The organism is Cupriavidus gilardii (genome assembly GCF_013314895.1).
Classification (GTDB): Bacteria; Pseudomonadota; Gammaproteobacteria; order Burkholderiales; family Burkholderiaceae; genus Cupriavidus; species Cupriavidus gilardii_C.
Map to the genome: position 1 here is coordinate 1 of NZ_JABTYE010000019.1, position 111,144 is coordinate 111,144.

Consider the following 111,144-nt stretch of genomic DNA (forward strand, 5'->3'; position numbering starts at 1 on the left):
ACCCACCCTTGATCGGCAGGCAACAATCATTTGACGGCACGGGGCTGTTTCTTCGCGTCAATGGGCACCAAAATGCGCGGAATCCCCAATCCGAATTCCTGGAGCACACCATGACGCAACCCATTCCCGCCTTCGGCCTCGGCACCTTCCGCCTGACCGGCCAGACCGTGATCGACTCGGTCAAGAACGCCCTGTCGCTCGGCTATCGGCTGATCGATACCGCGCAGATCTACGGCAACGAGGCCGAGATCGGCCAGGCCATCGCGGAGGGCGGCGTCGCGCGCGGCGACCTGTTCATCACCACCAAGATCTGGACCGACAATCTCGCGGGCGACAAGCTCATTCCGAGCCTGAAGGAAAGCCTGGCGAAGCTGCGCACCGAGCAGGTCGACCTGACGCTGATCCACTGGCCGTCGCCGCGCAATGCGGTGCCCCTGCCCGAGTACATGGGCGCGCTGGCCGAAGCCAAGGCGCAGGGACTGACGAAACGGATCGGTGTGTCGAATTTCACGATCTCGCTGCTTGGCCAGGCCATCGATGCGGTGGGCGCGGGCGAGATTGCCACCAATCAGGTCGAGATCTCGCCGTATCTGCAGAACCGCAAGCTGGTCGATTACGCGCGCGGCCAGGGCATCCATCTGACCTCGTACATGACGCTGGCCTACGGCAAGGTGCTGCCGGACCCGGTGATCCAGGCCATTGCACAGGCGCACGGCGCCACGCCGGCCCAGGTCGCGCTGGCCTGGGCGCTGCAGCAGGGCTTCGCGGTGATTCCGTCGTCCACGAAGCGCGAGAACCTCGCCAGCAACCTGCAGGCGCAGCAGCTGCGCCTGACCGACGACGAGATGGCGAAGATCGCCACGCTCGATCGCGGCGAACGGTTGGCCAATCCGGAAGGCATCGCGCCCGCCTGGGACTGAGCGCCCGGCACGGCCGCTGGCCCTTCAGCGGCCGGGATGCAGCGCCTCATCACTTCCCTGCACGCATTCCTGCGGCATCGCATGCGGGTCGCGGCGCGGCACGCCGTTGAACAGCAGGTTCAGCAGCACCGACAGCACGCAGGCCAGCAGGATACTGCTGTGCATCAGCGGCTGCAGCCACTTGGGCAGATGGTGGAACAGCGTGGGCGCGAAGGTCGGCAGCAGCGAGATCGCCAGCGTCGCCGCGACGATATAGACGTTGTGCCGCTGCGATTCGAAATCGACCCGCCCCAGCGTGCGCACTCCCGCCGCGGTGACCACGCCGAACATGAACAGCGCCGCGCCGCCGAGCGCGGGCAGCGGCACCGAGGCCACCACGGTAGCCATCCTGGGGAACAGCCCCAGCACGCACAGGATCACGCCGGCGGCCACCACCACCCAGCGGCTCTTGACGCCGGTTACCACCAGCAGGCCGATGTTCTGGCTGTAGATGGTGTACGGAAATCCGTTCAGCGCGCCACCGATCACGCTGGCCAGGCCGTTGGCGCGCAGGCCGTCGGTCATCTCGCGCGGCGTCAGCGTCTTGCCGACCACGTCGCCCGTCGCGAGGAACAAGCCCATCGACTCGATCATGATGATCACCATCACGACCACGATGGTGGCGACCGCGAGCGGATCGAACACCGGCCAGCCGAAGTAGAACGGCCGGATCACGTCCACCATCGGCGCCTCGGCGACGCCGGCGAAGTCGACCATGCCGAAGGGAATCGCCACCAGCATGCCGGCCGCCAGAGCCAGCAGCACCGAGACGTTGGTCCAGAAGCCCTTCAGCAAGCGGTTGATCACGAGGATCAGCGCGAACACGAAGCCGGCCAGCGCCAGGTTGTGCGGCGCGCCGAAGTCCGGCGCGCCCTTGCCGCCACCGATCCAGTTGACGCCGACCGGGAACAGCGACAGCCCGACCACCATCACGATGGAACCGCCGACGATCGGCGGGAAAAAGCGCACCAGCCTGCCGAATACCGGCGAAATCAGCATCGTCAGCAGCCCGCCCGCCATCACCGCACCGATCACGGCCGGCAGCCCGAGGCCCGGATTGGTGGCGATCACCAGGATCGGCGGGATCGCGCTGAAGGCCACGCCCTGCATCACCGGCATCCGCACGCCGATGCGCCAGAAGCCCGCCGATTGCAGGATGGTGGCAATACCGCAGGTGAACAGGTCGGCGTTGATCAGCACGGCCACCGCTTCCTTCGGCAGCTTCAGCGCGGTGGCAATGATCATCGGCACCGCGATCGCGCCGACATACATCACCAGCACATGCTGAAAGCCCAGCATCAGCAGCGGCCCGGTGGCAGGCACCGCATCGACGGGCGCGCGCGCCGGCGGCGCAGTGTCGCGCACCGCGTTGTGTTGCGCTTTCATGGGGGTGTCTCCTTCCGGATTTCGTTGTGGTTGTTGTGGTTGTTGTGGTTGTGGTGATGGTTGTCGCCGTGGTTGTTGCCGCGGTCGTGCCGGCGTGGCTCGGCGGCGCCGGTGCCGGCATAGCGCGGGATGCCGCATCGCAAGGCCCTGGTCCGATGCACGGCAGCGGCGGGCCGTCGAAACGGCGCCGCCGTCGCCGTGCCCATCGCTCGCGTCAGGCGAAGCGGAACGGCGTCGCACGCAGGCGCTTGCCGGTCGCTGCGAAGATCGCGTTGCCGATCGCCGGCACCACCGGCGGATTGGACAGTTCGCCGACGCCGCTCGGCGCCCGGCCCGACGGCGGCATCAGCTCGATGTCGAGCCGTGGCGCATCGGTGATCCGCACCACCGGATAGTCGTGGTAATTGCTGATGCGCACGGTGCCATGGTCGATGGGCACCTCGTTCATCATCGCGGTCGACACGCCCCAGTACAGCCCGCCCGCCAGCTGCTGCCGCACCGAGCTCGGATCGACGGCCAGCCCGCAGTCGACCACGCAGCTGAGCTTGTGCACCGTGATCGCGCGATCCTTGACTTCGACCTCCGCAACCACCGCGATATAGCTCTTGTAGCCCTGGTAGGTCGCGATGCCCAGTCCTCGCCCGGCCGCGGAAGCCCGCGGCCACCCGGCCAGCGCGGCGGCACGGTGCAGCACCGCCAGATGCTCGGGCCGCTCGCGCAGCAGGCGGCGGCGATAGGCCAGCGGGTCCTGTCCCGCCGCGTGCGCGGCCTCGTCGATCAGGCTCTCGATCGCGAAGACGTTCGGCACATAGCTGACCGCGCGCCACCACCAGATCGGCAGCTTCGGCTCGACCCGCACCCACGCCAGGTCGAGCGTGCCGATGTCGTAGTAGAAGTCGTCGCGCATCGCCTCGGTGCAGCTCGGATCGACCGGCACCTTGGCGAGGAAGCCGGGATCGTCGGGCTCCTTGATCGACGGCGTCACCGCGCGCAGGCTGAAGGCCGCGATGCCGCCGTCGCGATCGAGCGCGGCGCGTGCCTTGTGCACGCTGGCGGTCTGGTAGAACAGGCCGCGCATATCGTCCTCGCGGCTGTAGATCAGCTTGACCGGCTTGCCGACGCGGCGCGAGATATAGGTAGCCTCGAGGATCTGATGCATGCCTTCGCGCGCGCCGAAGCTCCCGCCGGCCTCGGTCAGATGGATCTTCACCTTGTCGGCCGGCACGCCGGCAATGGTCTGCGCCGCCTGCGCGCAGCGCGACGGCACCTGGATGCCGCCCCAGTATTCGACGATGCCGTCGTGCACCCAGGCCACCACGCTGAGCGGTTCCATCTGCGCGTGGGCCTTGTAGGGCATCGTGTAGACGGCTTCGACGACCTTGTCGGCGCGCGCGAACGCCGCCGCGGCATCGCCCTTGACCTTGCTCTTCGCTCCCGGCGCATCGACATGCCGGGCCAGCTCGCGCAGCGCACCCTCGGCGCTGAAGTGGGCCATGTCGCTGTCGCCCCATTGCACCTTCAGCGCCTGGCGCGCGCGCTGCGCGGCCCAGAAATGATCGGCGACGATGGCCACGCCGGGCTGGCAGGCGCCGTTGTCGGGTACCGCCGGCCCCATGCCGGGACGGAAATGCGCGATCGCCGCCGGAATCTCGGTGGCAAACACATCGCGCACGCCGGGCAGCGCCTTGACCTCGGCCGCGTTGAACGACACCACGGGGGCGTTGATCACCGGCGGATGCACGACGATGGCAGTCAGCATGCCGGGCAGCTTGATGTCGACCGCGTATTGCGCGCGGCCGGTCAGCTTGTCGGCGACGCGATAGCTGCTGCGTTCCTTTCCGATCAGCACGAAGTCCGCCGGGCGCTTGAGTGCGACCTCCTTAGGCACAGGCTGCCGCGCCGCGCCTTCGGCCAGCTCGCCATAGCCGATTCGCCGCGCCCCCGAAGCATCGATCACCATGCCGTTGCCGGTGCGGCAGCTGGCCGGATCGACGCGCCAGCGCTGCGCGGCCTCGGCCACCAGCATCGCGCGCGCGGTGGCGCCGGCGCGCCGCAGGGTGTTCCATTCGAGCGGCACGCTGGTGCTGCCGCCGGTCGCATGCATGCCCCACAGCGGATGGATATAGACCTGCGCCAGCGGATCGTCGGGCTGCACCACGCGCACGCGCGACCAGTCGGCGTCGAGTTCCTCGGCGAGCATCAGCCCGAGCGCGTTCTTGACGCCGGTGCCGCTGTCGAACTTGTGCACGACCAGCAGCACCTCGCCTTGCGGCGTGATGCGGACCCAGGCGTTGGGGGCGAAGGCCGCGCGATCGGCGGCGGCGCCGGAGGACGATGTCCCGGCGGCAGCGCCCCCAGCACGCACCCCGCTGGCGCTCAGCTCCAGCATCAGGCCGCCGGCCAGCGCCGCCCCGCTCTTCAGGAAGTCGCGTCGCTTCATGCCAGCCTCCCGCTGCGCAGTTCCGCCGCGGCGCGATGGATGGCGCGCCGGATGCGGTCATAGGTGCCGCAGCGGCAGAGATTGCCGGCCATCGCCGCATCGATATCGCTGTCGCTGGGCCTTGGCTTCTGCGCCAGCAGCGCGGCGGCCGACATCAGCTGTCCCGACTGGCAATAGCCGCATTGCGGCACGTCCTCCGCCTGCCAGGCGCGTTGCAGCACGTGCAGCGCATCGGGCTTGCCGAGTCCCTCGATGGTCGTCACGCGCTTGCCCGCGACGCTGGACAACGGGGTCTGGCAGGCGCGCACCGCCTGCCCGTCGACATGCACCGTGCAGGCGCCGCACAGGCCCATGCCGCAGCCGTACTTGGTGCCGGTCAGGTCCAGCTGGTCTCGCAGCACCCACAACAGCGGCGTATCCGCGGGGGCGTCCACCCGACGGCGGGCGCCATTGACTTCGAGCTTGGTGGTCATCGTGGTCTCCTCGGCCGTCCCTCTGGCGTGGACGGATCAGGGAAAGCCTAGGTGTCGCGCAACCATATGTGAAATATGATTTCGGAATCCAATCCATACGGATCGCATATGGATCTCCGCCAGCTGCGCTACTTCATCGCGGTCGCCGAGGAAGGCAACTACAGCCGCGCCGCCGAGCGGCTGCATATCTCGCAGCCGCCGCTGAGCCAGCAGATCAAGTCGCTGGAGGGCGCGCTGCGGGTCACGCTGTTCGAACGCGGCCGGCATGGCGCGCGGCTGACGCGCGCGGGCGAGGCGCTGCTGACGCGGGCGCGCCGCATCGTCGACGACTGCGAATCGGTGGAGCGGCAGGTGCGGCGCGTGGCCGAAGGACTCGAGGGCTATCTGCGCATCGGCATCATCAACTCGGTGATGTACGGCCCGCTGCCGCTGACGCTGCGCCAGTTCCAGCTGCGCAATCCGGGCGTCGAATGGACGCTGCACGAACTGCTGCCCGACCAGCAGTACGAGGCGCTGGCGCGCGGTCGCATCGATGTGGGGTTTTCCTGCAGCGCGGCGGCGCGCAGCGATCTGCGCTCGATCCTGGTCTATGCGCAGCCGCTGATGGTGGCGATGGCGGCGGACCACCCGCTGGCCGGCGCAAGCCGCGTCTCGCTGCGGCAGCTGTCAGGCGATGCCTTCGTGCTGCTGAACATGCAAAGCCCGATGATCCGCAATGTGCTGGCCGCCTGCCTGCGCGACGGCTTCGAGCCGCGCGTGATGCATGAATCGATCGATCCGGAGACAGTGCTGGGTCTGGTGGGCGCGGGCGTCGGCGTCAGCGTGCTGCCAGCCTCGCTGTCGGCCACGCGGCGCGACGATGTCAGCTACGTGCCGCTGGCCGCGCGCGGGCTCGACGCCGACCTGCATGCGACGGTGCGGCGCGAGCATGCGCTGCCCGCGCTGGAACGTTTTCTGGCGTTGCTCAACGAGGTCACGCGAGTCTGGCACCGCGAGGTGTTCGGCGATGGTGCCGCGCGCGGCGGCGCGGGCTGGCCCGGGGCGGGGAAGCGTGACGTCCGCCGAACAGTCAAACGCAAGGTCAGGCCGGCGTCATCACCACCTTGATGCAGCCGTCGTGCTTGTCGCGGAAGGTCTCGTACATCGACGGTCCATCGGCCAGCGTGACGCGATGGGAGATCACGAAGGTGGGGTCGATCTGCTTGTCGATGATGCGCTGGAGCAGATCGTCGGTCCAGCGATTGACATGGGTCTGACCGGTTCGGATCGTCAGGCCCTTGTTCATCAGCGCGCCCATCGGGATCTTGTCGACCAGTCCGCCGTAGACACCGGGAATCGACACGATGCCGCCGGGCCGGCACACATAGATCATTTCGCGCAGCACGTGGGGTCGATCGGTCTCGAGCATCACCGCCTGCTTGACGCGGTCGTAGATCGAATCGAGCGAGCGCGTCGCGTGCGCTTCCAGGCCGACCGCGTCGATGCACTTGTCCGGGCCCTTGCCATGCGTGATCTCGTTGAGGGCCTCCAGCACGCTCTGGTTTTCGAAATCGATCACCGTCACGCGGTCGGGACCGAGCTGCTGCGCCATGCGCAGGCGTTCGGGCACGCGGTCGATCACGACCACCTGCTTCGCTCCCATCAGCAACGCCGACAGGATGCAGAACTGACCAACCGGTCCCGCGCCCCAGATGGCGACGATATCGTCGGGCTGGATCTCGCATTGGGCCGCGGCCTGCCACCCGGTCGGCAGGATGTCGCCGAGAAACAGCACCTGCTCGTCGCTCAACTCGGCAGGCACCTTGACCGGCGCCACATCGGCATAGGGCACGCGCACGTATTCGGCCTGGCCGCCCGCATAGCCGCCGGTCAGATGGGTGTAGCCGAACAGGCCGGCGGTGGTATGGCCGAACATCTTGTCGGCCGCTTCCTTGTTGCGGTTGGTGCGCTCGCACACCGAGAAATTGCCGCGCCGGCATTGATCGCATTCGCCGCAGATGATGGTGAACGGCACCACCACGCGATCGCCGACGCGCAGCCGGCGGTTCTCGGCGCCGACCTCGACGACCTCGCCCATGAACTCGTGGCCCATGATGTCGCCATGCTCCATTCCGGGCACGAAGCCGTCGTACAGATGCAGGTCCGAGCCGCAGATTGCACAGCTGCTGACGCGGATGATGGCGTCGCGCGGGTGTTCGATCACGGGATCGGGAACGGTGTCGTAGCGGATATCGTGCTTGCCGTGCCAGCAAAGGGCTTTCATCGCGGGCTCCCCAGGGAAGAGCGGCACACCAGTCGCGCCGCATGGGGCGGGAATGCAAGCGCTGTTCCACGGGGATGGCGGGCGGGTGTGAGTCCTGAAGTCTCCCTTCGGTGGCACGGGGGGGCGCGAAACTTACATGTGGGGGAAGAAGTTTCAAGTGCGCCGAGCACGCTGACGCTCGACCGGCGCGTGTGTTCGCTCCCCTCTCCCGCTCGCGGGAGAGGGCCGGGGGAGAGGGCAGCGGCGCTCGCCATCGCCATCGCGGCTTGATCCGCCCGTTCCCTCTCCCCCCTCTCCCGCCAGCGGGAGAGGGAGCGAGATATCGCTAGTGCATGGCGCGACGACAGATACCGGACTCAGCCCGGCAGCGTGATCGTAAACGTCGTGCCGCGCCCCGGCGCGCTGTCGACGCCAACATGGCCGCCGTGACGCTCGACCACCGTCTTGACGAACAGCAGGCCCAGTCCGCTGCCTTCGCGCACCGGGCGGCCCTCTTCCTGCAGCCGGCTGAACGGCTGGAACAGGCGGGCCTGCTCCTCCGGCGCGATGCCGGGCCCCTGGTCCGACACCGACACCAGCAGGCCGCCATCGCTGCCGTCCTCATGCCGCACGCGGCCGGCGCGCACGGTCACGGTGCCGCCCGGCGGGCTGTACTTGACCGCGTTGTCGATCAGGTTGGAGACGGCGCGCATCAGCAGCGCCGCTTCGCCATACAGCATCATCTCCTCGTTGCCGGTCTGCACCGCTACGGTCACGCGCCGGGCCTGTCCCAGCGCCCACAGCGAATCCGCCGCGTCCATCAACACCGTGGTCAGGTCGATCTCGGCAAAGCGCAGATGCTGCGACTCGGCGCGTGCGAGCTGGATGAAGTCGTCGGCCAGCGCCAGCGTGCGGCCGGCGTGATGGCGGATCCGTTCGAGCAGTACCGGCAGTTCCAGCGCGCGCGCCGGATCGGCCTGCAATTCGACGAGCGCCAGGATCGACGCCTGCGGCGAGCGCATGTCGTGCGAGATGAAGCGCAGCGTTTCCTCGCGCTGGCGCTCGGCCAGCCGGACCTGCGTGATATCGATGAAGCTGACGCTGAAGCCGGCCACCTCGCCCGCGTTGCCGCGCAGCGGCGCGCCGCGCAGCAGCATCGCGCGCAGATCGTGCGTCTGCAGCTCGACCCCGGCGCGCTCGCCGCGTGTCGGCGCCGCGCCGGTATCCGCGGCGCGCTTGAGCCGATCCCAGTAATCGAGTCCACCCTGCGGCGGCGCGAAGATGTCGGCGATCAGCGTATCGAGCAAGGGGCGCGCGCCGCCCTCGGTATTGAGCGCCGACAGCAGCCGCGGCGACAGCGCGACCGCGCCGGCATTGGCCAGCAGGATGCTGCCGTCGGCATCGCAGATCACGGTGGCATCGGGCAGGTTCTCCAGCCCGTCCGACAGCAGGCGGCGCAGATCGCGCTGCCGCGTGATCATCCGGTACAGCGCGCTCATGCGCGCGTCCAGCGTGCCGCCGGCCAGCGGCGGCGTGCGCTTGCCGCCCGGCAGCGCGGGCTCGCGTTCGAGCCGGGCGACTTCCGCCGACAGGAAGCTCAGCGCCGATTCCTGCCGGCGCCAGCTCCACAGCGGATAGAACACCAGGCAGGCAAGAATGGCCGGCACCGGCGAGAACCACAGCCGATCGAAATACATCAGCGCGACGCTCGCCCCGAACAGCCCCACCATCACCGCGGCGGTAACCAGCAAGGCATCGCGCGGCGACATCAGCAGCGCCGCCAGGCAGACCAGCAGCACCGGCAGCAGCGTCAGCGACCAGTACCAGGCCGATGGCAGCGGCACGATGCCGTTGTTGTCCAGCAGCGCCTGCGCGGCATTGGCCAGCAGCTCGACGCCGCTGATGCCGGCGCCGTTCTTCGACAGCGGCGCGGAGAACATGTCGCCAAGACCGGTGGCACCGGCGCCGACCAGCACCAGCTTGTCGCGGAACATCTCGGGCGGAATGGCGCCGCTCAACACGTCGATCGCGGACACCGTGCGGAAGGTGCCGATCGGTCCGGCGAACGGAATGCCCAGGCGATAGCGGCGATGCCATTCGCCGGCCAGCGTCTCGTCGACCGGCACCTGCCGATAGCTCGTCAGCGGGCGATCGGGCCGGCCGAACTGCACCAGGCGCACGACGAAATGGTCGAGCATCTGCCCCGGCAGGCCCTCCTGCAGATAGATATGGCGGGCCAGCCCGTCGACATCGGTGGCGATATTGATATGGCCTACATCGGCGCCCAGCGCCGGCAGCGGATAGCTGAGGCGATAGCCGTCGCGCACCGGCTCGGCCAGCGCGGGGATGATCACGTTGCCGGCGCGCGCCATGCTGACCGCCAGCGCCTCGTCGTCCTCGGGATGGCGCCAGTCCGGCTCGACCAGCAGCACGTCGAGCCCGATCGCGCGCGCGCCGCCGTCGGCCAGCCGATCGACCAGCCCCGCCAGCAAGGAACGGCGCCATGGCCAGCGGCCCACCGCGGACAGCGACTCATCGTCGATCGAGACGATCAGGATGTCGTCGCGCGGCGCATGCTGCTGCGCGGCGATGCCGATGTCGTAGACGGCCAGGTCCAGCCGCTGGCTCGCGCCGAAGTCCGCGCGCACCGCGGCCAGCACCATGACGAGCATGGTCAGCGCCAGCCATTCGATCAGCGTGCGTCGATGAAAGCCCGCGATCAGTCCGCTACCCGCGGCCGTGCGCAACTGGGGCAGGCGGAAGCGGCTATCCGCCACGGCGCACACTGCCGCTGGCAGTACCGATCGGAGCCCCCGTGCCGTCGCGCAGATGCTCGTGGACTTCGATGCGTTGCGGCGTCGAGAACGGCGACTCGCTGCCGTCGCGCTCGATGCGCGCGACCCGCACGTAATAGACACCGGCCGGCGGACGCGGCAGCGCCGCGTTGTCGGACTCGATGCGCTGGTCCTGCAGGGGACGGGCAAAGCCGGGATCGTCGGCCAGCTGCACGCGATAAGCCAGCGGCGCGAAGGCCTCGGGCTGTTCGGCCCCGCCCCAGCGCAGGCGCAGTGCGCCGCCGTTGTCCTCGACTACGGTGACGCCCGGCGCCGGCGGCAGGATGCGGAACGCCACCGGGGCGCTCCACGGTCCGGCCTGCCCCTTCGCATCGACCGAGCGCACGCGCCACCACCAGTTGCCGGGCACGAGCGTCTGCTGGGCGGACGCCTCCCGCGTGCTGCCCTGGGCGGCCGGCGTGTCGAACGTCGCGTCTGACGCGATCTCGAAGCGATACTCGACGGCGCTGTCGACCGCCGCCCATTGCAGCTGCGCCACGGTGCCGTGCACCGTGCTTTGCGGCGCCGGCTCGACCGTGTACGGTGCGGGCGGATTGAGCCGAACCGTCAGCGGCGCGATCGCGGCGTTGCCGGGAATGCGGTTGCTGTCGATGGCGCGCACCTCGAGATAGACCGGGCCATCGGGCAATCCGGTCAGCGCCGCGGACGCCGGTGCGACGGTGCTGGCAAAGACCGCTTCGGTACGCTCGGCGTCGCGCGTGACCCTGACCTGATAGCCGATCGCGCCCTTGACGGGCTGCCAGCCCACTTCGGCGTGGCTGGCGTAGATCGGCTCGGTCGGCACCGCGCTCAACGTCGGCGGCGCCAGCAGGGTGTGCACCACTGCATTGCCGGCAGTGCCGACCGCGACGCCGTGGCCGGCCGCGACCGTACGCCGGGCGCGCCGCGAACGTACCATCACGGTGCCCTCCAGCACCGCGCTGCGATTGGCACGCTGGCCCGTCTCGTCGGGCTGGCCGGCATCGACCGCGTAGCGGGTGCCGCGCACGCCGGTGACCATCATCGGCGTGCGCACCTCGAAGCGGCCCACGCCGGATCCGCCCGGCGCGACGCGCGACTCGATGCCGCCATGATCGACGTGCATGACGGTATCGCCTAGGCCGGTGCCGGCAAACACGCGCAGGCGCTTGACCTGCAGCCGCGTGTTCGGCGGCATCGCGACGCGGCTGCCGTCCGGCAATTCGAACGTGACCAGGCCATCGGCGCCGGTTTGCAGCCAGGCCGCCTCGTCGACGCGCATGCCGGGCCGCAGCGCGGCGCCATTGGCATCGGCCTGGCCGACCACCGACACCACGCGCGCGCTGGCGACCGTCACCGGAATGCGCGCCAGCGGAATCCGGACATGGGTGCCGACCGGCAGCCGATACGGATCGGCGACGCGGTTCAGCGCCTTCAGTTCGCGCCAGACGTCGGCGCGGCCGGTATAGCGCTGGGCGACCCAGAACAGCGTGTCGCCCGGCTCGACCTCATGCAGAAAATATTCGCCGTCGGCGCCGGCCGGGCCTGCCTGTGCCGGCGCGAATGCCAGCAGCGACCATGCGGCAACGGCCACCCGCAGGACCGCGACCGCGCCGACCGCGCCGACGGCCCCGACAACCCCGCCCCTGCCTTCCCCCTTACGCGGCATCGGCCGGCCCCGCGCAGCGCTCGAAACGATAGCCGTAGGAATACACCGAGGCGAGCCGCACGCCGTTCTCCGGCCGCAGTCCGAGCTTGATGCGCAGCCGCGACAGATGGGTGTCGAGCGTGCGCGAGCTGGCGCCGAGCGAGCGGCCCCATACCGCCTGCTCGACGACGTCGCGCGGCAGCAGCCGATCCATGTTGCGGAACAGATAGAGCGCGAGATCGAACTCGCGCGGCGCGATATCGACCTCGACGCCGTTCAGGCTGGCGGTGCGCGCCACCGGGTCGAGCCGATAGGCGCCCACCACGATGGACTCGTTGGCCGGCGCCGACGGATAGCTTCGGCGCAGCAGCGCGCCCACGCGCGCCAGCAGTTCGCCGCGCCGCACCGGCTTGATCATGTAGTCGTCGGCGCCGCCGGCCAATCCCATCACGATGTCCTCTTCCAGCGAACGGCTGGTCAGGAACAGGATCGGCGGGTACTGGCCCGAATGCAGCCGGACGTGGGTCACCACGTCATAGCCGCTGATATCGGGCAATTGCCAGTCCATCACCAGCAGATCGTACGAGCGTTCGCGCATCGCGCGCAAAAAGGCCTTGCCGCCCGAAAAACTGTCGCAGGTATGTCCGGCGCTGACCAGGATCTGCTGGATCAGCTCGGCCTGGCTGGGATCGTCTTCGACCGATGCGATATTCATATTCTTCTCGGTTACAGGTCGTCGTCATTCGTCTGCCTGGCTCGGCGGCCCTGGCTTGACGAGAGGCGCGACATCGTGGATTCGCTCAATACAATGTGTCGAATTGTAACTGTGTCGGTCACCGAACCGGCGCGCGATCACCGTATCTTCGCCGCCCGATTCGCATTACTGCAACATATAGGTTTCATATTCCAGACGCTCGAGCCGGCGGTCCAGCAGCACCAGCGCGATCGCCACGACGATCAGCGCCGCGACCGCAAAGCCATAGCCGTACCACGCCGGGCCCAGCGTCAGCGTCAGTTGCGTCAGCACCACGTTCAACATCGCGAAGACCGCGCCGAGCAGCAACACTTCGCGACGCCGATCCAGATAGAAGTAGAGGCTCAGCGCGGCGAGCAAGACCAGATACAGGCCGGCGCCGACCACGTCCACATGCAGCAGCGGCAGGTACAGGCTGGCCATGCCGAACTGCGCCAGCAACGGCCGGCCCAGCGCGAACAGCAGCAGCGCGGCGATCGCCAGCACCTTGACGATCTCGTACAGGCCGAGCCGGACGGCCCGCACCATCGCGTTGCGCGCCTCCTCGATCCGCTGCAGCGATCCGCCGCCGCGCACCGCTTCGGCGAAGGCATCGTAATGGGCCACGAAATCCCGTTCGATGCGCACCAGGAACACCGCCATCGCCGGCACGATGGCCAGATAGGCGAGAAACACCGGGATATCGTAGATCGCCGACGCACGCAGCGCACCGATGACGCGCTCGCCCGTGCCCGCGTGGTACCAGAACTGGAACTTGTCGGCCCAGATGCCGAGCGGATACAGCAGGCCGATCGCCATCAGGCTCGGATAGCGATGGCGCCGGGCAAACACTTCGAACGACAGCAGGCGCCGGCCGCGATAGTGCCGATGGATCTGCATCGTCGTGCCGGCCAGCAGCACCAGCTCGCCGATCACCAAACCGCCAAGCAGGCCTTCCAGACCGAGGCCGCGCAGCGCCAGCGCCGCCAGGGCCGCTGCCGCATAGCCGGCCACGAAGGCGCACACGACCGTCCGGTACTGCTTCATGCCCGACAGGAATGCCACCGCGATCCAGACATGGCACATCAGCACCAAGGCGGCCAGCATCAGCGCGCGATACAGCGCCGATAGCTGCGGAAACGCCCACAGCGAGCAAACGACGCCGAACAGGCCGGCCAGCACGGTCACCACGAGGCCCACGGCATGAAAGCCCGGCAGCACGCGTTCGTCGCGCCCTTCGGCGAGCCGGTCCGCGGCGAAGCGGACGAGTTGCAGCTGCAACGGTCCGGTCAGGATCAGGCTGACGGCGATCAGATAGGTCGCCGATACCTGAAACTGTGCGGCGAGCGCCAGCGGCAAGCCGATCGGCAGCCTCAGCACGCCGATCAGCAGGATGCCGACGATTGCCAGCACCCAGGCGCTGCAAGCGAGCACGCTGGCAAAGCCATAGGCCTGCAGCGTGCCGCCGACGCGATTGCGGTCGCGCATCCCACGCAGGAAAAAGGTCAGGTCCACCATCATGGCGCTCCCGCAAAGGGACAACGGCCGGCCGACAGCCGCTCGCTGGCCGGCATTGCCGCGGTTGTCGGTGTCGCCAGCGTTGTCGGCACCGCCGGACGGCCGAGGCCGCCGCGACCGCCTGCATCGGCGTGCGGTTTCGCGGCCAGATGCTGATACAGCTGGCGGTAGCTGGCCACCGCGGCATGCTGCGTGTAATAGCGCTCGGCGCGCACGATGGCCGCGCGTTGCGCGGCGCGCCAACGCTGGTCATCGCCAAGCAGCGCAACCGCTTCGCGCGCCAATGCGCCGGGATCCGCGATGCGCACCACCGCACCGGCCGCGCCGAGCGCCATGTCTTCATCGCCGACGCCGTCGATCAGTTCGCGGCAGGCGCCGACATCGGTCACCACGCACGGCACGCCGGCGGCGAACGCCTCGAGCACCGCCAGCGGCAGCGCCTCGCTGATCGAACTCTGTACCAGCACACCGACCTGCGGCAGCAGCTCTTCGCTGCGCCGCGGACCGAGGAAGCGCACGTTGCCGGCGAGCCCCAGGCCTTGCACCAGGCCGCGGCATTCGCGCGCGTACTCCGGGTCCTCGTCCTCAGGTCCGGCGATCCAGCCCTGCGCATCGGGACACTGCCTGACCACGGTCAGCATCGCACGGATGAAGGTCTTGACGTCCTTGCGCGGCACCACCTTGCCCATCAGGCACAGCACCTGCGGCACCGTATCGGGCCGCTGCGCGCGCAGCGGCGCCAGCGCGGGCAGATCGATGCCGTTCGGGATCGTGCGCGTGCGGCTCGCCGGCGCGCCGTCCTGCACCTGCCGGCGCCGATTGCCCTCGTAGAGCGCGACGATCTCGTCGGCGGCCTCGTAGCAGACGCGGCCCAGCGAATCGAAGAAGCGCAGCCACAGGTCGCGGCAATAGCCCAGCTGCGAAAGATCGGGCGCGAACGCATCGGCGCCGTCGCGATGCCGGTTGTCGTGCTGCCAGCAGGACTGGAACAGATCGAGGCTGTGCTCCCGGGTCGGCGCCGCGTGCTGCGACAGCAGCAGCGGACGGTCATGCCGATAGCGCAGCATCGCCCCCAGAAAGCCCGCATAGCCGGTCGATGCCGCGTGGTAGACGCGCGCCGGCATCAGCGTCGCCGCGATCCGGGCCAGCCGCCACAGCGGCCGGTGCATCGTGCGCACGGTCCAGAAGTAGTCGGAGAACGACGGATCGGTGCAGTAGCGGCGGTACTGCTCGACAATGGTGTCCCAGGCAGGCCGGCTATGCAGGAACGCGTGCTCCGACAGCCTGCCATCGTCGCCCAGCTCGTCCATCAGTTCGCGCATCAGGGCGCCCGCCTGGGACTGCCCGCCACGACCGCGCTGACGCAGCAGGTCGTGCAGCCGGGCAGCCTCGGCGAAGGCCTGTTCGTCGGCGTGCTGCCGCGGCGCCGTGCCGGCCGGCTCGTCGTCGTGCAGGAAATGCGTCTCCAGGTGCAGCACGTTGTCCGGCAGCGCGCCCGCCATCTCGCCGCAGTCCTGGCGCCGATTGCCGAGCAGAACGATCGCGAAGGTGGTTTGCGGGAAGGCCCGGATCATGCGCTCGGCCCAGCCGGGCCCACCGCCGCTCGCGCCGGCGTTGGCGAACGGATGGCGCCCTTCGAGCAGCAGCGCGATATCCACCGCTGCACCGGCAGCAGCCCGCGAGGCGGCGTGCCCCGAGTGGAGGGCGTGGGCGGTGTGGACGGTCGACATGGCGGCGGCGGAGGCCGGATTCGGCGTGGTCGTGCTCATGATGTCCAGTAGCGCAGCAAGGGCTGAAGCTGCGGCAGCGCCGGCAGCGACGCGGCCTGGCGCAGGCTCCGCATCGCGGCGCCGACCGCCGCGAAATCGCCCTCCAGATAGGCGGCCTCGGCCAGCAGCGGCAAGGCGCGCTCGCGCGGGAAGCCCAGCGCGGTAGCGCGCTGCAGGGCGGCACGCGCGGCGGCGGGATCGCGGCGCGCCAGCGCGAGCCGGCCGCGCAGCTGCCACAGGCCGGCCACGGGGCTGGCCACGCCGGAACCGTCGGCGGCGCGCAGGTACAACGTCGTCGCGCCCGGCGCCTGCGACAGCGCCTGCAGCGCAGCCTCGGCATGGCGGTCCGCCTGCTCGAGCGTGTGGCTGCGCACGTCGCCCTGTGCAAGGTTCTGGTAGACCAGCTCCCAGTGCAGCTGTGCCAGATGTTCGTGCACGGCGGCCCGGCTGGCCGGATCGCCATCGTCGCCGAGCGCGTGCAGGCAGTCCTGCGCCTGCAGGATCTGCCGCGTCAGCCGCTGCTCGGCGGCATCGAGCATGCCGTAGGCCAGCAGCCTGACGTCATCGATGCTGTCATCCAGCAGTGCGCGCAGCAGCGGACTGGTGCTGCGCGCCGGCATCGCCTGCAGCGCACCCAGCGCAGACAGGCGGCGCGCGTCCGATGCGGCGGCGTTGGCAACCTCGGCGCGCAGCCGGCCGGCTGCGCGATCGGGACTTCCCGGCAGGACGCAACCGTGTCGACCATCGTTCGGGCCCGCTCCATGCGAAACGCACGCCCCGGGGCCGGAGACGGACTCGGGCAGCGGCACGAAAGCCAGCCCGCGCGCAGCGCGCGCCCGGGGCTGCAGCGCCGCGAGCGCCATGCCGAGCAGCACGACCAGCAGGCCGCCCAGCGGCACGAATGCGCCGGCGACAAGCAGATACGCCGAGGCCGGGCGGATCGGCGTGCGGATGTACCACGCCAGCAGGCGCCGCAGCGGCATCGCCAGCATCGCGGCCGCTGCGGCCTGCATGCCCAGATATGCGAGGAACGCGCCGGTCGCGCCGTCGCCGTGCAGCAGCGCGGCCAGCGCCGCCAGTTGCGCCGCACCGCCCGCCAGCGCCAGCACGCTTTCAAGCATCGTGGCCGCTCCCCGACGGGCTGCGCGCGAGCCCGCCTTCGCAGCGCTGCAGGAGCCGCAGCAGCGGTTCGGGATCGCCATCGGCAGGCACCGGCAGCGTATGGATGCCGATCTGCCCCTGTTCGAAGTCGACGCCGAACTGCGCCTGCAGCATCTGTTCGATCCGCAGCAGATAGCCGGACGCCGCCTCTCCATCGGCCAGCGGCATCAGCGTCATCAGCACGCGCTGCGCGCCGCCGTCGCGCGCCCACGCCAGGTCCAGCGCGCGGCCGCTGCGCACCGCCTGTTCGAACCAGTCGGCGCTGTGCTCGTCGGCGCCGAAGGCAAGCGCGACGACGGTGCTGGCGATGCCCGCCTCGCGCCGCAGGCGCGCGAGCCGCGCATAGTCGAGCGCGAACTCGTGCGGACAATCGGGCAGCGCGCGTTCGATCGCGCGCGCCGCCGCGGCATGCTCGACACCGTCGGCGTAGTAGCCGAGCAGCACCAGCAGCAGTTCGAGGTTGTCGTGATGCAGTGCCAGGAACGGCATGCGTTCGACGACCAGCAAGCCGATCAGACGGTCGGGGCCGGACAATACCGGCGCTACTGCCAGATAGCGGCTGCGCAGGCAGCCCTCGCCGCCCTCGCCGCCCTCGCCGCCGTCCATGCGGCGATGCACCAGTTGCCGGCTCTGCAGACAGCGCCGCACCAGCGGATCGGCGGCATCGAGCTTGCAGCCGGGCCCGACGGTCGCCGCGGCTTCGGTCAGCACGCGCTCGCCATCGCACGGATAGAGTGCGGCCGCCTCGAGCTGACAGGCCTGCGCGGCCAGCTGCATCATCGGTGAAGCCCCGGCCAGGCGCCCGGCCGGCAAGCGCTCGCGGCGGTTCGCCCGCCCCGCCAGTGTCTCCGCACCGGCCGGCTCCGCGGTGGCCGCGCGCAGCTGCGCCAGCGTATCGCGCAGCGTGGTCGGCCTTGCCAGCAGATCGCTTTCGAGGCGCGCATGCGAAATCCGCAGCAGATAGTGGCTTCGGGTCAGTGCCGCCAGCCGTTCGTCGAGATAGCGGTTGATCGAACGCGAGCGCGCCTGCCGGCTCGCGCAGACGTCGCCGAACTGTCCGGCCACCAGCACCAGCAGCGTCCCGCCGACGAAGAACGGGCGCGGAAACGCCCCCGGCTGGGCACCGATCTGATGGAACAGGAACCAGCCGCCGAGCAGCATCAGCGCCGAGCCGATACCGGCCAGCGTGCCATGGCGCAGCGCCAGCACCAGCGGCAGCAGCCAGGCCCAGGGAAAGCCCAGGTCCAGCAGCAAGGGGTTGCCCGGCATCGCCGCATAGCAGAGCGCCATCGCCGCGGTCATCAGCACCGTCAGTTCCAGCATCGTGCTGCGGGCAGTGGCCACGCCGCTGGCGGGCGCCAGCCATGCCGCGCGGACATCGTCCGCCCGGTGCGCCGCTGCGATCCGGCCCGCGGCCGCGCGTCGGTCGCCCATCGCGGTTGCACTCATTCGCTTCTCCAGAAACAGCTCGGCCCGGCTGCCGGCTTTCGGCTGTGGGCTATCGGCTGTCAGATACGGCCGCATCAACCGCGCACCCGGGGCCGGCGCTGGCCCTCGTCGCGGGACTCGCGCGACTCGCCGAACTCGCGCCACTCGGAACGTACCGGTGCGACCGCATGGCGATGCCCGGCGAAGGCGGCATGCGAGGGCTGCGGGCACGCCAGGGCGTGATAAAAGGCGAGTTCCAGATCGTCGGCGCCCAGGGCCCTCGCCTGCGCGGCGAAGGCAATCAAGTCAGACGGCGGGGCGGGCATCCGCGCGGCCTGCCGCAGCAGCGTGCGCAGCTCGGACCGATAGCGTTCGCGTGCCGGCATGTCCGACGCGGCGGCGTTGGCCCGCTGGCGCGCAATATCGAGCCGCGCGCGCAGTATCGGCAGCGCGGCCTCATCGGTGACCGACGGCTCCATCCGCGCCAGCAGCGCGTCCGCTTCGTCCAGCCTGGCCTCCCCGGCATACCGCTCGGCCAGCTCCGCCACCAGCCTGGCGTCGGGCGGCGAGACGCGCAGCCAGGCCTTCAGATAGTCCAGCGTCGGCCCGTCCATCGTGCGGCCCGCATGCAGGGCCTCGCGAAGCAGGCGGTCGCGCAGCGGCTCGCGCGGGAGCATCAGCGCCAGGCAGATCGCCGCCGCGGCGACGAACCCCGCGGCACACGCCGGAGACAGCAGGCGTTCGCGCACGGGCGCGGCGGCCGCGGCGCCGTCTGCGTCGTCTGCACGACCGGCACGGCCGGCACGATCTGCGCGATCGGCACGCGGAGCACGCAGCCCGTCGCCAGGCAGCGTCGCCGCTACGCGCGCCCTCGACCTCGGCGGCGTCATGCGCGCCGCGTCTTGCTTCCCCATGATTTCCCCGTTTTTTGCCTCGACGACGCGGCGTCGTCGTTCCCCCGGCCCGGATATCAATTTGTAACTACGAGCCGAATCCTAGCGAACGGTACAAAAAGGGAATGTCAACAATTGTCAAACGTGGCATGCCGCACACGCGCGGTTCGACGCAATCAGTAGAATCACCATCAACAAAAAAGCCACAGCCGTGCCTCGATGCGCGGCCCTCGCTGCGGGACCGCGATTGCATCTGGGATCGGGCTGCGCCAACCGGCGCGCCGGCAACACAGAGCCACACCACGGACCGCATCTTCGGGAATGTCGACGGCGTCATCCGGGTCAAGCTCTCTGACAAGAATTCGCGCTGCGCCGGCCATGGCCGGGCACGCATTGCCTTACACCACTGGCGTCGCGGCCGGACCGCGCGCCACAGGGAGATCATTGAATGTCGCCGGATTTGCCAACTGCCTATCTGACCTTGCTGGTGCTGTTCGCCAGCACGCTAGGCATCTCGATCGGCCTGCGCTACGGCGCCGCGCAAGCGGGCCACCGTGCGCGCTGGACCGACGCCCATGCCTTTGCCTCGCTCGGCGGCATGGCGCTGGCGCTCGGCGCGATCGCGCCGGCGCCGCTGTGGGCGGTGCTGGCGCAAGCGCTGTGCCTCGCGGCGCAGCTAATGCTGGTGCGCGGCCTGGCCGCGAGCGGCATGGCGATGGCCCCGCATCATCTGCGCGCGATGGTCGCCGGCGGCGTCGCTTCGGTGGCGCTGCTCGGGCTGATCGCAACGGTGCAGGATGCCGTGATGGCCGAGCGGGCGATCCGCACGCTCGGCCATGCGATCACCGCGCTGGTGGTCTGGCAGGCGCTGCGCCTGCTCAATCGCGAACGCCGCTCGCACACCATCGGCCACGCGCTGGTATGGGTCGCCTGCTGCGCGCAACTGGCGGCGCAGTGCCTGTGCCTGGCGCTGGCGCTGGCCGCCGGCGGGGCCGGTGCGTGGAGCCCGCTGCGGCCCGACGAGCCTGGCATGCTGGCCCAGGCGCCGCTGCTGCTGATGCTGATCGCGGTGCTGTCCGGCGTGGTCGGATTCACGCTGCTGAGCGCGGAGCGCCAGCTGGCCGAACAGCGCGACCGCGCCCGCCTGGATTCGCTGACCGGGCTGTTCCATCGCGGCGCACTGGACGACGCCGCGATGACGCTGGCCGGGGACGCCGCCCGTAGCGGCAAGCCGCTGTCCTGCCTGGTGATCGACGTCGACCGCTTCAAGCAGGTGAACGACCGCGCCGGCCATCAGGCGGGCGACCAGGTGCTGGTGCGGATCGCGGAGACGCTGCGCCGCGCCTGCCGCGCCAGCGACGTGGCCGCGCGCTTTGGCGGCGAGGAATTCTGCCTGCTGTGCCCGAACACCGGCGAAGAGGAAGCGGTGCTGCTGGCCGAACGCATTCGCGCTCGCATCGCCGCCATCGCGCTGCCGGAAGAAGTCGGCGGGCATGCCAGCGTCAGCATCGGCATCGCGCTGGCCGAGGACGGCGCCGGCGCCGGCGACGCGCGCCGCAGCTGGGAGCGGCTGTTCGCCGAAGCCGACCGCGCGCTCTATCGCGCCAAGCGCGAAGGCCGCAACCGCGTGATCCGCGCCGCTGCCGGCACCGGCATGGCGGCCAGCGCCGCCAACGTGTCCGCGTCGACTGCCTCCAAGGCCGTGAACGAAGCCACCGAACCGGCGGCGTGGCGCGTGGCCTGCGGCGTCTCGGTCGGCGGCTGAGCGGGGCGTTCGCGCGGTCCGCCGCGCGTTGTCGTCACGCGCTGCGCCCCTCCTTCGATCTCTGCACCGAACCCGCGCCCTCGCGCTGGCGCTTTCCCTAGCGCGTCCCGCCCTGCGCGTAGAAGCTGGCCAGTGCGCGGGCATCGGCCTCGCCCAGCCGCTGCGCGATGCCGCGCATCGCACCATCGTCGTCGTTGTGGCGGTTGCCCGTGCGGAAGGCATCGAGCTGCCTGGCCAGATAGTCGGCCGGCTGTCCGGTCAGGCGCGGCAACAGAAAACCCTGCCCTTCGCCCTCGACGCCGTGGCAATTGGCGCAAGCGGGTAGCGCCCGGCCGTTGTCGCCTGCCGCGTGCAGCGTCAGCGCAGCCGATTGGCCGCCTTCCGACAGCGTCAGCGTCGGTGCGGGCTGGCTCGCGTAGTAGCGAGCCACTGCGGCGATCTCGTCGTCCTTCAGGGCCTTGGCGATTGGTGCCATCACCGGATCGACGCGACGCCCTTCGCGATAGTCGAACAGCTGCTTGGCCAGATATTCGGCGGGCATGCCCACCAGCGAGGGGAAGGCACCGGCCGGCACTGCCGCGCCGGCCGCTCCCGATGCGGCCGGCGATGCTGCGGCGGCATGGCACGACACGCAGGCCATCGCCCCCGCGCCATTGCCGCTCGCGGCGATCGTCGCGCCGCGCTGCTGTGCCCCCTTGCCGGCGTCATTACCGGCGTCGTTGGCGGCGTCGTCGGCGGCGGCCCGCAATGCCTGCGACCACGCCGGTTCCTTCGGCTGGAAATCCGTCGAGCGCCGCACCACCGCCTCGCTCGCGGCGGCTGCGGGGGCCGATGCCGCGCCAGGCGCCGGCGCCTGGCCCGCGCCGGCAGCCGGCGACGCCTGGCGCGGCCCGGGGCTGGGCGCAAACAGATCGGGCCACACCTGGTACAGCAGCCCGTACAGCGGGAAGGCGCCGATCCCCAGCACCAGGGCGGCGATCCACCAGGTGGCGCGGCGGCGCCCGGCTTCCACTTCGTCCGGTGTGTTCATGCCATCAGCTTCCCGGGCGCCTTGACATAGTCGCGCTTGACCGCGTCGACGATCCAGTAGGCGGTGGCGCCGACCGTGCCGGTCGGGTTGTAGTTCGAGTTCTGCGGAAACAGGCAGGCCCCGGTCACGAACACATTGGGCACGTCCCAGCATTGGCCGAAGCGGTTGACCACGCTGTTGGCGGGCTCGCTGCCCATCGCCGCGCCGCCGTTCAGGTGGGTGGACTGATAGCTGGTCGCGGTGAACGGCCGTTTACGCGGCCCGGGCTCGGTGGCGACCACCCCGCGCATCGCCTTGCCGATCTGATCGCCCTTACCGGTCAGGAACGCCGACAGCTTGATGTCGTTGTCCGGCAGATCGTAGGTGATGCGCAGCAGCGGCTGGCCCCAGGCATCGCGATAGGTCGGATCGAGCGACAGATAGCCGCCGCGCGTCGGCATCGCGGAACCGGTGATGGTGATCGACGCCGAATGGTTGTAGTAGCGGCGTACCGCCTTCTTCCATTCGCTGCCCCAGGCAGGCGTGCCGATCGGCGTCGGGCGGTAGCCAATCGGCGCGCCGCTGACCACCTGGATCTGGATATAGCCGCCGCCGACGAATCCGAGCGGCCCGTGATCGAAGTTGTCGGCGCTGAAATCGTCGATCGTCACCGCCGCCGCGCCCGCGCCCATGAACGGATTGATGTGGGTCTTCTCGTCGAAGAACAGATTGACGCCCGAGGTGGTCTGGTGCGTGTAGTTGCGCCCCACCACGCCCTGGCCGGTGGCCGGATCGTACGGCTTGCCGATGCCCGACAGCAGAAGCAGGCGCACGTTGTGCACGCTGAACGCGCACAGGAACACCATGTCGGCGGGCTGGAAGAACTCCTGCCCGCTGCCATCGACATAGGTCACGCCGCGCGCCAGCTTGCGGTCCTTGGCGAGCTCGACGCGCAGCACCTGCGCGCCGGTGCGCAACGCAAAGGTATCGAGCTTCATCGCGGCCGGCAGGATGCAGACCTGCGGCGAGGCCTTGGCGAAATGCTCGCAGCCGAAGTTCGAGCAGAACCCGCAGTAGACGCAGGCGCTCATCGGCAGCCCTTCGGTATTGACATAGGGCCGCGTCGACAGCGCCGAGGGCTGGATGTACGGGTGATAGCCGAGTTTGGCGGCGGCTTCGCCGAACAGCGCCGACGCGTGCGCGACCTTCATCGGTGGATTCGGATACGGCCGCGAGCGCCACGGCTCGAAGGGATTGCCGCCCGGCTGCACCTTGCCCTTCAGGTTGCCGGCATAGCCCGAGGCGCCGATCAGATAGTCGAAGCGGTCGTAGTACGGCTCGAGCTCGTCGTAGGTCAGCGGCCAGTCCTGCGCGGTCAGGTCCGGCGCGAAGATGTCCTTGCCGTAGCGGCGCTCGTAGTGGCTGCGCAGCTTGAAGTCGGTCGGGTCGAAGCGATAGTAGGCACCGGACCAGTGGTTGCCCGAGCCGCCCAGATGCGTGCCGGGATAGGCGAACTGCCAGCGGCGCATCGGCAAGGCGGTCTGGCTGGTGTTGTTGCGGAAGGTGAAGGTTTCGGTGGCGGTGTTCTGATGCAGCGCATGCCGCCGCGTATAGCGCAGTTCGTCATGGACGGCGGGAGCCTGAAAATCGGGCGAGGGCCAGCGCGGCTCGCCGCGTTCGAGCATCACTACGCGATGTCCCGCTGCGGCCAGCTCCTTGCCGATGACCGAACCGGTCCAGCCGCCGCCGACGATCACGGCATCGACACGATCGAGGGTTCTGCTCATGGCCGTCCTCCCTTGGGCGCCGGTGCGGCCTTGGCTGGCGACGCGCCATGCGAGGCGTCATGGGACGCGGTCCCGGATGTGCCGCGGTGCGTGCCGTGCATGGCGCCATGTCCGGAAGCGCGCGCCATCGCGATCGACATCGGTGGCCGGATATAGGCCACGCCATGGCGCTCGATGTCGTTGGAGTAGCTGGCGTAGACGCCGGGGAAACCGACCAGCTTCCACCCCGCCATATTGCGATTGCCGCCGTGGATGGGATCGCCGAAGAACCCCTCCATGGTGCCGTCGAGCAGCATCTGGAAGAAGACCTTGCCCGGCAGCGCGGCCAGTTCGATCTCGCCCTTCTCCAGCCCCGTCAGCAACGCATCCTGTTCACGCGGCTGCAATTGCGCAAAGGATTTGCCGCCATGCCGCCTGGCGCTGACCTCGTCCACTGCCGCCAGACCCGCACGAAACGCCTGTGCCGGCGTCAATGCGAGCTGGTAGCCCTGTTCTGGTGTGCCGGCCTGAAACGGTCCATGACGATAGAAATGGTCGCCGCTGCCCCAGGCCCCGGCCAGTTGCCGATCGAGGAAATCCGTCACGCCCGCCTCGCGCGCCCCGGGCCCCAGTTCGTCGTTCGGAATCAACCGCGCAACGATGGCATCCACGGTAATTCTTTCGCGTGCATTGAAAAAATGGGACACGCCACCTGCACTGGCGGCGGAAGCGCCAGCCTGCCGCGGCTCGGCCGCCAGCGCACTGTCGCGGACCAGTCCCGTTGCGGCGGCTCCGGCCGGCAATCCGGCCCCGAGGGCTCTCAGAAGCGTGCGCCGCATGGGCGTGAAGGGTTTGGTCATCGCTGCGCTCCTCGAAAAACCGCAGCGAATGCAAGAAGCGTGGCAAGGCCACGTCGGGATCACGCGCGAGGTCCCTGGCGTGCCCTGGTACGGCCGTTGCCTTCCTCCGATGGGGGACGACTATAGGAGCCATACCATGACGAAGCGAAACTGGATTTCTGTTGCAACCTTGAGCGTCGCCATGCTGGGCGGCCTGGTGGCCGGCTGTAACCGCGGCGGCGACGATGCCGCCGGCACCGACACCGCGGCCAGCGCGCCGATGGGCCCGGTCCCGAGCGACACCACCGGCAGCGCGGGTACCGGCACGGGCACCGGCACCAGCGGTTCGACCGGAACCGGCACTGGCACCGGTACCGGCGGCACCACCGGCGCCACGGGCTCGCCGGGCTCGAGCGACACCACCACCGGCACGACCGGATCGGGCACCACCGGGGCCACCGGCACTACCGGCACCGGCACCGCCGGCTCGACCGGTTCGGGCGGCACGGGCACCGGCGCAGCGGCAGGCTCGGGCGGCAGCACCGGCACGACCGGCAGCGGCGCCAGCGCACCGCAATAAGCCCACTCGCTGGCGGATACGCCGGCAACCCTTCCCCCACTCTCCTCGGCCCCTCTCCTGCTCGCAGGAGGGGGGCGTTCGCTTGTGCCTCCTGCCTGTGCGCGATGGTGCCAATGCCGACCGCTTCAGGCCGTCGATGACGCCACCGCGGCCGCGTGGTCGGTCGAAGCCGACAGCGCTTTCCATTGCTCGAGTTCGGCACGTGCGGCGGCCAGCTTGTCGCCGAGATAGCGCAGCGCGTCGGTGCCGGCGGCAAATCGCAACGGAGCCTGCGGCACGCTGGCCAACTCGACGATGGCCCGCGCCAGCTTGTCCGGGTCGCCCGGCTGCTGGTGACTGTAGTCGTCGTAACCCACGCGCAGCGCCGCAGAGGCCGAGGCATAGTCGGGGATCGCCTCGGCCCCGTAGCGCACCGACGAGCCATCGAGGAAATCGGTGCGGAAGAAGCCCGGCTGCACGATGGTGACCTGGATGCCGAAGCGCGCGACCTCGAGCGCCAGCGATTCGGAAAAGCCCTCCACCGCGAACTTGGCCGCGCAGTAGATCGACGCGCCGTCGAAGCCCACCATGCCGCCGATCGACGACAGATTGAAGATGCGGCCGGCGCGCTGCCGCCGCATCACAGGCAGCACCGCGCGCGTCACGTGCAGGGTGCCGTGGACATTGGTGTCGAACTGCCGCACCACATCGTCGGCACTGTTCTCCTCGAACATGCCGAGCTGGCCGTAGCCGGCGTTATTGACCAGCACGTCGATGCGTCCGAAGGTCGCCACGGCCCGGTCGACCGCGTCGCGCGCCTGCGCCGGCTCGGTGACATCGAGGCGCAATGCCAGCAGACGCTCGCCGTGGCCCGGCAATGCGTGCTCGATGCGCTGCGGATCGCGTCCGGTCGCGACGACGTTGTCGCCGGCGCTCAGTGCCGCCTTCGCGATGCACGCGCCGATGCCGCGCGCCGCGCCGGTGATGAACCAGGTCTTGCTCATGCTGAACTCCTGAAGTGTGGATCGATGGACTGGTCTGCCTTGCCGAGCGCCGTATCCACGCAGGAACCCCGGACGACGTAACGACAGCAACGGCACGGCAACGACATGCGGCCATGGTAGGGAGCGCGGACCGCCGTCCGTTAGAACAAAACTCGGCGGGGCTTGCCTGTTTCTCCAGAATCGCCAGACGGCGGGCGTTCTGGCGCCCGGCATCGTTCCAGCGGGCCCCTCGCGCGCTACACTGGCGCGCAGATTCGGTCAGACACTTTCTCGCGTCCAACGCCCGCCCCCATGCAGAGCCTGCCCATTTCCATTGATCTGATGCCCGCGCCGCCGGAAGCCACGGATGTCGAACGGATCCGGCGCCAGCGCGAAGACCGCATGGCCGCGCTGATCGGCCGCCTCGCCCCGGCCGAGGGATACACGCTGTCCGCGCTCGACGAGGTCAAGTTCCTGCGCGCCAACGGCCCGCTGCCGCGCACGCCGGTGCTCTACGACCCTTGCATCATCGTGATGTGCAAGGGCCGCAAGCGCGGCTTCTTCGCCGGGCGCGAGTTCCTCTACGACGCCCAGCATTTCCTGGTGCTGTCGTTGCCGATTCCGTTCGAGTCGCAGACCGAGGCGTCGCCGGACGACCCGATGCTCGCGATCTCGATCCGCGTGGATCTGGGCGTGCTGGCCGAGCTGGCGCTGTCGGTACCGTCGCCGACGGGGACGGAGTCCGACGAGATATCGGGCATCCAGTCGACCCCGCTCGACGACCGGCTCGGCGATGCCGTGGTGCGGCTGCTGGAGGCCCTGACCTCCGAGATGGAGACCGCGGTGCTGGCGCCGGCCATCCTGCGCGAGATCTATTTCCGCGTGCTGTGCGGCCCGCAGGGCGCGGCCTTGCGCGCATCGCTCGCCTACCAGAGCAACTTCGGCCGCATCGGCAAGGCACTGCGAATGATCCACGCCAGCTACGACCAGCCGCTGTCGGTCGAGACGCTGGCGGGCACCGCCGCGATGAGCGCGGCGGCGTTTCATGCGGCGTTCAAATCGGTCACCGGCACCTCGCCGCTGCAGTACATCAAGGCCACGCGGCTGCACAAGGCGCGCATGCTGATGATCCAGCAGGGGATGAATGCCTCGGTGGCCGCGAGCCAGGTCGGCTACGAAAGCCCGTCGCAGTTCAGCCGCGAATTCAAGCGGTTCTTCGGCCGCAGCCCGATCGACGAAGTTCGCGTGATGAAGGAAGCGATGGCCTTGCGCACGCGGGTGGATTGGGCGCGAGCGGCCTGAGCGGATCGCCGCATCGCCGCTGGGGTGGGGCCTTGCTGTTGCCTGCTGTTGCTTGCGGTTGCCCGTTGTTCCACTGCGCCGCCGCTTCCATAGGATCAGGCAAGCGCGCCAGAGTATCCGGCATGGGCTTGCGCAGCGTGTCTTCGTACAGTGACGGCAAGCGATGGCAAGGACCGTCGCGAACCTTTCTCCACCACTGAACGGAGCTCAATGATGCATGCACTGCAAAGCCAGCGCGACCTGGAAGGCCGGGTCGCCATCGTGACCGGCGCCGCCGGCGGGGTCGGACGCGCCACCGTGGAACTGCTTCACCGCCGCGGCGCGCGCGTCGTGGCCGAGGACATCAAGGACACCGTCACCGATCTGCAGATCGACGGCGAGATCGTCGCCATTACCGGCGACGTCTCGCAGGAAGCCACCGCACGCGCCGCCGTGGACGCGGCGATGGACCGCTTCGGCCGGCTGGACATTCTGGTCAACAACGCGGCCCGCATCATCAATCGCACGGTGGCCGACATGACCGTCGACGAATGGGACCAGATCCTGGCGATCAACGCGCGCGGCATGTTCGTGCACGCCCGCGAAGCGCTGCGCGCGATGGTGCCCGCCAGGCGCGGCGCCATCGTCAACGTCGGCTCCTACGCCTGCGTGGTCGCGCTGCCGACCATTGCCGCCTATGCCGCCTCCAAGGGCGCGGTGGCGCAGCTGACGCGGGTGCTGGCGGCGGAAAACGGCCAGCATGGCATTCGCGTCAATGCGGTCGGCCCGGGCGACATCGTGACCGGCATCCTGGACGACCAGATGCCGAACGGCCGCGAGTTCCTGGCCGAGCATGGCAAGAACAACCTGCTCGGCCGCGCCGCCCAGCCCGAGGAAATTGCCGAGGTGATCGCCTTCCTGGCGTCGGACAAGGCGAGCTTCGTCACCGGGGCGCTGGTGATGGCCGATGGGGGGCATACCGCGGTTTGAGGAAGCCCCGTCGGCGTGCGGCGGTACGGCAGGTCAAACCTGCGAGGGCTCGTGCCGCCGCGTCAGGGACTGGACCAGCGGGTGGCCCTGGAAATGCTCCAGCAGCCTTGTCTTCTGTGGATCCGTCAGCAGCGAATCCCCGATCATGGCCGGCCAGCGAGCCGCTGCTGCTGCAACCGTATGACGGATCGCCGCCGCTGCCGGCTTCTCCGGGATGCCCAGCTCGGCGCAGAATCGCCGGAGAACGGCCGGCCCAATGCCCGGCTTGGCTGCCTTCCCCTGCCGCGCGTCGCTGACCGACATGCGCGGCTTCTCGTTCAAAGCGGGAGGCAGGATGTGCAACGCATGCCCGGTACGGCGGTTGTACGCCGAGTAGCCGACGATGTCATAGGCCGGCGGCAGTTCCGGCGTGCGACCGTCGGGATAGTAGATGCCGATGTTCTTCAAATGCATGTCCGGGTTGCCGAGCATCTCGTTGACGACGATACGCCGCAGCAGTTCATGCACCGCAGGCTCCCCGAGCGACGGGAATTCCATCATCACGCCCGCCACATCCAGATAGCTTGCGCCGAGGTACTTCTGCTCGGGCATGACTTCGAGAATCTGCGCGAAGTCTTCGCAATGAATGCGCCCCTGCGGCGTGCGGTCATAGCGAATCACGGCGAGGAAATTGGTGCGGCTGTCGGCATCGCCAAGATCGTAACCATGCTCCACCGCCAGCGCTTCCAACGGGGCCAGGTGCGCTTCGGTGACATTGACTCCGGCTGCGCCGGCAAGACGCAGCGACAGCTCTTCCAGCTCGGGCAACAGCGGCTGCCCGACCACCGGCAGCTTGGCGATGATGTGGGTGTCCTGCATCTTGGTCCGGCCCACATATCGCCCGCCCTGCCGGATGACGCCAACCTTCGGCTGCACCCCTGACAGCGAGACGCCGTCGTCCATCGGGTCGGCGGTCACCGACATTTCGACGGAATCGGCGTCCTGCGTGACATAGTGGGCCAGCTCGTCGCGCGTCAGCTCAAGAGGCCGTGCGTGGACGTTGCCCGGCAAATCCTTGCCGCAGGCCGCCAGCATTTCGAAATGGTCCTTCGGGTCGCAGCCACGCTGCGCGGCGACATGATCGCGGAAAACGCCTTCGGGCAGCAGGTTCTGGAAGAAGGCGGGCAGCAGCCAGCCATTGGAAGGGCTGAATCGTCCGTTGAACAACGTCGAGCCGACGTCCGCCCACAGCGCCCGCTGCGCTTCGCGATCGCGGGCCAGCATCGACAGCGAAATCGCCGGCGCATCGCGCATTGCGGCAAAGGCCTCGTCGGCCACGAAGCGATTGACCACCTGGGCATCGCCGAGCGCGTACTGGAACAGCACGCCCGCCCGGACCTTGCCGATGAAGATACCGACTGCTTTGACGTTCATGAATTGCCTGCCTAGGACTTGTCAGCTTCCGTCTTGCGCGCTGCAAGACGCTCCCGCGCCGCCTGCACGCGAGTCTTAACCGCGGGCGCCGTTGGCGTGAACGAGCCTTCCTGTGACAGACCGGCTGCCGCGCCCTTCGGCACGATGGCCAGTTCGTAGCCAAGGCGATCCAGCACAGCGAGCAAGGTCGTGACTTTATAGTCACCTTCCCCGCTCAGCATGGAGGTAACGGTGCGGCGCGACAGACCGGTCCGCGCCCCGAGCTCGCTCTGCGTCAGCGAGAGCGCCTTCAGGCGGGTGCGAAGCAGCGCGGCGATTTCAGGCAATGATCGCATGATACTAAAGTAGTATATTTTCAAAAAATCATACTTTATTGCTCATCCGACGTCAAATAAATGAGCAGTAAAGTAGGATTACTACGCTTTATCCTACTTTACTGCTCACCGCGACAAGCGTTTCCGAACTCGGTCGCCATTGTTGGCGTGGCGGCAGAACCGCGCGCCGCCAGGCATCGCCGTACGGAAGGTTCAGCATCACCCCCCGATATGCGGCCGATCCGACTGCATCCGGTCGCCCTGCTCGTCCGGCGGCGAGACCTGTTCGTTCATCACCTCGTTCGGCGTGATGCCGGGCTTGTCGGCGGGTTTTGCGCCGGGCTTGCCGCCCTGCTGACCCTGCTGACCCTGCTGACCCTGCTGACCCTGTTGGCTTTCCTTGCCCTGCCTGCCCTGTTCCGCCTGCGTGGCACTACCGGCCGGATTGCTTTCCGACGGCAGCGTATCCGCCTCGGCGGCCGGGTTCTGCCCACGTTCCTGCGACAGCGGGCCCTTCTCCGGTGTCAGCGACTCGACGGACTGCGGGGCCACGGGATTCGGAATCCCTGAAGATTTGTCCTTCATGCGCATCTCCGTTTGCAATGGATGGTGGAGGGCGCTGCAACGCGCCCGCTGCAGCACGCCGCGACAGCGCGGCGCTGCGGCCTCTGCCATTGCCGACGCAAGACACATACCCGGAGACATACCCGGGCACATGCGCGCCCCATGCGTGCGGAATCAGTCCACCGTCACCCCATTGGCCCGGATGATCTCGCCCCATACCTTGATGTCGTCGCGGATCGTCGCCGCGAAGGCCTCGCTGGTCCTGGCCGGCGGATTGGCCATGTTCATCAGCGCGAAGCGCTCGCGGATCTGCGGGTCGCCCAGCATGCCGTTGATCTCGGCGTTGAGCCGCTTGACGATCGGCGCCGGCGTGCCGGCGGGCGCAAAGAGGCCATACCAGCTGTTGGTGTCGAACGGATAGCCCTGCTCGCGCATGGTCGGCACCTCGGGCGATACCGAGCCGCGGCGGCTGCCGCTGATCGCCAGCGCGCGGATCTTGCCCGAGCGGATCAGCGGCAGCGACGACGAGGTATCGACGAAGGCCACCTTGATCATGCCGCCCTGCAGATCGTTCAGCACCTGCCCCACCGCCTTGTACGGAACGTGGCGCATGCGCAGGCCGGCCTGCATCTTCAGCGCCTCCATGGTCAGATGTCCGCCGGAGCCGATGCCCCAGGAGCCGTAGTCGTAGGTATCGGGTCTGGCCTTCACCGCGGCGACGAGCTCGCGCAGATTCCGCGCGGGAAAATCCGGCGTCACCACCAGGAAGTTGCCGCCCTCGCCCACCTGTGCAACGGGTGCGAGGTCGCGCAGCGCGTCGTAGGGCAGCTTCGGCTGCAGGGTATGGTTGATGACGATCGACGCGGCATAGGTGAACAGCAGCGTATGGCCGTCCGGCGCGGCCTTGGCCACCGTGTCGACGCCGATGATGCCCGTGGCGCCCGGTTTGTTGTCGACGATCACCGTCTGTCCCAGCCGCTTGCCGAGCCGTTCGGCGATCACGCGGGCAAACAGGTCGGTGCCGCTGCCGGCCGAGGAGGCCACCACCAGCCGGATCGGCCGCGATGGCCACGTATCGGCAGCCCAGGCCGGCCCGGCCGCGAGCGGGGCGGCCACCATGGCCATCAGCGCGAGCAGCGCCTGCCGCCGGCTCCTGGGCGGCGCGATAGCGTCGTGGTGATCGATCGACATCGTCTGGTCCTCCTTATCGTTGGCTGAACGGGTGACGCTCACCGCGTTCGATGCTGTCGGCGCTGGCCAGATAGAGGCTGCGCGATACATAGCTGGGCACCTGGCGGGCCCGCTGGCGCAGCCACCCGGCCTTCAGCTCGCGCGCCTGGCGCAGCGTGGGGATATCGCCCGGCGCGCCGGCGAGCACGTCGATCACATGCAGGGCGAGCTGCACCTCGCCCTTGTCGGCGAGCGCCTGCGCATGGCGGATCAGCGCGGCGTGATCGCTGACCGCGGCGGCGATCTGCGCGGCGGCCTGTTCCGGCGGCGCCGGATGCAGCGAGGTCGCGTTGCGGTCCCACCAGCCGTTCTCCGCGCGGTAGATGTCCCTGGCGATATAGCTCGGGTCGCCGTAGCTCGGCCGCATCCATGGCGTGCCGAACCAGGTCTCGGGATAGCGCAGTGCGGCCAGCATCTCGCGCTCGTCCATGCCCTGGTTGATCAGGCGGATCACCTCGTCGTGCAGCCAGTGCAGCGCGCCTGCGGTATGGCGCAGCACCTCGATCGCCTGCGCGCCGCACAGATCGGCGCCGAATTCGCGCACCACGCGCGCGGGTTCGAGCGCCGCCAGGTTCTCCAGCGTGCGGGCCCAGCGCGGCGCATCGCGCATCGTGCGCAGCGGCGTGCCGATGTTCGGGATCGAATCGATCACCGCGGGGCCGCCGTACAGGATGCGGGACGCGGGCAACCACACGGCCACCGCATCGTCGGTCTCCGACGGCGCCCACAGCAGCTCGGCCCGGCCCGGGCCGCAGCCTACCGTCAGTCCCTGGGCGAAGGTCTCGGTGGGCGCATGCTGACTCAGCTTGCCCGCCAGGCGGCCGCGCGGCTGGCGGAACTGCACCTCGGCCAGCGCCTCCTGCAGCGACATGGTGGCGCGGTAGCGGGCCTGGCGCGGCAGCACATTGGCGTGCGCGATCACGCGCGGCGCGGGCTCGCCACGCTCGGCGCAATGCGCCAGCCACAGCGGCAACCCGCTGTTGTAGCCGAGATGGCCGTGGCTGAAGACGATGGCCGCCAGCGGCAACGGGCTGACGCTGCGCAGCGCGTCGATCATGCCGCGCGTGATGGCGCCACCAGGGCCGGCATCGACCAGCAGCAGCGCGTCGCCTCTCTCGGTGGCGATCCTCGCGACGAACGACTGGCCCTGACCGTGCAGCTTCCAGACGCCGGGGGCGACGGTCTCGACCCCATCGCCGGTGGCCAGCGCCGCCGGGCGCGCTTCGAAATCCTGCATGCGAACGACTCCTGTGACAGAACGAAGACGAGCGCCGCCCCGCTCCGCCGGGGAGCGTCATCGTGGCAACGCCAGGGAAGGTACGAGCGCGCTAACGCCGACCGATGCGGGAACTGACGGGAGCGCTCAGGCTTGCCGCGCAGCAGTCGATCAGCTGGTCCAGCGGCGGCTCGCCGCCGCGCCGGCCCTGATCGCGATACCAGTGCGCAAGCGAATAGACCACGGTGTCGTTGAACCAGGTCAGCCGCAGGTTCATGACCTCGCGCGGCACTTCGGGGCAAAGCGCGAACACCAGCTTGCGCACGCGCACCAGCGCCGACACCGCGTCGCGTTCCACCAGCCCCTTCTTCAGCAGGTTCGGGCTGAAGGTCGTCTGCGCCAGCACCTGCAGATAGTGGCGACCCCAATCGGTATCGCGCACCGCATCGGCCAGCGGCAGGATGGTCGCCTCGACCACCGCATGCAGATCGGTGTCGCGGCCCTCGGCCACCAGCCGGTCCAGATAGCGATGACGGATCACGTTGATCTGATGCAGCCGCCGGTTCAGCAGATGGCTGACCAGCGCCTCGCGCGAGCCGAAGTGGTAGTGCAGCGCCGAGCGGTTGCGCTGGCCGCTTTCGAGCACGATCTGCCGCAGCGGCACCTGCTCGACGCCATGCTCGGCGAACAGGCGCTCGGCGATCTCCAGCATCCTGGCGGCGGTGCCCGGCACGCCGCCTTCGTCTTCGGCAGCCGGCGCGGCGGCCTTGCGCCGGCCCGCTGTTTCGGTGTCCTCGCCGATCACCGAGCGAATCTGTTTGAGCTTCATGCCTGCAATCCGCAATGTCCCCCGCCCATCGCAAGGTTCGGTGTCAGCATAGTCGCGTCACGCCGTTCTAATACTAGGGATTAACCCGGAAATTCGACCGCGTGCACAGGCGCCAAGGCTCTGCGGGTAATCCCCAGATTTTCGAACCGCGATGCGGCGCTATGGTGTTTCGGACCCGCGTAATACTGAGTATTAAAACCGAAGCGGGCGACCAAAGACACCGCGGACGCGGAGGAGACACGGCATGAAGCGATGGTGGATCACGGCGGCGGCCGGCCTGATGGCGCACGGCGCGCACGCGCAATCGTCGGTGACCTTGTATGGCGTGGTCACCGCCAGCCTGCAGTACGTCAACAATGCGCAGAACGTCAGCGGCGGCGTGCTGGCGCCCGGCAGCGGCTCGCGCACCATGCTCAACTCGTCGGGCATCGCGCAGTCGCGCTTCGGGCTGCGCGGTACCGAGGAGCTGGGCGGCGGCGTGCAGGCGCTGTTCGTGCTGGAGAACCAGTTCAACACCGACGACGGACGGATGGGCCAGAACGCGATGTTCGGCCGGCAGGCCTTCGTCGGCCTGAAGAGCGAGCTCGGGCGCATCACCTTCGGGCGGCAGTACACCTCGTCGTTCCTGGCGCTGGGCAGCTTCACGCCGGTGGCCTACGCGCCGGAGTTCGAGCCGGTGGTCGGCATCGCCGGGCCGAATTTCCGCGAGAACAACATGGTCCAGTACCACGGCAAGTTCGGGCCCTTGTCGCTGCACACGCACTGGTCGTTCGGCGAGCGCACCGGCAGCCTGGCAGCCGGCTCGGCCTATGGCATCGGCGTGTCGTACTACACCAACGGCTTCGGCGTCGCGGCCGCCTACGACGAGGTCAAGACGCTGAACGCCGCGCAGGCGTCCGGCGCCTCGTCCTCCGGCGACTATGGCCGCGACATGCGCGCCTTCCTGGCCGGCAGCTACGAGATCGGCGCGTTCAAGTTCGTCGCCGGCTACCGCTGGGGCAACTCGGTCGCGCCCGGCGAGGGCGCGCCCACGCTGCTGCCGCATCGCGACGACATGGTCTGGGCCGGGGTGCACTGGCAAACCACCCCCGCGCTGCGGCTGAGCCTGGCCTACTACTACGACGACATCAAGCGCGCCGATATCGGCGGCGCCAGCGTCAATCCGGCCAATCCGCAGCAATATCTGGCGCTGGCCGACTATCGCCTGACCAAGCGCACCGATCTGTTTGCCGGCGTGATGTACGCGCGCAATGCCTCGCTGAACTGGGACAACATCGGCTATCTGCCGAACGGCCAATCGGTCGGCTACGCGCCGGCGACCTCCCAGGTCTATTACAAGCGCCCCGACGCCAGGGGACAGCTCGGCGTCTCGCTGGGCATCCGCACCATTTTCTAGGAGCCACGATGCAAGCCACGGAACGTATGGAAAACACCGACGTCACGATCGATCCCGCCCTCGCCGCCCGCGTGCGCGAGGCCTTCATCTATACCTTCCCGGTGCACGATCTCGCCCAGGTGCGCTGGCAGATCACGCAGAACCCGCAGAACCGCAACCGCGTGCCGGTCAATGGGCTGCTGCACTACCGCCGGCTGCTCGACCATCGCGCCCGCACCGTGACCCAGCCCAACAACGACACGCTCTATTCGCTGTCGTATCTGGCCCTGCACGGCGGACCGATGCGGCTGCGGCTGCCGGACATGGGCGAGCGCTACTACAGCGTCGCGCTGCTCGACATCTTCACCAACAACTTCGCCTGCATCGGCAGCCGCACCACCGGCACCCAGGCGGCCGAGTTCCTGCTGGCCGGGCCCGGCTGGACCGGCGAAGCGCCGGCCGGCACGCAGCTGATTCGCTGTCCGAGCAACGACGTGTGGCTGCTGGGGCGGCTGCTGGTGGACGGCGAACACGACCTGCCGGCCGTGCATGCCCTGCAGGACGCCATCCGGCTCGCGCCGGTGGAACGGCGAGACGCAGGCGATGGCGGCCCGCTCGACACCGTGCCCGACGAGGCCGATCCGGCTCGCTACCTCGATCTGGTCAATGAAGTGCTGGGCCGCAATCCGATTCCGGACGACGAGCGCGAGCTGGTGGCGGGATTTGCGCAAGTCGGCATCCGTCCCGGGCAGCGCCAGGTGTACGCGGAACTGGCGATGCCGGTCCAGCAGGTCTGGCGCGCCATGCTGCCCGCGTTGCGCAAGGAGCTGGCGCGCACGCCGGGCTTCGGCAACGGCAAGGAGCCGGGGCCGTGGCAGTCGGGTCCGGACCATCTGGGCAATTTCGGCAAGGACTACACCTACCGCGCCCATGTGTCGCTGATCGGCCTGGGCGCACTGGAGCGCGCCGAAGCGATCTACGCCACCTGCGTGACCGACGCCGCGGGCGAACGGCTGGACGGCGCACGCGCCTACCGGCTGCATATCCCGCCGGCGATGCCGGTCGATGCGTTCTGGTCGCTATCGATGTACGAGTTCGCGCCGGACGGGCGGCGCTTTTTCACCGACAACGCGATCGGCCGCTATACCATCGGCGATCGCACGCCGGGACTGCAGGTCAACGCCGACGGCAGCATCGATCTATGGCTGCAGCACGCGCGTCCGGAGCCGGCGCGCGAAGCCAACTGGCTGCCGGCGCCGGCCGGTCGCTTCTCGCTGACCTTGCGCTATTACCACCCGCAGCAGCCGCTGCTGTCGCGCCGCTTCGTGCAGCCGGCACCGGAGCCGATCGCGTTCTAGCCGGCGTCCGGCGCCGCTTGTGCCCCGCCGGCGTGGCAATGGGCCACGGCCGGCGCGGCCAGCAGCGCCAGCTGGCGCAGCGTTTGGACCTCGTCGGCCTGCCACGCCGACCTCGGGCTGAGGTAGTTGAACGTGCCGATGCAGCGACCCCGCTCGCTGATCGGTACGTTGACCACTGCCCTCAGCCCGAGCGCGCGGATCGTCGGGATATCGTCGAACACCTGGGCCAGCGCCTCGTCGCCTTCGCCGACGAAGGCCTCGGCGCGCTCCAGCAGCTGCCGCGCCCACGGCGTATCTCCCTTGCGTTTGCTGCCGCCGACCGGATAGGAATCGGGATCGCTCGACCATTGGCGCACCACCTCGCGGCTGTCGGCGCGCCAGACGTTGATCGTCAGCAGGCCCGGTCCGAGCAGCGCCAGCGTGGCGTCTCCGACCGCATCGAACAGCGCGCCGGTATGGTCGGGCCGAGCCAGCCCGGCCTTCAGGCTGACGACCTGCGCTGCGGTCAATCGCCCCTGCAACGCCGAGAGCGCGGCCTGCTGCGGATTCGCTGCTTCGCTCATGCGCTTACTCCGCGCTGATCTTCAGATCGCGGATCAGCTTGCCGTAGCGATCGGCATCGCGGCGCAGCACCTGGCCGAACTGCTGCGGCGTCGACGTGGTCGTCTCCACGCCGATCGCGTCCATCTTCGCCTTGACCTCGGGCAATTGCATCACCTTGTTGATCTCGGCATTCAGGCGCGTCACCAGCGCCGGCGGCATGCCGGCCGGGCCGAACGCGCCATACCAGACCGCCAGCTCGTAGCCCGGCACGGTCTCGGCCACGGTCGGCACATTGGGCAGCAGCGGCGAGCGCTTGGCCTCGGTCACCGCCAGCAGCTTCAGCTTGTTGGCCTTGACGTGCGGCAGCGTCTGCGTGCCGGCCGAGAACAGCAGCTGGGTCTGGCCCGCGACCGTGTCGACCACCGCGGGGGCACCACCCTTGTAGGGGACGTGCAGCATTTCCACGCCGGCCATCTTTTCGAACAGCACCGCGCTCAGATGGTTGGTCGAGCCCGGGCCGGCGCTGGCGTAGGCCAGCTTGCCGGGGTTGGCCCGCGCATAGGCGATCAGTTCCTTGACGTTGTTGGCCGGCACCGACGGATGGACCACCATCGTGTTGGTGACATAGGCCAGCAGGCCCAGCGGCGTGAAATCCTCGACACCGCGGAACGGCATGCTCGGCATCAGCGCCGGGTTCATCGCATGCGTGCTCATCGAGCCGATCAGCAGCGTGTAGCCGTCGGGCTTCGCGCGCGCAACCATCGCCGAGCCGATATTGCCCGACGCGCCCGGCTTGTTGTCGACGATGACGGGCTGTCCCAGCGAGCGGGTCAGATGTTCGGACAGCACCCGCGCCAGGATATCGGTCGAGCCGCCGGGCGCCCACGGCACCACCAGCGTGACCGGCTTGGCCGGGTAGTCCTGCGCCGCCGCGGCGCCCGCGGCGCAACACAGTGCCAGCGCGGCCACGCCGCGCAGCCAGCTTCGAATCGTCGTCTTCATGGTCGTTTCCCCGTATGTCATGCCGGCCGCACCGCGCGCCCGGCTTGTCGTTGTATCGCGTCGTGATGGATCGGCGGTTGGCGCCGCCCGGCGTCGCGCTCGGCTCCCGCGGCTCAGCGCCCCACCGCATAGCCCTGCATGCCGCGCGGATTCGCCCCGGCGCGCAGCAGCAGCCGGCCCCGGGCGTCGCGTTCGCGTGAACAGGCCGACATCCGTCCTTCCGACCACGGCTCGCCGATGCGCAGTTCGTGGCCGGCCTCGCGCAGCGCGTCGAGCGTCGCCTGCGGAAAGCGCGATTCGATGCTGAGCCGGTTCAGCACGGTCTGGCGCGGCCAGAACGAGCCCGGGAAGTGGTCGATGTGCCAGGCCGGCGCGTCGATCGCTTCCTGCAGGTTCATGCCGTGCACCGCGTGGCGCATGAAGAAGGCCAGCGACCATTGGTCCTGCTGGTCGCCGCCGGGCGTGCCGAACACCATGTAGGGTTCGCCATCGCGCAAGGCCAGCGACGGCGACAGCGTGGTGCAGGGCCGCTTGCCCGGCGCCAGCGAATTGGGCAGACCCGGTTCGAGCCAGGTCATCTGCAGGCGCGTATTGAGCGCGAAGCCGAGCGCCGGAATGGTCGGACTCGACGACAGCCAGCCGCCGGATGGCGTCGCCGCGACCATGTTGCCGTCGCGGTCGATCACATCGAGATGGCAGGTATCGCCGACGAAGATCTCCTGCTCGGCCCACTGCTGCACCGGCGGCAGCGCAGCGAAGGTCGGCTCGCCGACGCCAAAGCGCGTATCGGCGCAAGCCAGCGTGCGCTCGGCCGCGTCGAGATCGGGCAGGCGCGGCGCGCGGCCGTCGATGGTGCCCGCGCGAATCTCGCGCGACGCCTGTGCACCGATCAGCTGGGCACGCGAGCGCAGGTAGTCGGCATCGAGCAGGCCCTGCGCCGGCACCTCGGCAAAGCGCGGATCGCCGTACCAGGCCAGACGATCGGCCATCGCCAGCTTGGCCGCCTCGGCAATGCGATGGACGAAGCCGGGCGACGTCGGCTCGTGCGCCTCGAGGCCGGCGTGCCGGAGCATGCCGAGCTGCTGCAGGAAGGCGGGGCCCTGGCTCCAGACACCGCACTTGGCGACCGTATAGCGGCCGAAATCGAGCGTCAGCGGCGCCTCGGCCTCGGGCCGCCAGCACGCCATGTCCTCGTAACGAAGCAGGCCGCGATGGCGCTCGCCGGTGGTGTCGCGCACGTCCTGCGTGCGGCAATAGGTATCGATCTCGCGGGCGACGAAGCCGCGGTACCAGCAATCGAGCGCAGCATCGATCTGCTTCTCGCGCGTGTCGCCAGCGGCCTGCGCCTCTTCGACGATGCGCTGGTAGGTCCGCGCCAGCGCGGGGGTCGCATGCAGGCTGCCGGGCGTCGGCACGCGGCCATCGACCAGCCAGACGTCCGCCGAATCGCGCCACGCGCGCTGGAACAGTTCGCGCACCGCCAGAATCGCCTGCGAAATGCGCGGCACCAGCGGGAAGCCGTCGCGCGCATAGGCAATCGCGGGCGCCAGCACCTCGGCCAGCGACCACGTGCCGTAGTCGCGGAGCATGGTCAGCCAGGCACCGAACGCGCCGGGCACGGTGGCGGGCAGCAGGCCGATTCCCGGCATCAGCTCCAGCCCCATCGCCCGCATCGTGCCCGGGTCGGCCAGCGCGGGCGCCGGGCCCTGGCCGCAGATCGACCGCACCGCGCGCTCGCGCTCGCTCCACAACAGGATCGGCGCCTCGCCGCCCGGGCCGTTCAGATGCGGCTCGACGACCTGCAGCACGAAGCCCCCGGCCACCGCGGCATCGAAGGCGTTGCCGCCGCGCTCGAGCACGCCCATCGCCGTCTGCGAGGCGAGCCAGTGGGTCGACGAGACGACGCCGAAGGTACCGACGATTTCCGGGCGGGTGGTGAACATGCTGGTCTCTGAATGCGGTGTGGATGGGGCAGCGATGGGGGCAGCGACGGGACAGCGATGGGGCAAACGTCGGGCCAAGCGATCGGCAACGCGATCGGCAACGCGATGGGGCAAGTATAGGAAGATGGAATAACCGGAACGGACGATTGCATTATTCTTCCATTCCTGAATGGTTATACGACTGATCCAAACCGCGCCCTTCTCCCTTCGCCATGCCCGCCTTCGTCGACCGCCTGCAGCACAACCTGGTATCCCGCCTGCGCCTGAAGCAGCTGTCGCTGCTGTTGGTATTGGAGCGGCATCGCTCGCTGTCGCGCACCGCCGCCGAACTGAACCTGAGTCAGCCGGCGGTCACCAAGGCGCTGCGGGAAATCGAGGAGATCTTCCTGACGCCGCTGTTCCACCGTTCGCGCGCGGGGCTGGAGGCGACCGAAACCGGTGCCGCGGTGCTAGCGTATGCGCGGCTGGCGCTCGCCGATGCGCGTGCGCTGGGCGACGAACTGGCGGTACTCGACGCGGGGCTTGGCGGGCGGCTGCGCGTCGGCGTGATCCCGTTCATCGCGCCGGCCGTGCTCGATGCAGCCTGCTCGCATGCGTTGGGCCAGCAGCCGCGCATCGCGGTGCTGGTGCGCGAGGGCACCACCGACGAACTGGTCGGCGCATTGCGGGCGCACGAGCTCGATTGCGTGATCGCGCGTTCCTTCTATGCCGCGGGGGAAGACATCGTGCAGGTGCCGCTGTATCGCGAGGAGCCGGCGCTGGTGGTACCGGCGCGCGCGGCGGCGCGACTGTCGCGCGGCGCGCTCGACTGGGCGCGGCTCGCCACCCTCGACTGGATCATGCCGCCTCCGCAGACGCCGACCCGCCGCACCATCAATACGATGTTCGCAACGGCCGGCGTCGCGCCGCCCCTGCCGCTGGTCGAGACCTATTCCATCAAGACCATCGCCACGCTGCTGCGCACACAGCCGCGCGCGATCACCATCGTGCCGCGCGCGGTCGCGGCCGAACTGGTCAATGGCGGCGGGGCCGCGCTGTTGCCCCATGCCTTGCGCTGGGATCTGCCGCCGGTCGAGGCGATGTGGTTGCGCCGCGCCCAGCAGAGCCGGCCGCTGATGGCGCTGGTGACGGCGCTGCAACAGGCGAGCGGCTGAAGCCGCCCTGTGAAGCGGCGCTGTGAGGCCGCCCCGTCCGCGTCAGCGCCTGTTCGGCATCACGATTGCCATCACGATTGCTGCGCGGCCTCCGGCTGCATGTAGAACACTTCCCACAGGTGGCCGTCCGGGTCCTCGTAACCGTGCTGGTACATGAAGCCGTAATCCTTCGGCTCGTTCGGCGTGCGCGCACCCGCGGCCACGGCTTTCGCGACCATGTCGTCGACCGCCGCGCGGCTGTCCATCGACAGCGCCAGAATGACTTCGGTGCTGCTGCCCGTATCGCAAATCGCCTTGCCGGTGAAGGTCTTGAAGAAATCCTCGACCAGCAGCATCACGTAAATCTGGTCGGAAACGATCATGCAGGTCGCATTGCGGTCGGTGAATTTGGGATCGAAGCGATAACCGAGCCGCGTAAAAAAATCGACCGAGCGGTCGAGGTCCTTGACGGGCAGGTTGACGAAGATCTGGGTCGCCATCGAGGTGTCTCCTGGTTTGAAATGGTTAGGAACGGGATTTGTCGTTACGACGTGCTGACCCACGGATCATAACTGCCGATCGTCCACAGATGGCCTTCCAGATCGAAGCAGCTGAAATCCCGGCCGCCATAATCCTGATCTTTCAGATCGAGCACGATCTGCGCACCGGCCGCCTTGGCGCGCACGAATACCGCGTCGGGATCCGGCACGACCAGATAAATGCTCTGCGTCTGCCCGCCGCCGACTTCATCGGGCTGGCGCATCAGCTTGCCGTACGGCGAATCGAGCACGGAGCCCAGCATCACCATGCCTTTGCCGTAATGCAATTGCGCGTGGGCGATGGTGCCGTCGTCGTTTTCCACCACCAGATGCCGGGTAAAACCGAAGGTGTCGCATAACCAGGCGATTGCCGACGGCGCATCGCGATAGCGCAGGCACGGGATCGCCGTGCTGCCCGCGCTGGTGGAAGCGCCGGAATTCAAATCGGTCATGTCTGTCGCTCCTTGCACGGCGCGTGGCCGCGTTGTCAGGCGGGAATCTAGTCGGAATTCGGTTCGCCGCCAGGAAATGGATTCACTGCACGACTCACGGCAGGAACTCGCTGCAGAAACTCGCTGCAGGGACCGCCTGTCTCGCGGGCAAATCCAGTAGGCAGCATAGACGATCGTTTTCGCGTGCAAAGGGCGCGCACGATGCGACGAGAACGTTTCTTCGTACACCAGTGACCGGTTATACTCCGCGCTCCATAAACCACATTTCGGGTAAATCAAACAATGGCCGTTGCCAATAAGAAAAGCGCGCCGCGCGCAGTGAAGTCCGCCAAGCCGGCGGCGCCGACCAAGAAGGCCAGCGTGCTGGCACGCGAAGCGCAAGCCGCGAAGAAGCGCCTGCTGAAGCTGCGCGCCGACACCAAGAAGGCGATCGACGCCGCCAAGCGCGAAGTCGCGCAGGCGACTGCCGCCGCCAAGCTGGCCCTGCAGGCCGAGAAGCAGGCCGCCAAGGAAAAGCTGGCAGCGCAGAAGGAAAAGGCCAAGGCAGCGAAGGCCGCCAAGTCGGCAAAGAAGCCGGCCGGCGCCAAGACCGCCGCGCCGCGCAAGGCTGCTGCACCGAAGGCCGCTGCACCGAAGGCCGCCAAGGTCGTCAAGGCACCGAAGAAGGCTGCGGCACCGAAGGCTGCTGCGAAGTCCAGGCCCGCGAAGCCGGCCGCCGGCGCTGTGGCCAAGGCCGCCTGAGCACCACCGTTCCCGCTGCCATGCCCTCGTTCGAGGGCGGCACCTCGGCACCGTGGCGATCTCTCCGATCGCGCGGTGCCGACCCTCCTGCCGGGGGGCTACCGATTTGGGGGTAGCCAAGCCCTGCCCTCTGTGCAGATAATCTGCATTCTTCCGGCATCACTTTCTTGCGTTAAATCACTTTGCGTAAATCGCTTGCGCTCATCGCAGTGAGCCTTGGCGGCGCTTTTTCCCAACGCTCGCACGATGGCCGCGCGCAAACGACACCGAATGGGAATGGCAATGAAGGAAGCCTTGCAACGTTGTCCGCTGTGCAAAACCTTGACGGAAGCATCGGCACGCCCACGATCCTATGGGCAATGGATGCGCTACCAATGCCGCAACGACGAATGCGGCCCGAGCGAAATCAGCACCAAGGCCCGCTCGCACCTGCGCCGTGGCGAACGCCAGGCCGAACTGCGCAGCGTGGCCAGATCGTGCCGGCATAACGGCGCGCGATTGCGGATCGGCTACGACGGCCCCACCGGCGAATTCCAGCTCGAAGTCGTCGAGTAAGGCGCCCTGCGGCACACCGGCTCACGGTTCGACCGACGGCTCGCGCTTCATGCAGCGCAGCACGAAGGTCGACCGGCTGTGCCGCAGCCCCGGCAGCTTGTACAGCTTGTGGCGCAGGAACTCCTCGTAGCCTTCGGTGCCCGCCACCGCCACCTTGATCAGATAGTCATACTCGCCGGTCAGCAGGTACGCCTCCATGACCTCGGGCAGTTGCGCAAGCGCGCGGCCGAAGCGGTCGAGCATGTCGTCGTCGTGCCGCTCCAGCGTGACCTCGATCAGCACGGTATCGGGCAGGCCCAGCGCCTTCTGGTTCAGCAGGGCGGTATAGCCCTGGATCACACCGGCCTCCTCCAGCGCGCGCACGCGGTTCCAGCATGGCGTGGGGGACAGGCCGACCTGCTCGGCCAGCTTCAGGTTGGACAGGCGGCCGTCGCGGCGCAGCGCGCGCAGGATGCGGCGGTCCGTTTCGTCGAGCTTTGGGACGAGTCTGGTTCCCGGCCTGGCGGCGGCACCGGTGGCCGGAGTGGCGGCAGGAGCGGTCGTGGAATGGTTGGGATCGGCCATGGGCATCGGTGGGATCGGTGGGATCGGTGGGATCGGTGGGATCGGTGAGATGGGCGAGACTGGCGGACAAAGAATATTTCTCTGTCACATCCACAAATACTAGCCGATTCATTCTGATTCCGACCAGCGTAGCAGAATATTAAGAAGCACATTCTGCCGGCAGACTGGTAAATTCACTGCATCGCTATTTTCTACCGGTTGCCGTCATGTCCGCCCAAACCCCCAACTCCGCCCTGCAACTTGCGCTGCTGCTCGACCAGCACGACCTGATTGGCGCGATCGAGTGGACGCTGGCAACGGCGCGCCGCACCGGGCTCGGGCTGGACGCGATGACGCTGGTGCCAGGCACGCTGCCCGGCGCAGGCCAATGGCTGCGCCTGTCCGTCACGGCGGACGAGCCCGCGCTGTTCCCGCTGCTGGTCAAGCGGCTGGAAAACGGTGTCGATGTGCGTGAAGTGGCGATCGTCGAGGAATTGGCGAGCCAACAGGAAACGGCGGCCGCCCGACGCCGCGAGAGCCTAGCCTCAGCGGTTGCCGCGCCGGTCCACTGAACCCTGCGCGGCGCCGCCGTCAGTCAGGCCGACTCGGCCAGCAGGCCGTGTCCAAGCCGCTGCGACAGACCGGCGGCGGCCGCCTTGATCGCTGCGGCCACCGGCCCGTCCAGCCGGCCGTCGAAGGTGGCGGCATTGCCCAGCGCCGTGATCGCCAGCACGATGCGCCCGTCCCGATCGAACACCGGCGTGCTGACCGAATCCACGCCGGCAAGCAGATCGCCATGGACGCTGCCGATCCCGCTGGCCCGCACCTGCTCGCGCAGCTGCGCCACCTCGGCGGCATCGCGCGGAAAACGCGGCGGCTGCAGCGCCGCGCGCTGCTCCAGTTCGGTCTCCAGCAGCGATGCCGTCACCGCCGGATCGAGGAAGGCGGTGAAGACCCGCCCGGTCGCCGACGACAGCAGCGGCATCACCGAACCCGGCCGCACATTGACCGTGACCGGCCGCAGCGAATCGCGCCACTGCACCACGGTGGGCCCGTGGTTGCCCCACACCGCCGCCAGCACCGTTTCACCGGTCGACGCGCAGATGTCGTCGAGCACCGGTGTCACCAGGCGCAGTGGATCGAGCTGGGCGAGGCAAGCCAGCCCCATCCGCAGCGCATGGCGGCCGAGGCTGTAGCGGCCGGTGTCGTCCTGCTCCACATAGCCGCACTTGACGAAGCTGGCGAGGTAGCGGTGCGCCTTGGCCGGATGCATGCCGGCGGCCTGCGCGACTGTCTTCAGCGCCATCGGATGCAGCGAGCCCAGCAAGGCATCCAGCACCGACAGCCCGGTTTCCAGCGCCTGCACACCGGCGCCGCCCCGTTCGCCATTGCCGTCGCGTGTCTCCGATTCGGTTTGTGGATTGGCCATTCCCGGTCGCTCCCGCCTACGCGGTTCATGTGTTTGAAATTACGTATGGCGTAATGCTAGCACGCAAAGCGTAATTTTCCCTTGACAGTCGACGGGCCGACAATTACTTTTGGCATAACCGCATTACGCCTGACGTAATTCACCGGAACAGCGTCGGCAATGCGGCCACAAGAAGACGGTCCACCGTCCCAACACGATTCGGCGGCGCACCGCCCATCCCCGCAGAGGAGACAAACAATGAGAAAGATCTCGTCGATGCTGGCGCTTGCCGGCACGATGCTGACCGCCATGGCGCTGGCGCCGCAAGCGGCGGCGCAAAGCTTCCCCAGCAAGCCGATCCGCTGGATCGTGCCCTATGCCGCCGGCGGCGGCTCGGACTTTCTGGCTCGCACCATCGGCCAGCAGCTGTCGGCCAATATCGGTCAGGCCATCGTGGTCGAGAACAAACCCGGCGCCAACACCGCGATCGCGGCGGCCGAAACGGCGCGTTCGCCGCACGACGGCTATACCGTGATGTCGGCCGACAACGGCACGCTGGTGTTCAATCCGGCCCTGTACAAGTCGCTGAGCTACAACCCGACGCGCGATCTGGCGCCGGTTTCGCTGCTGGGCAAATTCCCGATGATCCTGGTGGTCGGCGCCAATGCCGAATACAAGGACGCGCGCGACTTCCTCGCCAAGGCCAAGGCGGCGCCCGGCAAGATCAGCTATGCCTCGGCCGGCGCCGGCAGCCCGCACCATCTGGCCATGGAGCTGCTGAAGGAGCGCGCCGGCCTGCGCATGGTACATATCGGCTATCGCGGCGCCGCGCCGGCGCTGCTCGATGTGGTCGGCGGCCAGGTGCCCGCGATGATGACCGACCTCGCCGCCGGGGCCGCCTTCCTGAAGGCCGGCAAGCTGCGCCCGCTGGCCGTGGCCAACGCCACCCGGCTGCCGCAGCTGCCCAATGTGCCGACCTTCGCCGAGGTCGGCCTGCCGGGCGTCGAGGCCGCCGCGCTGGTCGGCATGGTCGCGCCGGCCGGCACGCCGCCCGACGTGATTGCCAAACTGCAGACCAGCGTCGCCGCGGCGATCAAGCAGCCCGAGGTGAACCGCAAGCTGGTCGACTTCGGCGTCGAGCCGGTCGGCAGTACGCCGGAGCAGTTTGCCGCGCTGCTGCGCAGCGAGACGGCGCTGTGGCACAAGCTGATCCGCGACCTGAATATCACGCTCGAATGAGCCCGGCGGGCGGGTCCTTGGCGAACCCGCCCGCTGCGCCAACGTTGTAGAGGACCGAGGACCGATCATGAGCGAACGCACCGAACCTGCCCGTGCGCAGGGCTGCCCCTTCCACGCCGGGCCCGGCACGCCACCGGCAACGCCGCTGTTGTCGCCGACCGGCTGCCCCGTCAGTCCCCGCGCGGCCGAATTCGACCCGTTCGAGGACGGTTACCAGCAGGACCCGCCCGACTACGTGCGCTGGGCGCGCGAGCAGGAGCCAGTGTTCTACAGTCCCAAGCTGGGCTACTGGGTGGTGACGCGCTACGACGACATCAAGGCGATCTTCCGCGACAACCTGACCTTCAGCCCCTCGATCGCCCTCGAAAAAATCACGCCGACCGGCGACGAGGCCAATGCGGTGCTGGCCTCCTACGGCTACGCGATGAACCGCACGCTGGTCAACGAGGACGAGCCCGCGCACATGCCGCGCCGCCGCGTGCTGATGGAGCCGTTCACGCCCGAGCAACTGCAGCATCACGAGCCGATGGTGCGCCGGCTGACCCGCGAGTACGTCGACCGCTTCATCGACGACGGCAAGGCCGATCTGGTCGACCAGATCCTGTGGGAGGTGCCGCTGACCGTCGCGCTGCATTTCCTCGGCGTACCCGAGGAGGACATGGACCTGCTGCGCAAGTATTCGATTGCCCATACCGTCAACACCTGGGGTCGGCCCAAACCGGAGGAACAGGTCGAGGTCGCGCACGCGGTGGGCAACTTCTGGCAGCTGGCCGGACGCATTCTCGACAAGATGCGGCAGGATCCGTCGGGCCCGGGCTGGATGCAGTACGGCATCCGCAAGCAAAAGGAATATCCCGACGTTGTCACGGACTCGTATCTGCATTCGATGATGATGGCCGGCATCGTCGCCGCGCATGAAACCACCGCCAATGCCAGCGCCAACGCGATCAAGCTGCTGCTGCAGCATCCCGACGCCTGGCGCGAGCTGTGCGAGGACCCGAGCCTGATCCCCAATGCGGTCGAGGAATGCCTGCGGCACAACGGCTCGGTCGCGGCATGGCGGCGCCTGGCCACCCGCGACGTGCAGATCGGCGGCGTCGACATTCCGGCCGGCGCGAAGCTGCTGATCGTCACGTCGTCGGCCAACCACGACGAGCGCCACTTCGCCGACGCCGACCTGTTCGATATCCGCCGCGCCAACGCCAGCGACCAGCTGACCTTCGGCTATGGCGCGCATCAGTGCATGGGCAAGAACCTGGCGCGGATGGAGATGCAGATCTTTCTCGAGGAATTCACGCGCCGGCTGCCGCATATGAAGCTGTCGGAGCAGAAGTTCACGTATGTGCCGAACACCTCGTTCCGCGGCCCCGAGCATCTGTGGGTCGAGTGGGACCCGAGCCAGAATCCGGAGCGGCGCAACCCCGCGCTGCTGCAGGTGCGGACACCGGTGCGGATCGGCGAGCCGTCCAGCCATGCGATCAACCGCACCGTGGTGGTCGAGCGCGTGACGCGCGTGGCCGACGACATCGTGCGGCTGCGGCTGTTGTCGCCCGATGGCAAGCCGCTGCCGCGCTGGTCGCCCGGTTCGCATATCGATGTCGAATGCGGCGATACGGGGGTATCGCGCCAGTATTCGCTGTGCGGCGATCCGGCCGACACGCAGGCCTTCGAGATCGCGGTGCTGCGCGAGGCCGACAGCCGCGGCGGCTCGGCGTGGATCCATCAAATGCTGAAGGCCGGCGACCGCTTGCGCATTCGCGGTCCGCGCAACCACTTCCGGCTCGACGAAAGCGCGCGCCGGCTGATCCTGATCGCTGGCGGCATCGGCATCACGCCGATCAGCGCGATGGCGCGGCGCGCCAGGGAACTCGGCATCGACTACCAGCTGCACTACTGCGGGCGCGGCCGCACGTCGATGGCGCTGCTCGACGAACTGGCCGCCCTGCATGGCGAGCGGCTGCATGTCTACGCCCGAAACGAAGGCACGCGCGCCGACCTCGGTGCGCTGCTCGGCCAGCCCGATGCCGAAACGCAGATCTATGCCTGCGGCCCGGCACGGATGCTCGACGCACTGGCGGCCTGTTGCGCGAACTGGCCCGAGGACGCGCTGCGTGTCGAGCATTTCACGTCGACGCTGAGCGCGCTCGACCCGAGCAAGGAGCGGGCGTTCGAGGCGGAGCTGAAGGACTCGGGCATCGTCGTCACGGTACGGGCCGATCAGACGCTGCTCGCCGCGCTGCGCGCCGCCAATATCGACGTGCAGAGCGATTGCGAGGAAGGGCTGTGCGGGTCGTGCGAAGTGCGCGTGCTGGCGGGCGAGATCGACCATCGCGACGTAGTGCTGACGCGGGCCGAGCGGGAAGCGAACAGCAAGATGATGAGCTGCTGTTCGCGAGCGAAATGCGGGCGGATCGTGCTGGAGCTCTGAGCGGTTGAAGTAGCGATCGAAGCAGCGGATGAAAGGACGGCCGCCCAGCCGCTCAGCCGCCCTTGCTGCCCGCGCCGCCTCGCTGCTGCCCGGCGTCGTCCGGCAACAGCTCGATGCCATCGAGATCGCGCGCGCAGGTCTCGCGCACGATCGCGACGAAGTCTCGCGCAAAGGGCCGCTCCGCCAGTGCCGCCGGCATCGCAGCATAGAGCTCGCTCCACAGCCCGCCGCCACCGATGCGTTTGGCCAGCACATAGTCGTGGTCGACGTAGTTCTTGACGCCCCAGTTCGGCAGCGCCGCAATCCCGCGCCGGCTGGCGACCAGCTGCAGGATCGCCACGGTCAGTTCGGCGGTGCGCCGCTGCAGCCGGATGCCGGCCGGCTCCAGCACCTCGCGGATCAGATCGATGCGCGGCTCCGGCACCGGATAGGTGATCAGCGTCTCCCCCTCGAGGTCGGCGGCCTCGATCCGCCGCCGGTTGCGCAGCCGGTGCTCGTTGGCGATCACCGCCAGGATCTCGAAACGGAACAGCGGCACCACCGCCAGCCCGCGCCGCGTCGGCGGCAGCGAGCCGATCACCATGTCGGCCCGGCCTTCGGCCAGCAACGCCAGCGGGTCCGCGTGAAAGCCGGCCACCAGGTCGACCTCGACCTCGGGCCAGCGCGTGCGGAATTCGTCCATCACCGGCATCAGCCAGTCGAAGCAGGTATGGCACTCCAGCACGATGCGCAGCTCCCCGCGCGTATCGCCCTTGAGCCGCTCCAGATCGCGCTCGGCCGCGCTGATCGACGCCAGCACCTCGCGCGCCAGCGCCAGCAGCCGCTCGCCGGCCGGCGTAAAGCGCAGACCGCCGCGGGTGCGGTCGAACAGCGACAGGCCGTAGTGCGATTCGATCGCCTTGATCTGGTGCGACAGCGCCGACTGGCTGACGTGGACGCGCTCGGCCGCTGCCGCGAGCTTGCCGGATTCGGCGATCGCGACCAGCGAGCGGAAATGGCGGACCTCGATCATGGTTGCGTCCTCGTCCGGTCTACGCGTTTGATATGAAATCCATTCATATTTTGTTTAAAACATATCACTTGATTCATTCTACCCGCGGCCGGACACTGTGCGCCAACTTGTTTTGGAGCGAGAGATGGCACGCACGCATATTTCGGGATTCCCGCGCATCGGGGCGAAACGCGAACTGAAATTCGCCCAGGAGGCGTTCTGGCGCGGCGAGTCGAGCGAGGCGGCGCTGCGCGAATGCGCGGCAGGCCTGCGCGCGGCGCACTGGCGTCTGCAGGCCGATGCCGGCCTGGACCTGGCCGCCGCCGGCGACTTCGCCTACTACGACCAGATGCTCGGCGCCAGCGCCCTGCTCGGCGCGCTGCCGGCGCGCTTCGGCTTCGATCCTCGCGCACTGACGCTGGGCCAGTATTTCGAGCTGGCGCGCGGCAACGCGGCGCAGCCGGCAATGGAAATGACCAAGTGGTTCGATACCAACTACCACTACCTGGTGCCGGAGCTGGGCCCGGACACGCGCTTCGACGGCGGCGTCGACTGGCTGTTCGAGGAAATCGACGAGGCGTTGGCGTTGGGTCATCGCGTCAAGCCTGTGCTGGTCGGGCCAGTGACCTGGCTGTGGCTGTCCAAGACCCATGTCGCCGGCTTCGATCGGCTGACGTTGCTGCCTCGGCTGGCCGCCGCCTATCGCGACATCCTGCAGCGGCTGCACGCGCGCGGCATCGAATGGGTCCAGCTCGACGAGCCCGCGCTGTGCCTCGAGCTCGACGGCGTCTGGCTGGACGCCTATGACACCGCCTATGCCGCGCTGGCCGACTGCGGCGTCAAGCTGCTGCTGGCCACCTACTTCGATTCCGCGGCCGACCATGCCGCCCGCGCCGCCGCGCTGCCGGTGCACGGTTTCCATCTGGACCTGGTGCGCGCGCCGCAGCAGTGGCAGGCCTGGCGCGAGGTGCTGCCGGCCGACGCGGTGCTGTCGGCCGGCGTGATCGACGGCCGCAATATCTGGCGCGCCGATCTGCGCGCGATCCTCGCTCGGCTGACGCCGCTGCACGCCGAACTGGGCGACCGCCTGTGGCTGGCGCCGTCCTGCTCGCTGCTGCATGTGCCGGTGTCGCTCGCGCCGGAAACCCGCCTCGATCCCGAGATCCGCGGCTGGCTTGCGTTTGCGACCGAGAAGCTGGACGAGCTGAAGGTGCTGGCGACCGCATTGAACGACGGCGAGGCCGCGGTGGCCGACGCGCTGGCCGCCTCCGATGCGGCCCAGGCGGGCCGCCGCGCTTCCCGCCGCGTCGTCAACGCCCAGGTCCGCCAGCGCGTGGCCGCGGTGACGCCAGAGATGGCCGATCGCCGCAGCCCGTTCGCGCAACGCATCGCCGATCAGCGCGCCGCGCTGCAACTGCCGCCGCTGCCGACCACCACCATCGGCTCGTTCCCGCAGACGGCCGAGATCCGCCAGACGCGGGCCGCCTTCAAACGCGGCGAACTGGGCGCGCTGGCCTACCTGCAGCGCATCCGCGCCGAGATCGAGGATGCCGTGCGTCGGCAGGAAGCATTGGGGCTCGACGTGCTGGTGCACGGCGAGGCCGAGCGCAACGACATGGTCGAATACTTCGGCGAGCAGCTGTGCGGCTATGCCTTTACCGAATTCGGCTGGGTGCAGAGCTATGGCTCGCGCTGCGTCAAGCCGCCGCTGATCTATGGCGACGTCTACCGGCCCGAGCCGATCACCGTCGATACCGCCCGCTATGCGCAGTCGCTGACCGACCGGCCGATGAAGGGCATGCTGACCGGCCCGATCACGATGCTGCAATGGTCGTTCGTACGGGACGACCAGCCGCGCGCCGATACCGCGCTGCAGCTGGCGCTGGCGATCCGCGACGAGGTCGCCGATCTCGAGCAGGCCGGCATCCGCGTGATCCAGATCGATGAGCCGGCGCTGCGCGAGGGCCTGCCGCTGCGGCGCGCCGATTGGGACGGCTATCTGCAATGGGCCGTGCGCGCATTCCGCATCGCCGCCGCCGTGGTCCGCGACGATACGCAGATCCACACCCATATGTGCTACGCGGAGTTCAACGACATCCTGCCGGCGATCGCCGCGCTCGATGCTGACGTCATCACGATCGAAACCTCGCGCTCGGCGATGGAACTGCTCGATGGCTTTGCGGCGTTCGACTATCCGAACGAGATCGGGCCCGGCGTCTACGACATCCATTCGCCGCGCGTGCCCAGCGTCGAGGCGATCGGCCAGCTGCTGACGCGCGCCTGCCAGGTGATTCCTCCCGAACGGCTGTGGGTCAATCCCGATTGCGGGCTGAAGACGCGCGGCTGGGCCGAGACCGAGGCCGCGCTGCGCAATATGGTCGCGGCGGCCCGGCAGTTGCGCGAACGGCTGGCGGCCGAAGGCGTGGCTGGGGTGCGGCGGCAGCCGGTGGCGCTGGAGCGTTCGGCCCATGCGGCGGGCCAGTGCGATTGCGCGACGCATTGACCGGCGGTGTCTGCAGACAGAGTCTGCAGAGTCTGGACAGCCATCGGGTCGTTCCCGCGAATGCGGGAATCCAGTGTCTTTGAACGCCGCTGCGTCCCCGCCTTCGCGGGGACGACAAAGCCTGTCAGTCCGTGCCCACGCGCCGCACCGATGGCGGGCTCCAGCCACCGTCCAGCGCCGCCGGCTGCGGCCAGTAGAGCCGCAGCATCAGATTGAACGGTCCGTCGGGCGCGGGCAGCCAGTTCGCCGCCTGTGCCCGCGGCGGCCGGGCGTGCTGCACCACGATCTCGATCGAGCCGTCGCGGTTGCGGCGCAAACCGTCGCGGCTGCCAATTGCGTAGCGGTTCAAGGGGTTGGCAACGACATCCTGCGCCTGGTCGTACAGCGACAGCGACCAGAAGGCCCTGGCCGGCGGCAGCGCGCTCTTGTCGAAGCGGATGACGTAGCGATGTCCGCCTTGCAGCGGTTGGCCGCTGGCGTCGGCATTGGCGCGGAACACCAGGGTGTCCTCGCCGAGGCTCGACCCCAGCGCCAGCCATGCCGTGGCCGCGCGGCGGTCGTAGTCGGTGCCATAGCGGCCCAGGTCCTTGCGCGACAGCCAGGCGCCCGACGCTGCGGCCTCGCCGCCGCGCGCCAGCGTGACGATGCGGGCCAACGCGCGGGTCGCGCCGTCCTGCAGCGCGCGCGCCGTTTCGGGTTCGAGCACGGTAGTCGAATACGGGGCGCCCGGCTCGATGCCCAGCGCCCGCACCTTCTGCATCATGCCCTCGTCCGCCGCGCTCGGCGGGTTGGCCGGCAACAGGGCTGCAAAGCGGTGGAAGAAGGCCTGCGCGTCCATCGCCGCGACCTGCTCGACCGGCGGCGTCTCCAGGTCGACCGCCGCCGGCGGAATCGTCGGCACCGCCGGCAGGGCGCGCCGCCCATTCGGCCAGGCGGCCAGCGGCGTCAGCCGGTAGCCGTTCTGCAGCCGGTGCACGGCCGGCAGCTCCCGCTTGCCATCGACCTGGATATGGACCGCCGCCCACGCCATCGCGGTCGGCGAGCGGATCTCCCGCACCCCGGCCGGCAAGGCGCCGGTCCAGTCCGGCCCGACGATCGCATAATTGCCGCGCTGCGTGCCGGTGGTTCGCTTGCCCAGCGCCGAGAAGACGTTGGACCAGCCGTCCATCAACTGCAATGTGTAGTAGCGGCCCTGGGTGTCCGGCACGCTGAGCACTACCGGCCCGCGCGACAGATCGAGCCAGGCGACGGAGGTCAGCGTATCGGCGTCCGGGCTCGGCATGTCTGACGCGCCGGGGCGCGGCGCGCCGCGCTGGTGGACAAAGGTATTGACGGCCGTCTGTCCCGCCGCGCCGGCCGAGGCCCGCGCCGCCATCACCTCGCGCGTGACATCGGTCAGCACGAGGGGATAGGCAAAGGTATAGACTTCGACGGCCAGAGCGCGGGCATCGTCCCGCGTCGGTTGTACTGCCGCCCGCATCGGCGACTCGTCGGGCGCCACCGTCGCGCACCCGGCCAACAGCGCGGCGACTCCCGCCGCGCCCGCCACTAGGCGTATCCACTGCATCATTTCCCGTTCCTTCTTGTGCGGCTGCCCTCGGCGGCGAATGCCGATCCGGGGCGCCTTCTTTTCCGACCAGAATGATGGATAGCCTGGGCCAGGATTGTCAATCGACACTGTGGCGCCGGCGCGCGGCGGCTGGTCGATCTTCGCACCGCGCGACCGAACTTTCGCGTCGGTCGCAGGCCAGCGGTCAGCGGTGATGCAGATGGGGGTGGTAGCGCGGCTCCGGCGCGGCCGGCTTGGCCGGCGCCTTCGCAGCGGGCGCACCGGACTGACCCGCCGTGCCGGAAGAACCAGGTTTCGCACCGGCAGGACTCGTGCCGCCAAGGCCGGCCGGCCTGCCGGCCAACGGACCGGCAGGCAGATCGTGCGCTGCCCTCGCCCCGGCCTGATCGACCTCCTCTGCCCCCGTGCCCGCACCGGCAACCCGCGCAGACCAGTCCTTCTGCATCAGGATGAAGTTGCCGAGCAGCGTCTCCAGCGCCGTGCGGTCGATCTTGGCCAGCGGCATGGTCTGATGCAGGATCAGCGTGCCCGACTGCGGCTCCAGGCCTAGCGCGGCGCCATGGTCGCGCAGCGGTTCCACCCCGGTGGCCAGCATCTCCTTGACCAGTTCGCGGTCGAGCCGCTCCGGCAGCTCCTCGGCGATCAATCCCACCAGCACCAGATTGTGGTTGTCGTCGTCGCGGCGGAAGGTGATCGGGTACTCCTCGTCGACGCGGATATGGCACAAGCCGTCTTCGTCGAATGCCATTTCGGGAATCCCGATCGATTCGCCGAACTCCGCCAGCAGGCGGTCAAATCCATCCAGTCTGTTCATTTCGCGCTCCAGTCGCATGCGTTGACACATCGGTTCCGTGCATCGATCGACATCGATGCCGCGAGTCGATGCTGCCGCTCGTCGGCCCTCATTTCCATCTCATCGTTCCATCATTTATTGCTCATTGTCGCTACCTAGACTGGCGCCATCCTGAACCGAGACCTATCGGGCCAATACCTGGCATCGGACGCGACTCGGATTCCGGCATAGTCTTCGGAGCAACACATGACTATCCAAACGTTGAACAGCCTTGCCGTACTGCCTCGCCTGGTGCAATCGGCACGCCGTCCCATCACCGCCCATCTGGCCGCCACCCGTGTGGTGCTGGTCGACGATCACGCCGTGATGCGCGAAGGACTGAAATCGCTGCTGACCAAGGCCGATCCCACGGTCGACATCGTTGGCGAAGCGTCGGACGGACACGGGGCCGTCCATGCCTGCCTGCAGTTCCATCCCGACCTGGTACTGATGGACCTCCAGTTGCGCTCGCTCGACGGTGTCGACGCCATTGCGACGATTCGTCGCAGATGGCCCGGCATCCGCGTGGTGGTACTCGCCGGCCTGCATTCCGAGAACCGCGCCGCCGCCGCACTGCGCGCCGGCGCCCACGCCTATGTCCTCAAGCGCAGCAATCTGGAAAAGCTGATGGCGGCGCTGCATGCGGTTCGACAGGACATGGCCTATCTCGATCCGGACATCGACCTGGAACAGGTCGATGCGATGCGCCGTACCGAGGGTGACGACGGCAGCCATGTGGCCGCCGCCGGACTGACGCCGCGCGAGCGGCAGATACTGAAGCTCGTTGCCGAGGGACATACCAACCGGCGTGTCGCCGAGCGGCTGTCGATCAGCCTGAAGACGGTCGAAACGCACCGGATGAATCTGATGCGCAAGCTCGACGCCCACAATGTCGCCGACCTGTCCAAATGGGCGCGGCGACTTGGACTGATCGACGTCTGATCTGGCAGCGGACATCACGCGGGCGCCTTCGGCGCCTGCTGTGCGCCGCTTCGCATCATGTATCTGACGTGCACCATGCCCGGGGCCGAGTCCGGGTCGCAGTGCGCGCCCAGCCTGCGGTACACGTCGAGCAGACGGCGGCCCAGCAATGCTTCGTCGCCCTCGTCCTCTTTCCCCAGCGGCACCAGCCCTTCCACCACCGACACCTCCGGTACCGATCGCTCGACCGCATGAATCAGCGATACCAGCACGCGCATGGCGCCGGCATGGTCTGCCGGGGCGTCGAGGGCCGTCATGTCGCAAATCCATAGCACCTCCTGGGCAACGCGATAAATCAGCTCGAGCGTTGAGACTCGCACGCGCCTGCCCAACTCGAACTCCGACTCCCCGAGGTAGGCCGTTTCCGTACTGAGGCCTCTCGCATGCAGGAAGCGCGTTACGGGGTCCGCGTCCGCAGCATGCAGCAAAGCGATGCGCCGCGTTCGGACGCCGGCGTCTTCCGGTTCGCGGTAGTCCATATCCGGCATGGAATTGATCATGATCGAAGCGCCGCCCGGGGACGGGCGGCACGGTTTGCAAGGGAGTGGGAAAGGAGGAAGGTCGCGCCGGTCGATGCCAAAGACCACCGCGCGCGAGGCGAACGACGCGCCGTGGCTTCGGTCAACGCGGCGCGACGGTGGCCTTCAGTATCGCAACCGATTCCTGAGTCAGCTGATTGGCGTCCTGCAGATACTGCTGGCGGTGCTGGGCGGCGTTATCCTGCGCCTTCGATGCATCTCGCTCCGCGGACTCCGACACGTTGCGCGACAGATCCGAGTGGATCTGCTCCTCCTCCGCCTCGTTGCGCTTGGCAGCAGCGCCCATCTGCCCGGCATTGCTCAACATGGTGGTGGTCGGCGTGCTCAAATGCGAGCCAATTTCCACGCCCGTGGCAAAGTTGAGATTGGTCGTCCTGGAGCCCCAGATACCCCCGCCGCCTCCGAGGGCCAGGCCGGCAACGCCGGCGAAGATGCCGACGGCGCCGGAAATATATTCCGCGTCGCGGCGCTTGTCCTTTGCCTCCATGGCCTGTGTGAACGCACTCTTCTGCAGCTGCACGACGTTCTGCTCCAGCTGGGCATGACATACCACGTAGGTATCGTAGAGCTGCTTCATGGAACGCTGAATTTCGAGAATCATTGCGCGCGCCGACATCATCCTGTACGAGGTATCGGACGCGTCTGTTCTCTGGGGCAGCACGATATTGGTTGGGGTGACATTCATTGTCGTTACTCCTGTGGGTTCAGTTACTACACGACGATCCGAGGCCCTGTGAACGCAGGATCCGGTCGGATCGTCCCGATAACGGCGCAGCGGTCCGCGTCAGACTCCGGCGCCGACCGCTTCAAGCGCGACGTCGCGCGTCTCGGCAAGCGCCGTGGTGATCTTCTGGGTCGTGTCGATCTGATCCTGCGTCACGCGCTCCAGCGCGTTCTTGTTCTCCTTGACCTGCCGCCCGATCAGATCGATCACGAATTGCAGCATCATGGCGTGAATCATCATCCGATCGATCTCTTCCTTCCGGCCGGCGGCTTCCACGCGCAGCGCGTGATGGACGATCTGCTGCGTGTTGGGCGCAATCACCTTGGCCGTGGTCAGCGGGGCGTCGAGCGTGGCGGCAACCTTGACCGCTGCGCGCGCCACCAATCGCAGCAATTGCTTCTGCACCTGCTCGATGAAGCCTGACGTCACGGCCTCGGTGGTCATGCCGCGCATTTGCTTCGCAGCCTCCAACAATGCGCTTTCCACGATCTGCTCGAGCGCCTGGTTCGAGAACGCCTTGGTGCAGGCGTTCACCACGTTCTGCCGGCCGGGAATGACCTGCAGCGCGTTGCGTACCTGGTCGCCGACTTCGTCAACCAGCGTTTTCGCCATATCCTTGGCCAGTTTCGATGCGGCATTGGCGGCATCGCCTCCCTGGTCCATCGCGCGCACCAGCGTCACGCCGACCGAACTGGTGCCGGACTCCGCCCCCGTTTGCAGAAGGGTGCTGGCCGCCTTGCCAAGGATGGCGTTGGCCACCTTTGCCATCCGGGCGACCGAGATCAGGCTGACGACGCCGGCCGCCGCGCCGAGGGCCATCTCGCTCTTCGCCAGGTTGCCGATATGCGAGCCCAGTTTGCCGGCGAGCTCGGGATGCGCCATCTGAATGCTCAGCAGGGTGCATTTGGCCATGCCGACCAATCCGGCGCTCAAATCGAGAATCCCCATCGGCTGGCCGGTGGCCAGCTTCAGCGCACCGGTCACCACCTGCGCGAGCGAGGTCGCCCAACCCAACACCAGCGCCGCAATCTGGCCCTTGCCGGCCTTGCGCTCGAGCTGCTGCTGCTTCTCGGCGGCTTCCTTCTCCTTGCGCTGCTTCTCCTCGATGGCGGCGAGTTCCTGCTTGCGCAGGTCCCGGGTATTTTCGAGATTGGCGCGCGTCATGTCGGCCGTAAACTGCGTGGCCTCCAGTTGCAGCTGCAGCAATACCGCCTCCGGATTCAGCGCGCGCTGGTAGAACGCGTGCAGCGAGTCGGTCGCCTTGCCAAGATCGTTCAAGGCCAGATCCGTCCCCTTGCCATCTCCCTTGACTGCCGCGGCGGCCGTACGAACCGCCCCGGACAGGATGCCGATGACGCTGTCCCAGGCCTCCCCCGCGGCACGCGCGTCCACCGCGCGCATCGCTGACGGCGGCGGCTTGAGCAGCGATGACATCTGGACTGGCGCCTCGGATACCTCGGCGGCCGGCACGCTGACGCAAGGCTGCGCGACCGTGCCCGCCTGAACGCTCTTCCTTGCTTCCATTGTTTCGGGGCGGACATCGCCCCATTCCCAGCCCGGCATGAATCCGGCCTGGTGTAGTGCATTGGCACCGTTCATTCCACCGTTCATTCCACTCCTCCCTGGTTTGGCGCGGCTTCGCTCCGGATCGGTGCGACCGATGCCAGCGACTGCAGCGATCGCAACGATTGCTCGGCGAGGCCGCGCAGTTCCTGATGTTCCGTCTGTTGTCCGCACCACTTGATGGCGGCTTCGTACGCCTCGGCTGCCTTGCCGTATTCGCCGCACAGCTGCAGGCTCAATCCCGCCAGATAGGGAGGCTGTGGCTCCCACATCCGCATGCCGGCGCTGCGCACGAAGCAGTAGATCGCCTCGTCGTGCCGATGCAGCTTCTGCAGACACAGCCCGAGCGATAGCCAATAGTCGTAGGAATGCGGATCGATGGCCGCCAGCGCGAAGAAGATCTGCCGGGCGCCCTCGTGATCGCCCGCCTCGTATCGCTGGCAGGCATACGCATACAGCGTCTCGAGCGCAACCGCGTCGAGCCCGAACAGGCCCCGCAAGCTGCCGCCTTCGGCGACATACTGCTGGACGGCGGCCTGCGGGCCATCGGGTGCACCGACGGCCGCGGGCAACGATGCCGTCATGGCCTCTGCTGGCGAATCCCCTGCCGACCTCCAACGACGCTTCACGGTTCTCTCCTGATTCGCTCTACCGTCAAATCTTGGAAACGACCGTTTCCTTGACGCGCTTGGTCTGATCGATCAGCGAGGTCAGCAGTTGCTGAAACACCTGCAGCAGGCCGAGAGCAAGCTGCATCTGCTGCATGTACTGGCTGTTCGCATCGCTGTATTTGCTCTTGTCGATCTCCAATGAGCTGATCACCGTGTTCAGCTCGTCGACGGAATATTCCTGATCGGCGAACTCCTGGAAGGTGGCGAATTTTTCCTGAGGCTTGTAGCCCTTTACCTCCAGGTTGTTGCTCCACAGGTACCAGGCGAGCTGCGAGCCAAGCTTGACCTTCTTGGTTGGATCGTCGCTGCGTATCTGGTCGATCAGCACACGGACCGAGTTCTTCAGCTGCTCGATGGCTCTGGCCATATCGTTGTTGTATCGGTAGTCCTCCATCCGGGCACCGACCTCCTGGCGCTGGCTGTCGATCGCCATGAACATGGCCTGAAAGTTGGCGGCATCGGTTGCCGCCAGCGGCGTGTAATTGCGCGTGACCAAAGGCCCGTTCGTCGGCGCTTCGATGACGGAGGTGGGCGGCGTCGGCAGTGTCGCCGCGATCGGCATATCGGTCTGGGCTTGTCCAGGGGTGGGTCTTGGTGCTACAGCGGGCATGTTTCACTCCATTCAATCATCAATATCAGCCGCGTCATGCAAAACGGCGCACGCGCTTTCTCTTTGGCGCGATCGCCGCGTCCTCGGCACGAGGCGTCACCGGGACGGATTTCTCGTTGTCTTCACCGCCGCGCAGACCGAACACCTTCTGCTTGTAGCGCTGCATCTCGCGGCGATCCTGCGCGGAGCGCAGATTCATTTCCTTGATCAGGGCCTGCAACTGGTGCATGCGGCGTTCGGCGTCCTCGATGTCGCCGCGGCATTCCGCCAGCGCAGCTTCCAGCGAGACGACGGCCTCGGCCGCCTTCGGATCCTTGCTGGCACGCAGATAGAGATCGTCGATACGCCGCTGGATCGCAGCCCAATCGCTCATCTCCTTGTGCAACATCTCGCGCAGGCGATCCAGGGTTTCCCAGGCGTCCTTCCACACTTGCTCGTGCTGCTGCTCCTGGTTCTGGCCCTTGTCTTCCTGTTTTCCTTGTTCCATTTCGTTCGACTCCTTTGGAAGTCCGTGGACCTGACTCTACGGATCATGGCTTCACGAATCTATTGAAAAAACCGGTGCGCTAAAGCATTTGGCTACTGTTCAGGTAATGGGCTCGCGGGCTGCTGTCTGTCGGCGCGTCCAAGGGCCGCATCGACGCTCACGCACGCTTTGCCGCGAGCCGGCGCCATACCTTGTCGACCGTACGCGTACCGGCGCCGCAGAGCTCGCGCAGCGCGTTCAGCGTGGCGAAGGCCTCGGGAGTCTGCGGCTCGCGCAGCTGTGCTTCGATACGTCGGCGTGCGCGCGCCAGTTCGGCGCGCAACTGCTTGCGCAGGACGCCATCGCTGTCCTCGGCCAGACGGCCTTCGATCCTGGTGCCATACAGGGAAGGTTTCGGCGCGGATTTCGAGGTGGGCTCCATCACAACTCCAGCGGTAGATGCATCAGCTCGCCCTCGCGCTCGAGGTCGATGCCGTTGCGGTCCAGATGCACGATCACGTGGCCTGCGGGCAGCCGGCTACCGGCCTTCAGGCGCGTGCCGTTGGCCAGATCGAGAAAGGCCAGCTCGCCGCTGCCGCCGAAGCTGACCACCGGCGCGGGAAAGATGCCGGTCTGGATCGACCGGGTCGGGATGTTCTGGAAGATGACCTTCGGCGCATCGGGATGCACGCCGGCAAATGCGTGCGTGACCGCGGACAGGCTGCGCTGCGCGCCGTCGTCGAGCACGCCGGTGATCAGGATCAGGTCCTTCTCGCGCGCGACGCTCAGACGCCCGAGCAGGCCCGCGTCGCGCAGCATGCCGATCAACGTCTTGACGCTGGTGCCGACCGGATCTTCGACCGACCATCGCTGCAGCCCCTGCATCGACGACAGCATGGACACTGCCCGGCGCCAGCGTGCGTCGGCCTGGATGGTGCCCTGGATGGTCACCGAGCCGATCGATGGGCCGGGCCGCGCCCGCGCCTCGCTGAAGCCATGCAGGTTCAGCACGGCCTGCACGTTGCGCACCAGTTCGTCCTGGCACAAGGTCTGGTCGCGATACGGCTTGCCATGCTCGCGCAGCTTGTCGACCAGCGCGTTGCGCGCCGTCGAATCGAGGCAGCTGCCGCCGAGCACCATCAGCCCGTCCGGCTGCGTGGCAACGTCGATGCCCTGCTGCCGCGCCCGCTTGCGCCATTCGGCGAGCCATTCTTCGCGGTTCACCACCGCGCTGTCCGGCTGCAGCATGCCGTAGGCCCAGATCGCCGCGCCCGCGCTGCCGGACATCAGCAGCACCAGCCCCGCGTACGCGAGCACCGTGGACACGATGCCGCGCCGCTCATCGCGCCGGGACGGTACCTTGCGATCGGGCAAGGGCCGATCGGCATTGCCGATCAGCAGCGCAAGGCCGCCGATGTCGACGACCTTCTCCAGCGGCAACGGCCCCTCCACCGGCCTGGTCGGCGCGCCTTCGATCCATACCGGCACCGTCGTGCGCAGCAGCACCCCTTGCTCGGTGCAGTCGAGCACCGCGCGGCCGCCGCCCTCGAGCATGACGTCGAGATCGGGGTCGGCGCCGCCGATGGTGAACTCGCCCTCGGGCAAGCGCAGCCGGCGTCCGGCCAGCGGTCCGCTAAGGATCTTGATCTGGTATCGGTATTTCATGACCACTTCAGTTGAGGGCGTGCGGTTCGGCCTTGATCAGGAACAGGCGCACGACGCTCAGGTTCTCCCGGGTCTCGTTGCGGAACAGGCCGCCGACCAGCGGCAAGTCGCCCAGCAGCGGAATCTTGCGTTGGCCCTGCCGCTGCTTCTCCTCGACGAAGCCGCCCAGCAGCAGGCTCTGGCCCGGCCGCAGAATGGCCTGCGTGGCGATGCCCGAGTTGCGCACCTGCGGCAGCTGCTCGATGTTGTTGGCCGGCGGCTCCTGCCGGCCGTCCTGGATGTCGAGCGTCAGCATTACCTCCTGCTCGCCCTGCATGTCGATAAGACGCGGCGTCACGCGCAACAGCGAGCCGGCCGCCACGGAGGCGAGCTCGGCGACCTTGTTGCCCTGCAGCTTGGTGTAGAAGGTGATATTGCGATCGAGCACCGCCTGCACGTTGTTCAGCGTCACCACCGACGGGCGCGACAGCACCTTGGCCTTGGAGTTCTGCTCCAGCGCATTGATGCGGACGAAGAAGTCGGCGGTGTTGCTCAGCACGGTCGAGAAGGTCCCGTCGGTGGCCGCGGCGCCATTGCCGGCGTTGAAGCTGATGCGCGACTTGCCGATGCCGACGCTGCCGCCGATATCCAGGCCGAGCTCGCGCATGTCGGCAGCGTCAACGTCGATGATGGCCACCGAGATCTCGATCTGCCGCGGCCGTTGGTCCAGCTGCTTGATCAGCTCGGCGTACAGCGGAATATTGGTCTTGCGGTCGCGCACGATCACCGCGTTGTTGCGCGCATCGGCCGAGAAGGTCGGCTGGGTGCCGGCGGCCGGCACCACCTGCCCGCCTTCGGTGGGCGCCGGGATCGCCCGGCTGCGCACCATTTCGCGCAGCTCGGTGACCACGCCCGGAATCACCACCTGCTGGTCGCGGTAGGTGTACGCGCCGTCCACCGCCGAGGCATAGCGCAGGGGGAAGACCTGCACGACCTCCTTGTTCTGGGTCTGGTTCAGCGTCTTTTCGTCGAGGTCCCTGGCCAGCTTGCCGATCCGCTGCACGCAGACCGGCACGCCGAAGACCTCGACCGCATTGAAATTGCTGACCGGCCGCACCGAGCAGGTGCCGCCCTTGAATACGCCCGCCTCGCGCAGATACTGCGCCAGCTCCCCGGCATCGAGATAGGAAGGGGTCAGGACCTCGGTCCTGACCTCGCCGGCCTTGTAGGCATAGAGCACGCGGCCATCGAAATACCAGGCCAGGTTGTACAGTTGCGCCAGCTGGTCGAGCAGGCGCTCGGGTTGACGGCCCTGCAGCGTGCCGACGAAGGTATCGTTGACTTCGGGGCTGACGATCACCGGCACGCCATAGTTGGCGCCCAGATCGCGCAGCAGCGCGGCGACCTTCATGCCGCGGGAAGACACCGAGAACTCGGGGCCCGACAGGCCCAGCGGGCCGGATGCCGCCCGCGCCCCCAGGGCGACGGCCAGCGTGGCGGCAAGAAACGACAGCTTGCCCAGCTGCAATGCGTTCATATCAATCTTCCAATTTCCGAACCCGGTCCGGTCCCGGCCGGCTGCGCGCTTTCCGCCAGCCGGCGTACCAGCGCCAGTTGCAGCGCAAGCCGTTCTTCCAGTTGCCTGGCTTCGATGTCGTGGTCGTAGCGGTGCCACAGCACCCACGTCTGGCCATCGATGGCCAGCGCGTCGTCGACCGCCGCCGGCGTTGCCGCCAGCGACAGCGTCGCGTCGTCGAGCCAGCCCTCGGCGGGCTCGACCCCTGGGTCGAGCTGCAGCCCGATGCATAGTCCTGCCTCGAGGCACCACGCCCAGGCCGACACACCGCCGACCTCGATCTGCGCGGTCGGCCCATTGGCGGCGATCACCGCGACGCAGGGGCAATCCATCAGCTTGCGCAGCCAGGCATTGACGCCGCGCTGGCCGGGAATGGACGGTGGGTTCATCGACTGATCTTCGGGCAGTGGCGGCGACCGCGTGATCCGGTCATGACCTGAAAGCCGCGCGCCCGTGCAGACCGGCGACAGCGGCAAGCATTTCGGCACCGTCATCAAACCGGCCCCGTGCGTACGGGTTCACGCAGCGGCAATCGCGTCCAGGTCGACGCGTCGACGGTGGCGTCCATGGCGTCGGCGGCGTGGATCGCCATCGTCGGCGTCGTGGCGGCGGCCGCGTTCGTCGCGGCACGCGCCGCCGGCTGCGAACTCGACGTCAACAGCGCGCCGATCCAGTTCGACACGGTGCGCAGCGTCGCATCGGCTTGCTGGCGTGCCGTGCCGCCGCTGCCCGACCTGGGCGGACGACCCGCTGTCTTCGGACTGCTGCCATCGTCGGTGCGGCTCGCGATCGCGCTGGCGGGTCCGGCATCGGCGGTGCTGCCGTTGCGGCCATTGCCGCCGGACGCCGCCGAAGCGGGCGACGCCGTCGGCTCCGTCCCCGGCGTCAGGCCCAGATGCATCAGCACCTTGCTGACGTAGCCCTGCGTTTCCGCAAAGGGCGGAATGCGGCGGCCATACTTTTCGACCGCGCCCTCGCCCGCGTTGTACGCCGCCAGCGCCAGCGTCAGGTCCTGGTCGAAGCGGTTCAGCAGCCAGCGCAGATATTGCGTACCGGCGCTCACGTTGCTGCGCGGATCGCGCAGATCGGCCGCGCCGAAGCGCCGCCCCGTGGCGGGCATCACCTGCATCAGGCCGACGGCGCCTTTCGGCGAGCGGGCGTGCGCCTGAAAATTGGATTCGACCTTGATCACCGCCCGGATCAGATGCGGCGCCACATCGTGCTGGCGCGCCACCTCCTCGATCAGATCGTCGTAGGCCGATGCCAGCCGTGCGTTGGGCGGCGCGAGCGCCAGCTGCACGTGCCGCGGCCGCGTCGAGCCGCGCCCGCCGATCGGTCGCTCGCCCGCCATGCCGCCTTCGCCCATCGCATCGGGCTGGAAGGCGACGGGGCGGGCGCGCGGTGCCACCGACGCCGCCGATTGCGCCTGCGCCAGCGCCGCCACGGGCTCGACGGTCGGCGCGATGGCATCGACGCCAAGCACCCGTGCGTTGTCCTGGCCCATCGCACGGGCCGCGTGCCGCGCCAGCGTGCTGAGTGCCAATTGCTCGAGGGCGGCGCCATGGGCACCGCGCAGGTCACGCGGTTGCCGGACTGCCGGCGCTGGCACGGTCTGTTCCGCGCGATCGGGCTGGCCGGCGGGCGCAGCGGGCCCGTGTGACGGCGCAGTATCGGTTGCTGGACCCTCCCGCTGCTCGCTGGCAACGATAGCCCGCGCCTCCCGCTCCGCCGCACTCAGCACGCCCCAGACGTTGCCCACGGGGCCACCCGGGCTCTGCGGCTGCTCCGGAGCCTGAGCCACGGTCCAGGCCGGCGACTGCGCGGGATCGTCGGCGTGGGCGACGCTGGCCGCCAGGCCGCCGATCAGGGCGATCACAGGGACCGCCGTTATCGTCCTCATCACGAAACGCTCTCCAATTGGGGGAACCGTCGCTGGTACCGGCCTAGCCATTGGCCGGGCGGCGGGGATCGGTTCGTGGGCCGCGGCGGGATCGGCCGCGTGGATCGACGCCACCGCGCGCCGGACGGGTGCCTGCGGCGTCGCTGTCGCTGTCGATGTCGTTGTCTGTCTCGGTGTCTTCCGCCTCGGTATCGCCGAGGTTGCCGCCGAGGTTGCCGCCGAGGTTGTCGCCGAGGTTGTCGCTTACGTTGTCGCCGAGGTTGTCGCTTACGTTGTCGCTTACGTTGTTGCTTACGTTGCCGTTGTGCTCGTCGGCCCCGTCATCGCTGCCGGTCTCGATCTCCTCCGCATCGTCGTCGGCGTCCGCCTCGGCATCCTCGATGCCCTCGTCCGACTGCTTCATCTCGTTGACCAGATTCAGGATTTCGGCCACTGGCTCGAACAGTTCGGCGGGGATGTAATCGCCGACCTCGGTGCGCGCATAGAGCCGGCGGGCGACGTGAACCTCCTCGACCATCGGCACGCCGGCCTCCTCGGCGATCGCAATCATCCGCCGTGCTCGAGCATCGATGCCCTTCTCGATGACCTGGGGCAGCGGCGTCTCTCCGGCGACGAAATACAGGCAGACCGCGACATGGGTCGGGTTGCGTACCACCGCGGTAGAGCGCTTCACGTTCGCCGCCATGCTGCCGCTCTGGATATCGCGATGGATCTCCTTGCGCTTGTGCTTGATATGCGGGTCGCCCTCGGTGTTCTTGAATTCCTTCTGGATCTCGTCGCGGCTCATCATCAGCTGCTTGGTCAAGGTGCGCTTCTGGAATGCCAGGTCCGCGATCGCGAACACCACGTAGAACAGCACCAGGATTCCCCACAGCCAGCCGATCAGCACACCGGTTACCCGCAATCCGCACTCGGTGCCGCATAGCGGCAGGAACTGGAAGGAATAGAGATAACGCTTGATCAGCAGATAGAACGCGATGCTCAGGATCGACACCTTGAGCAACGACTTGCCGAACTCGAACAGCGAGCGCAGCGAGAACAGCTGCTTCGCGTTGGTCAGCGGGCTGATCCGCTCGCCCTTCGGCTTGATGAACTTGGGCGCGAACAGCGGCCCGATCTGGGCCATCACCGAGCCGACGGTCGCCAGAATCAGCACGATGCCGACCGGTGCCAGCAGATGCAGCATCAGCGTGCCGGTGACGGTCACCACCCGCCCCATCGCCACGCGCAGCGGCTCGCCGATGCTGGCGATCGCCACCTCGATGATGCTCTGGAAGGCGTCGATGATGTCCTCGCCCCGCAGCCAGAAGTAGCCGAGCAGCACGGCCAGCTGGATGCCGGTGGCGATCTCCACGCTCTTGGCGATCTGGCCTTCCTCGCGCGCGTCGCGGATCTTCTTCGGTGTCGGCTGTTCGGTCTTCTCGGTCATCGCATGGTCCCGAGCAGATTGGCCACCACGCCGCCGAACGCGTCAAAGCGCTGCTGGAAGGCACCCAGCGCGTAGCTCATGCCGATGGCGAGCACGAACAGCGCCAGCGCGCTCTTGATCGGCATCGCGACAAAGAACACATTCAATTGCTGCGCCGAACGATTGACGAGGCCGAGCGCGGCATCGATCAGCACCATCACCACCAGCGCAGGCAATGCGAAGCCGATGCACAGCTCCATCATCAGCTGCCACTGATGCGCGATAAAGCCCGGGAAGCTCGCCGACAGATGCCAGCCGCCGAGCAGCGGCATGCTCTGATACGAGGCATAGAGCGCGGTCAGCATCGCGTTGAAGCCGCCGCCCACCAGAAACAGCACAGCCAGAACCTGCGTGAACAGCACGCCGAACACCGAAGACTGTTCTTCCAGCATCGGGTTCAGCACTGATGCCATCGAGGTGCCGCGCACGGTGTCGATCACGGTACTGGCCATGTCGATGGCCCAGAACGGAATGGTCGCGCAGAAGCCCATCACCAGCCCGATCGCGAACTCCTGCATCACCACCAGGCTCAGCGCCGGCAGCGACAGCTCCGCAAACTGCGCGGCATGCGCGAGCTGCATCGGCAGCGCGGGCAGCGCCATCACCAGCACCAGCGCATTGCGTATCAGGCCGCCACCGAGCGCGCGTGCGGAGAACATCGGCATCAGCACCAGCATGCCCAAGGGGCGCAGCATCGTCAGTGCGAGCGTCGGAACGATATGCTGCCAGCCGTCCACCTATTTCCCCATCACGGAAATCTGCTCGAACGCCATGTTCGTGTAGCCGATCAGCGTGGCGCCCATCCAGTGATAGGTCATCACCAGCGTGACGCAGACCGCGATCAGCTTCAGCAGGAACTGGATGGTCTGGTCCTGGACCTGCGTCAGCGCCTGCACCAGGCTGACCAGCACGCCGACCACCGAGGCCACGACGACCACCGGCAGCGACAGGATCAGCACCAGCCACAGCAGGTTGGACGCCAGCTGCGCAATGATTTCGTTGCTCATAGATAGGACTGGATCAACTGGCCGAGCAACTTCTCCCAACCGCCGATCAGCACGAACACCAGCAGCTTGATCGGCAGCGAGATCGTCACGGGAGACACCATCATCATGCCCATCGCCAGCAGCACGTTGGAGACGATCAGGTCGATGGCGACGAACGGCAGGTAGAGCAGCAGGCCGATCTTGAAGGCCTCGACCAGCTCGCTGACGGTGAAGGCGGGGATCAGCACCACCAGCGAATCGTCCGGAATGCGATTGCGATAGGGCTCCGGCCACATCTTCTCGCCGATGTCCATGAAGAAGCGGACCTGCTGCGGGCTCGCCTTGCCCTTGATGAACTCGCGGTAAGGCTCGAGCACCCGGGTTTCGACCTGGCCGAACAGGTCCGGCGCCTCCATCTTGATCGGATTGGCCTTCAGGTTGTCGCCGATCGCCATGCCGACCGGCGCCATGATGAACATCGTCAGCACCAGCGACAGCCCGTAGATCGCCATGTTCGGCGGAATCTGCTGGATGCCGAGCGCGTTGCGCAGCGTGGACAGCACGATCGAGATCTTCAGGAAGGCCGTGCCCATCACGACAAACAGCGGCAGCAACGACAGGGCGAACAGCAGCAGAATCAGCTGCAGAGGATGATCGGCAAGCGACATGTTCTGGTCCGTGAGTAAGCGATCATTCTCGGCATGCCCGGCGAACGCCGGCATCGGGCCCATGCCTGAAATCGCCTGCCTTCACTCGATCCGCATCACCAGCTTGTCGCCCACGCGCAGCAGCGTGCCGCTGGCGACCGGCTGACCGGAAACCGTCAGCGTGACGCGGCCGTGACTGGCATGGGCCAGCTCCAGCATCTGACCCGCCTGCAGCTCCCGCAGCGTATCGAGCGACAACGACAGGCGCCCCACTTCGGCCACCGCCGTCAACACGATGTTGTCGTCGTCGAGCTGGCTGCCGCGCAGCGTGACCTCGGTCCCTTGCTCCATGCCGGTTTCCTCGTTGCATGTATGTTCGATATGCCAGGCGCCGTGTGCAAAGCAGGCCAGCGCCAGCGGCCGTTCGGCGATCAGCCAGGCATGGCCGTGCTCGACCGCGGCGGGCCGCTCCAGCACGACACCGTCGCCCGGCCCCAGCCGGGCCAGCTGCGCGCGTGTCAGATGCACCCATCCGACCGCGAGCGCCACCGGGATCGGCGGAATCGTCAGCGGCGGGCGGCGGTCTTCCATGGTTTGCGCCAGTGCGGCGATCCACGGCTCGGGCCAGTCCAGCAGGCGCAGGTCGAGCTCGGCATCGGCGCGGCACAGCGTCAGCGTGGGCGCGATCGCCCGCGCACAGCTGCCGGGCTCGGCGTTGCCGAAGCGCGGCAAGCCCAGACCCGCCCGGCGGGCATGGTGCTGCAGCGGCAGCAACGTCCACTGGCCGAGCAGCCCGAGCAGATCGGGCGGGATCTGCTGAAACCGCTGTACCGCCAGGCGCGGCGCCAGCCATTCGCACCAGGCGTCGGCGTCGACCCAGGCCCGGGCGCGCTGTCCGTCGATCGACATCGTCAGAATGACGCCGTCGCCGCCGCCGGGCTTCAGATCGAGAACGAGTGCGGTGGTGCTGTCTTCGCCTGGCGCGTCGGCACCGCTGGTACCGCTGGTACCGCTGATATCACCGATGTCGCCGATGTCGCCGATGTCGTCGATGCGGGGGTCCCGGTCGCCGTCGCCGCCATCGTCCCCGAGACTGGCGAGCGGATCGTGCCGCAGCCGATCGCCGCCGAACGCATCGAGCCGCCCGCTGGGGTCCATCATCGGATCGGCGCGGTGCAGCTGCTCCAGCGCCTGCAGAGCATTCAGCCCATCGCCGTTCCCGCCTGGCGCTGCGCCTGCGCGGCGGCCGCCTGCGCCTGCGGTGGACCGGCCCGGGCCGATCGCCCGCGCCAGTTCCAGGTCCTGATCGCTCCATTCATCGAGTAGCATCGGCTATCTCCAATCGAATCACTTCACCGGTCTGCCTGGCCACTTCGTCGCCCAACGACGACTTCGCTTCGACCAGACGCTTGTGCTGCTGGCGGTTCAGCGGGCGCAGCGTGACGACGACCTGCCCCGCGTGCAGCGACGCCTGCAGTTCCATGCCGGCCCAGGCACCCTGGGTAAAGCGGACATGCAGCTCATTGCCGCTCAGGCGCGTCTGCGTGCCCGGTGCGAAGTTGGCGGCTGCGAGATCCCGGGGGGCGATTGCCTCCGCGCTGCCGGCGTCCGGCCCGCCGCAGACGGCCGTTGCAGCGGACCCGGCACGCGCGCCGCCGAGCATCCACCACCATGCCGGCAGCGCAGGCGGCGGCGATACCGTCGGCTCCGCGTCCTCGACGCCGTCCTGCCTGCCGCGCCTGCGCTTGCGCATGGCCGCATCGAACTGCGCCGTCTGCTCCGGCTCCACCTTGCGACGCTCGTCGCGTTCGCGGCCGCCCTTGGGCAGGACGCCGCCTACCGGAGACACGCTCATCGCTGCTCCTCGATCAGCGCGGCCAGCTTTTCCTGGCCGCGCAGGTTGTCCTTCAGCGCCCGCGCGGTCCGCGCCGCCGCGGCCTGGCAATCGGCGATCTGGTCGGCCAGTTGGCGCAATCCGGCCTGCAGCTGCTGTTCGCGCTGATAGAACTCGTGAAGCCGGCGCTTGAGCTTGTGAAAGTCGCGCGGGTCCACCGCCTGCTCGGTCTGGCTGGCGGCGCGCCACTCGGCACGCAGGTCCGCCTGCTCGGCCTTGCGCGTATCGCACTGCTGCCGGCACTCGCGCATTTCCGTCTCGATGCGGCGGGCGCGATGGCGCAGCACACCCTCCCGGCAGGTCTTGATGGTCCGCAACTGGTCCAGCATCTGTGCAGCAGTCGGTCTGGCCATCACCCCTCCACGACCTGCCGCAGCTGACGCAGCGTGCCTTGATAGTCGGCGCGCTCGCCGGTGCTTTGGCACAGGAAGGCTTCCAGCGCGCCGCGACGGTCCAGCGCGTCGTCGGCCTCGGCGTCGTGGCCGCGTTCGTATTCGCCGACGCGCACCAGCAGCTCGATCTCCTTGTACTGGGCCAGCAGCCGGCGGGCTCGTCCGGCCCACTGCCGATGCTGCTCGCTGGTGACCTGGTGCATCACGCGGCTGATGCTGGCCGGGATATCGATGGCCGGATAGTGGTTCTTCTCCGCCAGCTCGCGCGACAGCACGATGTGGCCGTCGAGAATCGAGCGGACCTCGTCCGCGATCGGCTCCGTCATGTCGTCGCCCTCGACCAGCACGGTGTAGATGCCGGTGATGCTGCCGCTGGCGGCGCACCCGGCCCGTTCCAGCAGCCGGGGCAGACGTGCGAACACGCTCGGCGGGAAGCTGCCGGCGGCCGGCAGTTCGCCGGCGGCCAGACCGATCTCCCGGCCGGCGCGGGCAAAGCGCGTCAGCGAATCGACCATCAGCAGCACGTTCAGGCCCTGATCGCGGAAGTACTCGGCGATGGTCGTCGCGGTGTAGACGGCCTTCAGGCGTTCCAGCGCCGGGCGATCCGAGGTGGACACCACCACCACGGAGCGCGCGCGCGCCTCGGCCGTCAGCGTCTGGTCGAGAAACTCGCGCACTTCGCGCCCGCGCTCGCCCACCAGACCGAGTACCACCACGTCCGCCAGGCTGCCGTCGCAGATCATGCCGAGCAGCGTGCTCTTGCCTCCGCCCGCGGCAGCGAAGATGCCGATGCGCTGGCCGCGGCCGCAGGTCAGCATGCCGTCGATGGCGCGTACGCCCAGCGGCAGCACCTGATCGATCAGCGTGCGTGTCAGCGGATCCGGCACCGCGGCCTCCAGCGCGCGCGTTTCGCACCCGGCCGGCACCGGCGGACCGCTCATCAGGCGGCCGAGGCCGTCCACCACCGAGCCGATCAGATGCGGCCCGACCGGAATCCGATGCTCGGTGCCGAGCGGCCGCACCAGGGCGCCGCAACTCATGCCGATCGGCTCCGAAAACGGGGACAGCAGCGCGATCTCCCGTTGCAGCCCCACTACTTCGGCCTGCATGTCGCCGCCTATCAGGCAAAGCTCGGCGAGCGCCGCGTCAGGCAGGCTCGCCTTGATCAGCGTGGGCCCGACTTCGACCACACGGCCGAAGCGCTCGACGCCATCGTTCAGCGCCGGCAGCGTCAGGCGTCCGGCCACGCCGGCGACGATCGCATCGACATCAGGCATACGCATCGTCGTACTCCCCGATCATGTCGATATTGCCGAGCACATGCAGTTGCACGTCGTCGCCCAGTTCCTGGTACGACAACACCGGCACGCTGAACAGCTCGCGCTCGAGAAACTTGCGCAGGAAACGGCGCACATCGATGGCGGTGACAAGGGCGCCCTCCATGTCCTCGCGCCCGGCAATGCCGGCCTTGATGCGCGCCACGATCGCTTCGATCTGATCGCCCTGCAAGGTCGAGTAGGCGCCGGCGGCGGTCTGGCGTACCGAGTCGCGGATCATGTTCTCGATGCCGTCGCCGACCAGCCAGACGTTGATGCGGGCTTCGCCGCGCGTATGCCGTCCGACGATCTGGCGGCGCAGCGCGACGCGGACGTATTCGGTCAGCATCACGGTCTCCTTCTCCTTCGGCGACCATTCGATCAACGCCTCGAAGATGGTGCGCAAATCCCGGATCGAGATCCCTTCGGCCACCAGCCGCTGCAAGACCTCCGAGATCTTGCTGATCGGCAGCTGCCGCTGCAGCTCCTTGACCAGTTCGCTGTAGCGGGCTTCCATCGCATCCATCAGATAGCGGGTTTCCTGCACGCCAACGAACTCGTCGGCGAAGCGGTCGACCGCCAGAGCGGCGGCGTACGCGACCGCCTGCGCACCGGCGAGCAGTGTCAGTCCGGACTGCGCCAGCGAGGTCTGGTGCTCGGGCGCGATCCATTGCAGGCTCAGCCCGCCGAACGGCAGGTTGTCGACGCGCTCGGCGATCGGCATGGCACTGGCCTGGCGAGCCAGCAGCAAGCGGCCGGCAGGCATGGCGACCCTCAGTACCGGTTCGCTGTACAGCAGCACGCTGAAGCTGCCCGCCGGCATTCCGGCATCGACAATCAGTTCGATCTTCTGCAGCGCGATGCCGAGCCGCTCGAACTTCTGCCAGCGCAGCCCTTCCAGCGCCTCGGCCAGGCCTGGCAGCGCCGCCACATCCCTGGCGAGCCTCAGCGCCAACGGCTCCGCACCCGGTGTCATGCGCGCCTCGCCGTCTCCCTCGGCGGCCGCACCGCCGTGGTCGGCCGTATTCGGCGCGAGCAACCTGGCACGGCGGCGCGCATAGAACGCGACCAGTCCCAGCAGCGCACCCAGCGGCATGAAGATCATCGCGGGAAAGCCCGGTACGAACGCGAACAGCAGCAGCACGCCGGCGGCGATCATCAGCGCGTTCGGCTGACGCGAGAACTGGTTGACCAGATCCTGCGCCAGGTTCTCGCGCTTCTCCCCGGGCACGCGCGTGACCACGATGCCTGCCGCGATCGAGATGATCAGCGCGGGGATCTGTGCGATCAGGCCGTCGCCGATCGACAACACCGAGTAGACCTCGAGCGCCTTGCCGACGCCCATATCGTGCTGCATCGTGCCGACCGCAATGCCGCCGACGATGTTGACCAGGATCACGATGATGCCGGCGATCGCATCGCCCTTGACGAACTTCATCGAGCCGTCCATCGCGCCATACAGCTGGCTCTCCTTCTGCACCAGTTGGCGCTGGCGCTTGGCCTCGTTCGCGTCGATGGTGCCGGCGCGCAGGTCGCCGTCGATACTCATCTGCTTGCCCGGCATCGCGTCCAGAGAGAAGCGCGCGCCGACTTCCGCCACGCGCTCCGCACCCTTGGTGATCACGATGAACTGCACCACCGTGATGATCGAGAACACGATGATGCCGACCGCGAGGTTGCCACCGACGACGAAGTTGCCGAAGGCGGTGACGATCTCGCCCGCGTCGTGCTGCAACAGGATCAGCCGGCTGGTGCTGACCGTCAGCGCCAGGCGGAACAGTGTGGTGATCAGCAGCAGCGACGGCAGCGCGGACAGGTCGAGCGGATCGCGCACGTAGATCGCGGTCATCATCAACAGCAGCGCGAGCCCGAGGTTGATCGCGATCAGCAGATCCACCAGGATGGTCGGCAGCGGCAGGATCATCATGAACACCGCGACCATCAGCATGACGGCCAGCACGACATCCTGACGCCCGCCGATCGTGGCCAGCCAGGCGCTGAGGCGCTTGATCATGGCCGTGCTCCGCGCCGTGCCTGCGTGATGCGCCGGAACGCGTCGCCCAGTGCAGCGGCGATCCGGCATCCGACGCCGAAGGCCACCGCGCCGAGTACCAGCGCGAGCGCCAGGGCGACGATCACCGTGCTCCACAGCAGCGCCAGCGGCAACAACAGTGCCGCGAAGACGAACCTCATGCTTGCTCCTTCGTACAGGCTTCCAGCAGCCTGCGTTGTGCCCGGACCGTCCGGTACCACAGCTCCGCGCCGCTGCCCGCCGGCATTGCCCCCGAGACGAACAGACAGTCGTCGACCCGGAACACCCGCAGCGGCACGCCGGCCATGCAGGCCGGCGACCATCGCGTCAGCAGCGTGCGCAGCGCCGCGTCGGCCACGTACGGATCGACCGGCCTCATCGTGGACAACAACACGCGGCGGTCGCGCACTTCCATGAACACCTGGATCTCGCCGTCGCGTATTTCGACGCGGGGCTCGATCGTGATCGGCTTGACGTCCATCAGCCGGAACAGCTTTTCCAGGTTGCGCAGCGTTCCAATATCCATCGGTAATCCAGGCACGATCCCGGCGGCGCGAGCCGCCGGATGCGCTTGCTGTCCTCTTTGCTTGCGGTGTTGCCATCGTGCGCGGCAGTCGCGGCACGCGGCATCGGGCCGATACCTGAAGGGGCATCAGCCCGTGGCGTCGTCCTCGGCAGGGTCCGTGTTCTCGGCACGATCGTTGAACTCGGCCAGTGCCGTCAGCACCTGCTGCCGGTGGTCGTCGTCGCGAAAACACGGCTCGGGCAGCAACTTGGCCAGGCGCGTGATATCGCGGACCAGCCTGAAGCCGCGCTCGCGGCCAAGCTGCATGCCGTCGACTTCGCCGCGGATCCAGTCGTGGTAGAGCCAGGGCTGGTCGACCATGCGAATCAGCAGGCGCAGGACTGCATCCGGCTCGACCGGTGGCTCCCCCAGGCCTCGCGCGATCCGCCCGCATTGCTCCTCGCATCCGAGAAAGATCAGCAGGCGTTTCAGATCGCGCACCACCGCGGCGAGCTTGATGCCCTCGGCCGCGTCGTCCTCGACGCCGCTCAGTTCGGCCCCTAGCGCACGGATCAGTACCTTGACCTTGCGCCGGCGCTCGCCGATGCCGGCCAGTTGATCGAGAAACGCCGCGATGCCCTGCTGCACCACGTCGGCGCGCTGATACAGGGATTTCAGCTGCGACATCAGTTCCGGCGTCATCGCGCCGAACTCGAGCCAGCCCAGCATGGCCAGCTCCCAATCGCCGCTGGCGCCGAGCCGCCGCTCCAGAGCCTCCTCCAGACGGGTGCGCTTGCGCCCCGGCCGGTGCTGCTCGGCCATCGCGGCAAGCAGCAACGCCACCGCTGCCGGATGCAACGCGCTGCGCTCGATTGCGGCGAGCAGGCTGTCGACGTCGTCGATGTCGCCGAACTGCTGCAGCAGCTGCTCGATGCGCGGGTCCTTGTTGGCCAGCAGAGACTTGGCGAGCTTGCCGACGAAGGCGCGCGCCAGCAGGGCGTCGTTGCGGCGGTCGCCGCGCAGCAGGGCGTGCAGCTTCGAGGAATGCACATTGGTAAGGGCCGCTTCCTGCAGGCGGCGCGACGCGTTCAAGGCCCGTGCCGCGAGGTCCATCGCCGAGCGGGCAGGACCGACCTGCTGCGGTCCGCGGCTCGGTGCACCACTGCCCTGACCCGGCGTGATCGCCGGGGCCGGGCCGGTCGGAATGACGGGCTTGGGGCCCTGTACCCGGGGGCTCATGCTTGCCATCCCGGTGAGTCGGTATCCGGCTGACCGCGGTCACGCAGCGGCTGCGGGACCTGGCCTCCTCCTGCCATGCCGTCCAGATCGGCGAGCAGACCGTCCAGATGGTTGCCCAGGCCATCCGGGTCCTGTTCGCCGTCGCGCCCCTCCTCCCGGACAGGCTCGTCCGGCGAGGGGGGCGTTGCGCCCGGCTCGCCGCCGATGGCGGCCAGCAGGAGGGCAAGATGACGATCAAGATCGATGCGCAATTGCACGTAGGGGCTGTCGAGCAGCGCCTGGCCGGGCGCGAGCGCCGGTTCGGCGCTGACCGTGAACCCCGGTTCCGCCGGCAGCCGTGCCGCGACCGCTTCGAGATCGTCGGGACACAGCCGCAGCGTGAACGCGCCGTGCGAGGACAACTCGCGCGATCGGGCCGCTACGCGCTGCGCGATCAGGGCGGCTCGGTCCGCCTCGCCGGCGAAGCACGCGACCGCATCGGCAATCAGGGTCCGGCAGCGCGTTTCCAGACGCTGGGCAATGATTGCCTCGAGTTCGCTCTCGCACACCAGCCAGCGCAGCACGTCCTGGCAGATCGCGTCGTGGGCGGCACGCGCCTCTGCCTCCGCGCGGCGCTCGCCTTCGGCACGCGCCTCGGCCAGGATCTGCGCTGCCTCAGCGCGCGCCTGCGCGCGACGGCGACGGCTGGCCCGCAGCACGGCGGCGGCGCGCGAGCGGTTGCGGCCGAGCACGGCGGCCGCATCGATGTATCCGTCCAGCGTTGCCGCCGGCACGATGCCGCCCACGGGCAATTCACCGCGGACCGCGGTGATCGTCAGTCCAAAGGGATTCATAGCAGACGTTCCAGGCGAAACAGCATCGGCAAGGCAAGCCCCGTCGGCGGCGTCGCCAGCAGCGGGCCAGGTGGCGGCAGGCAGATCGACAGCGCCTGCCAGACGGTGCTGCCGGGCAGCGTCTGGTCCAGCCACAAGCGGCCCAGCTCGCGCAGCCATTCGACGATCTGCTCGGGTGGGCGGCTCAGGGCCGGCGCCTTGCCGTCCGGCACCAGCGCGGCCAGCTGGTCGCAGCCGTCGTCGCCCAGTACCGCCAGCAATTGCCGCCGGTAGTCGCCGAGCAGCAGCAGTTCAGGGGCACGCGCGGCGACGGCCCCGAGCGCGACGAGCAGCACCGGCAGCCGCGGCTCCAGCGCCAGCATGCGGCGCTGCTCGTCGGACAACGCCGCGGGGAGCGGCGCCGCCGGAAAACCGCGGCGCTGCACGATCAGCGCGTCGAGGGCGCGGCGGCTGCCGGGATGGCGGCGATAGTCGTCTCGCCACGCATCCAGCCCGAGATAGCTCCACCAGCCCGGGTGCATCGCCGCGCCCGGGCGCCACGCCAGCGTGTGCAGACGCTGCACCGCGGGGCACAGGCTTTGCTGCGCGCGTGCGCCGGCCTTGGCGGCTTCAGACATCGACGGTCCCCTTGCGCCGCGCGATCCACAGCGACAGTCCTGCCATCGCGCACAGTGCCAGCACGCTGCCGGCCACCGCGGCGGCCGCCTGGGCCGGCTGCGCCTGCAGCCACTGGCGCCACCGCGACGGCGGCGCCTCGGCGGCCGGCGCCTGATAGCGATAGTCGGCGGCCTGCATCACCACGCTGATCTGGTCGGACGCGATATCGGGGATGCCATCGCGGATCAGGCTGCGGATCTGCACTTCGTAGTTGCCCAGATTGAATTGCGGCGAATATTTGATGAAGACTGCCGCCGACGGCGCGCCGGTCGGCTTGCCGTTTTCGTCGACCTTCTGCGCGATCGATACCTTCGCTCCGATCACGCCGTCCATTGCCGAGATCATGCTTTCGAGCTGCTGCTCCTTGAGCAGCTGCATCTTGGCGCGCTCCTGCGCGGGCGAGGTCACCAGCTGGTTCGACGGAAACAGGTCTTCCATGCCAAGCCGCTTGTGGTGCGGAAAGCCGTTCTGCCGCAATACCTCCACGGCATTGATGAACTCGCCCTTGTCGACGCGCAGCGTCACCGTGCCGCCCTTCTCCACGACCTTTTCCGCGGGGATATGGCGCAGCATCAGCAAGGCCAGCATCTGGTTCGCCTCTGCCTCGCCGACATTCGAGTACAGCGTCATCTTGCAGCCGGCCATGCTGGCCGCGGCCAGCACAGCAAGAGCGATCGTGCGGAAGCGCTTCATTGCATCGTCGTCAGCTTGGTGATCGATTGCGACAGCGTGCCGGCGATCTTTGCGATCAGGTCGACGCCGTTGCGCATCTCCAGCAGCGACCGCTGTGCCCGCGTCATGGCAGCGGGATCCAGCGCGGCGCTCGCGTCGACGGTCTGCACGCGCGCGGAGACCGTGGCGTCCGCCTTGCGCATCGCTTCGGTGACGATCGCCTCGGGCTTGGGCACCCGCACGGCCATGGCATCCATGAACGCCTGGATGTCGGCGGCCGCGGGCGCCTTGCCCGTGGCGGGGGCCAGCATCTGGCCGGCGACAGTGGTGGGGTCGATATTCATGATGAATGCCTCGATACCTTTGATACTTAGTGGCGGGTGCGGGGCGACGCGCCAATGACACGAGGCGCAGCGGCGGCATCCCGTTTGGCGGCGATCAGCATCGCCAGCAGCAGAGCCGGAGGATCGTTGCGCTCGCCCAGACAGGCACGCGCCTCGACAAGCCGGCCGCTCTGCATGTACAGATGCGCCCGGCAGATGGCTCGGTCCTGCTCGTCGTCAATCAACAGATCGATGGTGTCCAGAAAGACATCGATCTCGCCGCGCAGCCGTTGGTTGGCGGCGGCGAACGCCAGTTCCACCAACAGGCGCTTGACCTCTCTCGGCAATGGCTGCATGGCTAGATCTTCTGGATGATGCCGGCAACCATATCGTGCACCATCTTGATGACCGCGCTTTGCAACCCGGTCATGTTGGTAACCGCAGCGGTCCGCTTCTGGACCTCAAGGAAGTCCGAGGTCTCGCCGGTGGCCATCGCACGCTGCACGGCGGCAGCCATAGCGAAATTCGCGGACGAGATCGGACCGTCCATGCCATCGATCACTGGATTCAGATTCATGTGCTTCTATTCCTCGTTCGCTGCGTCGTTGATGCTTTGGTGGTGCTGCCTGAGCAGCCGGGGACTTGCCTCGTAGCGGCGGCGAAAGCTGACGCTGAAATGCGCGTGGCTGTTGAAACCGCACTCCTGCGCGATATCGGTGACCTTCATCGAGGTCAGCAGCAGCAGTTCCCGCGCGCGCTGCAGCCGGCGTTCCAGCAGCCAGTTCTTGGCCGACACGCCGAACTTCTCGTAGAACATCACGTTCAGCTTGCGCACCGGAATGCCAAGCGCCTTGGCGTACTGCGTGACCGGCCACGCGCTCATGCTGTTTTCCTCGATGAACTCGAAGAAGTCGCGGCTGCTGTCGATCAGGTGGTGCAGAAGCCGGGAGAAGTACTCCGGCTCCGTGCCCATGCAGTAGACATAGGCGAAGCGCAGCATCGCGCGCGGCTCGGCGGCACCGAGATGCCGAATCACGTTGATGGTTTCCTCCGGCACCGTGATCCGCTTGACCGGTTCTCGCCAGAACTGCGTCCCTCTTCGGTAGCGGCTCGCCAGCTCGTGCAGCTCGCGGTAGATATCCTGGAAGTCCCCCGAATGGAAGACGTAGGTATCGATACCCTCGCGCGCCGGAATCGCCGTCGCATTGCCGTTGGTGAAGACCAGGCTGCATGCCGGCACTTCGTACGTCTCGCCGTTGCACTCGATCCGTCCGGACCGGCTGAAGACCATTAGCTTGACTGCCCCCATCTTTCCCTCGAACACTCGTGCTCAGTGGCTGCATCATTCCATCGCCGGACCCGGATACCGATCCGGTGATGACCTGAAAGACGTAGCTGTCCGGCGTCGTGGAGCATGCGGTTCGATGCGATCGACGGCGCCGGACAGCGCATCGATATCAAACCATTTATCGAATGAACTTTGAGAATTTGAGGGTCTACTCGAATCGTTTAGAGAAAGTCTCGATCGATTTCTTATAACTTCTTTCCCGCAACCCGAAATGTGAGACGCGTACGGCGGTTTGCGTGCGCGAACGCACGGTCGATGACCCGCCGATCGCGGGTGCGGACAGCCGAATCACGCGATCACGCGCCTTGCGTCGCGGCTCGGTGCCGGCAAAGGCAGTGGGCAAAAAAAATCCGCCTGTGGCAGGCGGACAAAGCAGAGGCGGGGAGGCCGGGAACGAGTCCGACCGGCGCGAAGTGTCGCCCTCCGTCGCCACGGGCACATCAGGAAATCGCGACCGATTTGCGATCTTCAACCGCGAAATGTCACGCGGAGATTCGGCGACTTCACAGTCGACCCATTGACGACACCAGCATCCGGACTAGCTCCACTTCCCTCACGCACTCTGCGGCGGTATAAGTGGGGCCGCGGCGCCCGCGTCGCGTGGCGACACGGCCTCGATGTCGTTCCCGCTTATCTTTTTTGCACGGCATATCGAGCGGAAATCATGCGCATTCTTCTGATCGAAGACGATCTGCAGATCGGCACCAGCCTGATGCGCGCGCTGAAGGAAAACATGCAGTGCAGCGTCGATTGGGTGCGCGACGGCGTCGCGGGCCAGCATGCGATCGAGCAAGGCTCCTACGCCATCATCCTGCTCGACCTCGGCCTGCCGCGCATGGGCGGCCTCGATCTGCTGCAGCGGCTGCGCGCGCAGGGTACGCAAACTCCGCTGTTGATACTGACCGCCCACGACGATCTGGATACGCGCGTGCAGGGGCTCGACGCCGGTGCCGACGATTTCGTTCTGAAGCCCTTCGAGGTGCCCGAACTGCTGGCGCGCATGCGTGCCGTGCTTCGGCGCAAGGCCGGCTACGCGACCTCCAGCCTCGGCGACGACACCATCCGCCTCAATCTCGACACGCGCAGCCTGACGGTCGACGGCCATACCGAAACCTTGTCGGCACGCGAGTTCGCGTTGATGCTGGCGCTGCTCGAACGACCGGGTACGATCCTCTCGCGCAATCAGCTCGAGCAAAAGATCTATGGCTGGGGACAGGAAGTCGAAAGCAATGCGGTGGACGTGCTGATTTACTCGGTCCGCAAGAAATTCGGCGCATCGGCCATCCGCAATGTGCGCGGGCTCGGCTGGACCGTGCTGCTGGGCGGCGACAAGCTCAAGCCGAATACGGCGGCCGGTGCCCCCGAACCCGAGACGCCGGCTCGCGAACCGCGGAGCGACTCGCCAGGCGATCCACCGAGCTGATCATCGCGGCCGTCAGTGCGGCGCGCACCCGGCCAGACCCACATGCCCGCCCACACCGTACCCCACCAGGCACCGCGCCCGGCGCCGCACGCGACGCCATCGGGCAACCGTTCGCTGAGCCTGATGCTGAGCCTGGCGCTCAGCACAGTGATCGCCGTCTTCGCCCTGTTGCATACGGCGTGGACGTATGCGGTCGCCACCTCCGAGATCCATCAATTGCTGGACCGCCGCCTGCAGGAAGTGGCCGCCCGCGTCAGCGAAGACATGGCGCGGGCGATGAACCCGCTCCATCTGTATCGCGACGCATCCGACGGCATCGTGATCCAGATCTGGCTCGGCGGCACGAAGCCGTCGCTTCATCCGGACAGCGACCCGCTCACCATCGGCCGTGAAGCGCCGCCTGGCTTCTCGACGCAGACGGTGGAACAGGAACGGTGGCGCGTGTACTCCGAGCGCGGGCCGAACTGGACGATCCATGTCGCGCAGCGCGAAGCTTCGCGCAAGCGCATTGCCGAGGATGCCGCGATCGCCAGCGCCATGCCCGCGCTGGCGATGATGCCGCTGGCGTGGCTCGCCATCTTCATGACGGTCAAGCGCGCCCTGCGGCGCGTCGGTGCGCTGGGCGAGCGTGCGGCGCGGCTCGACATCGGCCACCTCGCGTCGCTGCCCACCGACAAGGTGCCGCGCGAATTGCTGCCGCTGGTCCAGTCGATCAACCTGATGATCGCGCGGCTGTCGCAGTCGCTGCAGGTCGAGAAGAAGTTCATCGCCGATGCCGCGCACGAGCTGCGCAGCCCACTGACTTCGCTGCAGATCCAGGCCGACAATCTCGGCCGCACGCTGTCGGACCCGAACAGCTTGCGCGAGTACAACGCGCTGCAGCAGGTGATCGCGCGCAGCACGCGGATGATCTCCCAGCTGCTGCGGCTGGCGCGGGCGGACGCCCCGCTCGAGCGGGCTTCGTCGCAGCCGGTGGCCATTCGCGATGTGGTGCCCGATGTCATCGAGATGCACTTGCCCCGTGCCGCCGCACACGGCATCGACCTCGGCGTCGAGCGCCTGGATGATCTGCAGGTGCGCGCCAGCCTCGCCGACGTGCGCACGGCCCTCAGCAACCTCGTCGACAACGCGATCAAGTACACGCCCGACGGCGGCACCATCGACCTGCGCGCCTATCGCGACGAGGGCCTCGGCTGCATCGAAGTGCGCGACACCGGCAACGGCGTCGCGCCCGAAGCACTGCCCCGCGTGTTCGACCGCTTCTTCCGCGCCGACGCCCACGGCACCGAGGGCAGCGGCCTCGGACTGGCGATCGTCAAGGCGATCGCCGAGCGATACGGGGGCGACGCCAGCATCGACAACCGTGGCGACGTGCCGTCGGGCGTGGTAGCGCGGCTGCGGTTTCCTCTTGCGCACCGATGACGTGGCAGCGTGCCGCCGCAAGACTATGGCTTTGCCCGCTCCGCCACGCGCGACAGGATCTGGTATCCGATGGTGACGCGCTGATCGACCGGATACGCCTTGTTCGCCAGCAGCACAATGCCGATCCGCTTGTCCGGCACGAAGGCGACATAGGCCGAATAGCCGTTGGTCGATCCGGTCTTGTGGAGGTACGCCGGCTGGTGCGCGCTCGCGGGTCCGTCGATCGGCGTCGCGGCCTCGGCGCGCAGGATCGCCGCGTTGCCGGCCAGCACCTGTTCCAGGGTCGCGGGAAAACGATACTGTTCCCAGACCAGGCCCTGCGTAATGGGCCCCGCGCGGAAGCGCGGAACGTGGGTGCGCACGATCGCCTGGCGCAACGTGTCGTCGATACGGGCAGCGGGCATATTGGCTTCGACAAAGGCCACAAGATCGCCGGACGATGACCGGATGCCATAGGCGGGCTCCCACAGATAGCCTTCCTTCATCCGGATCGGCGCATCGGCCGCGGTATAGCCCTGCGCATAGTCGGCCTGCCGCTCGGTGGGCACGTTGAAGTGGCTGTGCTTCATGCCGAGCGGCTCGAACACGATCGTGCGGATCAACTCGCGGTACGACCCGCCGAGACGGTCCGCCGCGATTTCACCAAGCAGGCCGATGCCGTTGTTCGAGTAGACACGATGTGTGCCCACCGGATACGGCGGCCGCCATTTGGCCAGGTATTCGACCATGCCGCGCTCGCTGCCGATTCGCTCCGGCACCGCCAGCGGCAGCCCCGATGTATGCGTAGCGAGATGGAGCAGCGTGACCTTGTCGAACGTGCCGCCGCGCAGCGCAGGCAGATGGCGGCTGACCGGATCCTGCAGCGACAGCTTGCCCTTCGCCTCCGCATACGCGGCCAGCGTGGCGGCGAAGGTCTTGCTGACCGAGCCGATCTCGAACAGCGTTGTCTCGGTGACAGGCCGGCCGCCTTGCCTCGCGGTCTGTCCATAGTTGAAGAAGTAGCGCTTGCCGTCGACCGTCACGCCGACCGCCATGCCCGGAAGCCGATGCTGCTCGATGGCCGGCCTGACGGCGGCATCGACAATCGCCGCCATCCTGGCGGTGTCGGCGTCATCGGCGGCGTGCGTCGGGAGGCTTAGGCTGAAGCAGAGACAGGCAACGATGCAAGCAGGAAGGGAGAACAGCGGCGACGATGGCTTCATGGCATGGGAGACGCCGGCTGAACGGCATCGCATGAATCGGGATGGCGGCAGTGTAGGGAGTGCCGCAGCCCACCGTGTCGGGCCGCGCTGTAACGGCTGTAACCGGCGCGCCCGAAGAAAGAAAATGCAGGCGAAGGCAAAGCGCGCAAAGAACATTCACGCAAAGAAAAAGGGCTTCCATCACTGGAAGCCCTTCGTATAGGTGGCGCGGCTGGCAGGATTCGAACCCACGACCCCTTGGTTCGTAGCCAAGTACTCTATCCAACTGAGCTACAGCCGCACGCGAGGGCGCAATTGTATCGCAGTGGCGCGGGAACGCAAGCCCTTTTTTGCGCGCCCGATGTTGCGCGCCCGATGTTGCGCGCCCATCCTGTCCCCCTCTCCTCACCATCGATAACGGGCACCGATGATGCCGCCCGCATTGCGGCCGGTCTTGACCTTGACCCAGATCTTGACCCCGCCGCGCGTGCTGCCATGCGCGCCGATATTGAACGAGAACAGGCCGCGCAGCAGATCGGTGTCGATCCGGGTGCCGTTGATGTTGATGGTCTTGCGGCTGCTGTCCTGCCACAGGTCCGCCTCGACGAAGGGGTAGACGCCGGCGAGCCGCGTCGGTTGCGCGCCGTAGAGCCGCACCGCCAGTCCGGTCGCCCTGTCGTCCGCCGGCATCGCAGCCAGCGCGGGGTTGGGCAGGCCATCGTCGCGGGGCTGAAAGGCAAGCTGGACGCGCGGCTGGATCGTGACCCCGCTGCGCGGCAGCACGGCATCGAGCGCCAGGGACAGCGTGCGCACGCGCGTATCGACGAAACCGCTGGCGGAGGCGGCATCGTCGGCGTGCAGCAGCCACGCGGGCCGACGACGCGCGCCATCGCCATGGCTGGCATCGGCGGCAAGGGCGGCGCGAATCGCGCTCTCGGACTCCGCCGCCATCTGTGCCAGCGCGGACGATGATGGCAACGACGCCAGCAGTACCGGCGCCGACGATGGCGTCGATGGCCCCGATGGCGCCGACAGCTCGGCAAGGGGTGCCTGTGGAACGGATGCTTGCGCGGTGGAGTTCGCGGACTGGAAGGGATCGGGCGGTGGCGATGTCGAAGCCGGGTCCAGCGCGGCCAGCAGTGCGGCGGCCTCGTCTTCGCCCAATGGCTGCCAGCCGAGTACGGCTTCGCTGCCGGGAGTCGCGCTCTCGGCCTGGGCCATCGCGGTCAGCAACAGGGCGACGCAGGAACCGTAGCGCCATCGGTGGCAGCGGCAGGTCCTTCGATGGTTGGTGCCCACGCAAGCCCGGCCAGCGGCTACGCCGGTCTTCCTCTCTCTCGACAACAAGACCATGTCCATGGCGACCACCTTCGGGCTGATGTCGGCGTGCCCGATTTGATCTGAGCATAGGTCAAAGGCAAAGCAACCGTTAGGGTCGTCAACCCCATCCACGCCGGCACGCGCACGGTCTGAAACGGCGCGCCGCCATACGGAATCGGCGGCATGGCAGCAGGACGATGCGGGGAGATGCCGGACTGCGCGAGAGGGCACGCGCGGGGAATGCGCAGCGAGCGCGGGAGAGAAAAACGCGGACGAAAAAAAAGAAGGCCGCTGCGATTTGCAACGGCCTTCTCTTCAGGATTTTGGTGCCCAGGAGAGGACTCGAACCTCCACAGTGTTGCCACCGCTAGGACCTGAACCTAGTGCGTCTACCAATTCCGCCACCTGGGCTTCGTTCGCCGCTTCCGTGTCTTGCGTCACGTTTGCTGCGATGCGAAGACCGCAATTATGCAGATCGGATCGATGGTCGTCAACACCTTCGCACAAGAAATATTTACCTCGGCGCCAACGGTCGCTGCGCCGCCGCGCCGCCCACGCGGAAATCGACCCGCTCAGGCCTGCCCGGCAAGCGCAGCGCGGCCGTGGCCGGCGGCGTGCTGGCGATGACCTTGCCCGCGCGCAGCACCAGCAGGCGGGTCGCGCGCAGGCGCAGCGCCTCGACCGGATCGGCGGCCTGCAGCAGCACCAGGTCGGCACGGCAGCCCGGTGCGATGCCATAGTCCGACAAGCCGAGGATCCGGGCCGGGGTCTCGGTGACCGCGTCGAAGCAGGCGCGCATCGCCTGCTGGCCCGTCATCTGGGCGACATGCAGGCCCATATGGGCGACCTCGAGCATGTCGCCCGAGCCCAGCCCATACCAGGGGTCCATCACGCAGTCGTGGCCGAAAGCCACCGGCACGCCGGCGGCCAGCAGTTCGGGCACGCGCGTCATGCCGCGCCGCTTCGGGTAGCAGTCGTGCCGGCCCTGCAGCGTGATGTTGATCAGCGGGTTGGCGATCGCCGCCATGCCGGCCTCTCGCATCAGCGGCAGCAGCTTGGACACGTAGTAGTTGTCCATCGAATGCATCGAGGTCAGGTGGGAGCCGGCCACTCTGCCCTGCAGGCCGAGCCGCACCGCTTCGGCGGCCAGCGTCTCGACGTGCCGCGACATCGGATCGTCGGTCTCGTCGCAATGCATGTCGACGGGCAGCCCGCGCTCGGCGGCCAGTTCGCACAGCAGCCGTACCGACGCCGCGCCATCGGCCATGGTGCGCTCGAAATGCGGAATACCGCCGACCACCTGCACGCCCATGTCGAGCGCGCGCTTCAGATTGTCGAGCGCACCGGCGCTGCGCAGCACGCCGTCCTGCGGAAAGGCCACCAGCTGCAGATCGAGGTAAGGCCTGACTTGCTCGCGCACGTGCAGCAGCGCCTCGACCGCGAGCAGGCGCGCGTCGCAGATGTCGACATGCGAGCGGATCGCCAGCAGCCCGCGCGCCACCGCCCAATCGCAGTACGCGAGCGCGCGCTCGACCAGCGCCTGCTGCGTCAGCTGCGGTTTGAGCTCGCCCCACAGCGCGATGCCCTCGAGCAAGGTGCCCGACGCGTTCACGCGCGGCAGTCCATGCGACAGCGTCGAGTCCATATGGAAATGCGCGTCGACGAACGGGGGCGACACCAGCTGGCCCGCCGCGTCGATCTGCTCGGCAGCCTGCGCCGGCAACGCCGGTTCGACCGCAACGATCCGGCCTTGCGCGATGCCGATATCGATGCCGGTGCGGCCGTCGGGCAGATTGCAGTTGCGAACGATCAGGTCGAGCATGTCCGGGTCTCCGTTGCCGGCGTGCCGCGCGCGCGTCGGCCCGCCCGGGCCCGTGCGGGCGGCGGCGTCAGACCGCAGCCGCGCAGCACCAATGTCACCAGATGCTCGGTGGCCCGCTCGTAATCGCGCCGCTCCAGCCGCTGCACGCCGAGCACGGCACAGATCTGGGCCTCGAAGTCGGCATAGGTCTGCGTGGCGGCCCAGATCGTGAAGAACAGATGGCTTGGATCGATCTGCGCCATCCGTCCCGCCGCGATCCAGCCGTGAATCACCAGCGATTTCCGCCCCACCAGGTTGCGCAGCGCATCGCGCAACACATCGCCGATCTCGGGCGCGCCATGCAGCAATTCGTTGGCGAATACGCGCGAAGCGTCGGGATAGCGCGCCGACAGCCGCATCTTGGCGCGGATGTATTGCTCGAGCGCGGCCTCGGGCGAGCGCTCGGCGCTGATGATGTCGGCCTGCGACAGCCACAGCCGCAGCGTGTTGGCGAGCACCGCGCGATAGAGCGCCTGCTTGGTGCGGAAGTAGTAGTGCAGATTCGACTTGGGCACGCCCGCGCGCGTGGCGATCTCCGCCATGGTCGCACCCGCGAAGCCGGCCCGCGCGAACACGCCTTCGGCCGCGCGCAGGATGCGGGCCTCGTTGCGCTGGCGGATCCGCCCGGCGTTGCCATCGCGCCGGGCCGGCGCCTGCAGGCGGGCGGCGGGAGCTAGCGCATCCATGGCGCGATTCGGCATGAAGCCGGCAACGCCCGCGTTGTGGCGGCCGAAGCCACGGCCGTAGCGTCAGCGCGTGCCGTACAGCCGGTCGCCCGCATCGCCCAGCCCCGGCACGATATAGCCGTGCTCGTTCAACTGTTCGTCGATCGCGGCGGTGACGATGGCCACGTCCGGATGCGCCGCCTGCAGGGCCCGCAAGCCCGGGCGCGACGCGATCAGGCAGACGTATTTGAGCGCGGTGACGCCGGCCTCCTTGAGGCGGTTCAGCGCCGCGATCGCCGAATTGCCGGTCGCCAGCATTGGGTCCACCACGATCACCTGCCGCTCCTGGATGTCGTCGGGCATCTTGAAGTAGTACTCGATCGGCTCGAGGGTCTCCGGGTCGCGATACAGGCCGATGTGACCGACCCGCGCCGCCGGCAGCAAGTCCAGCATGCCGTCCAGGAACCCGTTGCCGGCACGCAGGATCGACACCAGGCACAGCTTCTTGCCGGACAGCATCGGCGACTGCATCGGCGCGATCGGCGTCCTGATCGCCACGGTCTCCATCGCCAGATCGCGCGTGGCCTCGTAGGTCAGCAGTTGCGCGATCTCGCGCACCAGGCGGCGGAAGTTGTCGGTGGTGGTGTCCTCGCTGCGCACCAGCGTGACCTTGTGCTGAACCAGCGGGTGGTCGACCACCATCACCGACGCGGCAGCCGGCGCGATGGACGGCATGCCCACCGGAAGTCCCGTGGACCGCGCCACTGACGGATCGACGGACGGATCGACGGACAGATCGGCAGACAGGGCGGTCATGATGGCTCTCCTCGGTGCGGCCGTGGCCGGGGGTGGGGCCGGTGCGGCTCGGTGCAGCGTGGTACGAAGCGGCGTGCAGGCGCGGAGCGATCGACGCCCCGCGGCATGCACGGACTCCGGGAATCAGAACACGGTGCCGTCGCTGTCGATCGCGAACGGCGGCGGGCCGCCCGGCCGGCGCTTGGCGGCGATGCGCCGGCCCGCCGCCCAGGTACCGCCCTCCAGCACGCGCGCCAGCGGGAAGGCCTCGGCGGACAGGCCCAGCGCCTGCCGCACCGCATCGGCGACCAGATCCAGGCCGGTCACCGTCAACGCGCGCCATTCGACGATGGCAGGCTCGTCGACCCGGTGCACCGCGTCGGCAAAGCCGGCATCGCGCGGCACCATCAGCTCGAAGTCGTACAGCAGGCCGCCGTTGCGATATTCGGGCAGGCCGGTCAGCGCATCGAGCCCGGTCACCGTCAGACCGCCATCCTCCAGCGGCTCCAGCAGCGAATAGGTCAGCCACTGCGTCAGCTTGTGGAAGGGCACCAGGCCGTCGGGGCTGGCCGGATGGCGCCAGCAATCGCCAAGCGACACGCCTTCCAGTTGCAGCCTTCCGGGCCAGACCGGGCCGAGGGCGACCAGCAGCGTGCGCAGCACGAACGCCGCGTCGATGCGCCCGTCGTTGGCATGCGCCTTCAGATAGTCGAACAGATTGCCCAGTCTTGCCGGCTCGCCGAACACGGCCGGCGTCGCCTGCGCGACCTTGCCGAGCCGGCGCAGCAAACCCGCGCGGCCATCGAGGCCGATCAGCGGATTGTGCTGCGCGACCTGGAACGCAGTGGCCAGCGTCGAGGCATCGATCTGCGCCAGCCGCGCGGCATCGGAGCGCAGCGGCTCGTCGGGCGTGGCCGAAAACCCGCCGCGCGCGAACAGATCGAAGCTGGCCACGCCGAGCCCCTCGGAGCGGCTCAGGCTCAGGTCGCTGGCCGGGTCGCGATAGCGCCAGTCGGGTCCCGCGCCCGCGTCGAGCAGCACGCTCGGAATCACCAGGTCGATGCCGATGCGCGCGCGCTCTTCGCGTTGGTCGTCGCCGGTCAGCGCCGCACGTTCGCACAGGATGCCCCAGCGGTCGCGCAGCTCGCCCGGTCCACCGCTTTCGAAATGGCGCCAGCGGCTGTGGTAAGGCACCTGCAGATCGCGGTAGCGCGAGCGGATGGTGGTCGCCACATAGTCGGCGATCGCCGCGACCCGCTCCGGATGCCAGCTGAACCACTGCGAATCGCCGGCCGCCACCGCGGCCGTCACTGCGGCGCAGCGCGCCCGCACCGCCTGCGCCGTCAACAACGCCGAAGCCGGATGATCCGGTTCGACCCAGCTTTGCCAGCCGTCGCGCGAAGCACGGGGTTGCCCGGCGGGTTGCCCAGCACCCTGCCCTGCCGCGCCCATCGATGCTGCATCGTGTCGTTCTGTCATTCGTCCAGTCCCCTGCCCTTGGCCACCGTCAATTCGGTGGCGTCCGGCGGTGTGTAACGGGTGAAATAGCCCGCCGCCACCTTGGCGTCGATCTCCACCCGGGCATCGGCGGGAATCAGCGCATCGGGAATCGGCACCTGCTCGACGACTTCGATTCCCTGCGCCACCAGCGCGCCGTGTTTCATATTGCTCATCGAGGCCCAGCGGTCAATGCGACGGATGCCCAGCCAATGGAACACATCGGGCATCAGCTCCTGAAAGCGCATGTCCTGCACGCCGGCCACGCATTCGGTCCGCGCGAAATACGTTTCGGCGCGGTCCCCTCCGACCTGCCGCTTGCGCGCGTTGTAGACCAGGAATTTGGTGACCTCGCCCAGCGCGCGGCCTTCCTTGCGGTTGTAGACCACCAGTCCGACGCCGCCCTGCTGGGCCATCTCGATGCACACCTCGACGCCGTGCGCCAGATAAGGGCGGCACGTACAAATGTCCGACCCGAAAACGTCCGAGCCGTTGCATTCGTCGTGCACGCGGCAGGCCACCGGGGTCTGCGGCTTGCCCAGCTGGCTGACGTCGCCGAAGAAATACAGCGTCATGCCGCCGATCGGCGGCAGAAAGACCTTCAGATCGGGCCGCGTCACCAGCTCGGGGAACATGCCGCTGGTCTGCTCGAACAGGCTGCGGCGCAGCACGCTTTCCTTGATGCCGAAGCGGCGCGCCATGCCGGGCAGATACCAGACGGGATCGACCGCGGCCTTGGTGACCCGCACATCGCCGTTGGCAAACAGGATCCTGCCGTCGGGAATCAGGCGGCCGGCGACGATCGCCGCCATCAGTTCCGGCATGTTGATATGGGCGCGGGTGACGGCGATGGTCGGCCGGATATCGACGCCGGCCGCGATGCGATCGGCGAAGACGGTCGATACCAGATGGCCCCACGGGTCCAGCGAGACGATCCTGTCGGGATCGGCCCATTGCGGATGCGGGCCGATCGGCTCGGCCGGCGCGGTGTCGGTCAGATCGGGCCGATGGTCGCGCTGCAGGGTGCCGGATGCCACCGCCAGCGCGCGATAGACCGCGTAGGCACCGGCATGCGTCCCGATCACGTTGCGATGCGCCGGATTGGTCAGCGTCGCGATCACGGGGCCGCGCTCCGCTGCGGTCGGCGCCCCCCAGAGGATCGGCTCGGCCGGCTTGTCGCGGCGTGCGTGCGAGGTCAGGACGATGTGATCGGACATGGCAGCCTCGAGCGTGAATCCTGACCAAGCGGTCAGGTTTACTCGATAGTAGGCAATCCCCATGCCAAGCGCGTATGGGCGTTTTCCCCTTTTCAGTACGCCGGCTCACCAGGCGCGGCACAACGACGGTTCATGCGGCGCCCACGTATCGTGCAGCGCCGCCGATGTTGCACGCGGGCAACGCAGACTAGGCGGCCAGACGGGCGCGGTCGCGCAACAACCACTTGCCCAGTGACGCCAGAGCGTCGCGCGATTCGACATATCGGTAAAAAAGCGCACCCGCGGCGTTGCTGGCCAGCCACGCCATCGCCATGCCCGCGGCGTTGAGCCACGGCATGCCGGGCGCAACTTGCGACATCACGCTGTTGACGAGCAGGCACACCGGAAAGTGCACCAGAAAGACCGAGTATGAGATGGCGCCGAACGTCGCGAAGGCCCGGCCGCGCGGCCAGTCCGCCAGCCAGCCGCCGCGTCGTCCGACGGCCAGCAATAGCGCCACCACGAGCGCCAGCGCGATGCGCGAGCGCATGTCCACCATCAGCGCAGCGATGCCGACCGCGGCGAGCGCCACGAGCCACCCGCCGGAGCGCCCGGGGTTCGACGCCCAATAGCCCATCACGCCGAGTCCGTAGGCCCCGAAGAAATAGATCGCCCACATGTCCCAGTCCGCATCCCGGTTGAACCAGAACAGCGAGGCCAGCCCGAGGGCCGCCACCATCGCGGCGCCGGCGCCGATCCGCCAGGCCGCCGGCAACTGACCTGCCAGCCATAGCGTCAGCAACAGCAACCCGAACAGCTGGAAATCGACCGCGACATACCAGACCCCCGCGGACAGCGCGTCGATATCGAGCACGTCGTGCAGCAGCAGAAGATGCGCCAGCACCTGCCCCCACTGCGGCGGCGCCGGAATCGAAGGATGGGCCATGCCCTGTCGCGCCAGCGCCGCCGCGACGATGGCCAGGCCGATGGCCGCGGCAAACGGCAGGACGAGCTTGCGGTAGCGCCGCAGCAATGCCGCCAGCGGCCGCGACGTGCGTAGCAGGCCGTCCGGTGCCAGGCTGCGCGCCGCCAGGAAGCCGCCGATCACCAGGAACAGCTGGACGGCGATGCGCGCGTAGTCGGCGAGCCAGTCGATCAGGACCGGGGCCAGGGAATGGGCCGCATCGGACATGGGCCCGTAGAAGGCCAGATGGTGCAGCACGATCAGCTGCGAGCCGATGGCCTTCAGCGCATCGATGCCGGCCAGGCGCGCGGGTTGGGAGGACATGGGGATTGAGCGGAAGACGGAACGGAAAACAGGACGAAGCGGAAACCGACGGGAAGCGCGGCCTGTCCCCCGACGCGCCGTGCGCGACGCGACACCGGACCGCGTGGGCGGCGATTGTACCCGGGTGCAGGTGCAGACGCCGCCATATCGCGCGGCGTCGCGGCGCCTGAGCCATACGAGACCCAGGGTATTTACTTATGACGAAGTTGTCCTTCCCCGTCGCTGCCCCTATCGCTAACCTTTGGTCTTTGCTGTTTTCTATCGCCCCGCCATGCCGTCTTTCTCCCGCTCTCTCCGTCGTTCTCTCCGTTCGTTCCGCCCGGCGCTGTTCGCGGCGACTCTGCTCGGTGGCGCCATCGCCCCCGCCTGGGCGGCCGGCGCCGATGCGCTGCACGGGCCCGTGCTCGACAAGATCCGCTCCAGCGGCACCATCGTGCTCGGCTACCGGGAGTCGGCGCTGCCGTTCTCGTTTGCCGACGACAAGGGCCAGCCGGCCGGCTACGCGGTCGACCTGTGCCTGCGCGCCGCCGAGGGCGCCCGCCAGGCGCTGGGTCTGAAGGATCTGAACGTGCGCTGGATGCCGCTGACCCCGCAGAACCGGATCCCCGCCATCGTCAACGGCCTGGTCGATCTGGACTGCGCGCCGAACACCAACACGCTCGAGCGCCAGAAGCAGGTTGCCTTCAGCGTGTCGCACTATGTGTCGACCGTACGAATGCTGGTACGCGCCGATTCGGGCATCGACTCCCTGGACGATCTGCGCGGCAAGACCGTGGTGACCAGCGCCGGCTCCACCGGCGACCGCCACGTGCGCCGGCTCAAGGGCCAATACGGCTATCGCGACGTCTACGCCAAGGACCACGGCGAATCGTTCCTGCTGCTTGAGTCGGGCCGTGCCCAGGCCTTCGTGATGGACGACGTGCTGCTGGCCGGCCTGCGTGCGCGCTCCAAGGACCCGTCGCAATACGTGATCGTCGGCCCCGCGCTGTCGATCGAACAGAACGCGCTGATGATGTCGAAGGCGGACCCGGCATGGAAACGCCTGGTCGACGAGACGCTGTCCGGCGTCTATCGCGGCCCGCAGATCGAGACGCTGCAGCAGCGCTGGTTCCAGAAGCCGATCGGCGGACGCGGCATCAATCTGGCGCTGGCGCCTTCCACCGAAGTGCGCGAGGCGTGGAAGCATCCGTCCGACGCTGTGACCGAATAGGCGCATACCCGAGCCGAAGGCTCGGGCAAATCATGGCTTTCCATGAGCCGGACCACGCAGCGACGCCCGGTGTGACTCGCTTGACAGCCGCGAGACAGGTTGGAGACACTGGCGCGGGCGGCGCGTCGGCGCCCGCCCATCGTCAGCCGCCCATCCGATGAGCGGCAACTTTCGAGGAGACACCATGAGCAAGTTCGTCGCGACGGCCATCGCGCTGTGCATCGGCACCGCCTCGCTGGCGGTGCACGCCCAGAACACCGGCGGCAAGAAGCAGTTCGACCCGTACTCGCAAGGCGCCAAGGCGGGCGACAAATTCGACCCCTACAGCCAGGGGGCCAAAGCCGGCGACAAGTTCGATCCCTATACCCAGGGAACCAACCAGAGCACGCGCGCCGACCTCGCGCCGGGCCAGGACGAAGGCAAGAAGAACGGCCACAACAAGGCGAAGAAGGCCAAGCCTGCCAAACCGGCCAACTGATATCGGAACGACGGGTCCGCCCGGGGGCGGCCCGACCCGATGCGAATTCCCGAACCCGCTGCATGCGGGTTTTTTTGCGTCCGCGTTTTGCAACGCAAGCTTCCGGAGTGATCGAAGCGCACCACGGTTGCACCCAAGAAGTGCAATAAAAGGCACAGGACATATGTCCCGACCCGCCGAAAACCCGGTCGGCCGGCCCGTGTAGGACATTTTTCGGTATCAGCCGTCATAGCTTTCGCACAAAATGCGAACTTCGCCGTTGACATAGGCGCCGTATGCACCACACGGAGCGCAGCGCTCCGTCACGGCTTGTCGGCAAGCGGCTCCCGCCGCGCAGCATCGTTTCAGGAGTTTCATGCGTCGTTTCCCGACCACGCGAGCCGCCGGTCTGTCCGCGGCGGCGATTGCCCTGGTCGTCCTCTATATCGTCCTGCTCTGGTTCGGGACGCTGGACGCCCGCCATCTGTTGCGCTCGGACGAAGGCCGCTACGCCGAGATCGCCCGCGAGATGTTTGCCAGCGGCGACTGGGTCACGATCCGCTACAACGGCGTCAAGTATTTCGAGAAGCCGCCCTTTCACCTGTGGGTGACCGCGCTGACCTATGCCGCCTTCGGCCTGGGCGAGTGGCAGGCACGGCTGTGCGTGGCGCTGTCCGGCTTTGTCGGGCTGCTGGCGTCGATGTGGGCGGCCGGCCGCTGGTTCGGCCCGCGCGCCGGCTGGCTGACCGGGCTGGCGCTGGCCGCGGTGCCGATGTGGAGCGTCGCCGCGCACTTCAATTCGCTGGACATGACGCTGGGCGGCGCGCTCGCCTGCGTGCTGGCCTGCATGCTGCTGGCGCAGCACCCCGACACCACGCCGGCGGCGCGGCGCGGCTGGATGCTGGGCTGCTGGGCCGCCATGGGTGTCGCCATTCTGACCAAGGGACTGATCGGCATCGCACTGCCGGGGCTGGTGCTGGTGGTCTACACCGCCATGACCCGCGACTTCGCCCTGTGGCGGCGGCTGCATCTGCTGTGGGGCGTTGCGCTGCTGCTGGCGATCACGGTGCCGTGGTTCTGGCTGATCGCCGAGCGCAATCCCGAATTCCTGCGGTTCTTCTTCATCCACGAGCACTGGCAGCGCTATACGACCAGCGTGCATCATCGCCAGGGACCGGTGTGGTACTTCGTGCCCTTGCTGCTGGCCGGTTTTCTGCCGTGGCTGGCGCTGGTGCCGGACATCTGGCGCACCGTGCGCCGCGAGCGGACCGGGCTCGTGCAGACGGCCAGCGCCGCCCCGCTGCGTCCCGCCCTGCTGATGCTGGTCTGGGCCGGCGCCATCTTTGTCTTCTTCAGCCTGTCGAACTCGAAGCTGCCCGGCTATATCGTGCCGATCTTCCCGGCGCTGGGCATGCTGGCCGGCGTCGCGCTCGATCGCATCGACGACACCGCGTGGCGGCGCCTGCTGCTGCTGATGCTGGCCGTCTCGCTGCTGGGGCTGGCAGCCACGCCGGTGGTGGCGACGCTCGATTCGGACAACACCCCGAACGCCTATTACCGCGTGTTCGCGCTGTGGATCGGCGCGGCCTTCGTCGTCATGTTCGCCGGCGTGCTGCTCGCGCAATGGATGGCCCGCCGCAACGGCAGGCTGGCCAGCATCGTGGTCTATGGCGTGGCGATGTACACCAGCTTCACGGTCGCGCTGCTCGGCCATGAAGTGATGGGCCGGCGCACCTCGGGCATCGATCTGGTGCCATCGATTCAGCGGGTACTGAAGGATGACATGCCGTTCTATGGCGTCGGCATGCTCGACCACACGCTGCCGTTCTACCTGCGCCATCCGCTGACGCTGGTCTGGCATCCCGACGAACTGCAGTTCGGCCTGCAGCAGGAGCCCGACAAATGGATTCCGACGCTGGAGGCCTTCGAACAGGTGTGGCGCAACGGCAAGCCCGCGGTGGCCATCATGTCGCCTGAGATGTACACCAGATTGCAGGCTCAGGCGTTGCCGATGTATCGGGTCGCCGAAGATGTCCGCCGCGTCGTCGTCACCAATTTCGCGCCGCCGCCCGCGGCCGCCGCGCCCGCTTCTCCTTCCAACCGATGACGATCACCACCTTCGCATTCATCCTGACCGGCGTGCTGCTGAACGCCTGCGCGCAGCTGCTGCTCAAGGCCGGCGTCAACGCGGTCGGCGCGATCGCGCTGGACCGCGCCACGCTGTTCGATACCGCGCTGCGCGTGCTGGCCCAATGGCCGGTGCTGGCCGGGCTGAGCCTCTACGTGGCCAGCGTCGCGGTGTGGATCGTCGGTCTGTCACGCGTCGATGTATCGATGGCCTACCCGATGCTGTCGCTTGGCTATGTGGTCAACGCGGTCGCCGCCTGGTGGCTGTTCGGTGAGATGATCGGACCATTGCGGATGGCCGGCATCCTGCTGATCCTCGCCGGCGTGTTCCTGATCGCCCGGTCCTGATCCTTCCTGTCGATGCCCCGTTCCGAAACGCCGATGCCAGCTTCCACGACACCCGCCGAACCGTTCCTGCCCTTCGTCAGGCCCGACATCGACGCCGACGCGATCGCCGCGGTGGGCGAGGTGCTGGCTTCGGGCTGGATCACTTCGGGCCCGAAGATGCAGGCCTTCGAGGCCGCGCTGTCGGCGCTGTTCGACGGGCGTCCGGTACGCACGTTTGCCAACGGCTCGGCGACGATGGAGATCGCGCTGCGGATCGCCGGCATCGGGCCCGGCGACGAGGTGATTACCACCGCGATCACCTGGGTTGCCACCGCCAACGTGATCGTCGCCGTCGGCGCGCGCCCGGTCTTCATCGACATCGATCCGCGCACGCGCAATCTCGATCTCGACGCGGTCGAGGCCGCGATCACGTCGCGCACCCGCGCGATCCTGCCGGTCTATCTGGCCGGCTTGCCGGTCGACATGGACCGTCTTTACGCGATCGCGCAGCGGCACGGGCTGCGCGTGATCGAGGACGCCGCGCAGGCGATCGATTCGCGCTGGCGCGGCCGGCGCATCGGCAGCTTCGGCGATCTGGTCAGCTTCAGCTTCCAGGCGAACAAGAACATCACCACGGTCGAAGGCGGCTGCCTGGTGATGAACGACGAGGACGAGGCGCTGCGCGCCGAACGCCTGCGTCTGCAGGGCGTGATCCGCACCGGCATGGACGGCATGGATGTCGAAGTGCCGGGCGGCAAGTTCAACCTGACCGATGTCAACGCCGCGATCGGGCTGGCCCAGCTGCCGCGGCTCGATGCGATCACCGCGCGCCGCACCGCGCTGGCGGGCGCGTATATGGAGGCCGCCGCGCGGCATGGCCTGGCCGAGCTCGGCATCGAGCTGCCGGTCGCCGGCGATCCCGCGACAGCGCAGTCGAACTGGCATATGTTTCAAGTGGTACTGCCGGCCGAGCGGCTGCGCGGCGGACGGGCCGCGGTGATGCAGGCCCTGCGCGAGGCCGGCATCGGTACCGGCGTGCACTACCCCGCGCTGCATTTGTTTACGTACTACCGCTCGCTGGGCTGGCGCGAAGGCATGCTGCCTCACGCCGAGCGCATCGGGCGGGGCATTCTCACGCTGCCGCTCTTCCCGGCCATGCAAGAGGCCGATGTCGAGCGCGTCTGCGCCACGTTGAACGACACATGCAAACGTCTGCTTTCGTAACTTCCGAGCTGGTGTCCTGCGCGATGCCGCATCCGCTGCCGAGCCATCCCGCGCGCATTCGCGACGACGAGACCGCGCCGTTGCCCGGCGAGGCCTCGCCGCCGCGCGCCCGGCCGATCGAGGTGTCGGTGGTGATCCCCGTCTACAACGAAGAGGCCGGTCTGCAGGCGCTGTTCGACCGCCTGTATCCCGCGCTCGACGGCCTGGCCACCAGCTACGAGATCGTCTTCGTCAACGACGGCAGCACCGACCGCTCGGCGCAGATCCTGGCGCGGCAGTTCCGCCAGCGGCCCGAGGTCACGCGGGTGGTGATGTTCAACGGCAATTTCGGCCAGCATATGGCGATCCTGGCCGGCTTCGAGCATGCGCGCGGCCGCATGGTGATCACGCTGGATGCGGACCTGCAGAATCCGCCCGAAGAAATCCCGCGGCTGGTGGAGGCGATTCGCGCCGGCCACGACTATGTCGGCACGATCCGCCGCCAGCGCCATGACAGCGCTTTCCGCCGTGTCGCCTCGTTCGCGATGAACCGGCTGCGCGAACGGATCACGCATATCCGGATGACCGATCAGGGCTGCATGCTGCGCGCGTACGATCGCAGCGTCGTCGATACCATCAATGCCTGCCGCGAGGTCAATACCTTCATCCCCGCACTGGCCTACACGTTCTCGTCGAATCCGGTCGAGATCGAGGTCGGCCACGAAGAGCGGCACGCGGGCGAATCGAAGTATTCGCTGTACCAACTGGTGCGCCTGAACTTCGATCTGGTCACCGGCTTTTCGATCGTGCCGCTGCAATGGTTCTCGGTGATCGGCACGATCCTGTCGCTGCTGTCCGGCGCGCTGTTCGTGGTGCTGCTGGTGCGCCGATTCCTGCTGGGATCCGAGGTGCAGGGCCTGTTCACGCTGTTCGCCTTCAACTTCTTCCTGGTCGGCATCATGCTGTTCGGCATCGGCCTGCTCGGCGAATACGTGGGCCGGATCTATCAGCAGGTACGCGACCGGCCGCGCTATCGGATCAAGGCGGTTCTCGATGCGTCGCAGGGCGATGGGCCGCGTGGCGAGGGTGGGCGCCGGGCGGCGCTGGACGGACTCGACGAATACGACGAGTTCGGCGACGGCAGCCAGCGCGATGCTCGTGATTCCCGCCACGACCGGAAACCGCCATGCGCGCCGTAGTCTTCGCCTACCACAACGTCGGCGACCGCTGCCTGCGCGTGCTGCACGCGCGCGGCGTCGAGGTGGCGCTGGTGGTCACGCATCGCGATCGCCCGGACGAAACGATCTGGTTCCGCCGCGTGGCCGACACCGCCGCGGAACTCGGCCTGCCGGTGATCCATGGGGAAGACCCGAACGATCCGGCGCTGGCCGAAGCCGTCAGGGCCGCGCGTCCCGACATGATTTTCTCGTTCTACTACCGCTCGCTGATTCCGCCGGCCGTGCTGGCGCTGGCCCCGCGCGGCGCGTTCAATATGCATGGCTCGCTGCTGCCGAAGTACCGCGGCCGCGTGCCGGTCAACTGGGCCGTGCTGCATGGCGAGACCGAGACCGGTGCGACCCTGCACGCGATGGAGGCCAGGCCCGACGCCGGCGATATCGTCGCGCAGACCGCGGTGCCGATCCTGCCCGACGATACCGCGCAGCAGGTCTTCGACAAGGTCACCGTGGCGGCCGAGCAGACGCTGTGGCAGGTATTGCCGGCAATGCTGGCCGGCAATACGCCGCGCCGTCCCAATGTGCTCGCCGAAGGGAGCTACTTCTCGGGGCGCCGTCCCGAGGACGGCCGCATCGACTGGCAGCAGCCGGCCGCGGCGGTCTATAACCTGATCCGCGCGGTCGCGCCGCCCTATCCCGGCGCCTTCACCGAACTGAAGGGCCGCCGCCTGGTGGTCGAACGCGCGCGCCGCCCCTTGCCGGCCGACATGCCGCCCACGCAGGTGCTGACCGGCCTCACCCCCGGCCTGCACGTGGTCGACGGCCGCATCGTCGGCCTGTGCGGCGACGGCGGTCTGGTGCTGATCCTCGCGCTGTCCGAAGGCAACGCGCCGCTCGCGCCCGCTGCCCTCGCCGCGCTGCTGCAGTCCTCCCCTCAAGCCTGAAGTCCATGAAGAAAGTCCTGATCCTCGGCGTCAATGGTTTCATCGGCCACCACCTGACGCGACGCATCCTCGAAACCACGTCGTGGGAAGTCTATGGCATGGACATGTCGACGGCCCGCCTCGGCGAGCTGGTCAACCATCCGCGCATGCATTTCTTCGAGGGCGACATCACCATCAACAAGGAATGGATCGAGTACAACATCCGCAAGTGCGATGTGGTGCTGCCGCTGGTGGCGATCGCCACGCCGGCGACCTACGTGCGGCAGCCGCTGCGGGTGTTCGAACTGGACTTCGAGGCCAATCTGCCGATCGTCCGCGCCGCGGTCAAATACCGCAAGCACCTGGTGTTTCCGTCGACGTCCGAGGTCTACGGCATGTGCGGCGACGAAGCCTTCGACCCCGAGTCGTCGCCGCTGGTCTACGGGCCGATCAACAAGCCGCGCTGGATCTACGCCTGCTCCAAGCAGCTGATGGACCGCGTGATCCACGCCTACGGCATCGAGCAGGGCCTGAACTACACGCTGTTCCGGCCGTTCAACTGGATCGGACCGGGACTGGACTCGATCTTCGAATCGAAGGAAGGCAGCTCGCGCGTGGTCACGCAGTTCCTCGGCCATATCGTGCGTGGCGAGCCGATCCGGCTGGTTGACGGCGGCGCGCAGCAACGCGCCTTCGCCGATATCTCGGACGGCATCAGCGCGCTGATGCGGATCATCGAGAATCCCGGCGGCATCGCCAGCGGCAAGATCTTCAATATCGGCAACCCCGGCAATGTGCATTCGGTGCGCGAGCTCGCCGAGATGATGCTGCGGATGGCTGCGGACTACCCCGAGTACGCAGAAAGCGCGCGCCATAGCCGCATCCTGGAGACCTCGTCGGGCGAGTTCTATGGCAAGGGCTATCAGGACGTGCAGCACCGCGTGCCGAAGATCGACAACACGATGCAGGAGCTCGGCTGGCAGCCGACGGTCACGATGGCCGAATCGCTGCGCCGGATTTTCGAGGCCTATCGCGAGAAGGTGATCGAGGCCCGCACGCTGGTCGATTCCGGCAACTAGGCCGACGACGCAAGAGAGCAATGGCCACGATCGCCCTGAAGGTCGACGTCGACACGCTGCGCGGCACGCGCGAAGGCGTGCCGAAGCTGATCGCGCTGCTGCGCGCGCACGACGCCCGCGCCACGTTCCTGTTCAGCCTGGGCCCCGACCATACCGGGTGGGCACTGCGGCGCGTGTTTCGGCCGGGCTTTTTGCGCAAGGTCTCCCGCACTTCGGTGGTGTCGCACTACGGCCTGCGCACGCTGATGTATGGCGTGCTGCTGCCCGGCCCCGACATCGGCCTGCGCGCCGCCGACGCGATGCGGGCGGCGCGCGACGCCGGACACGAATGCGGCATTCATACCTGGGACCACGTCTACTGGCAAGACCATGTGCGCTCGCGCGATGCCGAATGGACGCGCGCGCAGATGCGGCGTGCCTGGCAACGCTTCGAAGCGGTGTTCGGCGAGCCACCGTCGACGCACGGCGCCGCCGGCTGGCAGATGAATGCGGAAGCGTTCCGCCAACTCGACGATTGGGGCCTGCGCTATGCATCGGATGGCCGCGGCGCCGAGCCCTATGTGCCGGTGCTCGACGGCGCGCCGTGCCGCCACGTTCAGCTGCCGACCACGTTGCCGACGCTGGACGAATTGATCGGCGCCGACGGCATCGACGAGGGCAACGTGCACGAGGCCCTGCTGGCGCGCACCGAGGACGGCCGCCACCATGTCTTCACGCTGCATGCGGAACTGGAGGGCGGCAAGCTGGCGCCGGTGTTCGAGCGCTTGCTGCAAGGGTGGCGCCGCCAGGGCCATCGGCTCGCGCCGCTGGCGGCGCTGTACGAACAGCTCGATCGCGCCCGCCTGCCGCATTGGCCGCTGGCCTGGGGCACGGTCCCCGGGCGCAGCGGCGAACTGATCGTGCAGCGCTGAAGGGGCTTTCTCGAGGCCGGAGAGCGCCGTCGCTCAGCGCAGACGCCCCGCCAGCCGCAGCCCGTTGAACACCACCAGCAGGCTCGCCCCCATATCGGCGAACACCGCCATCCACATTGTGCCGAGGCCCGCCACGGTCAGCGCGAGGAACACCGCCTTGATGCCGAGCGCCAGCGCGATATTCTGCGTCAGCACTGCGCCGGTGCGGCGCGACAGCCGGATAAAGGCCGGGATCTTGCGCAGGTCGTCGTCCATCAGCGCGACGTCGGCGGTCTCGATCGCGGTGTCGGTGCCGGCCACGCCCATGGCGAAACCGATGTCGGCACGCGCCAGCGCCGGCGCATCGTTGATGCCGTCGCCGACCATGCCGACGCGGCCATGCTTCGCGCCCTGGCTCGTCGCCGTCTGCGCCGTCAGCGCCGCGACGGCCTCGGCCTTGTCCTCCGGCAGCTGATTGCCGCGCGCCTCGTCGATGCCGACCTCCGCCGCGATGGCTTGCGCGGTATGCGGGTTGTCGCCCGACAGCATCATCGTGCCGACGCCAAGTGCATGCAGTTCGGCGATGGCGTCGCGGCTGTTCTGCTTGACGGTGTCGGCGACCGAGAACAGCGCCTGCACGCCGGCATTGGCCGCGCCTGCATCGCCGCCGGCCAGCAGCACCACGGTTCGGCCCTGGCGTTCGATCGCCTCCAGCCGCGCCTCCAGCGCTTCGGAGCACAGCCCCATCTCGTGGATCAGCCGATGGTTGCCGAGCCAATACTGGTGGCCGCCGACCTTGCCCGCGACGCCGCGGCCCGGCAACGCCTCGAAGTCCTGCACCGCAAGCGGTTCGATGCCATCGCGCCGCGCCGCCGCGGCGACCGCTGCCGAGACCGGATGGTCCGAACGCGCCGCCAGGCTGGCCGCGATCGCGCGGGCCTCGTCCGGCGCGCCTGGCAGCAGCGCGTAATCGATCTGCTGCGGCCGGCCGTGCGTAATGGTGCCGGTCTTGTCCAGCGCCAGCCAGCGCAGCGACTTGCCCTGCTCCAGATAGACGCCGCCCTTGATCAGGATGCCGTGGCGCGCGGCCGCGGCCAGCGCGCTGACGATGGTCACCGGCGTGGAGATCACCAGCGCGCAGGGGCAGGCGATCACCAGCAGCACCAGCGCCTTGTAGATCCACTCGAGCCACGCACCGCCGGCCAGCAACGGCGGCAGCACGGCGACCAGCAGCGCGATGACGAAGATCGTCGGCGTGTAGATGCGGGAAAAGCGGTCGACGAAGCGCTGGGTCGGCGCGCGGCTCGCCTGCGCGGCCTCGACCGCATGGATGATGCGCGCCAGCGTCGAGTCCGAAGCCGGCGCGGTGACTTCGTATTCGAGCTCGCCGGTCTGGTTGATCGAGCCGGCGAACAGCAGGTCGCCGGCCTGCTTGTCGACCGGCACGCTTTCGCCGGTGATCGGCGCCTGGTCCAGCGCCGACTGCCCGCGCAGCACGCGGCCATCGAGTGCGACCCGCTCGCCGGGCCGCAGCCGTGCGACCGCGCCGGGCGACACGCTGCCCGCCGGCACCGCCAGCCAGGCGCCGTCGGGCTGCAGCACGGTGGCCTGCTCCGGCGCCATCGCCATCAGGCCGCGGATGGCGTGGCGGGCGCGGTCCAGCGAGGCCGCCTCGATCCGCTCGGCCAGCGCGAACAGCACCATCACCATCGCCGCCTCGGGCCAATGGCCGATCAGCAGCGCGCCGGTCACCGCGATGCTCATCAGCGCATTGATGTTCAGATTGCGGTTGCGCAGCGCGATCCAGCCCTTGCGGTAGGTGCCCAGGCCGGCCAGCGCGATCGCGGCGAGGGCGCAGGCGGCGGGCAGCCAGGGCGTCGCCACGGAGAACCACTCGGCAAGCTCGGCGGCCAGCGCCGCGACCCCGCCCAGCGCCAGCGGCCACCACGACGTGGCCGGTGCCGGCGCGGCTTGCGCCGCCGACGGAGAGCCACCGCCGTGCGCGGCCAGCGGCTCGGCGTGCATGCCGACGCTGGCGATCGCCGCCACCAGCGGCTGCTCGGAATCCAGGGTGTGATGCACGGTGAGGATCCGCTGCATCAGATTGAACTGCAGGCCCGCCACGCCCGGCATGCCGCCCAGCTTGCCGCGCAGCAGCGCCTCCTCGGTCGGGCAGTCCATCGCCTCGATGCGAAAGCGCGCGGTGCGGGCGCCGGCCGGTGCCGCGGTTTGGACCGGCGGCGCCAGCGCGACGGCGCCGCAGGCGCTGCCGCAGCAGGAGGACGTCGACGCGGGAGAGGAAGCCGGCGCGGCATGGCCCGCGTGGCGATGATCGCTGCGGCCATCGTCATCATGGCCATGATCGTGGCCGTGGCCGTGGTCACGATCGCGGTCGTGATCGTGATGGCGGCCGTGATCGTGGTCGCAGCAGGAGGAAGGGGCGGGAGATTGGGTTTCCGGCGAGAGGCGGGCCATCGAACGGTTCCGTGGGCTGTGGCGCTGGATGGCATTGAACAGCCTGTAGCGGCTACAGGGTCAAGCCACCCTGCCTGTGGCGCGGTCTATTCCTGAAGTTCGTGCCCGAATGCGGCCCCTTCTTCCGCCCTTCTTCCGCCCTTCTTCCGCCGCTTCCGCAGCTTCCGCAGCTTCCGCAGCTTCCGCAGCTTCCGCAGCTTCCGCACCTTCCGCCCCAGCTCCAGCCGCGCCTCCCGCCGCCGGCATTGCCTCAGCTCAATGCGTCACGTTGACCATCCAGTTCAGCCCGAAGCGGTCCTGCAGCATGCCGAAGCCCTCGGACCAGAAGGTCTTCTGCATTGGCATCATCACGCGGCCGCCCTCGGACAGCGCGTCGAACCACTGGCGCGCCTGGTCGAGCGTCGGTGCGACGATCGACAGGCTGAAGCCCGCAAAGGCCTCGGGCGGCGCGCCCGGCATGCCGTCGGAGGCCAGGATCTCGCTCTGGCCGACCGTGACGCTGGCATGCATGATCTTGTCGTCCCAGCCGGCCGGCAGCGGCGGCTGGGGGTCGCCCGTTTCGCCTTCCTCGGCCGGCATCTCGCTGAAGCGCATCATCATGTTGACCTTGGCGCCGAGCGCCTTGCCGTAGAAGGCCAACGCCTCCTCGCAGCGTCCCCCGAAATAGAGATAAGGCTGTATCTGCATGTCCGTCTCCTGGGTCGATCGTGTCGATGAATGGATGGCGGCACCGGTGCCGTCGCGTCGGCGCCGCGGCCCGCGGTCGTACCGCAAGGGCGCAGACATTATGCGCCGCTGCACCGCTGCCAGCCGCTGCGAGCGGCTGCGAGCCATGGCGAGCCGCTGCCTTGCAGCTTTGTCATGTTGCCGTCAGGATCGCGTCCGCGGACCAGCGGTTACAATGCGGCCTGACCGTCAGCGTGGCAGCCGCCGCAGTGCGTGCCGCGCACCTTCGAACGGTCGTTCCCTTTCCAACCTTTTGTCCACCTTGCCGATCCGCTCGTGAACCGTCTGCCGCAACGCCTCCTGCTGTCTCTCGCCATGCTCGCCCTGCCGCTGCCGGCAATCGCCGGCACGGCGAAGCTGACGTGCGGCGCCGCGCAGACCACCGCGGCCACGCCGCTGATGAGCCGGCACGCGGCGCTGAAGCTGCAGGCCGAAGCGGAACTGTTGGGACGCGACCAGGCCGGCTGCCTCGGTGCGGACAAGGAGCGGGACACGGAAGACGATGCCGCCAGCGGCCATGCCGCCGACGGCGAAGACCGCCACACGCGGTATTCCGGCGGCGCAGCCATGTGCCCCATCGTCGCCGTGCTGCCTGGGCTGGAACTGAGCCAGTATCGCCACATGCCGCCGCGCTCGCCGCTCGGCACGCTGGCCGGGGCTTCCGCGGACATGCTGTTGCTGCAGCCTCGGGCACGCTGCTGACCGGACCCGGCGGCATCGAGCCGCCGCGAGGTCGATCAGCTGACGCGATAGAACTCGGGCGTCTGTCCAGCGTTGACCGCGCGCTGCAGCCAGTCCGGCATCTCGCCGGTGCCATCCCAGCACTGACCCAATGCATTGCGATAGAGCACGCCGCCCTGCTGCGAAGGGGTGGCGGCCTGGCCGTCGCCGCCTGCCGCACTGGCCTTGGGCCCAGGCGTGGGCGTCGGTGTCGGTGTCGGCGTCGGCGTCGGTGTGGGCGCAGGGGCGGGTGTGGCCGAGCCTGCGGGAGCCGGCGCCGCCGCGGGCGCCGGGCTCGATGCCGGGGTGCCAGCGGCAGCGGCGCGGACAGACCTGGACTTGGCGTCGGAGAAACATCCGGCGGCCACCAGATCGTCCAGCGACAGGCCATAACGATCCATCTGCGCGCGCACCCAGGCGGCCGCGGCTAGTCGGGCTTCATCGAACTCGGACATGGCGTTTTCGTGCACGCTGCCGGCCAGAGGCGGTCGACAGGCTGGGAGGACAACAGAAGGACTCGGCAGAGCCGGTCTCGAACACCGCGATTCTACAGGCTCGGCGGCGATACTTCCGGCCTGCGCGGCAAAACGACAGGGGTACGGCGACGATCTTCAATTTCCGACAGCGATGGTGGCAATTGGAAATCGCAGGGCCCAGCGTCTGATTGACCCGCGCGCGGTCACCACGTACCGCGGGGTCGGCCAAGGCGCCGGCTCGCTTGTCTTTCCGATCGGCGCGTGCCGGGCAGCAGCGCACGGCACAGCGGCCTTGAATTGCGCCCGGCCTTCGCGCTAAGGTCGAGCCTCTTTCGCCGCAAGCAGGATCGCTTCGTGTTTTCGCCATTCCCCATCCCTCTCCCGCGTCGGTGCCATGCCGCGCGCGCCGGGAGCGCCCCCCCATGAACATCGTCGTCGATGTGCTGATCCTGCTCGGCGCGCTGCTCGCCATCGTGGCGGTGGTGCAGGTCGCCGCGGCGAGGCTGCGGCTGCCCGAATCGACGCTGCTGTCGGCCATCGGCATCGCCATCGGCGCGGGCTACGTGGCCATCGATGCGACGCTGCCCGAATTCGCCGAGCATTTCCTGCATCCGCTGATCGATCCGTCGCTGCCGCCGGAAGCCTATCTATGGATCTTCCTGCCGCCGCTGCTGTTCCATGCGGCCCTGACCGCGGATGTGCGCAGCATGCTGCCGGACGCGGCGCCGATCCTGCTGCTGGCCGTGGTGGCGGTGGTGGTGGCCACCGGCGTGATCGGCGTGGTCACCGCGGCGGCCAGCGGCATGAACCTGGTGGTCTGCCTGCTGCTCGGCGCGGTGGTCGCCACCACCGATCCGGCCGCGGTGATCGCGATCTTTCGCGATGTCGGCGCGCCGGCCCGGCTGATCCGGCTGGTCGAGGGCGAGAGCCTGCTCAACGACGCCGCCGCGATCGCGCTGGTCGGCGTGCTGATCGCGATGCTGACCGGGCACGGAGCCGAAGCGACGTTGGCCGCGGGTCTTGCCGAACTGGCCTGGGCCTTCGGCGGCGGGCTGCTGTGCGGGCTGATCGCCGGCCGGCTGCTGGCCGAACTGCTGCCCGGGCTGGCCGGCCTGGCGGTGGCCGAAGCCGCGCTGACGCTGGCGCTGCCCTACCCGCTCTATCTGCTGGCCGAACAGCTGCTGCACGTGTCCGGCGTGGTCGCCGTCGTCTGCGCCGGGCTGACGCTGGGCGCGCTGGGCCCGACCCGGCTGAATCCGCCGAACTGGCGGCACCTGCGGATGATCTGGGAACAGTTCGCCGGCATCGCGGGCGCGGTGGTGTTCCTGCTGGCGGCGGTGCGGGTGCCGGCGCTGCTGCAGGGCGTCACGCCGCACCACGGCTGGCTGCTGCTGGCCTTGGTGGCGGCCGCGCTGCTGGCGCGCCTGGCGACGCTGTTCGGTCTGCTGCCGCTGCTGACCTGGCTGCGCCTGTCCGCACCGATCGATTCGGCGTACAAGCTGGCGATCGCCTGGGGCGGGCTGCGCGGCGCGGTCACGCTGGTGCTGGCGCTGGGCATCGCCGAGAACCGCGCGCTGCCGCTGGAGACCCGCCATTTCGTCGCGATCCTGGCCACCGGGTTCGTGCTGGTCAGCCTGCTGGTCAACGGCACCACGCTGCGCTGGCTGATCCGCAGGCTCGAACTGGACGTGCTGTCGCCGCAGGAACTGGCGCTGCAGCGCCAGGCGATCCGGCTGTCGACCGAGGAGGTCGAGAACGCGCTGGATCGCCTCGCCGACAGCTTCGGCCTGCCGCCGTCGGCCGCGCGCGAGGTCGCTGCGCATTACCGGCGCGACATCGAACTGGGCTCGGCCGATTTCGATTTCGACAGCGCGCTGTCGGAGCGGGCGCGGCTGTCGATCGGCCTGGTCACGCTGGCCACGCGCGAGAGCGAGCTGATTCCCGAGTACGGCAACGGCGTGGTGTCGGTCGCCAATCTCGACGCGATGATGCGCAACACCGCGCAGATGATCGACGCCGCGCGCGAGCAGGGCCGCATCGGCTACAACCGCGCCGCGCGCCATATCCTCGACTACCAGAAGAGCTTTCGCATCGCGCTGTTCCTGCACCGGCGCCTGTCGATCGACCGGCCGCTGGCGCGCGTGCTGGCCGACCGCTTCGAGCTGATGATCGTGCGCCAGACCGTGCTGCAGCGGCTGCGGCAATACAACCGCGCGATGCTGTCGCCGGTGTTCGGCGCGCGCATGGCGACCGTGCTCGACGGCGTGCTCGAGGACCGCTTCCGTGCCGCCGAGCAGGCGCTGCAGGAAATGCGCGAGCAATTCGGCAGCTATACCGTCGCGCTCGAGAAGCGGATGCTGATGCTGTTCGCGCTGCGCAAGGGCCAGCACGAGCTGCAGTCGATGCGCGAGGAAAACGTGATCTCGCGCGAGGCGTACCACCAGATCGCGCGGGCGATCCGGCAGGCGTGGGAAGCCAATCTGGCGCGGCCGCCGTTGCGCGGCAGCTTCGGCGACGGGGCACGCACGCGGCCGCCGCCCGCCGCGGTGCCGACGCCGCGCGCGCCGGGCGAGGTCGCGCGGGCCGATCTCGATGGGGACGAGGCAGGGGCTTCGGGAATCGATGGGCGGTAGCCCTGGACAAGAGCTTGCGCTGCCCTCTCCCCCAGCCCCTCTCCCGCCCGGCGGGAGAGGGGAGCCTGCCAGCGGCATTGGAAGGACCCGGGGCACTTGCATATGCTCTCCCCTCTCCCGCTTGCGGGAGAGGGGCTGGGGGAGAGGGCGAACCACGCCCGTATACTCATGCCGCTGGCGCGCCGCGCATCCTGATCCGGTGCCCCGCCCCACGCGCCAACGCAGCGCGTCTCACCGATCTTTCCTTCCACATTCGATAACAACACGGAGTAGCAGTCATGCGTGTCGCATTCCTCGGCCTCGGCGTCATGGGCTTTCATATGGCCGGCCATCTGGCCGCCAAGGGTCATCAGGTCACGGTCTACAACCGCACCGCGAGCAAGGCCCAGGCCTGGGTCGAACGCTTCGGCGGCCAGTCGGCCGCCACGCCCGCACTGGCCGCGCGCGATGCCGAGCTGGTCTGCAGCTGCGTCGGCAACGACGACGACCTGCGTGCGGTGCTGACCGGGCCCGATGGCGCCTTCCACGCGGCGCCGGCCGGCTGCATCTTCGTGGACCACACCACCGCCAGCGCCAACGTGGCACGCGAACTGTACGAGCAGGCCAACGCGCGCGGCCTGCATTTCCTCGATGCGCCGGTGTCCGGCGGCGAGTCCGGCGCGCAGAACGGCGTGCTGACGGTGATGTGCGGCGGCGACGAGGCGGTGTTCGCGCGCGCCCAGCCGGTGATCGCGGCCTTCGCCCGTGCGGTCACCCGCATCGGCGGTGCCGGCGCCGGGCAGCTCGCCAAGATGGTCAACCAGATCGCGATCGCCGGCCTGCTCGAAGGGCTGTCCGAGGCGATCGCCTTCGGTCAGCGGGCCGGGCTCGACATGCCGCTGGTGCTGTCGGTGATCAGCAAGGGCGCCGCCGGCTCGTGGCAGCTCGAGAATCGCGGCCCCACCATGGTCGAAGGCAAGTTCGACTTCGGTTTCGCCGTCGACTGGATGCGCAAGGATCTCGGCCTGTGCCTGGACGAGGCCCGCCGCAACGGCGCTACGCTGCCCGTCACCGCGCTGGTCGATCAGTTCTACGCAGAGCTGCAGCGCGAGGGGGGCGGCCGCGACGATACCTCGTCGCTGATCCGGCGCCTGCGCGACTGAGCCGTCGGGACGAATCGGCGCGCGAGGGCTGCGGTCGGACGGCTTGCGCGTCGTCCGATTCCTACATGGCTTTCAGCGCCGGTCCGGGTGGGAGGCCGTTGGCGCGGGTCTATCGTTGAAGCAACCGGGAGCGGACCCCGAGGCGGCCGGAAAGCGCCAAGGGGTGGCACGGTACTGAAGACCAACGAACAAACCCGCCAGGCTAGCCCTCGGCAAAGGAGCCTCCCATGACTCTAGGCACCATTCTCCTGATCGTGCTGATCATCCTGCTGATCGGCGCGCTGCCTTCGTGGCCCTACAGCAGCGGCTGGGGCTACTGGCCCAGCGGCGGGCTCGGCCTGATCCTGCTGATCGTGATCGCGCTGGTTGTCATGGGCAGGTTGTAGCGCGAGGCGGCATCGCCGTAACGGTATGCCTTGCCGCCGCCTTGTTTGGGGACAGGGGGCGACGGGAAGGTGAAAAGGCGGTCGAAAGACCGCCTTTTCTTTTGGTGCTGACCCGTCCTGAATACGGTTGACACTTTTCCTGCCGAGATTGGGAGAGTGCTGTGGAGAGGGAACGGAAGCGAACG

The 111,144-nt window shown here is 68.2% G+C and carries 104 protein-coding genes and 2 tRNA genes; 31 read left to right on the forward strand and 75 right to left on the reverse strand.

All coding sequences use genetic code 11. The features are described 5' to 3' along the window. The first annotated feature begins 110 nt into the window (after positions 1–110). Entirely contained in the window at positions 111–920 is an 810-nt protein-coding gene (gene dkgB, locus HTY53_RS18055; protein ID WP_174107890.1) for a 2,5-didehydrogluconate reductase DkgB, read from the forward strand. Between the two features lie 24 nt (positions 921–944). Here the strand turns inward: dkgB and HTY53_RS18060 are convergent, their stop codons facing one another. The 4 genes from HTY53_RS18060 to HTY53_RS18075 all read right to left on the reverse strand — a co-directional run bounded on the left by HTY53_RS18060 (position 945) and on the right by HTY53_RS18075 (position 5,258). After that, a complete protein-coding gene (locus tag HTY53_RS18060; protein ID WP_174107891.1) occupies positions 945–2,345 on the reverse strand; it encodes a nucleobase:cation symporter-2 family protein in 1,401 nt (466 codons plus the stop codon). Beyond that, positions 2,342–2,488 carry a hypothetical protein gene (locus HTY53_RS18065; protein ID WP_174107892.1) on the reverse strand — a complete coding sequence of 49 codons (147 nt, stop codon included), beginning with the start codon at positions 2,486–2,488 and terminating at the stop codon, positions 2,342–2,344. The genes HTY53_RS18060 and HTY53_RS18065 overlap by 4 nt, the downstream gene beginning before the upstream one ends. 71 nt (positions 2,489–2,559) lie before the next feature. After that, the gene (locus tag HTY53_RS18070; RefSeq protein WP_174107893.1) at positions 2,560–4,785 is read right to left on the reverse strand and encodes a xanthine dehydrogenase family protein molybdopterin-binding subunit; all 2,226 of its coding nucleotides are present in this window, start codon (positions 4,783–4,785) and stop codon (positions 2,560–2,562) included. Further along, positions 4,782–5,258 carry a (2Fe-2S)-binding protein gene (locus tag HTY53_RS18075; RefSeq protein ID WP_174107894.1) on the reverse strand — a complete coding sequence of 159 codons (477 nt, stop codon included), beginning with the start codon at positions 5,256–5,258 and terminating at the stop codon, positions 4,782–4,784. Before HTY53_RS18075 ends, HTY53_RS18070 begins: the two co-directional genes overlap by 4 nt. A gap of 108 nt (positions 5,259–5,366) precedes the next feature. On the opposite strand from HTY53_RS18075, the gene HTY53_RS18080 reads away from it, so the two are divergent. Next, positions 5,367–6,365 (forward strand): LysR substrate-binding domain-containing protein, encoded by a 999-nt coding sequence (locus HTY53_RS18080; protein ID WP_174107895.1) that lies wholly within the window; start codon positions 5,367–5,369, stop codon positions 6,363–6,365. Here HTY53_RS18080 and HTY53_RS18085 read toward each other — a convergent pair. From HTY53_RS18085 to HTY53_RS18125, 9 genes are all read right to left on the reverse strand, one after another. Then, positions 6,340–7,521 (reverse strand): zinc-dependent alcohol dehydrogenase, encoded by a 1,182-nt coding sequence (locus HTY53_RS18085; protein WP_174107896.1) that lies wholly within the window; start codon positions 7,519–7,521, stop codon positions 6,340–6,342. The genes HTY53_RS18080 and HTY53_RS18085 overlap by 26 nt on opposite strands. A 356-nt stretch (positions 7,522–7,877) precedes the next feature. Further along, positions 7,878–10,277 carry a CHASE2 domain-containing protein gene (locus tag HTY53_RS18090; protein WP_368041026.1) on the reverse strand — a complete coding sequence of 800 codons (2,400 nt, stop codon included), beginning with the start codon at positions 10,275–10,277 and terminating at the stop codon, positions 7,878–7,880. Further along, entirely contained in the window at positions 10,267–11,982 is a 1,716-nt protein-coding gene (locus HTY53_RS18095) for a FecR domain-containing protein (protein ID WP_174107897.1), read from the reverse strand. Before HTY53_RS18095 ends, HTY53_RS18090 begins: the two co-directional genes overlap by 11 nt. After that, positions 11,972–12,676, reverse strand: coding sequence for a response regulator transcription factor (locus tag HTY53_RS18100; protein ID WP_174107898.1), 705 nt, complete (start codon positions 12,674–12,676; stop codon positions 11,972–11,974). The genes HTY53_RS18095 and HTY53_RS18100 overlap by 11 nt, the downstream gene beginning before the upstream one ends. Positions 12,677–12,841: 165 nt before the next feature. Next, positions 12,842–14,212, reverse strand: a complete 1,371-nt coding sequence (gene pelG / locus HTY53_RS18105) for an exopolysaccharide Pel transporter PelG (RefSeq protein ID WP_174107976.1) — start codon at positions 14,210–14,212, stop codon at positions 12,842–12,844. Beyond that, positions 14,212–15,981 (reverse strand): GT4 family glycosyltransferase PelF, encoded by a 1,770-nt coding sequence (pelF, locus tag HTY53_RS18110; protein WP_254600007.1) that lies wholly within the window; start codon positions 15,979–15,981, stop codon positions 14,212–14,214. Before pelF ends, pelG begins: the two co-directional genes overlap by 1 nt. Continuing rightward, on the reverse strand, positions 15,978–17,102 hold the full coding sequence (locus tag HTY53_RS18115; RefSeq protein WP_174107899.1) for a lipopolysaccharide N-acetylglucosaminyl transferase: 1,125 nt from the start codon (positions 17,100–17,102) through the stop codon (positions 15,978–15,980). Before HTY53_RS18115 ends, pelF begins: the two co-directional genes overlap by 4 nt. Beyond that, positions 17,095–18,591: a PelD GGDEF domain-containing protein gene (locus tag HTY53_RS18120; RefSeq protein ID WP_254600008.1), complete on the reverse strand. Its 1,497-nt coding sequence runs from the start codon at positions 18,589–18,591 to the stop codon at positions 17,095–17,097. Before HTY53_RS18120 ends, HTY53_RS18115 begins: the two co-directional genes overlap by 8 nt. Positions 18,592–18,665: 74 nt before the next feature. After that, positions 18,666–19,484: a hypothetical protein gene (locus tag HTY53_RS18125; protein ID WP_174107900.1), complete on the reverse strand. Its 819-nt coding sequence runs from the start codon at positions 19,482–19,484 to the stop codon at positions 18,666–18,668. A 427-nt stretch (positions 19,485–19,911) separates the two neighbouring features. Between HTY53_RS18125 and HTY53_RS18130 the strand changes: the two genes are divergently transcribed. After that, positions 19,912–21,228, forward strand: a complete 1,317-nt coding sequence (locus tag HTY53_RS18130; RefSeq protein WP_174107901.1) for a GGDEF domain-containing protein — start codon at positions 19,912–19,914, stop codon at positions 21,226–21,228. 97 nt (positions 21,229–21,325) lie between these two features. Here the strand turns inward: HTY53_RS18130 and HTY53_RS18135 are convergent, their stop codons facing one another. From HTY53_RS18135 to HTY53_RS18145, 3 genes are read right to left on the reverse strand one after another with little or no spacing between them, the layout of a single operon-like run. Beyond that, positions 21,326–22,258: a c-type cytochrome gene (locus HTY53_RS18135; RefSeq protein ID WP_174107902.1), complete on the reverse strand. Its 933-nt coding sequence runs from the start codon at positions 22,256–22,258 to the stop codon at positions 21,326–21,328. After that, entirely contained in the window at positions 22,255–24,024 is a 1,770-nt protein-coding gene (locus HTY53_RS18140; protein ID WP_174107903.1) for a GMC family oxidoreductase, read from the reverse strand. The genes HTY53_RS18135 and HTY53_RS18140 overlap by 4 nt, the downstream gene beginning before the upstream one ends. Further along, a complete protein-coding gene (locus tag HTY53_RS18145) occupies positions 24,021–24,926 on the reverse strand; it encodes a gluconate 2-dehydrogenase subunit 3 family protein (RefSeq protein ID WP_368041027.1) in 906 nt (301 codons plus the stop codon). The genes HTY53_RS18140 and HTY53_RS18145 overlap by 4 nt, the downstream gene beginning before the upstream one ends. 73 nt (positions 24,927–24,999) lie before the next feature. Between HTY53_RS18145 and HTY53_RS18150 the strand changes: the two genes are divergently transcribed. Further along, a complete protein-coding gene (locus tag HTY53_RS18150) occupies positions 25,000–25,422 on the forward strand; it encodes a hypothetical protein (RefSeq protein ID WP_174107904.1) in 423 nt (140 codons plus the stop codon). 125 nt (positions 25,423–25,547) lie between these two features. On the opposite strand, the gene HTY53_RS18155 is transcribed toward HTY53_RS18150, so the two are convergent. Then, positions 25,548–26,405 carry an oxidoreductase gene (locus tag HTY53_RS18155; protein ID WP_174107905.1) on the reverse strand — a complete coding sequence of 286 codons (858 nt, stop codon included), beginning with the start codon at positions 26,403–26,405 and terminating at the stop codon, positions 25,548–25,550. 321 nt (positions 26,406–26,726) lie between these two features. Here HTY53_RS18155 and HTY53_RS18160 point away from each other — a divergent pair, with 321 nt between their 5' ends. Both HTY53_RS18160 and HTY53_RS18165 read left to right on the forward strand, forming a co-directional pair. Further along, positions 26,727–27,686: an AraC family transcriptional regulator gene (locus HTY53_RS18160; protein ID WP_174107980.1), complete on the forward strand. Its 960-nt coding sequence runs from the start codon at positions 26,727–26,729 to the stop codon at positions 27,684–27,686. Positions 27,687–27,899: 213 nt separating this feature from the next. After that, positions 27,900–28,655, forward strand: a complete 756-nt coding sequence (locus tag HTY53_RS18165; RefSeq protein WP_174107906.1) for an SDR family NAD(P)-dependent oxidoreductase — start codon at positions 27,900–27,902, stop codon at positions 28,653–28,655. A 33-nt stretch (positions 28,656–28,688) separates the two neighbouring features. Here HTY53_RS18165 and HTY53_RS18170 read toward each other — a convergent pair whose 3' ends face one another. The 6 genes from HTY53_RS18170 to HTY53_RS18195 all read right to left on the reverse strand — a co-directional run bounded on the left by HTY53_RS18170 (position 28,689) and on the right by HTY53_RS18195 (position 34,221). Continuing rightward, entirely contained in the window at positions 28,689–30,068 is a 1,380-nt protein-coding gene (locus HTY53_RS18170) for a type II toxin-antitoxin system HipA family toxin (protein ID WP_174107907.1), read from the reverse strand. 11 nt (positions 30,069–30,079) lie between these two features. Beyond that, on the reverse strand, positions 30,080–30,394 hold the full coding sequence (locus tag HTY53_RS18175; protein ID WP_174107908.1) for a helix-turn-helix domain-containing protein: 315 nt from the start codon (positions 30,392–30,394) through the stop codon (positions 30,080–30,082). A gap of 207 nt (positions 30,395–30,601) precedes the next feature. Beyond that, the gene (locus tag HTY53_RS18180) at positions 30,602–30,967 is read right to left on the reverse strand and encodes a hypothetical protein (protein WP_174107909.1); all 366 of its coding nucleotides are present in this window, start codon (positions 30,965–30,967) and stop codon (positions 30,602–30,604) included. A 153-nt stretch (positions 30,968–31,120) separates the two neighbouring features. Further along, positions 31,121–32,137 carry a Bug family tripartite tricarboxylate transporter substrate binding protein gene (locus HTY53_RS18185; protein ID WP_174107910.1) on the reverse strand — a complete coding sequence of 339 codons (1,017 nt, stop codon included), beginning with the start codon at positions 32,135–32,137 and terminating at the stop codon, positions 31,121–31,123. 13 nt (positions 32,138–32,150) lie between these two features. After that, the gene (locus tag HTY53_RS18190) at positions 32,151–33,413 is read right to left on the reverse strand and encodes an alkyl sulfatase dimerization domain-containing protein (protein WP_174107911.1); all 1,263 of its coding nucleotides are present in this window, start codon (positions 33,411–33,413) and stop codon (positions 32,151–32,153) included. Between the two features lie 91 nt (positions 33,414–33,504). Then, entirely contained in the window at positions 33,505–34,221 is a 717-nt protein-coding gene (locus HTY53_RS18195) for a TetR/AcrR family transcriptional regulator (RefSeq protein WP_174107912.1), read from the reverse strand. Between the two features lie 244 nt (positions 34,222–34,465). Between HTY53_RS18195 and HTY53_RS18200 the strand changes: the two genes are divergently transcribed. After that, on the forward strand, positions 34,466–35,617 hold the full coding sequence (locus tag HTY53_RS18200) for a porin (protein WP_174107913.1): 1,152 nt from the start codon (positions 34,466–34,468) through the stop codon (positions 35,615–35,617). An 8-nt stretch (positions 35,618–35,625) separates the two neighbouring features. Then, complete coding sequence (locus HTY53_RS18205; protein ID WP_254600009.1) at positions 35,626–36,954, forward strand: DUF1254 domain-containing protein; 1,329 nt, start codon at positions 35,626–35,628, stop codon at positions 36,952–36,954. Here the strand turns inward: HTY53_RS18205 and HTY53_RS18210 are convergent. The 3 genes from HTY53_RS18210 to HTY53_RS18220 all read right to left on the reverse strand — a co-directional run bounded on the left by HTY53_RS18210 (position 36,951) and on the right by HTY53_RS18220 (position 40,442). Continuing rightward, on the reverse strand, positions 36,951–37,517 hold the full coding sequence (locus HTY53_RS18210) for a GAF domain-containing protein (RefSeq protein WP_174107914.1): 567 nt from the start codon (positions 37,515–37,517) through the stop codon (positions 36,951–36,953). The two genes, HTY53_RS18205 and HTY53_RS18210, sit on opposite strands and share 4 nt — an antisense overlap. A 4-nt stretch (positions 37,518–37,521) precedes the next feature. Beyond that, complete coding sequence (locus HTY53_RS18215; RefSeq protein ID WP_174107915.1) at positions 37,522–38,499, reverse strand: Bug family tripartite tricarboxylate transporter substrate binding protein; 978 nt, start codon at positions 38,497–38,499, stop codon at positions 37,522–37,524. A 113-nt stretch (positions 38,500–38,612) separates the two neighbouring features. Continuing rightward, entirely contained in the window at positions 38,613–40,442 is a 1,830-nt protein-coding gene (locus HTY53_RS18220; protein ID WP_174107916.1) for a gamma-glutamyltransferase family protein, read from the reverse strand. 212 nt (positions 40,443–40,654) lie between these two features. Here HTY53_RS18220 and HTY53_RS18225 point away from each other — a divergent pair, with 212 nt between their 5' ends. Beyond that, complete coding sequence (locus HTY53_RS18225; RefSeq protein WP_174107917.1) at positions 40,655–41,596, forward strand: LysR family transcriptional regulator; 942 nt, start codon at positions 40,655–40,657, stop codon at positions 41,594–41,596. 71 nt (positions 41,597–41,667) lie between these two features. Here the strand turns inward: HTY53_RS18225 and HTY53_RS18230 are convergent, their stop codons facing one another. Both HTY53_RS18230 and HTY53_RS18235 read right to left on the reverse strand, forming a co-directional pair. Then, complete coding sequence (locus tag HTY53_RS18230) at positions 41,668–42,075, reverse strand: VOC family protein (RefSeq protein WP_174107918.1); 408 nt, start codon at positions 42,073–42,075, stop codon at positions 41,668–41,670. Between the two features lie 44 nt (positions 42,076–42,119). After that, the gene (locus tag HTY53_RS18235; RefSeq protein WP_174107919.1) at positions 42,120–42,566 is read right to left on the reverse strand and encodes a VOC family protein; all 447 of its coding nucleotides are present in this window, start codon (positions 42,564–42,566) and stop codon (positions 42,120–42,122) included. 282 nt (positions 42,567–42,848) lie between these two features. Between HTY53_RS18235 and HTY53_RS18240 the strand changes: the two genes are divergently transcribed. After that, complete coding sequence (locus tag HTY53_RS18240; RefSeq protein WP_174107920.1) at positions 42,849–43,307, forward strand: fumarate hydratase; 459 nt, start codon at positions 42,849–42,851, stop codon at positions 43,305–43,307. A gap of 216 nt (positions 43,308–43,523) precedes the next feature. After that, entirely contained in the window at positions 43,524–43,862 is a 339-nt protein-coding gene (locus HTY53_RS18245; protein ID WP_238509237.1) for a hypothetical protein, read from the forward strand. A 21-nt stretch (positions 43,863–43,883) separates the two neighbouring features. On the opposite strand, the gene HTY53_RS18250 is transcribed toward HTY53_RS18245, so the two are convergent. Continuing rightward, entirely contained in the window at positions 43,884–44,426 is a 543-nt protein-coding gene (locus HTY53_RS18250; protein WP_174107921.1) for an Lrp/AsnC family transcriptional regulator, read from the reverse strand. 206 nt (positions 44,427–44,632) lie between these two features. Between HTY53_RS18250 and HTY53_RS18255 the strand changes: the two genes are divergently transcribed. After that, positions 44,633–44,977, forward strand: coding sequence for a hypothetical protein (locus HTY53_RS18255; protein ID WP_174107922.1), 345 nt, complete (start codon positions 44,633–44,635; stop codon positions 44,975–44,977). A gap of 23 nt (positions 44,978–45,000) precedes the next feature. Here HTY53_RS18255 and HTY53_RS18260 read toward each other — a convergent pair whose 3' ends face one another. Continuing rightward, positions 45,001–45,834 carry an IclR family transcriptional regulator gene (locus HTY53_RS18260; protein ID WP_174107923.1) on the reverse strand — a complete coding sequence of 278 codons (834 nt, stop codon included), beginning with the start codon at positions 45,832–45,834 and terminating at the stop codon, positions 45,001–45,003. A 255-nt stretch (positions 45,835–46,089) separates the two neighbouring features. On the opposite strand from HTY53_RS18260, the gene HTY53_RS18265 reads away from it, so the two are divergent. Both HTY53_RS18265 and HTY53_RS18270 read left to right on the forward strand, forming a co-directional pair. After that, positions 46,090–47,052, forward strand: a complete 963-nt coding sequence (locus HTY53_RS18265) for a Bug family tripartite tricarboxylate transporter substrate binding protein (protein ID WP_438820971.1) — start codon at positions 46,090–46,092, stop codon at positions 47,050–47,052. 67 nt (positions 47,053–47,119) lie between these two features. Further along, positions 47,120–49,480 carry a cytochrome P450/oxidoreductase gene (locus HTY53_RS18270; protein WP_174107925.1) on the forward strand — a complete coding sequence of 787 codons (2,361 nt, stop codon included), beginning with the start codon at positions 47,120–47,122 and terminating at the stop codon, positions 49,478–49,480. Between the two features lie 52 nt (positions 49,481–49,532). On the opposite strand, the gene HTY53_RS18275 is transcribed toward HTY53_RS18270, so the two are convergent. Then, positions 49,533–50,492 carry a LysR family transcriptional regulator gene (locus HTY53_RS18275; protein ID WP_174107926.1) on the reverse strand — a complete coding sequence of 320 codons (960 nt, stop codon included), beginning with the start codon at positions 50,490–50,492 and terminating at the stop codon, positions 49,533–49,535. A gap of 124 nt (positions 50,493–50,616) precedes the next feature. Between HTY53_RS18275 and metE the strand changes: the two genes are divergently transcribed. Then, complete coding sequence (gene metE, locus HTY53_RS18280; protein WP_174107927.1) at positions 50,617–52,974, forward strand: 5-methyltetrahydropteroyltriglutamate--homocysteine S-methyltransferase; 2,358 nt, start codon at positions 50,617–50,619, stop codon at positions 52,972–52,974. 124 nt (positions 52,975–53,098) lie between these two features. Here the strand turns inward: metE and HTY53_RS18285 are convergent, their stop codons facing one another. After that, positions 53,099–54,544, reverse strand: coding sequence for a DUF1254 domain-containing protein (locus HTY53_RS18285; protein WP_174107928.1), 1,446 nt, complete (start codon positions 54,542–54,544; stop codon positions 53,099–53,101). A 184-nt stretch (positions 54,545–54,728) separates the two neighbouring features. Continuing rightward, the gene (locus tag HTY53_RS18290; RefSeq protein WP_174107929.1) at positions 54,729–55,358 is read right to left on the reverse strand and encodes a type III secretion system chaperone; all 630 of its coding nucleotides are present in this window, start codon (positions 55,356–55,358) and stop codon (positions 54,729–54,731) included. 225 nt (positions 55,359–55,583) lie between these two features. On the opposite strand from HTY53_RS18290, the gene HTY53_RS18295 reads away from it, so the two are divergent. Further along, the gene (locus HTY53_RS18295; RefSeq protein WP_254600010.1) at positions 55,584–56,318 is read left to right on the forward strand and encodes a response regulator; all 735 of its coding nucleotides are present in this window, start codon (positions 55,584–55,586) and stop codon (positions 56,316–56,318) included. Between the two features lie 14 nt (positions 56,319–56,332). On the opposite strand, the gene HTY53_RS18300 is transcribed toward HTY53_RS18295, so the two are convergent. The 29 genes from HTY53_RS18300 to HTY53_RS18440 form a co-directional block, all read right to left on the reverse strand. Beyond that, on the reverse strand, positions 56,333–56,857 hold the full coding sequence (locus tag HTY53_RS18300; protein ID WP_174107930.1) for a hypothetical protein: 525 nt from the start codon (positions 56,855–56,857) through the stop codon (positions 56,333–56,335). 121 nt (positions 56,858–56,978) lie between these two features. Further along, on the reverse strand, positions 56,979–57,581 hold the full coding sequence (locus HTY53_RS18305; RefSeq protein ID WP_174107931.1) for a hypothetical protein: 603 nt from the start codon (positions 57,579–57,581) through the stop codon (positions 56,979–56,981). A gap of 1,646 nt (positions 57,582–59,227) precedes the next feature. After that, positions 59,228–59,767: a SycD/LcrH family type III secretion system chaperone gene (locus HTY53_RS24815; RefSeq protein ID WP_254600011.1), complete on the reverse strand. Its 540-nt coding sequence runs from the start codon at positions 59,765–59,767 to the stop codon at positions 59,228–59,230. A 70-nt stretch (positions 59,768–59,837) separates the two neighbouring features. Beyond that, positions 59,838–60,464, reverse strand: a complete 627-nt coding sequence (locus HTY53_RS18315; protein ID WP_174107933.1) for a hypothetical protein — start codon at positions 60,462–60,464, stop codon at positions 59,838–59,840. Positions 60,465–60,498: 34 nt separating this feature from the next. Further along, positions 60,499–60,951 (reverse strand): hypothetical protein, encoded by a 453-nt coding sequence (locus HTY53_RS18320; protein ID WP_174107934.1) that lies wholly within the window; start codon positions 60,949–60,951, stop codon positions 60,499–60,501. 157 nt (positions 60,952–61,108) lie between these two features. Further along, positions 61,109–61,372 carry an EscE/YscE/SsaE family type III secretion system needle protein co-chaperone gene (locus HTY53_RS18325; protein ID WP_174107935.1) on the reverse strand — a complete coding sequence of 88 codons (264 nt, stop codon included), beginning with the start codon at positions 61,370–61,372 and terminating at the stop codon, positions 61,109–61,111. After that, entirely contained in the window at positions 61,372–62,595 is a 1,224-nt protein-coding gene (sctD, locus tag HTY53_RS18330; protein ID WP_174107936.1) for a type III secretion system inner membrane ring subunit SctD, read from the reverse strand. Before sctD ends, HTY53_RS18325 begins: the two co-directional genes overlap by 1 nt. 7 nt (positions 62,596–62,602) lie before the next feature. Then, positions 62,603–64,111, reverse strand: a complete 1,509-nt coding sequence (locus HTY53_RS18335; protein ID WP_174107937.1) for an EscC/YscC/HrcC family type III secretion system outer membrane ring protein — start codon at positions 64,109–64,111, stop codon at positions 62,603–62,605. Next, positions 64,108–64,539 carry a hypothetical protein gene (locus HTY53_RS18340; protein WP_174107938.1) on the reverse strand — a complete coding sequence of 144 codons (432 nt, stop codon included), beginning with the start codon at positions 64,537–64,539 and terminating at the stop codon, positions 64,108–64,110. The genes HTY53_RS18335 and HTY53_RS18340 overlap by 4 nt, the downstream gene beginning before the upstream one ends. Positions 64,540–64,643: 104 nt before the next feature. Beyond that, positions 64,644–66,050: a lytic transglycosylase domain-containing protein gene (locus tag HTY53_RS25085; RefSeq protein WP_368041029.1), complete on the reverse strand. Its 1,407-nt coding sequence runs from the start codon at positions 66,048–66,050 to the stop codon at positions 64,644–64,646. A gap of 43 nt (positions 66,051–66,093) precedes the next feature. After that, positions 66,094–67,479, reverse strand: a complete 1,386-nt coding sequence (locus HTY53_RS18350) for an EscU/YscU/HrcU family type III secretion system export apparatus switch protein (protein WP_217435669.1) — start codon at positions 67,477–67,479, stop codon at positions 66,094–66,096. Next, positions 67,476–68,255 (reverse strand): type III secretion system export apparatus subunit SctT, encoded by a 780-nt coding sequence (gene sctT, locus HTY53_RS18355; protein ID WP_174107939.1) that lies wholly within the window; start codon positions 68,253–68,255, stop codon positions 67,476–67,478. Before sctT ends, HTY53_RS18350 begins: the two co-directional genes overlap by 4 nt. After that, positions 68,256–68,525 (reverse strand): type III secretion system export apparatus subunit SctS, encoded by a 270-nt coding sequence (gene sctS / locus HTY53_RS18360; protein WP_149316177.1) that lies wholly within the window; start codon positions 68,523–68,525, stop codon positions 68,256–68,258. Then, positions 68,522–69,172, reverse strand: a complete 651-nt coding sequence (sctR, locus tag HTY53_RS18365) for a type III secretion system export apparatus subunit SctR (protein ID WP_174107940.1) — start codon at positions 69,170–69,172, stop codon at positions 68,522–68,524. Before sctR ends, sctS begins: the two co-directional genes overlap by 4 nt. Before the next feature lie 81 nt (positions 69,173–69,253). After that, the gene (sctQ, locus tag HTY53_RS18370) at positions 69,254–70,480 is read right to left on the reverse strand and encodes a type III secretion system cytoplasmic ring protein SctQ (RefSeq protein ID WP_174107941.1); all 1,227 of its coding nucleotides are present in this window, start codon (positions 70,478–70,480) and stop codon (positions 69,254–69,256) included. Continuing rightward, positions 70,467–71,006: a hypothetical protein gene (locus tag HTY53_RS18375; RefSeq protein ID WP_174107942.1), complete on the reverse strand. Its 540-nt coding sequence runs from the start codon at positions 71,004–71,006 to the stop codon at positions 70,467–70,469. The genes sctQ and HTY53_RS18375 overlap by 14 nt, the downstream gene beginning before the upstream one ends. Further along, positions 71,003–71,398, reverse strand: a complete 396-nt coding sequence (locus tag HTY53_RS18380) for a hypothetical protein (RefSeq protein ID WP_174107943.1) — start codon at positions 71,396–71,398, stop codon at positions 71,003–71,005. The genes HTY53_RS18375 and HTY53_RS18380 overlap by 4 nt, the downstream gene beginning before the upstream one ends. Beyond that, entirely contained in the window at positions 71,398–72,720 is a 1,323-nt protein-coding gene (locus HTY53_RS18385; RefSeq protein ID WP_174107944.1) for an EscN/YscN/HrcN family type III secretion system ATPase, read from the reverse strand. Before HTY53_RS18385 ends, HTY53_RS18380 begins: the two co-directional genes overlap by 1 nt. Then, on the reverse strand, positions 72,707–74,767 hold the full coding sequence (locus HTY53_RS18390; RefSeq protein WP_174107945.1) for an EscV/YscV/HrcV family type III secretion system export apparatus protein: 2,061 nt from the start codon (positions 74,765–74,767) through the stop codon (positions 72,707–72,709). The genes HTY53_RS18385 and HTY53_RS18390 overlap by 14 nt, the downstream gene beginning before the upstream one ends. Beyond that, positions 74,764–74,946, reverse strand: a complete 183-nt coding sequence (locus tag HTY53_RS18395) for a hypothetical protein (protein ID WP_174107946.1) — start codon at positions 74,944–74,946, stop codon at positions 74,764–74,766. Before HTY53_RS18395 ends, HTY53_RS18390 begins: the two co-directional genes overlap by 4 nt. Next, positions 74,943–75,311, reverse strand: coding sequence for a hypothetical protein (locus HTY53_RS18400; RefSeq protein WP_174107947.1), 369 nt, complete (start codon positions 75,309–75,311; stop codon positions 74,943–74,945). Before HTY53_RS18400 ends, HTY53_RS18395 begins: the two co-directional genes overlap by 4 nt. 126 nt (positions 75,312–75,437) lie before the next feature. Next, entirely contained in the window at positions 75,438–76,529 is a 1,092-nt protein-coding gene (locus tag HTY53_RS18405; RefSeq protein ID WP_174107948.1) for a TyeA family type III secretion system gatekeeper subunit, read from the reverse strand. Beyond that, complete coding sequence (locus HTY53_RS18410) at positions 76,526–77,314, reverse strand: hypothetical protein (RefSeq protein WP_174107949.1); 789 nt, start codon at positions 77,312–77,314, stop codon at positions 76,526–76,528. The genes HTY53_RS18405 and HTY53_RS18410 overlap by 4 nt, the downstream gene beginning before the upstream one ends. Positions 77,315–77,358: 44 nt before the next feature. Then, positions 77,359–77,979: a type III secretion system domain-containing protein gene (locus tag HTY53_RS18415; RefSeq protein ID WP_174107950.1), complete on the reverse strand. Its 621-nt coding sequence runs from the start codon at positions 77,977–77,979 to the stop codon at positions 77,359–77,361. After that, positions 77,972–78,712 (reverse strand): type III secretion system inner membrane ring lipoprotein SctJ, encoded by a 741-nt coding sequence (gene sctJ, locus HTY53_RS18420; RefSeq protein ID WP_174107951.1) that lies wholly within the window; start codon positions 78,710–78,712, stop codon positions 77,972–77,974. Before sctJ ends, HTY53_RS18415 begins: the two co-directional genes overlap by 8 nt. Then, positions 78,709–79,035, reverse strand: coding sequence for a type III secretion system inner rod subunit SctI (sctI, locus tag HTY53_RS18425; RefSeq protein ID WP_174107952.1), 327 nt, complete (start codon positions 79,033–79,035; stop codon positions 78,709–78,711). The genes sctJ and sctI overlap by 4 nt, the downstream gene beginning before the upstream one ends. Positions 79,036–79,061: 26 nt before the next feature. Further along, entirely contained in the window at positions 79,062–79,370 is a 309-nt protein-coding gene (locus HTY53_RS18430; protein ID WP_174107953.1) for a DUF1039 domain-containing protein, read from the reverse strand. A 2-nt stretch (positions 79,371–79,372) separates the two neighbouring features. Continuing rightward, the gene (locus HTY53_RS18435; RefSeq protein WP_174107954.1) at positions 79,373–79,591 is read right to left on the reverse strand and encodes an EscF/YscF/HrpA family type III secretion system needle major subunit; all 219 of its coding nucleotides are present in this window, start codon (positions 79,589–79,591) and stop codon (positions 79,373–79,375) included. Positions 79,592–79,597: 6 nt separating this feature from the next. Further along, positions 79,598–80,323, reverse strand: a complete 726-nt coding sequence (locus HTY53_RS18440; RefSeq protein ID WP_174107955.1) for a helix-turn-helix transcriptional regulator — start codon at positions 80,321–80,323, stop codon at positions 79,598–79,600. Positions 80,324–81,026: 703 nt separating this feature from the next. Here HTY53_RS18440 and HTY53_RS18445 point away from each other — a divergent pair. Beyond that, positions 81,027–81,785 carry a response regulator transcription factor gene (locus HTY53_RS18445; protein ID WP_174107956.1) on the forward strand — a complete coding sequence of 253 codons (759 nt, stop codon included), beginning with the start codon at positions 81,027–81,029 and terminating at the stop codon, positions 81,783–81,785. Between the two features lie 42 nt (positions 81,786–81,827). Further along, on the forward strand, positions 81,828–83,207 hold the full coding sequence (locus HTY53_RS18450) for a sensor histidine kinase (RefSeq protein WP_174107957.1): 1,380 nt from the start codon (positions 81,828–81,830) through the stop codon (positions 83,205–83,207). A gap of 23 nt (positions 83,208–83,230) precedes the next feature. Here HTY53_RS18450 and ampC read toward each other — a convergent pair whose 3' ends face one another. The 10 genes from ampC to HTY53_RS18500 form a co-directional block, all read right to left on the reverse strand. After that, positions 83,231–84,301: a class C beta-lactamase gene (ampC, locus tag HTY53_RS18455; protein WP_254600012.1), complete on the reverse strand. Its 1,071-nt coding sequence runs from the start codon at positions 84,299–84,301 to the stop codon at positions 83,231–83,233. Between the two features lie 311 nt (positions 84,302–84,612). Then, positions 84,613–84,689 (reverse strand) — tRNA-Arg (locus HTY53_RS18460). Positions 84,690–84,793: 104 nt separating this feature from the next. After that, positions 84,794–85,609, reverse strand: coding sequence for a hydrolase (locus HTY53_RS18465; RefSeq protein ID WP_254600013.1), 816 nt, complete (start codon positions 85,607–85,609; stop codon positions 84,794–84,796). Between the two features lie 423 nt (positions 85,610–86,032). After that, a tRNA-Leu gene (locus tag HTY53_RS18470) sits at positions 86,033–86,119 on the reverse strand. Between the two features lie 103 nt (positions 86,120–86,222). Then, the gene (locus HTY53_RS18475; protein ID WP_174107959.1) at positions 86,223–87,530 is read right to left on the reverse strand and encodes an amidohydrolase family protein; all 1,308 of its coding nucleotides are present in this window, start codon (positions 87,528–87,530) and stop codon (positions 86,223–86,225) included. After that, positions 87,518–88,255, reverse strand: coding sequence for a TetR/AcrR family transcriptional regulator (locus HTY53_RS18480; protein ID WP_174107960.1), 738 nt, complete (start codon positions 88,253–88,255; stop codon positions 87,518–87,520). The genes HTY53_RS18475 and HTY53_RS18480 overlap by 13 nt, the downstream gene beginning before the upstream one ends. A 63-nt stretch (positions 88,256–88,318) precedes the next feature. After that, positions 88,319–88,969, reverse strand: coding sequence for a uracil phosphoribosyltransferase (upp, locus tag HTY53_RS18485; protein ID WP_174107986.1), 651 nt, complete (start codon positions 88,967–88,969; stop codon positions 88,319–88,321). 204 nt (positions 88,970–89,173) lie between these two features. Next, positions 89,174–90,508, reverse strand: coding sequence for a URC4/urg3 family protein (locus HTY53_RS18490; RefSeq protein WP_438820970.1), 1,335 nt, complete (start codon positions 90,506–90,508; stop codon positions 89,174–89,176). Further along, positions 90,505–91,743: a GTP cyclohydrolase II gene (locus HTY53_RS18495; protein WP_174107961.1), complete on the reverse strand. Its 1,239-nt coding sequence runs from the start codon at positions 91,741–91,743 to the stop codon at positions 90,505–90,507. Before HTY53_RS18495 ends, HTY53_RS18490 begins: the two co-directional genes overlap by 4 nt. Positions 91,744–91,930: 187 nt before the next feature. Continuing rightward, entirely contained in the window at positions 91,931–93,010 is a 1,080-nt protein-coding gene (locus HTY53_RS18500) for an acyltransferase family protein (protein ID WP_174107962.1), read from the reverse strand. A 271-nt stretch (positions 93,011–93,281) separates the two neighbouring features. On the opposite strand from HTY53_RS18500, the gene HTY53_RS18505 reads away from it, so the two are divergent. The 9 genes from HTY53_RS18505 (at position 93,282) to HTY53_RS18545 (ending at position 102,422) form a co-directional block, all read left to right on the forward strand. Further along, positions 93,282–94,220 (forward strand): amino acid ABC transporter substrate-binding protein, encoded by a 939-nt coding sequence (locus tag HTY53_RS18505; RefSeq protein ID WP_174107963.1) that lies wholly within the window; start codon positions 93,282–93,284, stop codon positions 94,218–94,220. A 184-nt stretch (positions 94,221–94,404) separates the two neighbouring features. Beyond that, entirely contained in the window at positions 94,405–94,698 is a 294-nt protein-coding gene (locus HTY53_RS18510; RefSeq protein ID WP_174107964.1) for an amino acid ABC transporter permease, read from the forward strand. A gap of 355 nt (positions 94,699–95,053) precedes the next feature. Beyond that, positions 95,054–96,784 carry a glycosyltransferase family 39 protein gene (locus tag HTY53_RS18515; protein ID WP_174107965.1) on the forward strand — a complete coding sequence of 577 codons (1,731 nt, stop codon included), beginning with the start codon at positions 95,054–95,056 and terminating at the stop codon, positions 96,782–96,784. Then, a complete protein-coding gene (locus HTY53_RS18520; RefSeq protein WP_150083676.1) occupies positions 96,781–97,152 on the forward strand; it encodes an EamA family transporter in 372 nt (123 codons plus the stop codon). Before HTY53_RS18515 ends, HTY53_RS18520 begins: the two co-directional genes overlap by 4 nt. A 33-nt stretch (positions 97,153–97,185) precedes the next feature. Continuing rightward, positions 97,186–98,355: a DegT/DnrJ/EryC1/StrS family aminotransferase gene (locus HTY53_RS18525; protein WP_174107966.1), complete on the forward strand. Its 1,170-nt coding sequence runs from the start codon at positions 97,186–97,188 to the stop codon at positions 98,353–98,355. Beyond that, on the forward strand, positions 98,334–99,533 hold the full coding sequence (locus HTY53_RS18530; RefSeq protein ID WP_254600014.1) for a glycosyltransferase: 1,200 nt from the start codon (positions 98,334–98,336) through the stop codon (positions 99,531–99,533). The genes HTY53_RS18525 and HTY53_RS18530 overlap by 22 nt, the downstream gene beginning before the upstream one ends. Then, on the forward strand, positions 99,521–100,453 hold the full coding sequence (locus tag HTY53_RS18535) for a formyltransferase (RefSeq protein ID WP_174107967.1): 933 nt from the start codon (positions 99,521–99,523) through the stop codon (positions 100,451–100,453). The genes HTY53_RS18530 and HTY53_RS18535 overlap by 13 nt, the downstream gene beginning before the upstream one ends. A gap of 5 nt (positions 100,454–100,458) precedes the next feature. After that, positions 100,459–101,511, forward strand: a complete 1,053-nt coding sequence (locus HTY53_RS18540) for a bifunctional UDP-4-keto-pentose/UDP-xylose synthase (RefSeq protein WP_149316207.1) — start codon at positions 100,459–100,461, stop codon at positions 101,509–101,511. Between the two features lie 20 nt (positions 101,512–101,531). Beyond that, positions 101,532–102,422, forward strand: a complete 891-nt coding sequence (locus HTY53_RS18545) for a polysaccharide deacetylase family protein (RefSeq protein ID WP_174107968.1) — start codon at positions 101,532–101,534, stop codon at positions 102,420–102,422. A 33-nt stretch (positions 102,423–102,455) separates the two neighbouring features. Here the strand turns inward: HTY53_RS18545 and HTY53_RS18550 are convergent, their stop codons facing one another. Both HTY53_RS18550 and HTY53_RS18555 read right to left on the reverse strand, forming a co-directional pair. After that, positions 102,456–104,876: a heavy metal translocating P-type ATPase gene (locus tag HTY53_RS18550; RefSeq protein ID WP_174107969.1), complete on the reverse strand. Its 2,421-nt coding sequence runs from the start codon at positions 104,874–104,876 to the stop codon at positions 102,456–102,458. Between the two features lie 255 nt (positions 104,877–105,131). Further along, positions 105,132–105,563, reverse strand: a complete 432-nt coding sequence (locus HTY53_RS18555; RefSeq protein WP_174107970.1) for a VOC family protein — start codon at positions 105,561–105,563, stop codon at positions 105,132–105,134. 252 nt (positions 105,564–105,815) lie between these two features. Here HTY53_RS18555 and HTY53_RS18560 point away from each other — a divergent pair, with 252 nt between their 5' ends. Continuing rightward, positions 105,816–106,304, forward strand: coding sequence for a hypothetical protein (locus tag HTY53_RS18560; RefSeq protein ID WP_174107971.1), 489 nt, complete (start codon positions 105,816–105,818; stop codon positions 106,302–106,304). A 35-nt stretch (positions 106,305–106,339) separates the two neighbouring features. Here HTY53_RS18560 and HTY53_RS18565 read toward each other — a convergent pair whose 3' ends face one another. Further along, positions 106,340–106,777 (reverse strand): H-NS histone family protein, encoded by a 438-nt coding sequence (locus HTY53_RS18565; protein WP_174107972.1) that lies wholly within the window; start codon positions 106,775–106,777, stop codon positions 106,340–106,342. A 443-nt stretch (positions 106,778–107,220) separates the two neighbouring features. On the opposite strand from HTY53_RS18565, the gene HTY53_RS18570 reads away from it, so the two are divergent. The 3 genes from HTY53_RS18570 (at position 107,221) to HTY53_RS18580 (ending at position 110,959) form a co-directional block, all read left to right on the forward strand. Continuing rightward, positions 107,221–109,431, forward strand: coding sequence for a cation:proton antiporter (locus HTY53_RS18570; protein WP_174107973.1), 2,211 nt, complete (start codon positions 107,221–107,223; stop codon positions 109,429–109,431). Positions 109,432–109,709: 278 nt separating this feature from the next. Further along, positions 109,710–110,573: an NAD(P)-dependent oxidoreductase gene (locus tag HTY53_RS18575; protein WP_174107974.1), complete on the forward strand. Its 864-nt coding sequence runs from the start codon at positions 109,710–109,712 to the stop codon at positions 110,571–110,573. Positions 110,574–110,800: 227 nt separating this feature from the next. After that, positions 110,801–110,959, forward strand: a complete 159-nt coding sequence (locus tag HTY53_RS18580) for a DUF3309 domain-containing protein (protein WP_006577307.1) — start codon at positions 110,801–110,803, stop codon at positions 110,957–110,959. Positions 110,960–111,144: the final 185 nt, after the last annotated feature.

Coding starts and splice junctions, on each gene's coding strand:
- HTY53_RS18200 (WP_174107913.1), top strand. CDS start 34,466: ATGAAGCGATGGTGGATCACGGCGGCGGCCGGCCTGATGGCGCACGGC.
- HTY53_RS18335 (WP_174107937.1), bottom strand. CDS start 64,111: ATGAACGCATTGCAGCTGGGCAAGCTGTCGTTTCTTGCCGCCACGCTG.
- HTY53_RS18170 (WP_174107907.1), bottom strand. CDS start 30,068: ATGAACGTCAAAGCAGTCGGTATCTTCATCGGCAAGGTCCGGGCGGGC.
- HTY53_RS18115 (WP_174107899.1), bottom strand. CDS start 17,102: ATGCTTGAAAGCGTGCTGGCGCTGGCGGGCGGTGCGGCGCAACTGGCG.
- HTY53_RS18520 (WP_150083676.1), top strand. CDS start 96,781: ATGACGATCACCACCTTCGCATTCATCCTGACCGGCGTGCTGCTGAAC.
- HTY53_RS18300 (WP_174107930.1), bottom strand. CDS start 56,857: ATGATCAATTCCATGCCGGATATGGACTACCGCGAACCGGAAGACGCC.
- HTY53_RS18515 (WP_174107965.1), top strand. CDS start 95,054: ATGCGTCGTTTCCCGACCACGCGAGCCGCCGGTCTGTCCGCGGCGGCG.
- HTY53_RS18525 (WP_174107966.1), top strand. CDS start 97,186: ATGCCAGCTTCCACGACACCCGCCGAACCGTTCCTGCCCTTCGTCAGG.
- HTY53_RS18490 (WP_438820970.1), bottom strand. CDS start 90,508: ATGACAGAACGACACGATGCAGCATCGATGGGCGCGGCAGGGCAGGGT.
- HTY53_RS18190 (WP_174107911.1), bottom strand. CDS start 33,413: ATGCAGGATTTCGAAGCGCGCCCGGCGGCGCTGGCCACCGGCGATGGG.
- HTY53_RS18435 (WP_174107954.1), bottom strand. CDS start 79,591: ATGAATCTGAATCCAGTGATCGATGGCATGGACGGTCCGATCTCGTCC.
- HTY53_RS18430 (WP_174107953.1), bottom strand. CDS start 79,370: ATGCAGCCATTGCCGAGAGAGGTCAAGCGCCTGTTGGTGGAACTGGCG.
- HTY53_RS18225 (WP_174107917.1), top strand. CDS start 40,655: ATGCCCGCCTTCGTCGACCGCCTGCAGCACAACCTGGTATCCCGCCTG.
- HTY53_RS18440 (WP_174107955.1), bottom strand. CDS start 80,323: ATGGGGGCAGTCAAGCTAATGGTCTTCAGCCGGTCCGGACGGATCGAG.
- HTY53_RS18545 (WP_174107968.1), top strand. CDS start 101,532: ATGGCCACGATCGCCCTGAAGGTCGACGTCGACACGCTGCGCGGCACG.
- HTY53_RS18210 (WP_174107914.1), bottom strand. CDS start 37,517: ATGAGCGAAGCAGCGAATCCGCAGCAGGCCGCGCTCTCGGCGTTGCAG.
- HTY53_RS18270 (WP_174107925.1), top strand. CDS start 47,120: ATGAGCGAACGCACCGAACCTGCCCGTGCGCAGGGCTGCCCCTTCCAC.
- HTY53_RS18535 (WP_174107967.1), top strand. CDS start 99,521: ATGCGCGCCGTAGTCTTCGCCTACCACAACGTCGGCGACCGCTGCCTG.
- HTY53_RS24815 (WP_254600011.1), bottom strand. CDS start 59,767: ATGACGGCATCGTTGCCCGCGGCCGTCGGTGCACCCGATGGCCCGCAG.
- sctR (WP_174107940.1), bottom strand. CDS start 69,172: ATGTCGCTTGCCGATCATCCTCTGCAGCTGATTCTGCTGCTGTTCGCC.
- HTY53_RS18130 (WP_174107901.1), top strand. CDS start 19,912: ATGTCGCCGGATTTGCCAACTGCCTATCTGACCTTGCTGGTGCTGTTC.
- HTY53_RS18285 (WP_174107928.1), bottom strand. CDS start 54,544: ATGATGCAGTGGATACGCCTAGTGGCGGGCGCGGCGGGAGTCGCCGCG.
- HTY53_RS18400 (WP_174107947.1), bottom strand. CDS start 75,311: ATGGATATTGGAACGCTGCGCAACCTGGAAAAGCTGTTCCGGCTGATG.
- HTY53_RS18290 (WP_174107929.1), bottom strand. CDS start 55,358: ATGAACAGACTGGATGGATTTGACCGCCTGCTGGCGGAGTTCGGCGAA.
- HTY53_RS18255 (WP_174107922.1), top strand. CDS start 44,633: ATGTCCGCCCAAACCCCCAACTCCGCCCTGCAACTTGCGCTGCTGCTC.
- sctI (WP_174107952.1), bottom strand. CDS start 79,035: ATGAATATCGACCCCACCACTGTCGCCGGCCAGATGCTGGCCCCCGCC.
- HTY53_RS18495 (WP_174107961.1), bottom strand. CDS start 91,743: ATGTCCGATCACATCGTCCTGACCTCGCACGCACGCCGCGACAAGCCG.
- HTY53_RS25085 (WP_368041029.1), bottom strand. CDS start 66,050: ATGAGGACGATAACGGCGGTCCCTGTGATCGCCCTGATCGGCGGCCTG.
- HTY53_RS18325 (WP_174107935.1), bottom strand. CDS start 61,372: ATGGAGCCCACCTCGAAATCCGCGCCGAAACCTTCCCTGTATGGCACC.
- HTY53_RS18510 (WP_174107964.1), top strand. CDS start 94,405: ATGAGCAAGTTCGTCGCGACGGCCATCGCGCTGTGCATCGGCACCGCC.
- HTY53_RS18580 (WP_006577307.1), top strand. CDS start 110,801: ATGACTCTAGGCACCATTCTCCTGATCGTGCTGATCATCCTGCTGATC.
- HTY53_RS18260 (WP_174107923.1), bottom strand. CDS start 45,834: ATGGCCAATCCACAAACCGAATCGGAGACACGCGACGGCAATGGCGAA.
- HTY53_RS18575 (WP_174107974.1), top strand. CDS start 109,710: ATGCGTGTCGCATTCCTCGGCCTCGGCGTCATGGGCTTTCATATGGCC.
- HTY53_RS18275 (WP_174107926.1), bottom strand. CDS start 50,492: ATGATCGAGGTCCGCCATTTCCGCTCGCTGGTCGCGATCGCCGAATCC.
- sctJ (WP_174107951.1), bottom strand. CDS start 78,712: ATGAAGCGCTTCCGCACGATCGCTCTTGCTGTGCTGGCCGCGGCCAGC.
- HTY53_RS18475 (WP_174107959.1), bottom strand. CDS start 87,530: ATGCTCGACCTGATCGTTCGCAACTGCAATCTGCCCGACGGCCGCACC.
- HTY53_RS18135 (WP_174107902.1), bottom strand. CDS start 22,258: ATGAACACACCGGACGAAGTGGAAGCCGGGCGCCGCCGCGCCACCTGG.
- HTY53_RS18060 (WP_174107891.1), bottom strand. CDS start 2,345: ATGAAAGCGCAACACAACGCGGTGCGCGACACTGCGCCGCCGGCGCGC.
- HTY53_RS18550 (WP_174107969.1), bottom strand. CDS start 104,876: ATGGCCCGCCTCTCGCCGGAAACCCAATCTCCCGCCCCTTCCTCCTGC.
- HTY53_RS18445 (WP_174107956.1), top strand. CDS start 81,027: ATGCGCATTCTTCTGATCGAAGACGATCTGCAGATCGGCACCAGCCTG.
- HTY53_RS18160 (WP_174107980.1), top strand. CDS start 26,727: ATGCCCGCGCCGCCGGAAGCCACGGATGTCGAACGGATCCGGCGCCAG.
- HTY53_RS18075 (WP_174107894.1), bottom strand. CDS start 5,258: ATGACCACCAAGCTCGAAGTCAATGGCGCCCGCCGTCGGGTGGACGCC.
- HTY53_RS18235 (WP_174107919.1), bottom strand. CDS start 42,566: ATGACCGATTTGAATTCCGGCGCTTCCACCAGCGCGGGCAGCACGGCG.
- HTY53_RS18570 (WP_174107973.1), top strand. CDS start 107,221: ATGAACATCGTCGTCGATGTGCTGATCCTGCTCGGCGCGCTGCTCGCC.
- upp (WP_174107986.1), bottom strand. CDS start 88,969: ATGCCGTCCATCGCGCCGGCTGCCGCGTCGGTGATGGTGGTCGACCAC.
- HTY53_RS18390 (WP_174107945.1), bottom strand. CDS start 74,767: ATGATCAAGCGCCTCAGCGCCTGGCTGGCCACGATCGGCGGGCGTCAG.
- HTY53_RS18480 (WP_174107960.1), bottom strand. CDS start 88,255: ATGGATGCGCTAGCTCCCGCCGCCCGCCTGCAGGCGCCGGCCCGGCGC.
- HTY53_RS18165 (WP_174107906.1), top strand. CDS start 27,900: ATGCATGCACTGCAAAGCCAGCGCGACCTGGAAGGCCGGGTCGCCATC.
- HTY53_RS18375 (WP_174107942.1), bottom strand. CDS start 71,006: ATGAGCGTGTCTCCGGTAGGCGGCGTCCTGCCCAAGGGCGGCCGCGAA.
- sctS (WP_149316177.1), bottom strand. CDS start 68,525: ATGAGCAACGAAATCATTGCGCAGCTGGCGTCCAACCTGCTGTGGCTG.
- HTY53_RS18350 (WP_217435669.1), bottom strand. CDS start 67,479: ATGACCGAGAAGACCGAACAGCCGACACCGAAGAAGATCCGCGACGCG.
- HTY53_RS18385 (WP_174107944.1), bottom strand. CDS start 72,720: ATGCGTATGCCTGATGTCGATGCGATCGTCGCCGGCGTGGCCGGACGC.
- HTY53_RS18295 (WP_254600010.1), top strand. CDS start 55,584: ATGACTATCCAAACGTTGAACAGCCTTGCCGTACTGCCTCGCCTGGTG.
- dkgB (WP_174107890.1), top strand. CDS start 111: ATGACGCAACCCATTCCCGCCTTCGGCCTCGGCACCTTCCGCCTGACC.
- HTY53_RS18085 (WP_174107896.1), bottom strand. CDS start 7,521: ATGAAAGCCCTTTGCTGGCACGGCAAGCACGATATCCGCTACGACACC.
- HTY53_RS18380 (WP_174107943.1), bottom strand. CDS start 71,398: ATGGCCAGACCGACTGCTGCACAGATGCTGGACCAGTTGCGGACCATC.
- HTY53_RS18125 (WP_174107900.1), bottom strand. CDS start 19,484: ATGGGGAAGCAAGACGCGGCGCGCATGACGCCGCCGAGGTCGAGGGCG.
- HTY53_RS18320 (WP_174107934.1), bottom strand. CDS start 60,951: ATGGAACAAGGAAAACAGGAAGACAAGGGCCAGAACCAGGAGCAGCAG.
- HTY53_RS18095 (WP_174107897.1), bottom strand. CDS start 11,982: ATGCCGCGTAAGGGGGAAGGCAGGGGCGGGGTTGTCGGGGCCGTCGGC.
- HTY53_RS18465 (WP_254600013.1), bottom strand. CDS start 85,609: ATGGCCCAGGCCGAGAGCGCGACTCCCGGCAGCGAAGCCGTACTCGGC.
- HTY53_RS18140 (WP_174107903.1), bottom strand. CDS start 24,024: ATGAGCAGAACCCTCGATCGTGTCGATGCCGTGATCGTCGGCGGCGGC.
- HTY53_RS18195 (WP_174107912.1), bottom strand. CDS start 34,221: ATGAAGCTCAAACAGATTCGCTCGGTGATCGGCGAGGACACCGAAACA.
- HTY53_RS18555 (WP_174107970.1), bottom strand. CDS start 105,563: ATGCAGATACAGCCTTATCTCTATTTCGGGGGACGCTGCGAGGAGGCG.
- HTY53_RS18340 (WP_174107938.1), bottom strand. CDS start 64,539: ATGAACCCACCGTCCATTCCCGGCCAGCGCGGCGTCAATGCCTGGCTG.
- HTY53_RS18530 (WP_254600014.1), top strand. CDS start 98,334: ATGCAAACGTCTGCTTTCGTAACTTCCGAGCTGGTGTCCTGCGCGATG.
- HTY53_RS18315 (WP_174107933.1), bottom strand. CDS start 60,464: ATGCCCGCTGTAGCACCAAGACCCACCCCTGGACAAGCCCAGACCGAT.
- HTY53_RS18120 (WP_254600008.1), bottom strand. CDS start 18,591: ATGAGTGCAACCGCGATGGGCGACCGACGCGCGGCCGCGGGCCGGATC.
- HTY53_RS18305 (WP_174107931.1), bottom strand. CDS start 57,581: ATGAATGTCACCCCAACCAATATCGTGCTGCCCCAGAGAACAGACGCG.
- sctD (WP_174107936.1), bottom strand. CDS start 62,595: ATGAAATACCGATACCAGATCAAGATCCTTAGCGGACCGCTGGCCGGA.
- HTY53_RS18205 (WP_254600009.1), top strand. CDS start 35,626: ATGCAAGCCACGGAACGTATGGAAAACACCGACGTCACGATCGATCCC.
- HTY53_RS18150 (WP_174107904.1), top strand. CDS start 25,000: ATGACGAAGCGAAACTGGATTTCTGTTGCAACCTTGAGCGTCGCCATG.
- sctQ (WP_174107941.1), bottom strand. CDS start 70,480: ATGCTACTCGATGAATGGAGCGATCAGGACCTGGAACTGGCGCGGGCG.
- HTY53_RS18100 (WP_174107898.1), bottom strand. CDS start 12,676: ATGAATATCGCATCGGTCGAAGACGATCCCAGCCAGGCCGAGCTGATC.
- HTY53_RS18565 (WP_174107972.1), bottom strand. CDS start 106,777: ATGTCCGAGTTCGATGAAGCCCGACTAGCCGCGGCCGCCTGGGTGCGC.
- HTY53_RS18185 (WP_174107910.1), bottom strand. CDS start 32,137: ATGTCGATCGATCACCACGACGCTATCGCGCCGCCCAGGAGCCGGCGG.
- HTY53_RS18080 (WP_174107895.1), top strand. CDS start 5,367: ATGGATCTCCGCCAGCTGCGCTACTTCATCGCGGTCGCCGAGGAAGGC.
- HTY53_RS18215 (WP_174107915.1), bottom strand. CDS start 38,499: ATGAAGACGACGATTCGAAGCTGGCTGCGCGGCGTGGCCGCGCTGGCA.
- HTY53_RS18500 (WP_174107962.1), bottom strand. CDS start 93,010: ATGTCCTCCCAACCCGCGCGCCTGGCCGGCATCGATGCGCTGAAGGCC.
- HTY53_RS18070 (WP_174107893.1), bottom strand. CDS start 4,785: ATGAAGCGACGCGACTTCCTGAAGAGCGGGGCGGCGCTGGCCGGCGGC.
- metE (WP_174107927.1), top strand. CDS start 50,617: ATGGCACGCACGCATATTTCGGGATTCCCGCGCATCGGGGCGAAACGC.
- HTY53_RS18405 (WP_174107948.1), bottom strand. CDS start 76,529: ATGAGCCCCCGGGTACAGGGCCCCAAGCCCGTCATTCCGACCGGCCCG.
- HTY53_RS18540 (WP_149316207.1), top strand. CDS start 100,459: ATGAAGAAAGTCCTGATCCTCGGCGTCAATGGTTTCATCGGCCACCAC.
- HTY53_RS18415 (WP_174107950.1), bottom strand. CDS start 77,979: ATGTCTGAAGCCGCCAAGGCCGGCGCACGCGCGCAGCAAAGCCTGTGC.
- HTY53_RS18155 (WP_174107905.1), bottom strand. CDS start 26,405: ATGAGCAAGACCTGGTTCATCACCGGCGCGGCGCGCGGCATCGGCGCG.
- HTY53_RS18265 (WP_438820971.1), top strand. CDS start 46,090: ATGCTGGCGCTTGCCGGCACGATGCTGACCGCCATGGCGCTGGCGCCG.
- HTY53_RS18230 (WP_174107918.1), bottom strand. CDS start 42,075: ATGGCGACCCAGATCTTCGTCAACCTGCCCGTCAAGGACCTCGACCGC.
- pelG (WP_174107976.1), bottom strand. CDS start 14,212: ATGGTGGACCTGACCTTTTTCCTGCGTGGGATGCGCGACCGCAATCGC.
- HTY53_RS18505 (WP_174107963.1), top strand. CDS start 93,282: ATGCCGTCTTTCTCCCGCTCTCTCCGTCGTTCTCTCCGTTCGTTCCGC.
- ampC (WP_254600012.1), bottom strand. CDS start 84,301: ATGGCGGCGATTGTCGATGCCGCCGTCAGGCCGGCCATCGAGCAGCAT.
- HTY53_RS18450 (WP_174107957.1), top strand. CDS start 81,828: ATGCCCGCCCACACCGTACCCCACCAGGCACCGCGCCCGGCGCCGCAC.
- HTY53_RS18250 (WP_174107921.1), bottom strand. CDS start 44,426: ATGGCCGATCCCAACCATTCCACGACCGCTCCTGCCGCCACTCCGGCC.
- pelF (WP_254600007.1), bottom strand. CDS start 15,981: ATGAGCACGACCACGCCGAATCCGGCCTCCGCCGCCGCCATGTCGACC.
- HTY53_RS18240 (WP_174107920.1), top strand. CDS start 42,849: ATGGCCGTTGCCAATAAGAAAAGCGCGCCGCGCGCAGTGAAGTCCGCC.
- HTY53_RS18180 (WP_174107909.1), bottom strand. CDS start 30,967: ATGAAGGACAAATCTTCAGGGATTCCGAATCCCGTGGCCCCGCAGTCC.
- HTY53_RS18220 (WP_174107916.1), bottom strand. CDS start 40,442: ATGTTCACCACCCGCCCGGAAATCGTCGGTACCTTCGGCGTCGTCTCG.
- HTY53_RS18395 (WP_174107946.1), bottom strand. CDS start 74,946: ATGAGGTTCGTCTTCGCGGCACTGTTGTTGCCGCTGGCGCTGCTGTGG.